Raw genomic sequence first — 115,343 nt, forward strand, 5'->3', positions numbered from 1 at the left:
TTTCATTGCCCGACATTCAGGTTTTTTCATCACCGGAAAAACATTATCGGATGCGTGCCGAATTTCGTGTCTGGCATGAAAAAGAGCGTACCGATTACGTGATGTTTACGCAGGACGAATTCAAGCGTCCCTATCCAATCCATGAGTTTCCGGTTGGATCGGCGCTGATGAATAACCTGATGCCGCGTTTACTCGCTGAAATTAATAGCGATGAATTACTTCGCCACAAACTGTATCAAGTTGAATTTCTGACTACCCAAAGCGGTGAAGCACTCGTCACTTTGATTTATCACAAAGCCTTGGGGGATGACTGGATAGCGCGCGCGCGTACGCTGAAAACCGCATTGAAAATTGATATTGTTGGCCGCAGCCGCAAGCAGCGTTTATTGGTAGAACGCGATCACGTTATTGAACGGTTAACGGTTGCCGGACGCGAATACCAGTATCAACAAGTTGAGGCCAGCTTTACCCAACCCAACGCCAAGGTGTGTGAATCCATGCTCGGTTGGGCGGTAGAACACAGCAAGGAAATTGGCGGGGATTTATTAGAACTCTATTGCGGGAATGGTAATTTCACCCTGCCCTTATCACAGAACTTTGACAAAGTATTAGCCACTGAAGTATCAAAAACCTCAGTGGAATCGGCGCTGTTTAATATCGCTGCAAATAAGATCAACAATATTCAAATTGCGCGCATGTCGAGCGAGGAATTCTCTCAGGCGATGGATGGTGTGCGCGAGTTTAATCGTCTGCGCCATATCAATTTAGCGGATTACAACTTCACTAGCATTTTTGTGGACCCGCCTCGCGCAGGGCTTGACCCACATACCACCAGTATTACCCAGCGCTTTGACAATATTATTTATATCTCCTGCAACCCCGATACATTGCGTGAAAATTTAAAAATCATTACCCAGACGCACACGATTAAAGCCTTTGCGATTTTTGATCAATTTCCCTACACACATCATGTCGAATGCGGCGTAGTATTGCAGAAAAAGTAATGGGAAATAATTAGTGCTTTGGAAGCTTCATTCGCTGACAAGCTCACGCGTCATATAAATCGCAGGACCAGAGTAGGATGCAAGATTGTACTGCTGGGTTTCATCCAGTTGCGCGCACTCATTGAAACCTAGTTTCTGCCAAAAGGATTTGGAGTTTTGCACCGATACTAACGCTGCTGCACGCAATTCCCGTTGACGCGCCTCCTTCAAAGCGTGATTCACCAACATTGGCCCCACACCACAGCCCGCCGCCGACTTACTGATTGCAAGATCATGTAGATAGAGCGCTGTAGAGTCGGGCTTGTGCGTAAACTCGCTGCCCCAAGGTGATACCTCACCCAGCGCAGATTGATAGCCGACCAGATAACCACACACCTCACCCGCACGCTCTACTACCCAGGATGTATCCGGCGTTTGTGCAAAACGTGCGTGAATTACCTCGTCAGCTTCCAGAATTTCATCGATATAGGCTTCTGCTTGAATACGGATAACATCAGCAAGGTCGCACAACTGCATGGCACGACAAATAAACTCTACAGTCATTCTTAAATAGCCTTAAAAATCGCGTCCCAGAATGCGCTTGGCTGCATCCATCACAAAATCATTAAACGTGGCTTCGTGATTCAAACGCTCCAGATCAAACTTGCGCTGCTCGGCATTGGACAAGTTTTGCCATGCCTGCAAATAAGGAATATGGCTGGTTTTTTCGCGCAGTTGATAAAACGCCGAGAATTCGGTTTTCACCTCCCCATTCACATCCAATGTATCCAGTAACCCGGCGATCCGAATACTCGCCTCAGTCAGGGTCAACTCTTGATTGTGCAGCGCTTGTGCCAATATTTGGATGCTTTTATTAATCCATTCGCGCTGCTCACGCTGCGCTTGTTGATTGGCAAGTTCCTGTGCTTTTAATTTTTGCTCACGCTCTTTTTGTTTGCGATACACCTGAAATACCAAACGCCCGGCAATGACCGCCAACACAATAATAATTAGCGCGCCTAACAAGATTAATATCGATAACAACGTCATAAGTAATCTCTACAGAAATTCCGGGAAATAAATTATTTAGGGCATGCCTGATTTAAATCAGGCACTATCATCTTCCAACCCGCCGGCATCCAACAAGTATTCTTCGACATCACTGCCAGCCTCTTCCAACAAATGACCGGCGATGGATTTTTTAGTTTTAGCACCTAAACGACGAATATCATCCACGCGTTTCACCAAATTGCCACGCCCGGTTTGCAAACGGTCACGAGCTTTACTGTAGGCTTCTTGCGTTTTATTGAGTGAATTACCAATAGCATCCAGCGATTCCAGCAACAATACAAACTGGTCGTGCAATGCGCCCGCTTCTTTGGCGATGCGCTCGGCATTTTTGTTTTGCTTTTCGTAGCGCCAGATATTCTCTACAGTGCGCAAGGTTGCCAAGAGTGTTGTTGGACTTACTAAAATAATATGGCGATCATACGCTTCGCGGTACAAGCCAGGCTCATGCTGCAACGCAAACATAAAGGCCGCTTCAATCGGGATAAAAATAAACACAAAGTCGAGCGTTTTAATACCATCAAGCTTTTCGTAGTCTTTAATACTGAGACTTTTAATATGACTGCGCAGCGAATTTACGTGTGCATTTAGATACTGCTTGCGCTCAACGTCATCGTCTGCACTGCAGAATTTTTCATAATCAACCAGCGAGCATTTTGCATCGATCACAATATCTTTGTTTTCGGGCAAGTGAATAATCACGTCCGGCATTAACCGGGAGCCATCGCTACCGGTGAAATTAACTTGGGTGTCATATTCGCGGCCTTTCTGCAAACCGGATTCCTCCAGTAAGCGTTCCAGCACTACTTCACCCCAATTACCTTGGGTTTTACTATTTCCTTTTAGTGCTTGCGCGAGATTAACGGCATCTTCGCCAATTTTTTGCGCCTGTTTTTGCAACTCAACCACTTGGCCGGAAAGGCGATTGCGATCGGCATTTTCTTTTTCGTACACGTCTTCCACTTTTTTACGGAATTCCGTGAGTTGCAATTTCAGCGGGTCAAGCGTGTTATCGAGTAGCGTTTTGCTATTTGCACTAAACTGCTGTTGCTTATTTTCAAAAATTTTATTGGCGAGGTTTTCAAACTCTTTGGCTAACTCTACTTTGGCATTCTGTAGCAGCGCGAGTTGTTCAGCGAAATTTTTTCGCTCTTGCTCCAAACGGGTTTTCAGTTCGGTAGTTTCTTTAGCGAACAGCACAAGCTGTTCATCTTTACGCAGGGATTGCTGCTGTAGCTCATCAAAGTGGCGGGTTTTCTCACGCAGAGCCGCGGCGTCTTGCTGCGCAACGCCCAAAGACTGCTGTAACTCAACAGCGTGTTGTTGAACCGATTGAAGCTGTGTTTTGATTTCAACCAGCTGGAGCTTGAGCTGATTACTGTCCTGTTGCAGCGCCGCTTCACGCAGGTCATGACTGTGCTGCAATTGCTGTTGGGCAGCTTCAAACTCATGGGTTTTGGTAAGCACAGCTTGGTCGAGGCGGCGCCCGACAATCCAATACACCATCAGGGCGCCAATAACCAAACCCGACAGGGCGGCAATAAGAGTTAGTACCGTTGGATTCACTAAAAAACTCCAGAATGTAAAACGCGGCTAGGTTTTATCGGCCGCGACCGTTAAAATCGCCGCCATTTTAGCAACATATCGCCGCTTTCAGGCTATTGATTTGACTCACCTATGAACACCACCACCTCGTCTTTTCAGGCTCCGCGTATTCTGGTATTCGATTCCGGTGTCGGCGGTTTGAGTGTCGCCCGCGAGATCCAGCAGCGTCGACCACAGAACCCGTTGGTTTACGCCTCGGACAATGCGTTTTTCCCCTATGGTACCAAGGGCGAGGCGGAGCTAATTACGCGTGTGGATCATGTGATTGGCGAGCTATTGCTGCGCTACCCGGCCGATATCCTCGTCATCGCCTGCAATACCGCCAGCACACTCACCCTGCCCCATTTGCGCAGCAAATTGAGCTTGCCCATAGTCGGGGTAGTGCCTGCGATCAAACCTGCCGCGCTCATGAGTAAAACCGGGGTAATCGGCCTGCTCGCCACACCTGCCACAGTCGCTCGTCCCTATACCCACGAATTAATCCGCGAATACGCAACGGGTTGCCAGGTAATTTCATTGGGCAGTAGCGAGCTGGTGCAAATCGCCGAGCAAAAATTACGCGGCGAAACAATCGATGTGAATGCGATTAGCAAAATTGCCCAGGAATTAATGCGCGATGATGAAGCAGAAAAAATGGATGTGCTGGTTTTAGCCTGCACACATTTTCCGCTGTTGAGGGATGAGTTGGCGCAACACTTGCCCGCACAATTAAAACTGATCGACTCGGGGGCAGCCATAGCACGGCGGGTAGAGTTTTTGCTCGCTGATGCTGCAGAGCCACCGGCAGGTTATGTACCGGAACATCTTGCAGTATTTACCAAACACACTGCAGCTGCCGAGCAACTTGCACCAGCATTAACCCGCTTTGGCATTCACCAGCAGGCTTATCTCAATATTTAAAATCCTACTAGAAAAACCGGGCAGAAAATGCCCGGGTTTTATCTTTACTGCTTAACCATTAATAATTAAACCTGCAAACTCAGACCACCAGACGTAATTCATGTCCATCGGGCTGCAAGTTACGCAAAATATCCATGCTGGTAATAACACCCTGCGCAATTTTATTGTCCGCCACTACCACGCGATGGATATTGTTCTTCACCATCACCGCTGCCACTTCCGCCACACTGGCATCTGGTTTTACAGTAATAATTTCGCGTTGCATGATTTGATGCACTGTGCAGTTATATTCTGCCCTGTTACTCCAATCCCGCAGACTGACTTCATCCAAATCAATTTCACAACTTTCGCGATAATAATTTCGCAGTGCTTCGCGGCGATTGGTTTCATCCATGCTACTGAATTTAAAAATATCCGAAACCGTCACCACACCAACTAACTCGTGATCCGATGCAATAACGGGCGCGCCGGAAATACCGTGTTTAATAAAAAACTCAGCAAGGCGATGGATAGTCCAACCCTCGTAGGCACTTAACAAGGTTTTACTCATAATCGCTTGGGCGGTATGGCTATTTTTATGGCTTATCGACATAACTGATTCCTCGCAGAAAAGTAAATGGCGCATTAAGTATTAACCCTGGTGAAAAATTCGACACCATAAAAATCGCCCATTGATTAGACTTTTTCTGCATTAAAAACCACCTTTAGGTTCTTGCCAGAAAATTCTTTCACCCAATAAAAAAGCCGCTGGATGAATAATCCAGCGGCTTTTAGCAATCACATAAAAATTATTACAAATCAGTGATTGGCTTATATTTTGGCACTAACATCTTCATAACGCCCCAGGCCAGCAAATAGGCTACCGCGCAAACGGCAAACATAATCGCGTAACCCGTGTAAATATTGCCTTGTGCTCCGTAGTAGTCAAACAACCAACCACCGGTTTTAGACAAAAATACACCACCCAAACCGCCCGCCATACCACCGATACCGACTACTGAGCCTACGGCTTTTTTCGGGAACATATCCGACACTGTGGTGAAGATATTCGCAGACCACGCCTGATGCGCTGAGGCACCAATACCAATCAGAATTACCGGCACCCAAAAACCGTAATGACCGAGAGGTTGTGCGAGTAACACTACCAGCGGGAAGAGCGCAATCACAAACATAGCGCGCATACGACCATCGTAAGCGTTGTAACCTTTGTTCATGAAATAAGTGGGGAACCAACCCCCACCGATACTGCCAATCATAGTCAAGCTATAAAGCACGGTTAAAGGCAACATTAATTGCGTGCCGGTCAAGCCGTATTGCTCACCCAAATATTTCGGCAACCAAAACAAGAAGAACCACCAGACACCATCGGTCATAAACTTGCCAAAAGCAAAGGCCCAGGTTTGGCGATAGCTAAGGAGTTTGAACCATGAGGTTTTCAATTCCTCTTCGACTGCAACCACCGGCGCTTCGCCCGGATTGGTATTGATGTAATCCAACTCAGCCTGACCCAAGCGTTTTTGCTTGGTGGGGATTTCGTAATAAATCTGCCAGAGCACCATCCATACAAAACCTATGGCACCAATCACGATAAACGCGGTTTGCCAGCCCCAGTTAACTGCAATCCAGGGCACAGTCAAAGGCGCAAGAATCGCACCTACGTTGGCACCCGAGTTAAAAATACCGGTGGCAAAGGAGCGTTCTTTTTTAGGGAAATATTCAGCGGTGGCTTTGATGGCGGCCGGAAAGTTACCCGCCTCACCTATCGCCAATACAGCGCGGGAAATCATAAAACCAATAATCGATACCGGAATTGCCGCTATACCCGCAATCGCCAGCACATTATTTGTGAAATGACCAATGGGTACCGCGTAGGCATGCATGATGGCGCCGATAGACCAGACAACAATCGCGACTATATAGCCCAACTTGGTACCAAGTTTGTCGATCACACGACCGGCAAACAGCATGGAAATGGCGTACACAAATTGGAATACCGCCGTGATATTGGCGTAGTCGCTGTTAGTCCAGCCAAACTCTTTGGAGAGCGCCGGCGCTAATAAGCTGAGAACTTGACGGTCAAGATAATTAACAGTGGTTGCAAAGAACAGGAGGGCACAAATGGTCCATCTGTAGTTGCCAATAAGTTGCTGGTTCATAAGGTCACTTGCTTATCGTTATGGAGTACAAAGGGAATCATAGCTGCTGTTTCTGATATCGCTAAAAAAGCGATGTCAGCAAAATAGCGAGCCGATGAAACTCTCACCGGATATTGTATTGACCTTAATTTGCCTGATTGCTTGTCGCAAGCTGCCTGTTTGGCATTTTGAGTGCCGTCCCTATGGGCGGTGTCGACAATGAGCGGGGCTATTGCGACGGCGAACATCCAATTGTTCTTTTATTATGATGCGGAAAAGTAACATGATTCCCCAGGGCAAACAAGCCAAAGGAATAGTTAACTCCTTGTGCGACAAGGGCTTATAACCAAACTTTACACCCGCCAACAAACCACACAAGAAAGAGTCACGGTGCCATAATGCCGCTTACTTTTTCTTGCTACCGTTTACATGGCTCAGGCAAACATCATTATGGTTGATACCTATTTCGACATTACGCCCTACCTGAGCGCGATTGCGCGCGATCAATTAATCATCACTGCCAACAATCGCCTGCGCAACCATATGCTGCGCGCCTACGGGCAATGGCAGGCAAGTAATAGCACCCAGGTCTGGCCCACGCCGCGCATCTATTCGCTCAGCCAGTGGCTTGGATCGCAATGGGAGCTGTTGCAACGGCGCGCTTATGGCCCAGCGGCGCAGCGCATAATTAGCAACCTGCAACGTCAAACCCTGTGGGAAAAAATTATCGGCGAATCCTCCCTCGCCCAAGCATTGCTGCAAGCCGAACCGCTGGCACAAGCGGCAGACAGTGCATTGCGCAACCTTGAACTCTGGCAATTAAATGAAGAGGATGTACGCAGCGCCGAGCCTATCCTCAATCCCCAAAGCAATAGCTATTGCTGGCTGACTTGGCTGGGTGATTTTCGCGCGCGCTTGAGCAAACTTGGTTTTATTACTCAGGAAATGGCGAATCAGATTTTGATCGACGCCTTTAAACAGGGTGAATTGCAGCAAGAAGCGATGATTTACCTTACCGGTTTTGATGATATTCCCCCGCAACATCAGGATCTCATCAACAGCGCCTGCCATGAATTAACCAGCATCAAACCGCTCAATCACGCCATCCAGTTGCAGCGCACCGAGCTTAATACCACGGAGCAAGAAATGCGTGCGGCGGCGCTGTGGAGCAAACAACAGCTGGAGCAAAACCCGGCGGCGATGATTGGCATTATCGTGCCCAACCTCGGCCAGTGCCGGGATCAGGTGGAACGAATATTTGTTGAGGTATTTGAACCGCTCGCCGCCCTGCCCGATCAACCGCGCTACACATTGCCGTTTAACTTTTCCGCTGGTACACCACTCGCGACTACACCGATTATTGCGGCCACGCTGGATTTACTCGAATTACAAAAATCCTCCTGGGAATTGGAGAGCATTTGTAATTTGCTACTTTCGCCTTTTTTTGGCGATGCAGAACAAGAATTAGTCTTGCGTGCGCACTTGATCCAAACCCTGCGCAAACTTGGAAAGTTCACTATTAGTTTGAGCGATTTACGTTACCACTGCCAAAAACTCACCAGCAAATTAGCAATACCTGAAAGCGATTCCAATCTGATTACCCGCTTGGTGCAACTGGAAAATTATCGTCGCCAGAGTTTTGGTTTTCACAGCGCCGAATACTGGTGTGATTTTTTCCAGCAGCATTTGCAATTACTCGGCTGGCCCGGAGCACGCCGGTTAGACAGCCAGGAATATCAACAGCTCACCCTGTGGAATCAAGTGCTGGATAATTTTTTGCAGCTGGACGGCACCGGTATTAATTTCAGTTACAGCAATGCCATTCAACAACTGCGCAGCATCGCCGGTAAAACACCGTTTCAGGCGCAAACACCCAACTCACCGATTCAAATTCTCGGCGCACTCGAAGGTGCCGGTTTGCAATTCAGCCACTGCTGGGTGATGGGTTTACACCATCGCCAATGGCCGCCCGTGCCAGCACCCAACCCACTGCTGCCCAGCAATTTACAGCGCACTAAAAAAATGCCTCACGCCAGCGCCGAACGGGAATTGGAATTTGCGCGCGCACTCACCGCCCATTACCTACAGTGTGCAGCGCAGGTGATTTTTAGCTCGGCCCACAGTGACGACGACAGTGAACTCAGCCCCAGCGCCTTAATTCGCCATTTACCACTCACACCACCCGCGCAACTGATTCACAGCCACACAACTGCCAGCGCGGAAAATTATTCACTGCTGGCACAAAGTAAAGCCTGGGAATTGGTGGATTGCACAAATGCACCTGCGCTGGATATTACGCAAGAACCGGTGCGCGGCGGTGCAAACTTATTTAAAGAACAAGCCGCCTGCCCGTTTAATGCCTTTGCACGTTTACGTTTGGGGGCAGCGCGAATTGAAGAACCCGTTGCCGGTTTCTCGGCGATTGAACGCGGCAACTTATTACACGAAGCGCTAGCCACTATTTGGCGCGAATTAAACAGCCACGCTGCACTCATCGCGTTGGATGAAACCTCACTCTCCACGTTAATTAACAGTGCTGCGCAACAAGCGGTTGACGCGCTCAAACAAAAGCGCGGCACCTCCGTTGGAACCTATTACGCACAACTGGAACAAGAACGCTTGAGTGCGCTGTTAGCAGATTGGTTAGCGCAAGAAAAAATACGCCCAGCGTTTACCGTGATCGCAATTGAAGAGGAAGTACAGATTACCTTTGCTGGTTTACCGCTGAAATTGCGTATCGACCGTATTGATAAATTAACCACTGGCGAACTGATATTAATCGACTACAAAACCGGTCAACCCAAAGCCGCCAGTTGGCAAGGCGAACGATTGGATGAACCGCAGTTGCCACTCTATGCCGTGACTGCTAGCAGCGAAATTGCCGCCATCGCCTTTGCCCAAATCAATGCCAAAGCCATGCAGTGGATTGGCACCGGCGAATTGCATGTCACACACGATGGCATCTTTCCCGGCAAACAAAGTTGGGATGAACAATTGCACGAATGGAAAAACAATTTACAACAACTCGCACAGGATTTTATTCAGGGTGATGCCCGCGTCGATATGAAAAACCCAACCACCGCCCAATATGCCGAAGACTTATTACCGCTCAACCGTTTGCTGGAAGCTGATGCACTCGCCGCGTATATGCAACGTCAGCAAGGAGCGGTGTAATGTCCATCATCATTAACCAACCTGTCGACCAACAAGTTCGTATTGATGCACTCGACCCACAAACCTCCTTTGCAGTTTCAGCGCCCGCCGGTTCCGGTAAAACCGGCTTGCTTACCCAACGCGTATTAACGCTGCTCGCCACCTGCGATGAACCCGAAGAAGTATTGGCGATTACCTTTACGCGCAAAGCGGCCGGTGAAATGCAGGACCGCATTATGCAGGCGCTCTGGCAAGCCGCCGACTCACCCGAACCCAGCGACCCCCATATATTGCGCACCTGGAAAATTGCGCAACAAGTATTGCAGCGCGATAAAGAATTACAGTGGAATTTACTACATAGCCCGCAGCGCTTACGCGTGCAAACTATCGACAGCCTGTGTCGCTCCATCACCAAACAATTGCCCCTCGCCAGCGGCATAGGCGCACAGCCAGACACACTGGAAGATGCAGAACAAGCTTACCAATTAGCAGTGCGCGAATTATTTAAATTACTGGAAGACGACACGCCGTTACGCGCGGACTTAACTCGCCTGCTGCGCCATTTGGATAACAACCTACCCGCCGTAGAAAAATTATTAACCGGGTTGTTGGGCAAACGCGAACAATGGTTGGGCGTATTGCTGCAGGCGCGCCATGAAGAAGCGCGCATTTATTTGCAAACCGTATTGCAAGATGTGATTCGCGAACAATTGGAGCAGGTTTATAACGCGCTGATTATTCACGCCAGCGAACTCTGCGCGATTGCCGACCGCGCCGCAACCAACTTGCAAGAGGAAGCCGAGCGCAAAAATCGCATTCACGAATTATTGGGTATCACCCACTTACCCGAAGCAGAGCCAGATGCCGTTAATGAGTGGCTGGCTATTTGCGATTTACTGCTCACCAACGGCGGCACATTTCGCGCGCGTTTAACCAAAGCTGAAGGCTTTCCTGCGGGCAAAGAAAATGCCGAATTAAAAAACCAATTCAGCGCATTAATCGCCGCACTCACCGACACAGCGCCTGACGCTGAGCAATTATTACAAGAAGTACGCAACCTGCCACCGCCACACTATGCCGATCACCAATGGCAGTTGCTCGACAGCCTCACCAGCATTTTGCCAATTTTGGTTGCGCAATTAACGCTGGTATTTAAGCAGCAGAGCGCAACGGATTACACCGCTATCAGCCAGGCCGCATTAGTGGCACTGGGTGATGAAGAATCGCCCACGGATCTCGCGCTGCAATTGGACTATCGCATTCGCCATATTCTGGTGGATGAATTTCAGGATACCGCCAGCCCGCAGCTTGAGTTATTGAAAAAACTCACCAACGGTTGGCAAGCCGGTGATGGCCGCACGTTATTTATTGTGGGCGATGGCATGCAGTCCTGTTACGGTTTCCGCAACGCCAATGTAGGTTTATTTTTGGACGCACGCCAGCAAGGCATAGGCTCGGTGGATTTAACCGCGCTGGATTTACAGGTGAATTTCCGCTCGCAAGCCGGTGTAGTGAATTGGGTCAACACTATTTTTCAAAACGCCTTTCCCGCGCAGGACGACATCAGCCGCGGCGCAGTCAGTTATTCACCGTCCGTTGCGTTTAAATCCGAACTGGAAGGTGACGCGGTGCAGTTCTACGCGTGTACTTATTCCTCTGAAACTAAAAATACTTACAGCAGAAGCAGCGATGAAAGTGAGAGCGATGACGGCGACGAGCCATCATCACGCGTGCACGCGCAGCAGCAGGAAGCCGTTAAAGTTGTCGAGTTGGTACAACAAGCACGCTACGACAACCCCGAAGGTAGCATTGCGATTTTAGTGCGCACCCGCAATCATCTCGCGCGCATTTTGCCTGCGCTCACCGCCGCCGGTTTGCACTACCAAGCCACGGAAATTGATCGCCTCGCCAGCCGCATGGCGATTGTGGATTTACTCTCGCTCACCCGCGCGCTATTAAACCCCGTCGACCGCACGGCTTGGCTAGCCATTCTGCGCGCGCCTTGGTGCGGCTTAAATAATCACGACTTGCATGCGCTTACCACCACAAATTTAGCGGACCTTAATCCATGCCTGAATGACAATGCGTTTGCAGTAGTCTGGCCGCAGCTGGTGAATTTTGAAAAAATAGTTTCACTCAGCAGTGCAGGCAAAACGATTCTTGCACGCGTAGTGCCAGTATTGCAGCAGGCGTTAACCGAAAAATATCGTAAATCGCTGCGTCAATGGATTGAAGGCGTGTGGTTTGCACTGGGCGGCCCCGCCACACTGCTGGATGAAAACGACCGCGATAATATAAACAGTTTTTTTACCTTGCTGGATAAACACCAACAAGGCGGCAGCATTCGCGATTGGCAAGTATTTAATAACGCCATTGACCGTTTATTTGCTGCGCCGCGTGCCGATGCCGACCCAAAACTACAAGTAATGACCATTCACAAATCCAAGGGGTTGGAATTTGATACGGTCATTATTCCCGGCCTGGATCGCAGCGCACGTAAGGACGACAAACAGTTATTGCTCTGGCAAGAACGCATTAACCATCACGGCGAAAAACAATTACTGCTCGGCTCACTCGCTGCCACCGGCAAAGAAGAGGACCGCCTCTACACCTTTATGCGCCGCGAGGCAGATAAACAACAGGCATTTGAAGCAACCCGCTTGTTATACGTAGGCTGTACTCGCGCCATTAAACATTTGCATTTAATTGCCTGTATCAACACCAAAGAAGATGAATTAATCGCGCCCGCAAAAGCATCTCTGCTGCACAGTATTTGGCCGTTTGTAAACGAAAGCGCAAAACTTATTCCGTGCAAATCCACCAGTGATAACCAAACAGGCAGCAGCGAGCGCAAACCGGGTTTGCAACATTTGTTACGCCTTGTTCCCACCTGGCAAGCACCCAGATTAAATGACGTAACACTGCTGCACAGCTATCGCGGCCACGAATTCGGTGCTACTCCATTTGGTACTACAGAAAGCGATGAGACCACAGCTGAAAACCCATTAAATATCCCCGAAGTAGAAACCGCCGCCGCGCGCCTCGCACGCCACACAGGGACGGTGATTCACAGTGCACTACAAGCACTGGTCGAAAATAAATTCGTCACCAATAGTGCGTGTATTGCCGCTGATGCATTTATCAACCAGCAACAACCTTTCTGGAAAATCCAACTACACCAACTCGGCTGGCATGGCGACAATTTACAGCGCGCCCTGCAAAAAATCGCCCAAGCCATTCACACCACCCTCGCCAGCGAACAAGGCCGCTGGCTGCTCAATTGCGACCACGAACAAAGCGCCTGTGAACTCTCGCTGATGCAAAAAAACAAACAAGACGTAAGCGAATCCATCATCGACCGCACTTTCGTCGCTGAGGGTATACGATGGATAGTGGATTACAAAAGCAGTGAACCGGAAAGTGGCGAAACTGAAACAACGTTTATCGCACGCGAAATAGAAACCTATAAAGAGCAATTACTGCGCTACCAAAAACTGCTGGCAGCAACAGAACCCCGTCCAATCAAAACAGCACTTTATTTAGTGAGTATGGGGAGGTTAGTTGAAACGGTGTAAGTAAAACCCCCGAGCGAAAGCTCGGGGGTCAGGTTCATTTAATAGATTGGTAACAGTGCTATTTTTGCTCCAAAAAACCCGCCTTCACGTATAGGATGGTATCTCTGATATTTAACGATGACTCTCTCCATGCGATCACCTGTAAAACACGAAATACTTCTGGCCATTTTAGTGGGTATGGCGGTGCTGCTGGCGGTGTTCTTTAGCATTAAACAGTTCACCGCGCTCAATGCGCTGCAATGGTTACTGATTGCGGACTGTTTATGGTTTTATGTGTGTTGGCAATTATGGCAGCGGTTGGAGTTGAACCGCGCAAGTGAAGGTGCTCCACTCTACCCCACTCTGGGTTGGGCGAACCGGTTGACCTTGTTGCGCGGTGGATTGATTGCATTAACCGGGGGATTTTTGTTTCAACCGCAAGCTGCGGGATTAATGGCTTGGGTTCCAGGTGCGTTGTATACCTTGGCAGCAATTCTGGACCGCATGGATGGATTTGTGGCGCGGCGCAGCAAACAAACGAGCTTATTGGGTACTGAGCTGGATACGGTTTATGACGCGCTGGGGTTAGTGGTTGCGCCGTTATTAGCAGTGGGTTACGGAAAAATTCACTGGAGCTTTTTATTGGTAAGCGCAGCCTATTATGTTTTTGTGTGGGGTCTGTACTGGCGGCGCACACATAACTTACCGGTTTATCCACTTATGCCCAGCATGTTACGCCGCACGCTCGCGGGCTTTCAAATGGGGTTTGTCGCGTTTATTTTATTACCCTGCTTTCAGGCACCACTGACAGTAATTATCGGTATCGCGTTTATGCTGCCAATCCTGCTTGGTTTTATGGTGGATTGGTTAATGGTGAGTGGCCGCATTGAATCCAACACAACTAATAGCCACTTTTTTAATCGCCTCGAGCAAATTAGCCACAATAGTTTGCAACCATTGTTACGGCTGGCATTAGCTATTGCATTTTTATTGTTCATAACCAGCAACAACCTTTTATCGCTAACCTGGTTACCAATTATTTTATTTCTTGCGGTAGCCATGACTTTTTTTGGGTTGGCTGGCCGTGTAGGGGCGTTGTTGGTAGTGGTATTAATTACTTTATTGCAGGGCGATAAACCTGTTGATGCAATTATGGCAATTATTATTTTCAGTGGTGTGTGGTTAATGCTGCTGGGCACTGGCCGCTTCAGCCTCTGGCAGTGGGACGACCAGTGGGTAAACCGCCGCGATGGTGAGGAGCACAATTAATGCAGCGCGCCGCATTCTTTACGCTCTTGTTGTGGCTAATCGCCATAGCTTTAGCAGCATGGACACTTGCACAATTACCCCTTGCCGACATAACCCACAGCATTAGTGCACTCAGCGCCGTGCAATGGATTTTTTGGTTAGGGCTTAACGCACTTATTATTGTGGTGCTCGGCTTGCGCTGGCAATTATTAACCCAGGCATTGGCCGCGCCGGTTAATTTGTTAAAACTCTTGTTAATTCGCCAAGCGGGGCAAGCAGTAAGTTTCATTACCCCCGGCCCACAATTTGGCGGTGAACCGCTGCAAATTTATTGGCTGTACAAATACGGGCTGCCACTGCGCAAAGCGTTTTTATCCCTAGGGCTGGATCGGTTTTTTGAGCTGTGGGTTAATTTTTCCGTGCTGTTGCTAGCAGTGTTATTACTGCTTGCCGGTGTGGGCGACACCCTCCAATACGAAACTATCAAATACGACACTATCCAATACGACATCATCAAATCCAACGCTATCGGCGACTGGCAAACAGCGCTACTGCCACTGCTGATTTTTTTAGGGTTGATGTTTTTGCTGGCGTGGGTTTTAGTGAAACAACCGCAGTGGATAAATAATCGCCTTGAACGCATTGCCGCACGCTGGCAACACAATCATCGTTTGAACAACATCAATCAACACTGGCAGTCATTGAGCGACGATTTACGCACTGCACTGCGCACACAAAAAATTCGCTTTTCACTCGCTCTGCTATTGTCATTGCTCGGTTGGATGGGAATATTGGGTGAGCTGTATTTGATTTTGCGTTTAGTGGGCATTGAAGCTGACGTGCATTCTTTTCTGATTATTTTAGTGGCGATGCGCATGGCGCTGTTGTTACCTATGCCCGGTGGAGTGGGCACCTTGGAGGCATCTGTACTCTGGTCATTTCACACATTGGGTTTACCCGCTAGCGCAGCCTTGGGTTTAATTGCACTCATGCGCGTGCGCGATGCCATTGTGTTGTTGATCGGGTTGGCGTGTTTGCGCGCTAGCGCTAGCAATACCACTAACGCACAAACCAAATCCATTACTGAAACCTAAGGAAGCTTTGAAATATTCACTTCTCGTCATACCCGCGAACGCAGGTATCCAGAAAAATCAACAGCATGGATTCCTGCATTCGCAAGAATGACCAATAATTCAGAGACACCCTAGCTTTTCTTCCCCAAGATTAAAAAGATTTGCGATACGCCGCCCAACAGGTGGCATTTTCCCATAGCTTGATCGTGAGCGAACCCGTGCCGGGTGGGTGAATCAGTGCGATGACTTTTTCATTAATAATGCGACTGAAATGTTCGATGCTGGGGTTTAGTCCGGCAAATTCTTCTTTGTCATTCAGCAGGCTATCGCGGAAGTACCCCACTACTTTATCCAGCGCCGCTTCTATCTCAACAATATCCACCAAATAACCGTGTTTATCCAATTGGTCGCTTTCAATACTCACTTCCGCCACATAGTGATGTGCATGCGGAAAATTTTCACTGCCCCAATCGCCGCCGATCAGAAAATGGTTGGCGATAAAATCGCGGGTCACTGCAACGGTATACATAAAAATCCCTGCCTGCTAAAAATTAATAAATTGAAAAAGATTAAGAGTGTGAATAACAAAAAATGGCTTGCAGTATCTCCACTGGAGACTGGTGCAAACGCTGATAAAGTGCTGGTGCTTCACTGAGCGGGGCGCGATGGGTAATTAATTGGCTGGGCTGCAGCTTGCGCAACATTTGCCAGGTAAGCTCAAACCGACGACCCTTATCCCAGCGGCCACTTAATTCCGGCGCAAGGCTACTCACTTGGCTGGTGGTAATTTTTAAGCGATTGCGATGGGCATTTCCACCCAGCGCAATCGCTGCAGTTTTATTACCGTACCAACTGCCGATAACAATCCGGCTTGCAAAACCACTTAACTCAATTGCCAAATTTAATGCATCGGGCGCGCCGCTCACTTCATAAATGAGATCAGCACCGGTGTTATTTTCTGCAACACTTAATTGTTGTTTAAGGGCATTAATATCTGTCGTCGAAAATGGATCGAACACCTCACTTACGCCGAGTTGCAAAGCACGCTCGCGGCGCACAGCAATTGCATCCACCCCGTGTAATTGAGTCAGCGGAAACTGCGCTAATAAATTTGCCAGCAGCAATCCCACGATGCCCTGCCCCAACACCACCACTCGCTCACCCAATGCGGGGCTGCCATCCTGAATTAAATTAACAGCGGTTTCCATATTGGGTAAAAATACGGCGTCCTCCGCAGCTATGCCTGCAGGAACAGGAATAACATTCGCAGGTGTGGTGATGAAATGGCTGGCGTGTGGTTGAAACGCAAATACACGTTGACCGATTAATGCGGCGTCCACACCCTCACCCACTGCTTTAACAATACCAACACTGGCATAGCCGTATTGCAGCGGATATTGTTGCTGATCTTGTTGCTGGGAACGCAACACAGTGATCGTCGCATCAAGCGGCATTTCATTGGGAATTTGCCCGCGATACACCAGCATTTCGGTACCGGCACTGATCGCTGAGCATTCCACTTGCACCAACAATTCACCTTCAGCCAGTGCGGCAAGAGGTTGTCCGCGCACTTCAACTTGTTCAATGCCGGTGAACCAGAGTTGCTGTGCATATACAGGTTTATTTTGGCCAGCGTCAGTCGTCATATTGCGTAATCCCTTATGCTGTGTGATCGCTATAATTTAAATTGCCCCACACGATTAAATCATCACCCAGGCGTTCAGAGAAAAAAGGTTTTAACTGTGGAAATGTACCGCGCGATTGATTACCTAAACCAGTCACTGCTTTGTAGCCGCCTACAAATTGCGGCGTAATAGTGAGCACCAGTGCGTCCACCAAGCGGGCTTTTAAAAACGCACTGATAACACTGGCTCCACCCTCCACCATTAAACTTTTTATGCCGCGGCTCCATAATAACTTCAACGCGCGCTGCAAACACACACGGCCATCGGCATTGCCTTGCAGCGCGGTAATTTCCAAACCTTCAATAACGGTACCCTCATCATCTACCGTGGTTAATACCCAGCAGCGTTTATCCGGCAGGCAACACAAGCGCGCTTTTGCTGGAATGCGCAATTGACTGTCCAACACAATTGGCTGCGGGTTGTGACCAATCCAGTGGCGCACGGTGAGCTGTGGGTCATCACTTAATACGGTGCCTATGCCAACTAAAATGCCGTCGTGCATGCTGCGTAATTGATGGGTTAACCGCAGCGATTCTTCACCACTCAACGCAAGTGGTTCATCGCAGCGCAGCGCGATACTGCCATCAAGGCTTTGCGCATAGCTTAGGGTCACGAAGGGCCGCTCGCTGGAACGAAACGCGTTTTTATTCTGGGTCAGCCAGTTTTCAATTCGTTGATTGAGGTTCATGCAAATCACTGTGATGGGATGAAACAAACGGCTTACTAAATAACAAATGATCCATGCGTTTGGCTTTGGTGATCATATAACCTTTATTCTCGGCGTTGGCCGCAATTTCCAGCGGCACACGCGCCACCACCTTGATGCCTTCGGCCTTTAATGCCTGGATCTTGGCGGGATTATTGGTCATCAAGCGCACGGATTGCACACCCAAATCCTCCAGAATACACGCGGCTAGCGAGTAGCTTCGCTCATCGGCACCATGGCCTAACATAAGGTTGGCATCAACCGTGTCGTAACCCTGATCTTGCAAGTTATAGGCAAGCAACTTTTGCTCAAGGCCAATGCCGCGCCCCTCCTGACGCAAATAAATCACCACGCCTTGCCCCTCCTCGGCCACCAGCGCCAGCGCGCGGTCCAATTGCTCACCACAATCGCAGCGCAATGAACCAAGCACATCACCAGTGAAACACTCTGAATGAACACGAGCCAACACGCCCTCTGCGCGAGTCAGGTCACCCATGTAAAAGGCGAGGTGCTCTTTGTTATCCAGCGTATTGGTGTAATAACACAATTGAAAATCCCCATAGCGCGTGGGAATGCGGGCGGCAGCAGTGCGAGTAACAGACGGATTTGGCATACACAAAATCTTTAATAGTGAGAGGTAAACTCTATACGATGGCCGTGATCTTATGGGTCAGTCGCGCAATAGGCAAGGCAAGTCGCTGGTAATAGACCCTACACTAATAGAGAATTGCCGCGCGTGGGTTTATCGACATTTTCAACGAGTAGAGTGCAATGGCTAAAATTTATTTTGCAATTCCCGGCGATATCAACACCCTCACCGGTGGTTATGCCTATGACCGACGATTGATCGCAGAGTTGCGCGCACTGGGTCACAGTGTTGAACATCTGCAACTATCCTCTCGCTTTCCGCTGCCCGACACCAACGCACTAGCCGATGCCGCCGCGCAATTAGCTGCCCTCCCCGACCAGGCGCTGGTAATGATTGACGGCCTTGCTTACGGTGTGATGGAAACTATCGCGGAGCAGCATGCCTCGCGTTTAAATATTATTGCGCTGTGCCATCACCCACTCATGCTTGAATCGGGTTTATCCAGTGTGCAAATACAGCAGCTTTTTTTATCCGAACAACGCGCACTGAATGCGGCCAAGGCGGTGATAGTCACCAGCCCAATGACCGGTAAAATTCTTGCCGAACAATTTGCAATTCCCGCCGCAAAAATGACGATTGCATTGCCTGGCACCGATGCGCAAACCTTTGCCCCCTGTATCGGCAATCCGCCGGTGCTCTTGTGTGTGGCAACACTGACCCGTCGCAAAGCGCATGACGTATTAATCGATGCGCTCGCGAAGATTAAACAACTTGCATGGACGCTGCGCCTCGTGGGCGGCACAGAGTTTGACCCGGAATGGACATCGATACTGAAAAATAAAGTGGCGCAGTATGGGCTTGAACAGCGCATTGTTTTTCTCGGCAGCATTGCCGAACCAAGCAGCGAATACGCCGCAGCAGATGTATTTGTGCTGCCATCATTATTTGAAGGTTATGGAATGGCGTTTGCGGAAGCACTCAGTTTTGGTTTGCCAATTGTGGCGGCCCGCGCCGGCGCAGTGCCCGACGTAGTGCCTGAAAGCGCCGGTATTTTAGTTGCTCCGCAAGATTCCTCCGCGCTCACCGCTGCGCTGCAAGAATTGTTAACTGATACTGCCGCACGTAAAAAATTACAACAAGGTGCACAGGCTGCAGCGCGAAATTTACCCAGCTGGAAAGATACCGCTGCCGTAGTTGCAAAATTAAGCGCGCAACTAAGCGCGCAATTAACAGCAAAACTATCGACACAACCATCCATACAATCAATGGCAGGAAAAAGTGAGTAATCAATGAGTAGTTTTTCAATCGCATGGTTGGATTTACGCGAAGGCGCCGATTTTGCCGCGCGCGATAAAACATTGGTAACACAGGCGTTGAACTGGCTTGGTCAAGCAATAGACCGCGTATCACCCGACCGCATTATTGTTGACTTGGGTGCAGGTACTGGCTCCACGCTGCGCGCGCTGAGTAAATTGGGTGCAAACAATATTGTGTGGCGTTTGGTGGACCTGGATGGAAAATTATTGGATGAAGCGCTGCGTCGCCACGGCAAAAATTGTTTGATCGAAGACTATCAAGCCGATTTAACAATCATTGAGGAACTACCGCTGACCGGCGCGCACATAGTGTCGGCATCTGCGTTATTTGATTTGGCCTCAAGTACTTTTATTGATGCCTTAGTCGCGCGGCTCGATGCACGCAAAACCGCTGTTTATGCCGCCCTGAATTACGACGGCACAACCACTTGGTCACCGGCACATCCGCTGGATGAAAAAGTATTAACCGCATTTAACCAAGATCAGCACCGCGACAAAGGTTTTGGCCCCGCGCTTGGCCCGGACTGTACCGAATATTTACAAAAAGCACTGGAAAATAAAGGCTATGCGGTCTCCATCCAACCCAGCCCCTGGCAATTAGCAGCAAAAGATCACGCCATGTTGACCGAATTAATTAATGGTATTGCCGCTGCCGTGAGTGAAGGTTATGGGTTAACACCGCAGGCGCTGGAGAACTGGAAAAATTTTCGCATTGCCAATGTGGCCGACGGCAATTGCACAGTCGGCCATTGGGATTTGCTCGCACTACCGCGTTAATGTTCAGGTAGCGAAAACGCCTCAATAAATTTATTACGCAACTCATTCATAGGCCACACCGGTGCATCTGCAGCGGGCACCATTCCACTGCTCCACTGCCAGTGCGCCACTGCATTTATCAATGCGGAGTCGCGGGTAATTAAATGGATTGGCACATCGCGGTTAACCGTTTTAATGTCGCCCGTTTCGCCCGTAACAATCGGCGCTGGCTGGTGGTCACCCAATACCAACACCACCATATTGTCATCGCCGTAATTCATCACGTAAGACGCGATAGTCTCCAGCGCATATTCAATCGCCAAACGAAATTGTAAACGGATACGCGCTGTTTCCTTCCAAACTTCTTCCGGGCTATCACCACTCATCGCTTGCGCATTAAATACAGTGCCATCACCAACCGCATTCCAATCAATCAATTGTGGAATGGGTGTCCAGGGCGCGTGGGATGAAATCAGCGCGATCTCTGCCATCACTGGTGTAGGTGTCGCGCTGGGCGATTGTGCAGCAAGCTCCCGCGCATGAAATGCAGCAAGCGTGTATTGATCCGGCATGGTCACCCAATTAAAAGGTTTACCCGCGTAACCGAAATTGTGTGCATCATAAATTTGGTCGTAACCATAATAATTTCCTTCCGGCCAATCCATAGTAATCGCGGGCATTACCGCCACAGTGCGCCAACCTGCGGCATTAAATACGCGATTAAGTGTAGGCCGCTCGCTCATCATCAAACTGTTGTAGCGAATCTGATTATCAATCCACAAACCCGACATAGCGGTACCGTGAGCCAACCAACTCAAACCACCCAGGGTAGGTGAAGTTAAAAAACCACTGCGCACCGCAAAACCTTTTTCCGCTAATTCCTCACTCGTGCGCGCCAGCAAGGGGCGAATATGTGGCGCAAACTCAGGGTTATCCAACACCGTGCGCCCATAAGATTCTACAAATATGACCAACACATTTTTATCGCGCAACAACGCCAATACATTCTCATCAGCACGCACGGGGTCATCACTTTTATCCAGCTGCGCACGAAACAATTTCATATCTGCTGCCGTAGCCAGCATGTCATGGGTATGCGCCGATAAATGTTGATAGAACTTCATTGCCGCAAATGGCGACCCGACAAAAAACAACACCAACCACAACACCAAACCAACCGTTAAAACCACCGCCGATGTACGCACAGAAACCAGCAACAACTGCCGCACCCGCCCCAACACCCAAAAAGCCCCCACCACAATTATCAACACCACAAACAACAGCAATACCGCTATCGCCAAGGTGCCCGCCCGACCAATTGTTCCATCGAGTAAATTCATCCCGTTAACCAACAAATAACCATCAAACAACGGATTAAACGGCCGCGCGAACACATTGAAAGTCGCCATATCCGCACAGGTAAAAATCACACCCACCGCCAATAACACCGCCGCCATCCATCGCACCGCCATACCAACGCGCCCCGACAGCAGGAGCAACAACCCAATTACCACCAATTCCAGAGGGATAACTAAAAAAGACGATGCGTTAATAGCACTGATACGATTCGGAATAACCAACGCAATAAAAATCAAAACAAGCGCAGCAATATTCAAACTGGATTGAAAACGAAACAAAAGCGCCTCCCGTTAGTAACGATGCGAACAAAAACCCATCTCCCAAGCATAATGGATACGCAGTCACGGGCGCAAAGGTTGTATATGTAGCTTTCCAGTGCAGACAATTCTAACTCCACAAACAAAACACCCGAGCTTGGCTCGGGTGTTTTGTAGGAAACATTTTATAAAGTAAGCGGACGTTCGATACCCATTGTTCATATTCCCTTTTGTATCACTCATCCGGATAAACACGGTCGGTGATCCAGCTACTCAAGGTTTCGAAAACTCCCGGCGCCATACGACTTTTGGTGGGCAATTCTGACAGTGAATGCCCAGCACCTGGAAAAATTTTAATTGTGAAATCCTTGTGTTTTGCCTCCGTGAGCACTCGCCTCATATTTTCCGCGGTTCGAAAAGCAGGTGTTACAGAATCCAACTCACCAAACAAACCAAGAACTGGACAAGTCACTTTCCCTAATGCGTGTTGTGGATTAAACGTTAAGACGTGATTCCAGTCCCAGCGTATTTCTTCCAGCGATTTATATTCTCCACGGGATTGAAAAAATGAAAAACCGTCAGTTTTAATTAGCTCTGCTTCCTGCTGTTTGAATTGCTCCCAACCTTTTCCTGTCTTGGCAACTTGTAACCATAACTCGACAAAGGACAGTTGCCGTTGAATTACCTCCTTTGGCTCTTTTACATCACGCAGCACTGGTTCAACCTGATACTGCAGAGTTTCCCATAAGGGCTCCATAAATCCTGAAGAGTTGATAGCAAATGCTACATCTTTTGATTTTGATGCAACATAAGTCGCTAGCATACCTCCTTCACTTGAACCCCATAGGCCAATCCTTTCTGGATCAATATCTTTATGTTGCTGCAAAAAATTCAAAGCCGCCAATACATCATTGGCGAGATCATCAGGATAATACGAGGATTTCATCGCCGTCCCCGTTGACGCATCGATGCGCAGACCTGTGGATTCACCCGTTCCACGTTTATCAAAAATCAGAACAGCGAGCCCCAACGAGGAAAAGAAATGAGGATAAGGCCCAAAGCTGTTACGAGTGAGGGGGCCTGAACCATGCAACAAAATGATCGCAGGCTTGCGGCCTTTCGAGGGTGGAAGAATCAGTGTCCCTGAAAGTTTTGCATCTGCCTGTTGAAAAAATACTTGCTCCTTGCGTAGCTGAACCCGAGTCGCGAGCGATTCTGTCCCGTCCGCACGGCGAAGCCTCAGCCCCGTGGTCACACCTTGCTTGTTTTTCATCAGACGAACAGTCAGCTCTGTCGGATTCTGCGTATTGAATCCCGGCCCCATTACAAATTCCGTTTCATTGACAGGGAACAAACGCCGCACGACACCTGAGGCGTAATCCGAAATAAGCATTGCTTTTTCACCATTATCCATAACAAAACGGTCGATGCCCATAAGATGACCATCGACTTGATAGTTCCCATAGTACGCGTCATCTTCACTAGCCTCTGCTTCAGCAGATCCCGCAGAAAATGCAGAGTTTGGAAGAATTACTATCGCTAAAATAAAAAACAGTGTTATCAGCAGACCACAATTGAATAAGCGAAATTGCCCTCGCAAATTTGATTTATAGAATGCCATACGCTACTCCAATATTTGTTACGCTTTTGATTCTATGTAAACAAGACCACGACTTAAATTGGCGTGGCAGGTATTGATTTTTTACCGCAGTCGCTTGTTATACATTTTCGAGTATCTGGGCTATTGCTTGGAGCAAGATTGAACTAGCAGCGAAGAAGGCCCCAGCAGCATTCCATTTTGATTGTGCAGAAAATGTGGCGGACATATCCCAACCATCCAAGCTTACCGATGCGTAATTTGGACTCTCTCCACGCTTGCCAGCTTCTTTTTCGCGATTTTTCATAGCTTTTTCATGGCTAACTTTTATAACGCTAGCGCGCAACCAGCTCGCTGCTGAAATTAGCCCGAGCACAATTGATGTCGCTGTTAGATACAAAGAGCAGGTTTCCATTGGTTCGCGCTCCTATAGCACTTTTTCTAGTTTTACCTGGTTAACTTAGCAATTTTTTCAATTGGCATTTATGGGAGGCTACAACCTTAATAGAGCCGATACACGGCACCAGCAACTTATTTTCTGCTTTGGGCGCGCTACTGACATAAAAATCTGTTGCAGTTCAAAAACTTGGACTTTAACAGACTCTAGCAGCAAATTGCATTACAGCCCATAACCAAACCACCCCGCTCACCTTTTCATTTTTTATGGCTGCATTTTTTATTTACTCACCAAACGATACATTTCAGCGGCGGCCAATAAAAAAGCGCCCACACCAAAATTAGCAGTTGAATTGGCATCCACTACCTGACCAGGAATCGCTCTTTCGCCGATTGGCTGAACGTAACCGAGCTTACCGTTGGTTTGTAGTGCGGTTTCACTCAGGTAGAGCCTTGCAAGCATATCGTCACCCCACTGCTTTTGCATCCTGTTGACCCATATCAAAACAACACTGACCGCAGCTGTTTTAATAGCGCGACTGTTAATAACGAGTATCCACTTAAACGGAATCGATAATGAGACAACGTGTTTACAAAAAAATGGCGGGGACTTCTGCCGTGTTTATCCCCGCCGAGTTCAACCATGCATCGCCCGTTGAACGCGATGGTTTAGTCTGGACGGATAGTGAATTGAGCATGCCGGAAAGCCCGCAAACTATGCAGTGGAAACCACCGCTAGACAGCTCACTGGCATTGGAAGGATTGGAAGAGTACGACCCACCTGCAGCGGGTGATGCGCGCTATGTAACTAAATTGGGGCTCGCGTTTGTGTATATCGGGAAAATTCGCGGCTGGGTCGCGCTGACAGATTTTGTATGAGCATTCCTCACGCGTCAGGATATAAAACCCTATATGGGGCGTAACACACCGAAAAGGAATTTGATGACTGTTATAAAAAGAACTCATTCATTGTGAGGAGTTCATCATGCCTAACGAACACGAGATCCGCGAACTGGCTTATTACCTTTGGGTATCTGAAGGTAAACCCAGCGGGCAAACCGATCGACATTGGCAAATCGCCACCAAGATGGCCGCCGAACAAAAACATGGATCGCCGTCGCCCAAAATATCCACTGATCCTTCAGAAGCAAAAGGCACAACAGAACCCGAACAGCCTGATCAAACCTAGTGTTTTAATAGCAGCGAAACCCTGTTGGCAAATCGTGCGAGCCTTATTGAGTCCGTCGCCAGATCACAAAACCCAACCACACAAAACCGACTGAAAAAAGCAGCCCGATAAAATGACTGCGGGAAATACCGACAGCAATGACGGCGATATTTTTATCGTCGGGGTCTACATAAACCTGAATCAGCTCGCCATTTTTTAGCGCTGTTTGCGGGCGACTAATGCCAAACCCGATACGAGTGCCGCGATATTCTTTACCATCCACCTCGTAGCTATATTCCAACCAACGCCCACCGTAATAACCTCCTGCCAAGGCACCGCGCAATTCGTTGGTGACGGTACCTTTGTGCACTGGCCAATGCGCGGCAGCAGTACTTTTATAAATATTGCTCGCGCTGGATAAAAACAACATACCAGCCGCAACTATGCACAATCCAAAAAAAAGTGAGCGCAGACGTTGATATTTTTTCTCGTTGTCGGGATTCATTTACACTCTCGCAAAAAATTTAATTACCAATCACCCGCAGCCTTATCAAATACTGATAAACACAGCCATTACAGGGCATTACACCAAGAACGCCCTCACTTTACCTGCAATCACTTCCTCGTCAACCAATAGAAAACAAAAATTATCGCGCCACAAAAAAGAAACCCTATACTTCACAGCAGGTTAGATAGCAATTGGACAGTTGCTACTGGAGAATTAAAAGCTGGAGACTTTTTTTTGGACAGTTTGAATCATTACCGGGCACTTTCCCCGACCAAACTCTGGCGGGTTGGCAGCCGTCGGGATAAAACCATTATTTTTGGTGGCTGGTTTGCGCTGGTGCTGGCAAGTATCGCGCTCGGGTTGCTATCGGTAATAAAAAGTTGGTCGGGTATACCGCTGGATTTTGGCGGTGTCACTGTTTATATCACCGTTTACCCGACCCTGATTATTTGTTTATTCCTCACCCTCACCTGCGGTTGGCGCTGGGGGGCAATTCCTGCTTATTTATCCACGCTTTCACTGGCGCTTTATTCGGGCATGCCATGGCATTGGGCGATCATTTTTGCCTGCGCGAACCCATTGGGTTTTGCGATTCTGGCGGTTGGCTATCAAGCGATTCCAGCGAATAAAAACTTACGCGACTTCAATTCATTATTGTTTTATATCCAGCTGAGTTTTGTGGCGAGCATTTTTAGCTCCAGCGGCGCACTCATTTGGTGTAATACCAACCACATTGATCGCACTGCCCTGTTAGCAATTTGGCAGGGTTGGTGGCTGGGCGCATTTTTGCAGAGTGTATTTATTGTGGGCCCACTGCTCGCGCTCTTGTGGCCCAGAATTGCGCGCTGGCAACAACATCACCCTGCCTATTTACGCCTTGCCAGCGGCAATGTACGGCGCTCGGTATTACGCTTGCTGGGGGCAATTACCACCGGTGTGCTGGTGTACGGTGCGGCTACGATTCAGTTAGCGAGCAATCAGTTGGATCGCGCGCTTATCACTAGCAGCAGTTCCATGAGTGCTGAAGTGAGTAATGCCATCATGATTCTGCAGCAGACCACTTGGGTATTTTTTTGGGTATTCGCGATGATTATTTTATTTATCGCGTTTTTTGGCTACCAGCTGTTTACCCGCTGGCAACGTTCAACCAATGAATTATTAAGTGATCTGCACAGCGCCAACGAAAGCCTGGAGTGCCTTGCCCAAACTGATGGCCTTACCGGTCTGCTCAACCGTCGCACTATGGATGAACGCTTGAGCAGTGAATGGCTCCGCACCAGCCGCATGGGCAGCGGCGGCGCACTGGTGATATTGGATATCGACCATTTTAAAAATATTAATGATCATTACGGTCACGCCGCGGGTGATGCGGTGATCCGCAGTATTGCGCAGGCGATACAAGCGGAAGCGCGCGGGATGGATATCGCCAGCCGTTATGGAGGCGAAGAATTTGTGATTTTACTGCCGCAAACCGACGCAGAAGGTGCACTGCAATTTGCCGAGCGGATGCGTAATCGCATTGCGACAACTGCGGCTTATCACGAGACCAAAGAACTGCGCGCAACGATTAGTTTGGGCGTGGCTATTTTTTCTGCGCAGGACACCTCCTTCAGCGCATGGCTCGCGCGGGCGGATCAGGCGCTGTACCGCGCGAAAGAAGCGGGACGCAACCGCGTTATGGTGGCGAGTTAACTCGCATTCACCACATTACTATTCCCATCACAAACAAAAATCCCATCAAAAAAAAGCCGCCCGGGATTAAACCGGGCGGCTTCCTATTACTGCTTGCTCAAATGCGCAAGCACGGCGAATTACAAACCAATTACGTTCTCGGCTTGTGGGCCTTTTTGACCGGGTTTTACGTCGAACTCTACACGCTGGCCTTCAGCCAGGGTTTTGAAACCTGAACCGCTGATTGCGCTGTAGTGAACAAATACGTCCTGGCCGGCCTCGCTAGCGATAAAACCAAAACCTTTAGACTCGTTGAACCATTTAACGGTACCAGTGCTTCTAGCCATAATAAACCTCGATGTTTCTTTAAATAAAAATGAATACCCCAAGTGGGATTGCGCTGGCGGATTCAGATCTTACTTATGAAAAACAAAACGAGGTGCTAAGAGATTCACTGCTAGTACAACGATGTGACTTACCATAAATAATGCTGCTAACTGGCCAGCCGGGCCAATATATTATCCGGCCCGCTGCAAGTAAAGAGGGTGATTTGACAAAGATTATGGCTTTTTAGTTATAAGGCAGCACTACTCCGCGACCTCTCCCGTCGGATTAAATTTCTCCAGACATTTGAGCTAAATCAACTATTTACCGCCCCCGTTAAAGCTGCAACAATCACTCATCATACTGTTGGCGCGGAGTTTTCCTGCCATAGTCTTATATTCGAGGTGGTGGACCCATGACAGCTAATCAGAACATTGTAAAAACCCAGGATTCAAGCTGCCCTCACGATAAGCGCGTCAGCTGCGGCAATTGCCGTTTAAATACTATTTGCTTGCCTATCAGCCTGCACATTGAAGATATCGACCGCCTGAACGGCATTATCCAACGCGGTAAACCGCTACAAAAAGGCGATTACCTCTATCGCGCTAATGACCACTTTCACTCGGTGTATGCCATTCGTTCGGGTGCAGTAAAAGCACTGACCCTGAGTGATAACGGTGAAGAACAAGTCACCGGGTTTTATTTGCCCGGCGAGGTAGTTGGCATGGATGGTATTGCCGACAATCGCTACACCAATTCAGTAATCGCATTGGAAACCGCATCGGTGTGCGAAATTCCGTTTAATCGCATGGAAGAATTGAGCTTGCAAATCCCTAATCTGCAACGTCACTTTTTTCAATTGATGAGCCGCGAAATTACCCAGGATCAGCAAATTATTACCCTGCTGAGCAAAAGCAGCGCCGAAGAGCGCATTGCCGCCCTGCTGCTGAGTATTTCCAGCCGCAATAGCCGCCGCCAGCTATCGGCCAATGCCTTCCGCTTACCTATGTCGCGCACCGATATTGGCAATTATTTGGGCCTGACCATTGAAACAGTCAGCCGTATTTTTACTCGCTTGCAAAAACAGGAGGTGATTTCTGTGGATAAAAAAGAAGTCCTCATCACTAACATGGAGTTGCTGCGCAATATCGCCAATGGCGATGGCCACTGCTAACCACTGCAAGCACCTGCAATAAACCACGAGCACCTACAATGATCAGCAACCAGCGTTTGCAAGACACCCTCGCCGCATTTGATGCCGCCAACCTGCAAGACCCGAATAGCGAAATAGTAGAAGGCAAAACCGTTGCCAAAGAATGGATTTATGCCCAACGCATGAGTGCACAGCTGTCACGTTTTTGCCCTGATGCATCCGAGGCGTTACAGCTCGCGACACGCAGCCAGCATATTTGTCGCTGGAAGATTCCGCGCTCTGACTACCCAATGGATCGCAGCGGCTATAAAAAGTGGCGTCTGGATTTAGCGCAAATGCACGGCGATATCGCCGGTGAAATTATGGCCGCACAGGGTTACGACGAAACAATCATCTCTCGCGTAAAAGACTTGCTGCTTAAACGCAGTTTAAAGCGCGATGAAGAAGTACAAACACTGGAAGATGTGATTTGCCTGGTGTTTATTGAATTTTATTTAGAAGACTTTGCCAGCAAACACGATGAAGTAAAACTGATTGATATTATCCGCAAGACCTGGAACAAAATGTCACCCAAGGGCCATGACGCCGCACTGAAATTACCACTGAGTGACAGCATGCTCGCACTGGTAGGTAAAGCGCTCACCCCGGACACCTGAGTTTATTACCAACAATTTCAATAATTTTCACATAAACAAAAAAGGAAACGACCGTGTATTTAGCCCTTAAACATTTGCATTTAACTTTTGTTGTACTTTCGCTGCTCATTTTTTTAGTGCGCGGTGTTTTGTTGTTTATGAATTCATCCATGTTGCATAAAAAACTGCTAAAAATTGCCCCCCACATTATCAACACCATTATGTTGGTCTCGGGTATTGTGCTCGCGGTACATTTGGGCATGAAACCAGGTGAACAGCCATGGTTGATGGCAAAAATTATTGGTTTGGTTGTTTTTATTATTCTGGGTGTAGGTGCCTTTAAAGTTAGCAAACCCCTGGGGCAAAAAATTCTATGGATTGACGCACTCGTAGTATTCGCTTACATCATCAGTGTCGCCATCACCAAAAGCCCGATGGGTTTCTTCGGTTAATGTTTCAATCGCACCAGTGGTTTATCACTACTGGTGCAATCTTGCATGCCCATCATCTGATTTTCCCCACGCCTATTCTGTTTCTCCCGAGCCAACCATCTCTTGACCTTCTGAATTAAGCATCGCCCCTGATAGTGAGGCTAAGGGGTAATTATTTGTATTTTTGGCGGGTTGGCCTAGGCTTAGATCTATAAGTAATTAGTAAGGGCTATTTTATTTACAATACTTGACGTTTCTTAAAAAGTGATTTATATCACGTATCTGCTGTTTAGCTTTCCAATAACTTTAATAATGGCGAACCCTATGAAGAAGATATTTTTGATCATCACCCTTATTTGTTTTTCACCATTCAGCCTCGCTTGCGACGAAACCTGTAAACGCGCCAAGGCCGAAGCGGCAAACAATATTAAGTTTGCCAGCTACCTCAACCAGAAATATTGCAAAACTACCGGGATGGATTTTTTACTGCATGGGCGCAAGAGCTTGGAAACCTATCGCGAAAAACAATTGCCAACGGCGCATCGCGGCGGAGCAAAGAATATCCGCAACTTTATTTTGCAACGCAAAGACTGGCTACAAGAGTGCGATAACTATCTGCAATTGACTGAGCAAGGCCGTATTTTCCGCGATAAAGAAAGCACGGAAAAAATTCTTGCATCGCTGAATGGCACTGCTGAAGAGCTGCACAAAATCATGATGCGCCCCCGTGCGGAAGTGGAAAGCCTGGAGTTGGTTACCGCACCGGCAGGGCAAAAATTTGATGAGCTGTTTAAAAATGTGGATGCACACTACCTTGAATTGCAACGCCGCGGCTTGCTTTAAGTAAGCGATAAAATCGGCACAACCACCGCAATAAAAAACCGGCACATGGCCGGTTTTTTATTGCGCGCTGGAACCCGCGATCAGGATTTCTTTTTCAACGAGAGCACTGGCCGTTCAGGTTTGTCGGGACGTTCTGCAAAATGCTTGGCCAACTCTTCCCGCGCTTTTATCGCTTCGGATTTAGCATCGGCTACCGGGCTGGAATGCCAGGACTTGGGCGCGCTGCCGCTGGCTTTTGCCAGAAACTCCAGGCCAGATCGCAATAGCCTTGCCTGATCGACAAAACTAATACCCTCTGGAAATTTGCCGGGATAAACATCACTCGGGTCCTTGGGGTTTCCTTCGATACGAATACTAAAACCACTCGTATGTGTCGCTGTGCCGGCAGCCATATCGGCCACCCAATCCTCAAAATTCATAACTACCACTGATGATGATTAACGGAACCTGCATTAAATCATAAACTATTTATGTGACAAAATAGCTATTGGCTATTTAGCGGGGCCACCTAAAGCACCCCCCGGCTAAGTACAAACTTATTTGCTCAACCATTTACTGCAGCGGCATTTTCAGCCGCCGCTGATTTGCGGCGCTGTTCTTCGCGCAACTCCAGTTTTTGTGCCCGACGCAGTTGACGCTCGGGCGGCAACACACCTATGTGCGCTTGATTGCGCTGTTTGGCCAGCTCGATTTGTTTTTGACGCTCGGAAAAACGTGTTTTTTGTTCCTCAGTGAGTTTGTCAAAACAGCGCGGGCAGCACACACCCAACATATAGCGCTCTGACTGTTTGTCTTCTTCGGTAATGGGATAACGGCAACCATGGCACTGGTCGTAAATGCCTTTTTCTAATTTGTGATTGACGGCCACGCGGTTATCAAACACAAAACATTCACCACGCCACAGGCTCTCCTCTTCCGGCACCTCCTCCAGATATTTAAGGATGCCGCCTTCCAAGTGATAAACCTCTTCAAACCCCTGCTCTTTCATGTAAGCCGTTGATTTTTCGCAGCGGATACCACCGGTGCAAAACATGGCGACTTTTTTATGTTTGCTTGGGTCAAGATTCTCTGCCACGTAAGCCGGGAACTCGCGGAAAGTTTCGGTTTTGGGATCAATTGCGCGCTCAAAGGTACCGATTTCATACTCATAAGAGTTGCGGGTATCAATCACTACCACATCCGGGTCGCTAATCAACGCATTCCAATCTTTGGGTTTCACATAGGTGCCCACGATTTGTTGTGGATCGATACCGTTCACACCCATGGTTACGATTTCTTTTTTGAGTTTGACCTTCATACGGTAGAAAGGCTGCTCGTCATAAAATGACTCTTTATAACTGAGGTTATCAAAACGACCATCAGCATCCAGAAATGCGCGCAAGGCATCTATCGCCTCACGAGTACCTGAGACAGTACCGTTGATACCCTCTTCCGCCAGCAATAGCGTCCCTTTAATGCCCTGCTCGTCACAGAAAGTCTTGAGGCGCGGTACCAGCGTTTCATAATCGGGTAATTTGACGAACTTATAGAGGGCGGCAACAACAATCTGACTCATAGATAGCACTTAACAATGTGGGGTTAAACGTAGGGTTAAACGTAAAAATTAAACCTGAAACTAGGCTAGATAAACCTTCACAGATTACTGGGCGCGCATTATAGGCGCTTGTTTTTTGTACAGCCAGTATTATTAATGGTCGTGTTTACTGCCACCAAGACATTGGGGTGACGCCGAAACCACTGCACTTGCCAACCACTCATCCGGGCTGAACGTGTGCAGCGCCAAAGCGTGAACACCATTTTGCAGCTCTTCGGCAAGGCAAGCATAAATAGCTTGGTGGCGCTGTACCTGACGCTTACCTGCAAATGCGGCCGCCGCGAGTACAACTTTGAAATGGGTTTCTGAACCAGGAGGCACCGAATGCATATGGCTTTCGTTAATCACTTCCAGATGCACAGGTTGAAACTCTGCCGCTAGCTTGGTCAGGATACGATTTTCAACAGGTTTCATAAGGTCACCGCAGGGTACAAAATTTTACGCGCATTCTAACGGCAAAGACCTACACTGTGTTGACTTGGAGCAACTAGTCGCCACTTTCTTACAGAGTAATCACCATCCACCTAGGTAAATGGGATTCATCATGAGCGGTTACCGATTTTTTATCGATCGTCGTAAAGGTAATGATCGCCGCCTTGACCGCGACCCCTGCAAATACCTGCCGCTCGACCTTTACCACCGCAAACGCCGCAAATCCACCGAACGCCGCGCCGCTGATCGCACTCTGGAACAAGATCTGGAAGCATTTTTAGGTCTTTCAACCTCCCCGCCCCCTAAGGATTCAGGTAACTCCCATTAAGTTACCCCTCTATTTACTATCTGGATTTAAAACTGATTTAGCTGAATTCATGAATAACTGGCTAGCAAAAAAAAGCCCCGCACAAGGCGGGGCAAACAACGACATAAGGGAGAAAAATTACCGCAGTTACTGCAGATTAAAACGCCCCGGCACTGGCTTTAGCGCGGATTAGCGTAGGAATACAGCCGGTGCGGGCTTGATATTTCGTTTCCACGGCAGCTATCAGCTGCGGAATAACTGCCGCAGGCGCCACGGCCACTACACAACCACCAAAACCACCACCGGTCATACGTGCGCCAGCCTTACCGGCACCCGCTTCCACTAGAATGTCAACCAGGGAATCAATCGCCGGAGTGGTGATATTGAAGTCGTCGCACATGGAGGCATGGGATTCAACCATCACCTTGATTAATGCAGGTAGATCACCGGCCGCCAACGCTTCTGCCGCCGCCAAGGTGCGTGCATTCTCGGTTAATACATGGCGCGCACGACGAAAGCTCAATTCATCCAACTCACCTTCAGCGGCCAGCAACTGCGCAAGCTCAACCGCGCGCAATGAAGTTTGACCAAAAAATGCCGCGGCGGTCTCACATTGCTGACGGCGCTGATTGTATTCACTGTCCACCAAACCGCGTTTCACGCCGCTGTGCACGATCAGAATTTCCCAATCGGCGGGCATAGGCACAGGGCGCACCGATAAATCCTGGCAATCAATCAATAACGCCGAATTTTCCTGCCCGCGCGCGGAAATAAGCTGATCCATAATGCCGCAGTTACAACCGACAAAATGGTTCTCTGCCGCCTGCCCAATCAAGGCTGCTTCCGTCGGGTCAACAGCTTCACCACTGAGCGCCAGCAAAGCGCGAATCAGGGCAATCTCCAACGATGCCGAGCTACTCAGCCCCGCGCCAGCAGGCACATTACCGGCGATGTATAAGTCACCACCCGCCAGAGTGAACCCTTTTTTGCGCAACTCCTGCACCACACCGCGCACATAGTTGGGCCAGGACTCAGCCGCGTCATGTTGTTGTACTGCATCCAGATCAACAACACAGGACGCATTATCAAAGTTGTAGGCAACCAAATGCAGTTGGCGATCATCGCGCGGAGCAAGTGCGATAAAGGTGTTGTAATTAATCGCGGCGGGTAGCACGAAGCCGCCGTTGTAATCCGTATGTTCACCGATGATATTGACGCGCCCTGGCGCCTTCACTGTGGTGACCGGTTTAAAACCAAAGGATGCTTCAAATAATTCGCTCACACGAGCGGCAGAGAGAGTCGTCACGCCCGCTTACCTCAATCTAAAATGAACAGGAGATTGCTGACGCAACCGCTCAGCGGCTTGTTCAGGTGACAAGTCGCGCTGTGCTTCGGCCAACATTTCATAACCCACCATAAACTTGCGCACCGTGGCGCTGCGCAGCAATGGCGGGAAAAAGTGTGCATGCAACTGCCAATGACTGGCGTCATCTGCAGTGAATGGGGCCCCGTGCCAACCCATGGAGTACGGAAAGGAACACTCAAAGAGGTTGTCGTACCGGGCAGTAATGTCGCGCAATATATCGCCCAAACTCACTTGCTCAGCTTCGGTCAACTCGGTGATACGCGCACGCGCCTGCTTAGGCAGCAATAAGGTTTCATAGGGCCAAGCTGCCCAAAACGGCACCACCACCAGCCAATGTTCGTTTTCAACAACAACCCGCTCGCCGCTCGCCGATTCTTTGCGGGCGTATTCCAATAACAAGGATTGTTGGTGCTGCTGATAATAGGTGCGCTGTTGCTGATCCTCTTTGCTCACCAGTGTAGGTAGCTGGGACTGCGCCCAAATTTGTCCATGGGGATGGGGATTGGAACAGCCCATCACCGCACCTTTATTCTCAAAAATCTGTACGCTGGCAAAGCGTTTACCTAACTCGGCGGCCTCTTGCATCCAGGTGCTGATCACCGCGCGGATCTCTTCATCGTTCAATAACGGCAAGGTTTTGCTGTGATCCGGAGAAAAACAGATAACCCGGCTGCTGCCGTATTCCGCCTGGATTTGAAACAACGGGTCGCTGGATTTAGGGGCATCCGGCACTTCTGGCATAAGTGCAGCGTAATCGTTAGTAAATACAAAGGTAGTTTTATAAACCGGATTGATTTCACCACCCGCTCGTAGATTGCCGGAGCAGAGATAGCAGTTGGGATCATGGGCGGCACTTTCCGGCCATTGATTGGATTCTTGCTGACCCTGCCAGGGGCGCTTGGTACGGTGCGGGGAGATTAACAACCACTCGCCAGTAAGCGGATTGAAACGGCGATGAGGATGCTCATTGACCGAAAAGGTTTCTGTCATACACTACCTACTTTGGCATATAAATATGATAATTAAACAATGAGCCTAATTTAACCTAATAGCCAGAAGATCACAATCCGTAATTCTCTTTTTTTCCTGTGTATTCCTCACATAGGGGCGAGTTCTGGATGAATCCCAATCAAACAGTAAGCTTTAGGATGAATTTACGATCACAAAAAATACAAAACCCCGGCAAGATAACTTGCCGGGGTTTGGAGAAACAAACCTATCAATCATCAAGCGAAGCGGTTAAACGCCACTATGCCCCAAACTATTGCGAGTAATAATAAACTCATAAATACCAGTGCCGAACCTATATCCTTTGCGCGCCCTGATAGCTCATGGCGCTCGGAACCAGTGCGATCCACCACTGCTTCAACCGATGAGTTTGCCAGCTCTGCCATCCACACCCAAAAAATACTGCTGATTAATAAAATCAACTCTATGTGAGTTTGCGCCAACCAAAAGGCAACTGGAATCAGCAACACGCCCATGGTTATTTCCTGACGAAATGCCGCTTCGTATTTCCAACTGGCGGACAAACCTTTCATCGAATAACCAAATGCATCAATCACCCGCGCTATGCCAGTTTTACCAGGCTTACCCATTTATCTTCTCCACATTTGTCAGTTAGATGCCAACCAAGGTCCAATACAACCCCGCTTGTCAGTTGTCATTCGAGCTTCACCAAGTATTCACAGAAGCGTCACAAAGCAGTGCTAAAAATGATTGCGGAGAGAGCCCAATGCACTGTCGCTCTCATTCATCTGCAAATCATTAATGGCGGTGAATCATGAACACTTTCCTACAGCGAGTCCATCACCTGGACACCCTTGCATTCTTGTGGGTACATGTGACAAAACGCTTTCAATATCGTCGCTCGGTAAGATTTATTTCCGCCACCGGCGACGGCCCGGTTTATTTGTGTATCGCGCTGATGCTGGTATTGCTCGAACCCAAAGCGGGCATCACATTTTTTTGGGCGGGCATTATCGCTTATAGCTTTGATGTGAGTCTTTACCTGCTGCTGAAAAACCTGATTAAACGCGATCGCCCCGCAGTAAAAATTACCACTTACCAAGCATTTATCACCCCGTCCGATCAGTTCAGTTTTCCCTCCGGCCATACCGCTGCCGCATTTTTATTTGCCTGTTTGGTATGGCAGTTTTACCCCGCGTTTGCCCTGCCCTGTTTTGTGTGGGCCTCGGCCGTTGGCATAAGCCGCGTACTACTCGGTGTTCATTATCCGACTGATTTAGTGGCCGGTGCACTGTTGGGCAGTGCCTGTGCATTTTGGGGAATTTATTTGCATCAACTGCTTATTGCACTGCATTAATTGCTGCACTGCACTGATTGTTGCACTGCGCTAATTTTCTTTACAGCCAGCCTTGCATCAGTCTAACGGCGCGCTGGTCATAACATAACGCGCGCGCTTTTCACTTCAGGAGCAAAACCGCATGAAAATTTTATACGGCGTTCAAGGCACAGGAAATGGCCATACGACTCGCGCGCGGATCATGGCCACAGCACTGACCGATGCAGGAGCTCAGGTTGATTGGGTATTTTCCGGGCGCGAACGCGCTGACTATTTTGATATGCAAACCTTCGGTGATTTTAAATCCTTTCGCGGGCTAACCTTTGCAACCGAACACGGTAAAGTTCGCTACTTAAAAACCCTGCTGACCGCAAATATCCGCCAACTATATCGCGATGTAAGAAGCCTGAATGTGGAAGGCTATGATTTTATTATTAACGACTTCGAACCCGTCAGCGCTTGGGCAGCCAAACTCGCCGGGAAAAAAGTCATTGGCATCTCGCATCAAAACGCTTTTTTTTACGACATACCCAAAGCAGATGACAATATTTTTGTGCGCTGGTTTATGCGCAACTTTGCACCGGTAACACAGCCGATTGGCTTGCATTGGCATCACTTCGGCCAACCTATTTTGCCGCCATTGGTGGAAACCAGTCACTACCCAAATATCTCCACCCCCAAACACTATTTGGTGTATCTGCCGTTTGCAGGGCTGGATGACATACTGCCACAGCTGCGTGAATTTCCTGACTATGAATTTTTTGTGTATCAACCCGTTCCCGCTGCCTACGACGAAGGCCATATCCATATCCGCCCTTTTTCACGTGAAGGATTTCAAATGGATTTGCATCGCTGTGAAGGTGTTATTTGCAGTGCGGGTTTTGAATTGCCAAGCGAAGCCATACATTTAGGCAAAAAAATTCTGGCCCAGCCCGTCGCCGGGCAAATGGAACAAAAATCCAATGCCATGGCGTTGGAAAAACTAGGTTTAGGCACCGAGGCAAAACAATTTGATGTAGCCACTCTCGCACGTTGGCTACCGCAACCCGCACCCAATGGACCACGAAATTACCCTGACGTTGCCAAGGCACTGGTTGATTGGTTGATTACCAGTCGCGGGAAAAATATGGAGGTTTTACAGCAGCAGTTGTGGCAACCACTGATTCAGCAGGATCGTCTGGAGCTGAGTGAAAAGAAGCAAAAAGAAAGTGTAAGTGTATTGGCTAAGTCAGCTGGGTTTTAAATAACCCGAGGCAACCAACCAAATGGGCAAGGCGCGCTAATCAAAGGATATTTTTTTCTGCCGCGCTGATTTAATGCTGCCGCGCTGGGTTTTTTCATCCATGCGGCGCTGTTTGGAAGAGAATGTCGGGCGTGTGGCGTGGCGAGGCTTCTCAATTTTTATCGCGCCAAGAATTATTTCCCGCAATCGCACTAAAGCATCATCGCGATTCTGTTCCTGCGTGCGGTAAGTCTGTGCCTTGATAATTAAAACCCCGTCGTTGGTGATACGTTTATCACCTAATGCCAACAGGCGGGATTTACAAAAATCGCTTAACGAAGAATTGGGGATATCAAAACGCAAATGTATCGCACTCGACACCTTATTGACGTTCTGGCCACCCGCCCCCTGGGCACGCATGGCAGTCAGCTCGATCTCACTCGGCGGAATAACGATGGAGGCATTGATACGCAACATCTCAGTGTTGTTCTGCAGGTTCGAAAAAACGCAGTGGTTTTTGCTCATCCACTAACACTGGCTGTAACTCGCGATCAAAACGGGTTCGCCAGGAATGCCAGCGAACGATAAACCCACCAAGAATCAAACCGGTAAAACCGGCCAGTGTTGTCAGCAACTCATGGGCAAAGTAGTTATGTGCCAGCGCTGTCAACACAACCAGGCTAATCACCGGCACCAGATAAACCAGCAACGAACCTTTAGCGACTACCTCTTCGGGAATTCCAATTTGGATTTCATCTCCCACGCGGTACTGCGCGGAATCGCGACCATCCAACAATACCCAGATGTAGGCAGTGTGGCCATCCAACTTACTCAATAGACTTTGACCGCACCCTTTTTCCGCTTTGCAGGAACCACAGGCCGTTTTTTGGATGGTCTCCACCCAAACACCCTCAGCTTCCAAAGATACGATACGGCCAGTTTCAACAATCATGGGACACCTGAACGATTTAAATTCCAGCTATATTCTGCGCAATTTTTTGCGCGGTGACGACAGGAATTTCACCCACTACGGTGATGCGGTAATTTTTATTGGCGTGACGCAGTGAATCCATCACCGCCAAAGTAGCGCCGCGCTGGGCAACACCTTCCGGGATCGAACCACTGGCCTCTTCGATAAACACAGAAAAGGTGGTCAAGCCATCGGTATACATCAACATATCAATCTGGTTGCGCACCTGGCGCTGTCCTACAAAAGCAAAACCCGGCGGAACCCACACCAAATTCCACCGCTCAGCTTGTTTAGCATCGGTTGGGTTGCAATCAGCCACTTGCGGTGTTGCCGCACGATGTAAGCGTGCTTTGGGTTCCCGCAAGTTCTCGATTTCCGGGCTTAGATCGAGATCGATAAATTGATAGCGTTCCAGCGGGCGCGCGGATTCATCCACTAACCAGGATTTGAGCACCAAGCCGGTTTCATTGTCGATAGTCAGCAAGGAGCTATGACGGAATTGATCCAATGGCAGTGCTAGAAGAGCAGTTGCCTCACGCCCTGCGACACGCTCAGGTCCGCGAATTTCAAACTTGTAGAGCTGATCCATACGTGCAAGGTTGGCACCAAACTGGCTAATTTTGCCCTGTAACAACTGATCTCCCAGCGATTCACAACCAATCGCTTTACCCGTGCGCAGCACCTCCCGTTCCGGTCCATTCAAATGCTGCAAACGTTCGTGCTCTACGCCGTCTTCAACCCAATGAATGATGCGAAAGCTCTGCAGCGCAGGATTATCCTTATGTTGATAGGTAAACGAACCTTGGTAATTAAGGGTATGAGGGATAGTCGCCATTTTGCGCAACAGGTTGGCAACTTCAGGCGATTGGGTCGCCATAGGTGCAACAGTATTTATGGCATCGGCTGAATGAGCTGAGCTATTGAGCCCATCTGACTGGGCCAACACAGTCAGAGGAAAAATAGCGACGAAAGGAATAAAACGAGTAACGCTGGAACGAATAAGCTGACGGATAAGAACGGGGATCAACATGCTTGTCTCGGGAGTGTGGGATCAGGGGAGCAGCATAACTACTCCACCTGCTTTTACAAGGATCCGGACAGAAAGGGGGATATAAAAACTAGTCCTCTTCGACCAGAATCACTCGAGTATAAGGCAACATACCTTGCCCGCTATTGAGCGACGCGTTGTCGGTATGCTCTTGGATTAACTGGTTTACATAACTACTCACATCTTCGTTGTACACGGGTGCCACTTGTTGACGCGGTACAAACATCACTCGACGGCTCTCTTGCGGACGAGACTCATAACCACTTTGTACGGCAACAGTGCGCGCAGACAATGCAGGTGCATTAATGCCAGAGGGTAGATTTGCCGCTTTGGTTTCTACTGCCGGTGCAGGCGCCGCAGCCATGGTGCCAGCCGCCATATCAGCAGGGTTAGCACCGGGAGTTTGATATTGTTGAACACCAAGAATTACCGCCCCCGCTACCGAAGCAGCAACGGCGACACGCCCAGCTTGTTGCCACCAGCGCAAAGGCATGGCAACTACATTCGAACCTGCAACAGACGTTTGTTCTGCTACATCACTGATGGCTGATGCCGAATAGGTTTCTTCCGCCTCAATGGCTGCACTCACACGCGAGGCAAAATCGCTTGAAGCAAGAACCGGAATATCACCCTTTAAGCCTGCACTGGCGATCTGGTAACGCGCCCAGGTGGACTTCAGTTCAGAATCCGAGTCCAGCGCTTTAAGTAAACGCTGTAGCTCAAGCTCGGAAGCCTGATTGTCCATTAGTGCTGATAAAGATTCGGCAAGCACTGGTGGTTGAGTTTGCTCTGTCATTCTCGCTGGCGCCTCTGTGCAAATGCTGGTGAAGATTCGGTTATGTAGCTCTGTACTCGATATGACTGGATACTAGTCAATTGGTTCAAAGATTTACAAAAAAATGTGAAAGTTTTTAAAGATGGCTAAATGTCCTCAATGAGCGGCTTGATTCGTTTATCAATTGCCTCTCTGGCGCGGAAGATGCGCGAACGCACCGTACCTACAGGGCACTCCATGGCCTCAGCAATTTCCTCGTAACTCAGACCATCAATCTCCCGCAAGGTTACCGCTGTACGCAGATCGTCAGGGAGATCTTTAAATGCCTGGGCGATGGTATTTTCAAGCTCCTCACACAACACATTGTGCTCGGGAGTGTTGAGTTCATGCATACCATCATTGCCATCAAAGAACTCGGCATCTTCAATTTCTACATCGCTGGACGGCGGACGGCGGTTGCGCGCCACAATATGATTCTTGGCCGTATTAATCGCAATACGATAAATCCAGGTGTAAAACGCACTATCGCCGCGAAAATTGGGTAGTGCGCGATAGGCCTTAATAAACGCCTCCTGGGCGACATCCTGAGCTTCGGCATGATCGCGGATAAACCGGCTAATCACCGCCAGCACTTTGTGCTGGTACTTAATCACTAGCAAATCAAACGCGCGTTTATCGCCTTTTTGAACTCGCTCGACCAATTGCTGATCAACATCAGGCGCTAGTTGCGCTGTCATTCTTTAAACCCCCAAGGGAAAACACAGTATCTTATGCAAAGTCTATTGGATTTACGCCGCTTATAGACAAAACCCTACACTAAAAGTTCAGGGGGCATTATACGGAGTTATTACCCGCAACGCTGTTTAGTTCGTATATAGCATTTGTGGCCGCTCTTTATGCCACGAAGGCTTGATATACTGGCGACCACTTTTGCCCTCCTTTCCCAACCCGGGTTTGATCTGAATGAATAAACACTACCAATATGATGTGCTGGTGATTGGCTCAGGCGCTGCGGGCCTCACGCTGGCATTAAGCCTCGCGAAGAATGCGCGCGTAGCTGTGCTGAGTAAAAATGCTATTAACCAAGGGTCTACCTGGTATGCCCAAGGCGGGATTGCCGCGGTACTTGACGATCAGGATTCGATTGACGCCCATGTTGCCGACACGCTGATTGCCGGCGCCGGCCTGTGCCACGAAGACGCCGTGCGTTTTACGGTCGAACACAGCAAAGCGGCAATTCAATGGCTGATCGACCAAGGGGTTAACTTCACCAAAGAAAACTCCAATGGCGATTATCACCTCACCAAAGAGGGCGGCCACAGCCATCGCCGCATTATTCACAGCGCCGATGCCACCGGTCAGGCGGTGCACTCCACCTTGATCGATCAAGTGCAGCAACAGTCAAACATCGACATATTTGAAAATCATGTAGCGATTAACCTGATATCCCAAGCCGATGCCGACTCGCGCAAGCTGCGCTGCAGCGGCGCCTATGTGCTCGATAACAACAGTGACGATATTCACGTATTCCAAGCCAAAGTAGTTGTTCTGGCCACCGGTGGTGCAAGTAAGGTTTATCTTTATAGCAGCAACCCGGACAGTGCCAGCGGCGATGGCATTGCCATGGCTTGGCGGGCAGGCTGCCGGGTGGCCAATATGGAATTCAACCAATTCCACCCCACTTGCCTCTACCACCCGCGCGCCAAAAACTTTTTGATCACCGAAGCCCTGCGCGGTGAAGGCGCTTATTTACGTTTGCCCAGTGGCGAGCGGTTTATGCCGCGTTTTGATGAGCGCGAAGAGCTGGCGCCGCGCGATATAGTGGCACGTGCTATAGACCATGAAATCAAACGCCTCGGCTGCGATTTTGTGTATCTGGATATCAGTCACAAATCGCCTGAATTTATTAGCGAACACTTCCCCACGGTTAAAGCGCGCTGTTTGGAATTTGGCATTGATATCACTAAAGAGCCCATTCCTGTCGTGCCTGCGGCGCATTACACTTGCGGCGGCGTGGTAGTAGATAAAAACGGCCAAACCGATTTGCAGCATTTATATGCGATTGGCGAAACCTCATTTACCGGCTTACACGGCGCCAACCGTATGGCGAGCAATTCGCTGCTGGAATGTATCGTTTACGCCCAATCGGCCGCGCAACATATTTTGGCTAAACTCGATCAGATTCATACGCCCGATGTATCACCCCAATGGGACGCCTCGCGGGTGCGCGATTCCGACGAGGACGTGGTGATTTCGCACAACTGGGACGAGCTGCGCCGATTTATGTGGGATTACGTCGGTATTGTGCGCACCCATAAACGCTTGGAGCGCGCGACCCATCGCATTAAATTGCTGCAAAAAGAAATTGCCGAGTATTACAGCAACTACAACATCAGCAGCGATTTGATCGAACTGCGCAACCTGGCCACTGTCGCGGAATTGATTATTCGCTCGGCCCATGAGCGCAAAGAAAGCCGCGGCCTGCACTACTCGCCCGACTATCCAAACAAATCACCTATTGCACGGGACACCATACTGGTACCGACCAATTTTGCCGGACAGGATGTGATTGTTAGCAAGGATATTGATCTTACTGTATAGGCTAACCTTTTGGCCTTAAACAGGCCCGCAGCCAGGTGCGCAAACGCGCCTGATCTGCGGGCTTAATAGCATCATGGCAAAGCAGTAAAAATCTTTTGCTCCCGCTCTCGGACTGCAAGGGCAAAACAATTAGCCAAGGCCAGCAGAGCACCTCCCCAACCAAGACACAATTCAGCTGCTCTTTTTGGTTATTGGAAAGAATCCAAAATCCGTTTTCATAAGCGAGCGAACCAACTGGTATTGCTGCACACTGCAGCGCATATAAATGCCATAGCCCAATACAACTACCCAGCAATAGGGCCAACCAAACCAGGCGCATTACACCACCAGTATTAACGTCACTTATATAGGGAAAGAGCGCGATAAATAGCGACAACACAAACAACCCGTAAAAGAGCCGGTAAAAGATGCGCAAAAAAGCAGAGGTTGAAATGGAGAGCACTGCCATTGGCGGCAGTGCTTTTGATGCAGAAGCCGATGGACCGCTTGCCCCATCCGCCAGCAGGTCAACAGTGTCAGCTGTTGGTTTTTTGAAGGCCGGTATTTGCACGAATAATGTCCACAATCCGTTGTAGTTCAGGGCTATCGGGATTTTCGCGACGCATAAACCAAGCAAAAAGATCTTGATCCTGCTCTTCCAATAGCAACCAGAAACGTTCTTTATCGCTCTGTTCCAGCCCTGGGTACACTTTCTCTAAAAAAGGCGCCAGCACCAGATCCAACTCCAGCATACCGCGCCGACAAGCCCACTTTAAACGATTGATATCCACGCTAATACCTGTATTAAAAATAAGAGAAGCACATTATAAACGAGCACCTTGCCAAAGACTCGCTTTGACTAGAGAATCGCGCTGCCTGTAGTCAATTTGCGGAACTCTTCCCCATGCCCAATCCGGATTTATCAACCATGACTTACCTCGCAACGCTCACCAACAAACAGCTGCTCTTGGTCAAAGGCCCAGATGCAGGTAAATTTTTGCAAGGCCAAGTCACATGCGATGTAAAAGAACTAAACGAGCCAGTCACTCGTCTTGGCGCGCAATGCAATCCGAAAGGCCGAATACTCCTGAGCTTTCGCGCCCTGCAAATGAATAACGAAACCATCGCGCTACGCCTGCCTGCAAACATGATGGAGTCGGCGCAAAAAACACTGGGTAAATACATAGTGTTCTCCAAAGCCAAGCTGCAGGATGGCGGTAATGACTTCGCCCTATTCGGTTTGTTTGGCGATTCCGCCGCTACTGTAGCGTCCACCTTTTTCCAACAGTTACCTACAACTTACGAGGGCTGGATAGAAAAAGATGGCAGCTACCTGATTCAATTAGCCGCAAATCGCTTCGAATGCTGGGTTGCAACCGCAACTGTTGATTCCTTTCTTGATGCAATAGAAAAACAAACGCAGAAAGTTAGCGCGGATGAATGGCAGCTATTGGATATCGCTGCCGGTATTGGTGAGGTTTATCCAGAATCCTACGAGCTGTTTACCCCGCAAGAACTGAATTATCAATTGGTTAACGGCATCAACTTTCGTAAGGGTTGTTATACCGGCCAGGAAATAGTGGCGCGTCTTCACTATCGCGGAAAACTGAAACGCCATATGTATCGCTTTGAATACAAAAACGACCAAACACCTCCACCAGGAACCACCATAATCAATAGTTTAAGTGGACAAAATGCCGGCACCGTAGTCATGGCGGCACTGAACCAACAAGGAAAAATCGAACTATTGGCTTCATTGCTGGATGAGCAAATTGATCAAGCAAAAGTAGAATCGGCCACAGAAAAACTCAGCCAACTCAGTCTGCCCTATGCTATACCTACAGCAGAAGAAGCCACTCAATAATGATGTCAGGACAACCAATGAATCCTATTGCTGAAAAAGTACGCCAGGAAATCATAACTGCAATTGAAAAAGATCAACTCGTACTACCGACACTACCCGAGGTAGCACTGAAAGTTCGGGAAGTTGCCGACGACCCGGATGCCGACATCGACAAGCTCACCAGCGTTATTGGCAACGATGCTGCGCTGAGCGCGCGCATTATTCGTGTTGCCAATAGCCCGTTACTGCGCGCCAGTCGCGCGATTGAAGATTTGCGCACCGCACTTATGCGCCTTGGTATTCAATACACATGCAATATCGCCACCGGGCTCGCCATGGAACAAATGTTTCAGGCAACGTCGGATTTGGTGGACATGCGCATGCGCGAAGTGTGGAGCCGTTCAAGTGAAGTAGCTGGAATTTGCCATGTACTTTGCAAGCACTACACCAAACTGCGCCCGGACCAAGCCACCTTGGCTGGGCTGGTGCACAAAATCGGTGTACTACCGATTCTCACCTATGCCGAAGACCATCCTGCGCTCTTGAAAGACAGCTTTACACTGGATGCTGTTATTGATGTATTACACGCGCCACTCGGGGACCTTATCCTGAAAACCTGGGGTTTCCCCGAGGAGCTCGCGCACATTCCAACCCAGCATATAGACTTTACTCGCTCTATTCCCAAGGCGGATTATGCGGATGTTGTGACTGTCGCCATGCTCCAAAGTTATCTTGGAACTGATTCAGCCATGACCAAAATCGACTTCACCAAAGTAAAAGCGTTTGAAAGACTTGGACTCGACCCAGACATGCAAGTGAGTGAATCAGAAGATTTGAGTGCAGATATGGAAGCAGCCATGTCGATGTTGGTGTAGAAACACCAACTTACCCTATTTATTTGAAACCCCTGCCCTCAAAACTGAGGGCAAAAGTAGTATTGAAAAACTATTTGGTTTTGACTGATTTTGTCGGCACCAGCGGGCCAGTAGATTCACGCACAATGATGCTTGAATTCAGCATACTGGCCGGTAGTTGAATATCTTTTCCCCGCAACTGTTTCAGCAGCAAATCAGTCGCTTTTTTTGCCATCTGCCGAATCGGCTGACGAATAGTTGTTAGTGATGGCCAAATTTGATGCGCAACGGGTGTATCGTCAAAGCCGGCCACCGATAATTGCGCAGGAATTTTTACCCCTATTTGATGAGCCACCATCATGACACCTGCCGCCATATCATCATTAGCTGCAAAAATCGCTGTCGGCCGCTCCGACAAACCAAGCAATTGTTTAGCGCAAGTCTCTCCTGATTCAAATGAATTATCGCCCTGAGCCACCAGATTTGTTAATAAGGGCAATTCATTTTCAATTAATGCCGCCTTATAACCCTCATAACGCAACGACATTGCACGGTGATCCGGATGACCACAAATAAAACCAATCCGCATATGCCCCTGCGCAATTAGCTGACAGGTCATGTCGTAGGACGCTTCTTCGTCGTTGGTTTCTACATAGGGTGACGCAGATTTATTTTCTGTTGGCGCCACCCGCACAAACGGAATATTCATTTTTTTTAGCAGCGTGATCACGGCCATGTTATCTGACAACGGCGGTGTCAACATGACGCCATCTACACGCTTCTCCAAAATCAAATCAGTAACTTCATCAATCAAGTTAGGGTCGCGATGAATCGCCGGGTGCACCAATAATTCGTAGCGCTGTGGACGACAAATCTCCAATACACCTTCTTGAATATCCAAGACGTAGTGCGCACTGGGGTGCCCGTAAATAAGCCCCAACAAGTAAGAACGATTGCCCGCAAGACTGCGCGCCGATTGATTGGGCCGATAACTTAACTCCCGAATCGCCGCTTCAACTTTTTCACGGGTAGCTGGTCGCACATTCGGTTCATTATTCACCACGCGCGACACGGTTTTCATCGAAACACCCGCCAGCGCGGCAACATCATCGATAGTTGCTTTAGTCACTAAACTCACCTCAGCGTTATAGTTTTAGAGGTCAATATGACCATAAGACAGTAAGAGTGCAACCGATTGTAAACCGGGAACAAACAATGTGACAGCGTTATAGCCTTGCATTATAGTACCGCGCGCTTGCGTCGGCTTCCTCAAGCTGCGTTAGCGCACCAAGGTTTTGAATCAATCGGCAAACCTTATTTTAAGACCACGACAACGACAAACAATTTTTATAACAACGAGGTAATCTCATGGCCAGCGTACCCCAAGGTTCTACCGCCCCACTCAACAACTCAGTGAGTACGGGCAACAACACAGTCCCACTGATTATCATCACTATTTTGTTTTTTATGTGGGGTTTATTAACCTCACTTAATGACGTACTAATCCCTCATCTGAAAAGTGTTTACACACTCAGCTACACCCAAGCAATGCTCGTTCAATTTTGTTTTTTTGGTGCCTACTTTGTGGTGTCTTTACCTGCTGGCGCGCTAATTAAACGCCTCGGTTATCAGAACGGCGCCGTTGCTGGCCTGATCATCGCCGCTTCTGGTTGCGCACTATTTTATCCTGCTGCAACTAGTGGTTACGCACTTTTTTTGTTTGCGTTATTTGTCCTCGCGTCTGGCATCACAATTTTACAAGTAGCAGCAAATCCTTACGTTACTGTGCTTGGCCCAGCCAAAACAGCATCCAGCCGCTTAACACTCACCCAAGCATTTAATTCATTAGGAACCACTATTGCTCCTGCATTAGGCGGCATGTTGATTTTAGGCACAGCTGTATTAACTGCAGATCAATTAGCTCTTTTGCCTGCTGCAGAACAAGCAGCGCACAGAGCCCAGGAAGCCGCATCAGTGCAAGGCCCCTATTTAGCATTAGCAGCGGCACTGCTTTCTTTAGCTTTATTTTTTGCATTCGCCAAACTGCCTAAGATCCACCATGACGAAGAACCAGGCATATCCAGTGATATGGCCTCTAATAAAGAGTCTGCACTCTCACATAAGCATTTAGTGTTGGGAGCAATTGGTATTTTCTTGTACGTGGGCGCAGAGGTATCTATTGGAAGCTTCTTAATTAACTTTTTTGGCGAAGAAAACATTGCCGGATTAAAAGAAGCTGATGCAGCGCATCTGGTTAGCTATTACTGGGGAGGCGCAATGATTGGTCGCTTTATAGGTTTTGCGGTAATGCGCTATGTCAGCCCAGGAAAAACCTTGGCATTTAACTGTATTTGTTCTGTTATTTTAGTATTGGTTGCAGTATTTACCGAAGGCAAGTTAGCCATGTGGGCGATTATTGCTGTGGGCTTGTTTAACTCAATTATGTTCCCCACTATTTTTAGTATGGCACTGCACAATCTCGGCAAGTTTACCGGCCAAGGCTCTGGCTTCCTGTGTATGGCCATAGTAGGTGGTGCATTGGTGCCATTGCTGCAAGGCGCTCTTGCGGACACCATTGGTCTACAACTGTCATTTTTATTGCCTGCAGCATGCTATGTTTACATTATGTATTTTGGTCTTAAGTACGCAGGCATCTACAAATCCGAGCCGGCATCTGAGCCGGCACATTTGTAATTAGTCAGACATAAGTCGTATAAAAATGGGCGCCTCAGCGCCCATTTTTATTTACCCGTTTTATTTACCACCGCTCACGGGCATCTTTATCTTTTTGATTTTCATCCACCCACATCTCACCTTGCGCCGTTATTTCCTTTTTCCAAAAAGGGGCTTGGGTTTTTAAAAAGTCCATCAAAAATTCAGCAGCCTGAAATGCATGTTCGCGATGCTGACTAGTAACACCCACAAATACAATTTGATCACTTAAATACAATTGCCCTACACGGTGAACAATACGCACAGAAATTAAATCCCAACGCTGTCTTGCAACATTCATTATTTGATCTAGTACACGCTCTGTCATACCAGGATAATATTCAAGCGAGAGACCGGACACCAAACGCGACTGATTCATCTCACGCACTCGGCCAACAAAAAAAACCACCGCCCCCGCATCTTTATCATTTTCAACTAGCTGTGCGTATTCATCGCCCACATTAAAATCATTGGTTTGAACTGCAATAGAAAATGGCATATTAACCTCCGGTAACCGGCGGGAAAAACGCCACTTCATCGCCAGACTTCAAGGGGAAATCACCACGTGCATATTCATGATTCAGTGCAATTAATAATTTTTTGTTCTCCAAAAACTCTGCCCATTCAGGGTGATGCGAAATCAAGTATTGCTTTAACTCCCCAATAGACTTTGCTGAATTGGAGTCGACCTGTATGCCGTTACTGCCCAGCTGCTCGCGCAGCAGCGCTAAAAATACCACCTGGATCATTATTCGTTTACCTCGTGCCGCCCTGTTGTTTCACGCTGATAGTGGCCGCGACGCCCGCCCATTTTCTCCAATAGGCAAATCTGCTCAATTACCATGCCCATATCTACTGCTTTACACATATCGTAAATTGCCAGCGCAGCGACACTTGCCGCTGTAAGCGCTTCCATTTCTACGCCTGTTTGACCGGTTAGTTTGCAGTAACTGGTAATTTCTATACTGGAATTAGCTTCATCCAAACTGAAATCGACCGCCACTTTACTCAGCGCTAGCGGATGACAAAGAGGGATCAGATCCGCGCACTTTTTTGCGGCCTGAATACCAGCAATGCGCGCAACAGCCAACACATCCCCTTTTTTCAGGCCGTTGTTTTTGATTTGCACCAATGTTTCAGGCTGCATTACAACCCGTGCAAAAGCGCGGGCTTCGCGCACGCTCGCGGGTTTATCTGAGACATCCACCATGCTTGCGTGACCATGGGAGTCGATATGAGTCAATGACATAAATAGATTCTTCCGATTGTCGAGCTGGTTTACCGTGCAGCCCTAAGTAAATATCGCTATCATAAAACACCTGCCGATATTGCTTGGCATTTTTATTTTGCGCTATTGAAATTCATACCTTGATGACACCAACCCCAACCCTTGACCGCCGCTTTACCCTCGCTCCGATGATGGAGTGGTCAACCTCTGATTGCCGCACCTTTTGGCGCATGCTCACCAAAGAAGCCGTTCTCTACAGCGAGATGGTTACCACCGGTGCGCTCTTGCATGGTGATAAAAAGCGTTTCCTCGATTACAACGCCTGTGAACATCCCTTGGCTTTGCAGCTTGGTGGTAGCAACCCCACCGATCTCGCTGAATGTGCACGCATCGCCGAAGACTGGGGTTACGATGAGGTCAATCTCAACTGTGGCTGCCCCAGTGATCGCGTACAAAATGGCATGATTGGCGCCTGCTTAATGGCCGAGCCAGAACTAGTGGCCGATTGCATCGCAAGCATGCAGCATGCGGTGAAAATTCCGGTGACGGTAAAGCATCGCATCGGAATCGACGACATGGAAGATTATGCCGGGCTGGTCAAATTTGTCAGCACCGTCGCCGCAACTGGCTGTAGTACCTTCATTGTTCACGCGCGCAAAGCCTGGCTAAAAGGCCTCAGCCCTAAAGAAAACCGTGAAGTACCGCCATTGCAGTACGATAAGGTCTATCAGCTCAAACAGGATTTCCCCCAGCTCAACATTATTATCAACGGTGGTATCACTACACTAGAGCAAACGAAAACCCTGCTGGCACATGTGGACGGTGTCATGATTGGTCGTGAGGCTTACAGCAATCCCTATCTACTCGCAGAAGTTGATCAGCAAATTTACGGCAGCTCGCGCACCATCATCAGCCGCGATGAGGTAATGGAACAATTTAAAGAATATTGTATCGAACAGTTAGCGAAGGGCGCACGCCTCAATCATTTGACCCGGCATATTCTTGGGCTCTACCAAGGACTACCGGGTGCACGGCAATTTAGACGCGTTATTAGTGAGCAAGCCCACAAACCCGGTGCTGGAATCGAGGTTCTTGAACGAGCGCTTGCGGCCATAAATGAGTTACCATTAGCAACTATTACTTGATTTACTCTTGGGCCTAAAACCTTAATAGACTATGTATTTATCGCTTTATAAAAAATGACTGTTTCATTCAAAAAGTCATTAAGACTATAATATATCTGACGGCAATAAGACGAATATCAACCACTTGTTATTTCAGAAATAGGATTACCACTGTGACTAGTAAACTCGAACAACTGAAGCAATTTACCGACGTCGTAGCCGATACTGGCGATATAGAAGCCATTCGCCTTTACAAACCTCTGGATGCGACCACCAACCCATCGCTGGTTTATAAAGCAGCACAAATGCCGCAATATGAAAGCCTGCTGACCTCATCTATCGCCGCAAATAAAGGTATCACTAACAGCGCAGAACAACTGAGCGCTGTGTGTGATCACCTTGCTGTTGGCATTGGCTTGGAAATTCTGAAAATTGTTCCCGGCCGTATTTCTACCGAAGTGGATGCGCGCTTGTCATTTGACACCAAAGCCTCTATCGCCAAGGCGCACCAATTAATCAGCCTGTATGAAAAAGGTGGTGTTGATAAATCTCGTGTATTGATCAAACTTGCATCTACTTGGGAAGGCATTCGCGCCGCCGAAGTTTTGGAAAAAGAAGGCATTAACTGCAACCTGACCCTGCTGTTTGGCTTCAATCAAGCAGCCGCCTGTGCTGATGCTGGCGTATTTCTTATCTCTCCCTTTGTAGGTCGTATTCTTGATTGGTACAAAGCGAACACCGACAAAAAAGAATACACCGCAGAAGAAGATCCAGGCGTAGTATCTGTACGTCAGATCTACAACTACTACAAACAAAATGGCTACAAAACTGTGGTAATGGGTGCGAGCTTCCGTAACCTCGGCGAAATTGAAGCGCTAGCCGGTTGTGATCGTTTGACCATCAGCCCACAATTGCTGCAAGAATTGGATCAGGACAAAGGCGAATTAAAGCGCGTCCTGTCACCAAACAATTCAGGTGAAAAAATCGCAAAACAAATCGAGACAGAAGCAAGCTTCCGTTTTGGTATCAACCAAGATGCTATGGCCACCGAAAAACTGGCCGAGGGTATCCGCGGTTTTGTGAAAGATCAGATCAACCTTGAGAACCTGATTAAAGCCCGTGCTCAATAAGCTCGCACGCTTTATCGAGCGCCACCTGCAATCAGGTGGCGACTCACTCGCCCTCACCGATCACCAGAAACAACTGGCCATTTCTGCATTGCTGGTGGAAATTGCCATGGCTGATCATCACTTCTCCGAAATTGAAGCTAACAAACTCAATCAATTACTCGCACAAAAATTTTCACTTACCACAAATGAAATCGCCGACTTGATTGATCTCGCCAAAAATGAGTCTCATGATGCAACGTCATTGCATCAATTCACTCAAATTGTGAACACGCAATGCTCAGCGAGCGATAAATTTCGCCTGATAATAGCGATGTGGGAAATGGCTTATGCCGATGGAGATTTGGATAAATACGAAGACTACATGATCAGAAAGGTAGCAGATTTAATCTACGTCCCGCACAGCGAATTTATTCGCGCTAAAAATCTTGTCAAAACAAAACTGCAGTAACAAATCAAAAAAATTGGTTTAATAGTTTTAACAGTTCTCCAACATGTTTACCAAGTTACGAAATGTATCTGCGTTACTTGCGTTCAAACCCATCAAAATTTTATGGGCCTCTAATACTTTTTCTTTTACTTCTTGTTCATCACAATTAATGCAATTTAGTGGCTGCGCGCTGAGCACTGGAGCATCAAGCTTGTCGACTATAGTAAATATATCGCCGAACCCCATGGTTTGAAGGATGCGCTGGATACTCGGGTTACTCGCCAAGATAACCGGTACTATTCCACATCGCTCCTGACCCAAAATTGATATTTTTGCCATCAACCCCAATGTTGTACTGTCAATCGCCTCCGCATCCGAAAGATCAAACAGCACTGAGGTAAAATTCTCACTTTTAAACATTGCATCAATAAATTGATCGAAAGAAATACAGAGAGTAAGGCGAACATCACCCAGCATCTTGATGATATAAACACCATTGTGGTCGGCAACTAAAATCTGGCCGGGTTTCATCAACTCACACCTCTAGAAATCGAAAGGACCGCGATATCATCGGGGTTATCACGAATCTCTTTTATCACCAAAGTATTGCAGACGGAATCCAAAGTGCCAGTGCTGGCAGCAACCCGCGCCAATAAATGAGCTTCTTTATCCGCCAACTCAACCTGTGGCAATGTTTCCAAAACACCATCCGAAAAACAAATCAAAGCAAATTTTTCAGGAAGATCTCGTTCATACAGCTGCCAACTAACTTCCTTGAAAATACCTGCGGGCTTACCCTGCCCCACCAAGTACTCCGCGCCGGACTCAGTCAACAAAATTGGCATAGGCAGGTGGCCTGCAACCACATAATGCATTTTATCTGTATGGGTATCTATTATGCCTACAAAAAGTGTTAGGTGATGACTGAGGCGAGTCTCATGCAGTTCACGATTAATTTGCCGCAACATTTGATTAGCACCCTCAACAAACGAGTACTCATCACCAAACAAGCCCTCCTCGCGTACCATTCGGCTTACCAAGTGTTTTAGCCAAATAGTGACAAATGCAGAAGATGCACCGTGACCTGAAACGTCAGCTAAGTAAAACGCGAGGTAACGTTGTTTAATGTGGGCATAATCAACAAAATCGCCACTGAGAAAAAGCGAAGGAACTATAGTATGCGCAACCTGATAACCCTCTTGGGTGCTGAGCCCAGATGGCATCAGTCGTCGCTGCACCCTGCGACCAGCAATCTGATCTCGCTCCAGAACACGCAAATTCTCTTTCAGCTCGCGATTGGCGTCCTCCAGTTGTGCTCTATAACGCAAATTTTCGGCTTCCAGATCCTGACGATCAAGCACTTTATTGATCGAGTGAACAAGAACCTCTAAATCAGCAAGCGGTTTAATCAAATAATCTCTCGCTCCCAAACGCAATGCAGCTACTACATCGCTCATCACACCAGCACCGGACACCACAATAACAGGCAACTCAGGGAACTGGTCGTGTAACGTTTGCAATAACTGCAAACCGTCGCCGTTGGGCATACGCAGATCAGTGATAATCAAATCAGGGTAGTCGTGATTGGACTGAAGAAGGTGAAGTGCAGAGTGGGAGTCAATAGCAAACTGCACAGCAAAACCACTATCAGACAGATAGGTTAAAAGGCTTTGGCGGACAAGGGCATCGTCATCGATGATAAGCAGCTTGCGGCTTGCGGGTGTCATCTTCTGCTCGGGCTTGGAGTTCAAGTGGACCGCCGCGGCGATCAATAAAGCGCGTAACACTACTCCTTCACTACGCCGGTTGCAAGCTGTAGTTGGCTGTGAAATTACTTCTTTTGGGCCATAACAATGGCGCGCCGAGCAACAAGATTTGTGCTGTCTTGGGCGCCATCATGTGGGAATTACTTTGGCTTTTTATTGTTTTTCTCGCGCTCTGCTTTGCGCCGCATCTCAACCAGCTGTCGCTGGGTAAGTTTCCCTTTCCGCTCCGAATAAGGGTTTTCATTGTTACGGAACTCTATTTTTATCGGAGTTCCGTGCAGGTCCAAGACCCGACGGAAGGTTTTTTCCAAATACTTGGTGTAGTGACTGGGAACATCATTGGTCTGGTTACCATGAATCACGATTATCGGTGGATTATGTCCACCCGGGTGAGCGTAACGCAGCTTGATGCGTCGCCCTTGGATCATGGGCGGCTGATGCTCACGTACAGCATCTTGCAGAATTCTTGTGAGGTAATTAGTGCTGAACTTATCTGTTGCCGATTGGTAAGCTAACTCAATGGACTTGTAGAGATTTCCAACACCTGTACCGTGCAAGGCAGAAATAAAGTGAATGGTGGCAAAATCTACAAAGCGTAAACGGCGCTCAATTTCATTTTTCACATATTGTTTGTGCGCATCATCCAAACCATCCCACTTATTCAGCGCTATCACCAACGCGCGGCCAGCCTCAATGGTAGTGCCCATCAGGTGCAAATCTTGCTCAACCACACCTTCGCTGGCATCCATTACCAACACTACAACGTTTGCATCTGCAATCGCCTGCATGGTTTTGACGATAGAAAATTTTTCCACCATCAAATCAATATTTTTTCGCCGACGTACTCCCGCCGTATCAATAATGGTGTAAGGCTTATCAAAACGAGTGTAATTGATATAAATACTATCCCGAGTAGTACCGGGCTCATCGTAAACCACCACCCGATCTTCACCCAGCAAGCGATTTACCAGAGTTGACTTGCCTACGTTGGGACGGCCAACAATGGCAATTTTAATACCGGTCGCATCGTCTGGTTGATAATCCTCTGGAAATTCAGGGATTTCTGCCAGAACCTCTTCCATCAAGGATCTCACACCACGACCGTGGCTTGCAGTCGTTGGGTAAACTTCACCCAATCCAAGCTCATAAAATGGTGCCAACGCAATATCGGGATCTGTACCGTCAATTTTATTGGCAACCAAATAAGTTTTTTTGTTGTTGACGCGCAAATGCTTGGCAATGGTTTCATCGGCCGGATTAAGCCCGGCACGACTATCGACAATAAAGAGGACTATATCGGCCTCTTGTATCGCCAGCAGCGATTGCCCCGCCATCATGCTGTCGATACCCTCTTCCTCACCGCTGATTCCGCCGGTATCAATAACAATAAAACGGCGGTTCTCTAATATACCTTCGCCGTACTTACGATCGCGGGTTAAACCGGGGTAATCCGCTACCAAGGCATCGCGAGACTGGGTCAAGCGATTAAAAAGAGTGGATTTACCCACATTAGGGCGACCAACAAGTGCTATTACGGGGATAATCATAAAAATATCAATGAGGTAAAAAGTCAGAAATGAAGGCGGATGCCGCCCGGAAATAAACTTTGCTAAAAACAAAACCAGCCGCTGAGGAGTTTACCATTAATCACTCAATGATAAATTCAGCGGCTGGTTTTAGTTTGCTCTAAAGCCGAAGTTTATTCGTCTTTTTCAGCACGAAACGCAATTAGTTTGCCACGATTAGTAAACACATAAAGTGTTTCACCATCTGTTTGCATCGGAGCACGTGCGCCTTTTCTGTCAACACGAGTACGTGCTGCAAACTGGCCATCACTTTGGTTGAGCACGTGCATGTAGCCTTTAAAATCAACTACGGCTACATAATCACCAAATACTTGTGGCCCGTTCAAATTACGGCGCAACATTTGTTCATTAACCCACAATTGTTCGCCCGTGGCCGCACTGTAAGCAGCCACTTTGCCATCGGAATGGGCAACAAAAACTTTATCTGAGGAAACAGCCAGATTTTCACTGGTTGAACCATCAATTCCCCACAGTGGACTGCCAGTTCCACGCGCTATTGCACTGACTCGACCCTGATAGGTACCAACATACAGAACCCCATCACGCAGAACTGGACTGGAATGGATATCTACCATCCGCTCCAGCTCTGAACGACCTTTTGGTGAAGCTATACGCTGCTCCCACAGTATCAAACCATTACTCGGGTTAAAGGCCATCATGCGACCATTGGAAAAACCGGTGTAAATCGCTGTGTCGGTGACTATTGGTGATGGCGTACCGCGCAACGTCAGAACTGGTGGCTGATTATCATAAAACCACAATTGTTCACCGGTTTTGGCATCCAAGGCATAGAGCTTGCCATTCACCGATTGAGCAGCAACAACACTTCCGTTAGTACGTGGAGCTGAAACTATTTCACCCGGAAGCTGTTTACGCCATAACTCATCGCCATTTTCTTTGGATAAAGCCATAACTTCACCCGCATAAGTCGCCACCAGCAACAAACCATTTTCAGCAGCGATACCACCAATGATTTGGCGGTTCGGGTCAGTGGCAACGAAGAAACCCTTCAGCCATCCCCACAGTCCCTGTTCTGCTTTATTAATCTTGCGTGACCAGAGCTTTTTGCCAGAACCAGTGTTTACTGCAACAACCAAACCTTCAAAATCAACCGCATAAATAACATCGCCATCTAATGCAGGTGTGAGGCTACTAAAACCTTTGTTTTGACCTTCACCAATACCACGTTTCCACACCCGATCCAGGTCGATAGTCTCTTCAAAATCGACTAACTCCATGGGTTCGTTTCCTGTTTTTTTACTAAACCAGGAACATCCGGAAACAGCGAATGCACAAAGCAAAACCAACCAGCTAAAGTGCCTCACAGAGACTTGCGTCATTTACTTCTCCTCAGCAACAGGGGCTGCCGGCACAGAATCATTTACTTTCAAATCATCAACTTTCATTTGCAACAACATGTAACGCTCTTGTTGTTGAGGATCAATTGAGGTCAGCGCTTTTTCAAATGAGGTTCTGGCAGCATCCAAGTCACCTTGTAATTTAAAGATATCCCCGCGTGCTTCAGCGTAATCAGCAACAAATGCTGCCGCTGGTTCTGGAGTCAATTGCGCCAAGGCTTCGTCATAAGCTTTCTGTGCAGTTAACACTCGCGCCAATCGCAAGCGAGCCAACTGCTCAGTTGCAGCATCCGGTTTGGCAGACAAAATCCATTTAAGTTCACTCGCTGCCGCATCTAACTTGTTATCTTCAACAGCCAATTTGGCAAGAAAAAAAGCCGCGCTATGTGCGTACATGCTTTTGCTATTTGCCTCTTTCAGCTGACCGGCTAAATGAGTAACAGTCGCTTTATCAGCATCGGTGATTACCTTGCCAGGCTCAACGTTAACCAGTTTCAACAGTTCTTCATACATTACTGATGCTTTTTCAGCCGCTTGACGTTTTTGATCCTGCCACGTTGTAAAACCAAAATAGCCAGCCACAACGATTAATACGGCGATGATTATGGTTCTACCATAATCCTTCCACCAACGCTTTAAGACTTCTAATTGTTCTTCTTCTGAAAGATGTACGCTCACAATTGACTCCTGTAGGACTTGCGCAACGCGCAGGAAATATTAATGATTAAATAAAACGTTATTTTTTACCCGAGCGATTGCAGATAGGCAATTGCTTCATCAAATGGAAGGGTTTGCTGTTCAACATCATCACGCAAGAATTTAATACTTACCTTCTCAGCCTGAGCTTCATCTTCACCTAGAATTAACGCGATTTCAGCACCGCTTTTATCCGCTCGTTTTAATTGGCTTTTAAAATTACCACCACCGCAATTGAGCAACAAACGAACAAAAGGTAAATCATCACGTATACGCTCAGCTAGCTGCATGGCAACAGACTGCACATTACCAACTGCCACCAAGTAAACATCAGCTTGTTGATCCAAACCCTCTGGCACTGCCTCCACGGCTTGCAACAACAACACCAAGCGTTCAAGACCAATACCAAAACCTACAGCAGGTGTTGATTTGCCACCCAACTGCTCAACCAAACCATCATAGCGACCACCAGCACAAACCGTACTTTGCGATCCTAATTTATCCGTTACCCATTCGAACGCCGTTTTACCATAATAATCGAGTCCGCGCACCAAGCGTGGATTTACTTCATACGCTATACCAGCCGCATCCAGCAGCGACTTTAACCCTTCAAAATGTTCGCGCGAAGCATCATCCAGATAATCCAGAAGCACCGGCGCTGCGTTTAGTAATGACTGGGTGTTAGCATCTTTTGAATCAAGAATACGCAAAGGATTTGATTCAAGACGACGCTTACTATCTTCATCAAGTTGATCTTTTACCTGCTCCAAATACGCAACCAATGCCTGTTTGTATGTAGTGCGAGCTTCCGTACTACCCAGAGAGTTAATCTGCAAACGAACATGATCAGCAACGCCTAACTCACGCAAAATACGCGCGCTTAACACTAACACCTCGGCATCGATATCGGGGCCCTGGATGCCAAAGGTTTCAACACCAATTTGGTGGAACTGCCGATAACGTCCTTTTTGCGGACGCTCGTGGCGAAACATGGGGCCCATATACCACAAGCGCTGTGTTTGATTGTAAAGCAACCCATTTTCTTCACAGGCCCGCACACAGCACGCAGTACCTTCGGGGCGCAAGGTCAAACTATCGCCATTGCGATCCTCAAAGGTATACATTTCTTTTTCAACAATATCGGTAACTTCACCAATCGAGCGCTTGAACAACTCTGTAGACTCGACGATTGGAAAACGAATTTCCTGATAGGCGTAGCGCGTAAGTATGTCAGTAACCACAGACTCAACATATTGCCAAAGTGGTGAGTCTGCTGGCAGCAGGTCATTCATCCCACGAATTGCTTGTATTTTTTTCAATTTCAAACCTTATTTATAAACACAAAAGCATCAGGCTTTTGCGATGATATTTTTTGCATCCGCATCCATTTGTGCCTGCTTTTGTGCAGCCTTGGCACGAATCAAACGCTCGAGATTATCAACCAGATTTTCATTGGTTAACTTTTGATTGGGCTCACCATCTATGTATATCAAGTTACTCGGGGTTCCGCCTGCCAGTCCCAAATCAGCCTCTTTTGCTTCACCGGGGCCATTTACAACACAGCCAATTACCGCCACATCCAGAGGGACGGTAATATCCTCCACGCGCTGCTCCAGGTCGTTCATGGTTTTGATTACATCAAAGTTCTGACGTGAACAACTTGGGCAAGCAATAAAGTTCACACCTTTGCTGCGAATTTTCAAACTGCGCAGCATATCCCAACCTACTTTAATTTCTTCAATGGGGTCTGCCGCAAGCGATACGCGAATAGTATCGCCAATACCATCCATCAGCAGTGCGCCTAAACCTATGGAGGATTTCACTGTGCCAGAACGCAAACCGCCCGCCTCAGTAATACCTAGATGCAAGGGCTGATCGATTAGCGTAGCAAGCTTGCGGTAAGCAGCAACCGCCATAAAAACATCTGACGCCTTTACACTGACTTTAAAATTATAAAAATTTAACTGATCAAGAATTTCTACGTGACGCAAAGCAGATTCAACCAACGCATCAGGTGTTGGCTCGCCATATTTTTTCTGCAAATCTTTTTCAAGAGAACCGGCATTGACACCAATTCGGATTGGGATATTTAAATCGCGCGCTTTATCGACAACAGCTTTGATGCGCTTTTCACGACCAATATTACCTGGATTAATGCGCAAACAGTCCACACCCAAATCGGCAACACGCAGCGCAATACGGTAATCAAAATGAATATCTGCAACCAACGGAATAGTCACTTGCTTGCGAATGGCACCAAAGGCTTCCGCAGCGTCCATTGTGGGCACTGAAACGCGAACAATGTCGGCACCTGCCGCTTGAATACGGCGAATTTGCTCGACAGTTGCCGCTACATCTGTTGTCTCTGTATTGGTCATGCTCTGTACAGAAATAGGTGCATCACCACCAACCGCAACATTTCCAACCATTATCTGCCGCGATTTACGACGTTTTATAGGAGACTCGCAATGCATAAGATTTCCCGATTCATTTTGACGCGCAGGACAGCGAGTTTACTGACCCACTTTTAGTGATAACACATTCGTTGTTGGCAATGGCGTTATCACAATTAACTCACCATTGAGTGAAATACTTGCTGCTGGCGCATTGCCAAGTTTTACATCAAATGGCGCCTCCCCCTGCAGTTGTAGACTGCTACCCGCCGCTTGAAGATCAGCGGCAAGCACATCACCACGTGCATCGCTTACTTCCAACCAACACTCCGCATTAAATTCCAGCGTCAGCACTGCCAAACGCCCCGCCACTGCTGCAATTGGAGTATTTTCTACTGCCACAATAGATGCCTCACTTGAATAGGACTCTGAGCTGACAATAGAACTACTGGCTTGTATTTCTACAGCCGCAGCTGAAGACATTGCGCCAACAGAAATAGCGGTAAGCGATGTATCTGAAATGGGGGGCATCGCACTGGATGCCGCACTCGAGAATGAGTGACGTAAATCCAACTGGGGCACAATAGCGGCCGGTCGATCAATAACGGACTGCTGTCGATTATCGAAAAACCAAATCGAAATTAACCAAAGAATAAAAAGCGCAGCCAATGTAATTACTGCAAATTGCCAAATAGGTTTACTTTCAGACTCGGAGCGACGAGGTGTAGTTAACTCTGCCCCCCCGGTTTTTTGCAGAAACCGATCATAGGCAGACAATACTTGTGGGACATCAAGATGAACCAAATTGGCGTAAGCACGCAAATAACCACGCACAAAAGTATCGGCGCTCATATGACGATAATCGTCCGACTCAAGCGACCTGACTTTTGTAAGCGTCATATAGAGTTCTTTGGCAACTTGCTCTTGTGTAAGGTTGGCGCGCTCACGCGCCCACACCAACAGTTTGCCGGGAGAGAGTTCTCTTGACCTGCTATCGTCTATGGATTTTTTATCGTCATCAAAAGTCATTTTAAACCTGTGGAGAAATGTCTCACATCATCGTCTGTTTATATTCAAGATATTCTCTTGAATAAGGAAAACGATTCTTTAACATCAATACATAACTGGCTTCTTTATCCTTATTACCAAAAACGCGCTCCAAACGAATCCCCAATAACAGTGAACGCGAAGTCACCTGCCCTTGCGCCTGATACCTATCCAGATGCTGTTTTGCAGCTGCGTAATCCTGTTTTTGAAAATTAATATCAGCCAATTCAATCTGCGCGTCAGCCATGCCGCGATCAAGCACAGCGGCATGCTCCAAAGCGGCCTTTGCACGTTCATTTTTACCTAACAACAGCGCCGTTCTTCCCACATTAACCAAGGCAGACGCGCGGTCAACATAATCCAGATCTTCAGCTGCCAGCTCAAATTGTTCCAATGCTTCTTCGTAGCGCTTGGCGCCGAACAAAAACACACCGTAATTATTTCGTGCCAAAGTAAAATTCTTTTTGTTTTTTATCGCTTTTTTGAAGGTTTCTTCTGCCAATTTTGGCTCACCTTCCAATTGATACAAACGCGCGAGAGTTTCTGTTGCATCAGCGGAGTTACGATCTATCTCGGCCGCTTTACGCAAATGATGACGCGCCGACTCACGGTTACCTCGGTCAATATATCCCTGCGCCAGTTTGATATGCAGTTCAAGCGATTTAGCTTTATCAACAGGCCGATTCGGTTTGCCCTTACCATCAGACACACAGCCAGAGAGCAGCAAAACACTCACCAGACTTACTATTAATAGCTGTAGCAATTTATGTAATTTATTCTTTTGCATAAACACACCTATTTTTAACAAGCTCATCACATTGATAACCCTAATCAGTTCTCACGTACTACTGATTAACAATTTTTACTGCTTGCACCTCATCAAACTGTGCTTTGTATCGCTCGCTACGCCTTGTCACATCGTTCACTTGGCCCGCCAATTGACCGCAAGCTGCATCAATATCGTCACCACGCGTGGTGCGCACAGTCGTGATGTAACCTGCTTCCATTAAAATATCCTGAAACTTGCGCAGTGCGTTATTACTCACTCGCTTGTAGTTAGATAAGTTAAAGGGATTAAACGGAATTAAATTAATTTTAACCGGAACATCACGCAGCAGTTCTGCCAATTCATGGGCGTGATGTGGGCGATCATTCACCTGGTCGATTAAGGTGTATTCGATAGTAATTTTGCGATGGGTATCGGGCATCGCTTCGATATAACGTTTGGCCGAATCGAGCAGCATCGCAATAGGATATTTGCGATTGATAGGCACCAACTCATTGCGCAGCTCATCGTTGGGCGCGTGTAATGAAATAGCCAGACAAGCATCAGTATATTGACTTAAACGATCAAGCTGGGGCACCACACCCGAGGTGCTCAAGGTCACGCGGCGTTTGGAAATACCGTAGGCATTGTCGTGCATCATTAAATTCATTGAGTCGACAACATTATCGAAATTGAGCAGCGGTTCACCCATGCCCATCATCACCACATTGGTCACGCGACGCGGGCCATTAGCTTGTAATTGGCCAAATGATTTGGCGGCAATCCAGACTTGGCCGATAATTTCAGCGGCGGTTAAATCGCGGTTAAAACCCTGCTTACCCGTGGCGCAAAAACTGCAATCCAGCGAGCATCCCACCTGCGACGACACACATAAAGTGCCTCGATCACCATCGGGAATAAACACGGTTTCAATCACACTGCCGCCAGTCACACGGATCAAAAACTTACGCGTGCCGTCGGTAGAGTCAAATTGTTGTACTACTTCCGGCAGGCGAATTTCGGCAATATTTTTTAACTTTGCGCGCAAATCCTTGCTGACATTGGTCATGTCATCAAAGTTGTCAGCGCCAAGCTGATGAATCCACTTCATCACTTGAATCGCGCGAAATTTTTTCTCACCAATAGATTCAAAAAACGCGATCAACTTGGCTTCTGGCAGGCCCAATAAATTCATTTTGGCAGAGCCCTCTGCAGCAACCGCACCGGCGGAAGAAATGGAGCTGGATACTTCAGTCATGGCTCAATACCTGTAAACAAAATTGGGGTAATTCTTAATTAACGAAGATTAACTTCATTGCTCGCGAAGAAATAAGCAATTTCACGCGCAGCAGATGTAGGCGAGTCAGAGCCATGCACAGCATTGGTACTGATAGCGTCGGCATAATCCGCACGAATAGTTCCGGGGGCCGCCTTGGCAGGATCTGTTGCGCCCATCAACTCACGGTTCAGTGCTATCGCATTTTCGCCCGATAAAACTTGGACAACGACAGGACCTGAGGTCATGAACTCTACCAGCCCATCAAAAAATGGTTTGCCGTGATGTTCGGCATAAAAGCCTTCTGCCTGAGCACGACTCAATTGCATCATGCGTTGAGCTACTATTTTAAGCCCCGCCTGTTCAAAACGAGTGACTATCGCACCGATCACATTCTTACGCACCGCATCGGGTTTTATGATTGATAAGGTTTGTTCAACAGCCATGAGAGACTCCACACACTATTTTTCAGTTGAAGCAGCGCCTGCGATGCCACTATCAGCGATTGAGGGCTACAAAATACAAAACCCGCGAATTATACGCGGGTTTGCAGTATTTTTATATGCTAGCTATTTGATTAATAAACAAAAATGGCTAGAGGTTATACGCAGGGAAAGAACTAGTGCACATTGCTTGCGCGCTCTTGAATCCGCTTTACCATCGCCTTGAGGCCATTGCCGCGGGTTGAACTCAGATGCTGCAACAGATCCAAATGGGCAAAATAGGCATCAATATCAAAAGCCAATATCTCACCCGGAGTTTTGCCATTAAAGGCCGCCAGCACTACCCCTAGCAAACCTTTGACTATAAAGGCATCACTGTCGGCCTGAAAAAACAGCTTGCCAGCGCGCCACTCATCCACCAACCAAACCTGACTTTGACAGCCGCGCACCAGATACTGCTCCGTACGCAGCGACTCATCCATTGGTGGTAACTCTTTACCCAGATCGATAATGTACTTGTAGCGCTCTTCCCAGTTATCAAAGAAGCCGAGGGTATCCAATATATCCTCAGCCGTTACATCTATACCAAATTGGGTCATTGGGCTTCTCTATTACAAAGGTGATTAGTTCTACCGCAAAAGTGATCAGTAAAACATGCCGGTTTGCAGCTGGGCTTCTTCGCTCATCATATGGCGCTGCCAGGGCGGATCAAACACCAGCTCCACCCTAACCGACTTGACATTGGGCACCAGGCGCACACGGTATTCAACATCGCCCACCAAAACCGGCCCCATGCCACAAGCGGGTGCAGTCAGGGTCATTTGGATGTCGACCTGTTTGGCCTGCTGATCGATTTTCACGCCATAGATCAGCCCCAGATTGACCAGATCCACCGGGATTTCCGGATCAAACACACTGCCCAGCGCCTGCCAGACCTGCTCCTCCAGGATTAAATCATTCACCGGTGGCGGGAATTCAATACTGGTGGGTTCAAGTCCCAATAAATGGGCATCAGTGCCATCCACCCGCACCATTTGGCCGTGATAAGTCAGGGTGTAATTGCCACCCAACGCCTGGGTGATGGTGACAAAGGTGCCTTCAGGGATAGTCAGCGGGGTGCCGTCAGGCACCCGCCGCGCTGGGCAATCTGCCTGGGCTACCACCATACGTCGTTCAGACATAGAAATTCTCTAGACCCAATGGCCCGTTAATTAACACTAAAACTTTCACCACAGCCGCAGTAATCTTTGGCGCGCGGGTTGTTGAACTTGAGTTGGCGATTGACACCTTCAGTCACATAGTCGATCTCAGTACCACTGACCACCGATAAACTCTTGGCATCCACCAACAATTCAACACCCGTCTCCAGCGGCACATGCAAATCATCGGCACCGGCTTCAGCCACCAGATCGACCACATACATCCAGCCGGTACAGCCACTTTGTTTCACACTCAAACGCACCGCTGAAGCCTCTTTACTCGCGCTCAGCTGCCGTTTGAAGTGTGCCGCCGCCGCGGAGGTGACAATAACTGTGTCCTGCTGCGGGTTAAATGAAGCGATACTCATGATCTACTCCGACAAACATTACAATCAATTAGGATGATGGGACTCATCATCAAATTAAAAAAGTTTTTGCTTTTTCGATCGCGACAAATAAGCGATCCACCTCGGCAAAGGTGTTATAAAAACTGAAACTGGCACGCACTGTGCCGGGAATGCCAAATTGATCCATGATTGGCTGGGCGCAGTGGTTGCCGGTGCGCACGGCAATGCCCTGCTTATCCAACAGCACACCCACATCGGCCGGGTGAGCACCATCGATTAAAAAACTCATCACTGAGGTTTTATGATGGGCGGTGCCCACCAAAGTTAAACCCTCGGTGGCGCGCGCTTTTTGTTCCGCATAAGCCAACAGCGCCTGTTCATGCTCGGCGGCGGCGATGCGATCCAGCGACTGCAAATAGTCGATCGCTGCCCCCAAACCTATAGCACCGGCGATATCAGGCGTACCCGCTTCAAATTTGTAGGGCAACTGGTTAAAAGTGGTACCAGCAAAAGAAACTGTCTCAATCATCTCGCCACCGCCTTGATAAGGCGGCATGGAGTTAAGTAAATCCTCTTTGCCGTAGAGCACACCCAAACCAGTGGGACCAAATAATTTGTGCGCGGAAAATACGTAAAAATCGCAATTGAGTTTTTGTACATCCACCGCCCAGTGGCTCACCGCTTGCGCGCCATCAATCAACACCCGTGCGCCCACTGCATGAGCCAGGGTAATAATTTTTTCGATGGGATTAATGGTGCCCATCGCATTGGAGACATGACCTACGGCGACCATTTTTACATGGGCATCAAGCATGGCATCAAAGGCAAGCATGTTGATATTGCCATTGGCATCCACCGGAATAGGCTCCAGCGTTGCACCCGTGGCCAGAGCGATTAATTGCCAAGGCACTATATTGGCGTGATGCTCCATCGCCGAGACCAGAATGCGATCGCCCGGCTGCAAATTACTTTTGCCCCAGGAGGCGGCCACCAAATTAATACTCTCGGTGGTACCGCGCGTCCAGATAATTTGTTTGGCGGCAGGCGCGTTTAAAAACTGCGCGACTTTTTCTCGCGCTGCTTCAAATTTTACGGTGGCACGATCCGCCAGTGCATGAGCGCCGCGATGCACATTGCTATTATCAGTGCGATAGTAATAGCTGATGGCATCAATCACCGCGTTGGGTTTTTGGGTGGTCGCAGCATTATCCAAATACACCAGCGGCTGACCATTCACCTGTTGATGCAGAATGGGGAAATCAGCGCGAATTTTTTCCACATCAAACGGGGCATTAGTCATCAGACAACTCCGCCAAATCAGCTACCTCTGCCGTTAGATTCAAATCCCGCCCAAACAAATGCGCGAGACGCGGCTGCAAATAGTCGTGCACTACCGGCTGGGCAATTTGCTCCAGCAATTCATTGATAAAACCGAAGCTCAACATCACATCCGCTTCTGCGCGCGACAGACCGCGACTGCGCAAATAATAGCGGGCATTTTCGTTCAGCTGACTGATGGTGGCGCCGTGTGCACACTTCACATCATCGGCATAAATTTCCAATTCAGGTTTGGTATTAACCTCCGCCTTATTGGAGGTGAGCAAATTTTTGTTGCTCAATTCCGCCAGGGTTTTTTGTGCATCTTGATGAATATAAATACGGCCATTAAAAATCGCCTGCGCCGAATCGCTGATAATGCCGCGAAACACTTCATTAGAAGTGCAGTGCGGAACCCAGTGACAAATATTGGTGTGATAGTCCACCACCTGCTGATTGCGCGGCAGGTAAACGCCCTGCAAATCCAGTTCGGCACCGGGGCCGCGATGGTTTAACTGGTAGTCGATGCGCATCACACTGGCACCCAGCGCCAGTGCAAATCCGCGCAGGCGTGCATTGCGTTGCAAATCCACATGCACTGCACCTACATGCTGTGCCTGCTCTGCCTCCATATTTAACCGATAGTGCTGCAAGTTTGCGCCATCGGCCAAATAAATTTCGGTCAAGGAATTAACAAAACCAGTCTGCGCAGCACCGCAAGTAAAATAGTGTTCAACTACTTCGGCTTGGGCATTTTCATCCAGCACAATTAATAAACGCTGGTTACTGGCACATGCAGCACCGCTAGTGATATTGACAATATACACCGGCTTTTCTAAGCGCTGATTGCACGGCACATGGAGCAATACCCCCTCTTCCAGCCAAGCATTATTCAAAGTGGCAAATAGGTGGCGTTCGCCTTCAACAATTTTGCCCAGGTGTTTTTCAATCAGCGCTTGCTGCTCACTATTCGCCTGCGAAAAACGCACAGCGACATCGGCAATAATGGAATTGTCTGCATCAAATACTCCGTTGATAAATACCAGGCGCAGCGCGTCGAGCGGGATAAGTTGGCGGCGCAACTCAGCATCCAGTTCAGCAGAAAAACCGCTACGGTTACCAAAGGCCGTCAGCAGCGTTTTTTGCAAGCCCTGCAGCGGTGTATATTTCCAGTGTTCGGTTTTGCGCGTCGGCCAAGCCTGTGCCAACCAGTCATTGGCAGCAGCGGCACGAAAACGTTGCAACCACTGAAGTGGCTGCTGTTGTGCGGCAAGTTTTATCGCCTGGGATTGAAAATCGGTCATAACTTATACCGCCTCAGTTTCAAGCCAGCTGTAGCCTTTCTCTTCCAGCTCCAGCGCCAACTCTTTGCCGCCGGTTTTGACTATGCGACCATTGGCCAATACATGTACGTAATCTGGCACTATGTAATCGAGCAGGCGTTGGTAGTGGGTCACTACAATAAAACTGCGCTCGGGCGAACGCATGGCATTGACGCCATTGGCTACCACTTGCAGTGCGTCGATATCCAGGCCCGAGTCAGTTTCATCGAGAATACACAGGCTCGGTTCAAGCAACATCATCTGCATAATTTCATTGCGTTTTTTCTCGCCACCGGAAAAACCTTCGTTGACACCGCGCTTTAAGAAAGCTTGATCCAAATTCACCCGTTTACTGGTTTCACGTGCGAGCTTCATAAATTCAACTGCCGATAATTCCGGCTGGCCGTGATGTTTGCGTTTGGCATCCACCGCGGCTTTCAAAAATTCCATATTGCTCACACCGGGAATTTCAACGGGATATTGAAACGCCAAAAACAAACCTTCGCGGGCGCGCTCTTCAATGTCCAGTTCGAATAAATCCTTGCTATTAAAGGTGACACTGCCGCTGGTAGCTTCATAACCCTCACGGCCGGACAACACATTACCCAATGTACTTTTGCCTGCGCCGTTAGGCCCCATGATGGCGTGCACCTCACCGGGTTTGATGGTCAGATTCAAACCTTTGATAATTTCTTTCTCTTCAACGCGGGCAAACAAATCAGTAATGCGCAACATAAATTTTCAGTCCGATAATTTCTAACACGGTAAATTCAGATTTTAATTTTTTTGTTGGGCTACGCCGCTCGTTAAACTCGCGGCTAGCCCAACCTACATATCGCTTTGCGTGATTAGCCTACAGAACCTTCAAGGCTCACTTCCAATAACTTGCCCGCTTCGACGGCAAATTCCATCGGCAGCTCTTTAAATACTTCACGACAAAAACCATTCACAATCATGGATACCGCTTTTTCAGCATCCAGGCCGCGCTGCTGGCAGAGGAACATTTGATCTTCACTCACCTTGGAGGTGGTCGCCTCATGTTCAATTACCGCACTCGGATTTTTGCTTTCGATATAGGGAAATGTATGCGCACCACACTTATCACCGATTAACAATGAATCGCACTGGGTGTAATTGCGCGCACCTTCCGCGCCAGGGTTGATACGCACCAAACCGCGATAAGCATTGGAACTTTTACCGGCAGAAATCCCTTTGGAAATAATCGTGGAACGAGTATTTTTTCCGATATGGATCATCTTGGTGCCGGTGTCAGCCTGCTGATAATTATTAGTCAGCGCCACGGAATAAAATTCACCCACACTGTTATCACCGCGCAAAATACAGCTGGGGTATTTCCAAGTCACCGCCGAACCGGTTTCAACTTGCGTCCAGGAAATTTTGGCATTGGTGTGGCACACGCCGCGCTTGGTAACAAAGTTGTAAATACCACCTTTGCCCTCTTCATTGCCCGGATACCAGTTTTGTACTGTGGAATATTTGATTTCGGCATTGTCGAGTGCAATCAACTCCACCACTGCCGCGTGCAATTGATTTTCATCGCGCATGGGCGCAGTACAGCCTTCCAAATAACTTACATGGGAGCCTTCATCGGCGACAATTAATGTGCGTTCAAACTGGCCGGTATTTTGTTCGTTGATGCGAAAATAGGTCGACAACTCCATCGGGCAGCGCACCCCTTTGGGGATGTACACAAATGAGCCGTCGGAAAACACCGCGGAATTGAGCGCAGCGTAATAGTTGTCTTTTTGCGGCACCACTGAGCCGATATATTTTTTAATCAATTCGGGATACTTATGCACCGCTTCGCTGATTGAACAGAAAATCACGCCGACTTCGAGCAATTTTTCGCGAAAGGTTGTCACTACCGACACCGAGTCAAACACCACATCCATCGCCACACCGGCAAGTGCGGCCTGCTCATGCAATGGAATGCCGAGCTTTTCATAAGTGCGCAATAATTCCGGGTCTACTTCATCCAAACTTTTGGGTTTGGAATCCATGGATTTGGGCGCGGAATAATAGGAAACCGCTTGGAAATCTATGTCGTCATATTTGACGTGCGCCCATTCTGGCTCAGTCATTTCCAGCCAGGACTGATAGGCTTTCAAGCGCCACTCCAGCAGCCACTCCGGCTCATTCTTTTTCGCCGAAATAAAACGGATCACGTCCTCGTTTAAACCGGGCGGCAAGGTTTCCGTATCGATAGTGGTATGAAAACCGGCGGCATATTCTTTCTTAATGAGCTGTTCGACTTGTTCAGACATGATAATTACCTTGTTTGCAGCGGCCCGAAAACCTAGGCCTTATGCAGTTTGCTGATGACACTGCGCAGATGTTCAATCGCAAATTCAATTTCTTCCGCCGTGGTGTAACGGCCAATACTAAAACGCAATGAGGCTTGCGCATTTTCATCGCTCAACCCAATCGCTTTGAGCACATAACTGGGCGACATACTGGCCGAGTTACAGGCTGAACCACTGGAAATAGCCAGGTCGCGCAGCGATAACAGCAGCATTTCACCATCGGTATTACCAAAGGCGACATTTAAAATTCCACTCACACAGAATTCACTGGAGCCATTGCGTTTAACGCCGGGTAAATCGGCAAGCGCCTGCCATAAATGATCGCGCAGGCTTTTAATACGTTCGGCATCCCTAACAAGATGTTCCTGTGCCAATTTGGCTGCCGCACCTATGCCCACCAACTGATGGGTTGCCAAAGTACCCGAGCGCATACCGCGCTCGTGACCGCCGCCGTGAATTTGCGCAGCCACTTTTACATTGGCAGCGCGTTTCACATAGAGCGCGCCCACACCCTTGGGGCCATAAAATTTGTGCGCCGACAGCGAGAGCAAATCCACGCCGAGATCTTTAACATCCAGCGCGATTTTTCCGGCACTTTGCGCGGCATCGCAGTGAAATAAAATCCCGCGCATACCGCAAATAGCCGCGAGGGATTTGATGTCGTTAATGCAACCCAACTCATTGTTGACCTGCATGATACTGACTAAAAAAGTGTCGGCTTGCAGGGCTGCGGCGAGCGCATCGACAGTCACAATACCATCGCTATCAGGCAGCAACCGGGTGACGCCAAACCCCTGGGTTTCAAGCCATGAAGCGGGATCAAGTACCGCTTTATGCTCAATCGCCGAGACCACAATATGTCCGCCGCTGGCATTGTTCGCCCGATAGCTTTCCGCAATACCTTTCAAGGCCAGATTGTTGGCCTCAGTCGCGCCACTGGTCCAAACGATTTCACGCGGATCGGCATTAATAAGTTGCGCCACTTGCGCGCGCGCTTCTTCCACCAACTCTTCCGCCTGCCAGCCATACACATGGGAGCGCGAGGCGGGGTTGGCAAAGGTGCCTTCCAACGTCAGGCACTGCGCCATAAGCGCCGCCACTTCCGGTGCAACCGGGGTGGTGGCGGCATAATCTAAGTACACTGGCTTACGCAAAAACTTTATTACCTTGAGACAAAAAACGTGAATTAAGATACTTAACTAATTTCATTGACCGCTATATGGCTGTCATCGCTATGAGCCGAGCGCAAACGCAGGTTTTGCCGCTCGCTGACCGCGCGAATATCCTTGCGCGCCACCAAATCGGCTAGGGTGATGTCGCTGAGGAAACGGTGAATTTGCTCGCTCAGGTTTTCCCACAAATGATGAGTCAGGCACACCTCGCCTTCATGGCAGTTGCCCTTCCCTTCACAGCGAGTGGCGTCGAGCGATTCGCTCACCGCATCCACCACTTGCGCCACTGAAATTTCCGCAGTGCTGCCCATCAGCTGATAGCCGCCGCCGGGGCCGCGTACACTTTTTACCAATTTGAACTGGCGCAGGCGGGCAAATAGCTGCTCTAGGTAGGAGAGGGAAATTCCCTGGCGCACCGAAATATCGGCAAGACTAACCGGCCCCTGATCGCTGTGTAGCGCCAAGTCCAGCATAGCCGTGACGGCATATCGTCCTTTGGTGGTGAGTCTCATAACAGCTGAACCCCGTAGCAACAAGGCGCCAGTAGCAGGCGTGAGTGAGGCGATAGCGACCCAATACTAGCCGCTGATCTAATTCCGACTATTTTACTCAGGTATTAGCGCTTTTCCAACTCCCAATATAGCGTCGCGCCGCTATAAGCTTGATTTGACAGGGCTATTCGGCGGATTTATCAGCCGCTTTTACATCCTTGGTGAGTTCACGCATATTCTCCAAACCCGGCTGCTGACCAAACTTGGTCATCACCTTGCCGCTGTAATGGATGTAGTTTTGTACCGCCGTGAGCACACCACGCAGAATATTGAACTCCATTTGATCCATGCGCACACGGTTATAAAGGCGACGCAAACGGGTCATGGTCTGTTTGGGGTTATCGCGATCCAGAAAATCCAACTCCGCCAAAGTCTGCTCGAGATGTTCGTAATAACTCTCCATCACCTGGGCTTCCACCGGTGGCATATCCCATTGATGCTGCGGCAGAGTATTTCCTTCAACGGCAGATAAATAAGCCATACGCACTTCGTAGCTAATTACCTGTACGGCGGTGGCGAGATTGAGTGAGCTGTAATCGGGATTGGCAGGGATATGCACGTGATAGTTGCACTTATGCAGCTCTTCGTTGGTCAGCCCGCGATCTTCACGGCCGAACACAATCGCCACCTCATGGCTACCCGCTTCCGCCCACACGTTTTCGCCACATTGGCGCGGGTCCAGCAAGGGCCAGGGAATACGGCGCTCACGGGCGCTGGTGCCAACCACCAAGCTGCAGCCAGCAATAGCTTCATCAAGTGTTTCAACCACTACCGCGTCATCCAACACATCGGTTGCACCGGCGGAGCGCCATACGGCTTTATCAGAAGGGAATTCCTGGGGTGCAACCAGGTACAGGCGCGACAGCCCCATGTTTTTCATCGCACGCGCGGCACCACCGATATTGCCCGGGTGACTGGTATTAACCAAAACAATGCGGATGTTGGCAAAAGGCTGGGCGGACATAGGCAGTTCTCGTAGCTGGCGTGAAGGAATACAGGGTGCGATGACACAAAAGGCGCGCAGTATACAGTCACTTATGACTAGCCTCCAGTAACGACTTGCCGGTATACTGCGCGCCCTCGGCGAGAGGTGTAGGCAGTTGCTGCCTGAATCACCTGCGGCCCCGCTCTTTTACAATCCCTACCCCCTGAACAATCAGGCGCGCTGGTATCCACACATCTTTGGTGATGACGCGATACAGCAGCCCATTAATTGGTGCTTTATGGAACCCATGTTAACGATTGCCTTGCGCGCTGGGCGCAAAGCTGCCGAATTGATTGAACGCGCCTTTGAACGCGTTGATTTATTGACCATCGAAACCAAAAGCCGCAACGACTATGTCACTGAAGTTGATAAAGCCGCGGAAAAAGAAATCATTTATCACCTCCGTAAAGCCTACCCCGATCACAGCATCCGCGGTGAAGAAGGCGGCCACCAACCCGGCAAGAATCCCGACTACGAATGGATTATTGACCCACTCGATGGCACCACCAATTTTATTCACGGGGTTCCGCACTTCTCCATCTCCATCGCTTGCAAATACAAAGGCCAGATCGAACACGCCGTTGTTATAGACCCTATTAAACGCGAAGAATTTACTGCTAGCCGTGGCCGTGGCGCCGCACTCAATGGTCGTCGCCTGCGCGTTTCTGCCCGCCGCAGCCTTGAAGGTGCATTGATTGGCACCGGCATTCCTTTTAGCGGTTACGCCCTGGAACATATCGGCCCCTACCTCGCCTGCGTGCAGGAAATTGCCGGGCAAACTTCCGGCATCCGCCGTTGTGGCTCAGCGGCACTGGATCTAGCCTATGTAGCAGCCGGCCGTTTTGATGCTTTCTGGGAAATGAATTTAAACGAGTGGGATATAGCGGGCGGGATATTGCTGGTGAAAGAAGCCGGCGGCCTGATCAGCGACTTTAATGGCGGCGGCGATTATCTGGAAACCGGCCATATTGTTTGTGGTGCTCCCAAGGTGTTTAAACCGATTCTGCAAATCGTGCAAAAAAATCTGGGCCATTTGAAATAAATCTGTTTCACCCAAAAAGATTCATAAAAAACGGCGAGCCATTACTGACTCGCCGTTTTTTATTGCGCAGGTATCTACCTGTCTACAAACCAATCACGCAGTGGGTTTAACCGCGATAGAATCCCAACTGGCATGAATAATTTGCTCCAACATTGCCTCATCAACAGTGACAAACCCCTGCAGGGATTTGCGCGCGATTTCAAAATAAGGTTCAAACGCCAGCGAGAATAAAATTTCATCCGGAAAATTTTTTAACACTTGCTGTTCGCGCCCACGGATGAAAAAGGTAAACAGCGGCTCCAGCACCACTTTTGCCTCCTCGTGACGACTGCGCAATAGATCTGCAGGTAAATGATCAAACTGCCCTTTGCTTAAAATCATCTCCGGTTGCTGCTGGAATAAACTCCAGAAACGCCGACACATACCCTGAAACTGTTGATACAAAGACATATCCTTCTCCACGGCGATAAATACCTCTTCACCGACGGTTGCAATAATTTGGCTGTGTAATTTCTTGATCAAGTCTTCGCGATCCTCGAAATACAAATACACAGTACCGGTAGCAACCCCAGCCTCTTTCGCGACATCGCGGATTGAAAAGCCGTGAAAACCACGGCTCGCCAGCAGCTTTAATGTCGCTGCAAGAATTAGATCGCATTTATTCACTGTCATAAGCGCTACTCATTACTCAGCTGATTTTTCGGCGGCAACTTTCGCCGGGAACCAGCGCTGAGCCAAGCGAAACACTACAACAAAAAATACCGGCACAAAGAAAATCGCAAGCACCGTGGCCGAGAACATACCGCCAAATACCCCAGTGCCGATCGCATTCTGGCTACCTGAACCCGCTCCCGTGCTAATCACCAGTGGTGTCACACCAAGCATAAATGCCAGCGAGGTCATAATGATGGGGCGCAAACGCATACGCACCGCTTCCATAGTCGCCTGCACCAAATCCATACCCTGCTCGTAGAGCGCTTTGGCAAATTCCACAATCAAAATGGCATTTTTAGCCGCAAGCCCGATGGTAGTCAGCAAACCAACCTGGAAATACACATCGTTAGACAGGCCGCGCGCCATGGCAAATACCACCGCCCCGATAATCCCCAACGGCACCACCAGAATCACCGCAAAAGGTACCGACCAGCTCTCATAGAGTGCAGCCAGACACAGGAATACAATCAAAATAGACAAGGCATAAAGCAGCGGCGCCTGATTGCCCGACTCGCGTTCTTGCAGCGACATACCAGTCCATTGATAGCCTATACCGGCAGGCAGTTTGGCGATAATCTCCTCGGCAGCCAACATCGCATCACCCGAACTTACACCCGGCGCCCCCTGGCCGATAATATTCAGCGACGGCACCCCGTTGTAGCGCTCAAGACGCGGTGAACCTGAGATCCAGCGCCCTGAAGTGAATGCTGAAAATGGCACCATTTCACCTTTGTCATTGCGCGCGTACCAATTTTTAACGTCTTCCGGCAGCATGCGATATTGGGCGTCACCCTGCACAAATACCTTTTTCACCCGGCCTTTATCGATAAAGTCATTGACGTAGGACGCCGCCCACACTGTGGAAAAAATGGCATTGATATCGCTGAGCGACACACCCAAAGCAGCCGCTTTTTCCTGATCCACATCCAATTTGAACTGCGGATTATCCTCCTGACCATTGGGGCGCACGCCCACCAGACGGGTATCCTGCGCGGCCATCCCCAAAAACTGGTTGCGCGCCTGCATCATCGCCTCATGACCTAATCCACCTAAATCCTGCAACTGCAGATTAAACCCCGATGACGTACCTAGCTGGGTAATCGCAGGTGGCACAAAGGGGAATACCATTGCATCTTTGATTTGTGAGAAGGCGCCCATGGCACGCGCGGCAATACTTTGTACATGCTGGGATTCATCGGTACGCTCACTCCAATCCTTCATACCCACAAACGCAATGCCGTTATTTTGACCGCGCCCGCTAAAGCTGAAACCAATCACCGAAAATACCGAGCGGACATTGGCCGATTCATTTTCCAGGTAGTGTTTTTCTATTTGATCCATCACCACCATGGACCGCTCTTTGGTCGCCCCCACGGGCAAGGTCATTTGGGTGAACATAATGCCCTGGTCTTCATCGGGCAAAAATGAGCTGGGCAAGCGCATAAACAACAGACCCAATACCAATACAATCACCCCATAAATCAGCATGTAGCGACGGGTTTTGCCGAGCATGCCACCCACACTGCGCTGGTAGCCGTCGGTGGCGCGATTAAAGGTGCGATTAAACCAACCAAAAAAACCGCCTTTTTCATAGTGATCATGACTCACCGGTTTGAGCAAAGTGGCGCAGAGTGCGGGCGTAAGGGTAAGCGCAACAATCACTGACAACACCATCGCCGACACGATCGTGATGGAGAACTGGCGGTAGATAACGCCAGTCGAACCGCCAAAAAAAGCCATAGGCACAAACACCGCTGATAACACCAAGGCGATACCAATCAACGCACCGGTAATTTGCTGCATGGATTTGCGTGTCGCCTCCAGCGGCGAGAGCCCCTCCTCCGCCATTACCCGCTCGACGTTTTCCACCACCACAATGGCATCATCTACCAGCAAGCCAATCGCCAGTACCATCGCAAACATGGTGAGGGTATTAATCGAAAAACCAAACAGCGAGAGCACCGCAAAAGTCCCCAGCAATACTACCGGGACCGCGATGGTGGGAATCAAGGTGGCGCGGAAGTTCTGTAGGAACAGATACATCACCAAAAACACCAGGATGATCGCTTCAATCAACGTATGGATGACCGACTCAATCGAAAGTTTTACGAAGGGTGTGGTGTCGTAGGGGTAAACAATTTCCAACCCTTGCGGGAAAAAACCCTGCAGTTCTGCAATACGCTGGCGCACGGCATTAGCCGTATCCAGCGCGTTGGCGCCAGAAGCCAGGGTGATAGCAATACCCGCTGCCGGACGGTTGTTATATTCGGTTTCAAATTGATAGTTTTCGCCACCCAACTCAATGCGGGAGACATCTTTCAGGCGAATTTGGGAACCATCCTGATTGACGCGCAGCAGGATGTTGCCAAACTCTTCTGTAGTAGAGAGGCGTGTTTGCACCACAATACTGGCATTAATTTCCTGTCCCGGCAGCGCTGGGGTACCGCCTAATTCACCAGCGGCAATTTGGGCATTTTGTGCGCGAATCGCCGTAGCCACATCGCTACTAGTGAGGCTATAGGTCGCGAGCTTATTGGCATCAAGCCAAATGCGCATGGCGTATTGCGAACCAAATAGCGTGATCTGACCAACACCATTTACCCGGCTGAGTTGATCTTGCACGTTGGCGGCAACATAGTCGGCGATGTCATACCTATCCATCAGGCCATCGCCGGACACAAACCCGATCACCATCAGGAAACCGGCCGAGGATTTAGTCACCCGAATACCTTGTTGCTGCACCTCCTGCGGTAATAAAGGCATGGCTGTTTGCAGCTTATTTTGCACTTGAACCTGAGCGATATCCGGATCGGTGCCCGCCAAAAAAGTGAGGGTTACTTCACCGCGACCACTGGATTCACTGGTAGATGACATGTATTGCACGTTATCGATACCGGTTAAACCCTGCTCGATAATCTGGATAACCGTATCCTGCACTGTCTGTGCAGACGCACCGGGGTAGGTCGCACTGATACTGACCGCCGGCGGGGCAACATCAGGGTACTGGGCAACCGGGAGCTTGAAGATGGATAGCGCTCCCGCCAGCATGATGATGATAGAAATAACCCAGGCAAATACCGGGCGATCGATAAAAAATCTAGCCATAAGTTACTCCCCCGAAACCTTGCTGCCAGATGCAGGAACCGCTTTCGCCGGAGTGCCGGGTTTCACTTTTTGCAGACCTTCAACAATAACCTGATCGCCTACTGCCAAACCTTCCAGAACCAACCATTGATCGCCAATCGCACGCCCGACAGTCAACTGACGCAGCTCAACCACACCTTCGGTATTCACGACCATGGCAGTAGCTGCACCTGTTCGATCACGAGTGATTCCGCGTTGGGACACCAAAATCGCATTACTGCGAACGCCCTCCTCTACCTGGGTGCGTACAAACATACCCGGTAATAACAGGCGATCCGGGTTGGGAAATTGCGCGCGCAGGTTCACTGTGCCGGTGGATTCATTTACCCCCACCTCGGCAAATTGCAGCGTACCCTCGTGTTCGTAAACACTGCCGTCATCCAGAAGCAAACGCACCTTGGCGGAGTCTGCGGCGGCAACCTGACCACTTTTCATTTGACGGCGCAATTGCAACAGCTCGTCAGCCGATTGGGAAACATCCACATAAATAGGATCCAATTGCTGGATATTCGCCAGCACATCAGCCTGACCGGCATTCACCAATGCTCCTTCGGTAACAGCAGATTTGCTAATCGCACCATCGATAGGCGCCAAAACCCGGGTGTATTTCAGGTTGATATTGGCCGTCTCTACCGCGGCTTTGGCTACTGACACGCCGGCTTTTGCCTGATTCAGGGTGGCGAGTGCATCGTCATAGTCCTGCTGACTTATCGCTTTTATCGCCGCCAAATTTTTGTAACGGGATTCACGTGCGGCCGCCGCTGCAAGCGTAGCCTGACTGCGCGATAACTCCGCCTGGGCACTACTTAGCGCCGCTTGATAAGTGGCCGGATCAATTTGATACAGCGCTGTGCCCGCCTTGATTTCTGCCCCCTCGGTAAACAAGCGTTTCTGGATTATGCCGCTCACCTGGGGACGTACTTCCGCTTTGCGATAGGCAGTGGTGCGACCGGGCAATTCAGTTTGCAGCGGCACATCGCTGCTAGCCACCTGTATCACGCCAACCTCGGGAACACCGGGCGCTGCCATACCTGCGCCAGGTTTGGCGCCATCGCAGCCCGCGATTAATAGGGCAATCAGGCCTGCAGCGGCCAAATGTACCGGGCGCCCGGAAGCGGTAAAAAGGTTGGGTAACATCATTAACTCCTTAAACAGGTCGCGGCCAACAAGCGGGCCGGAAGACAGCAATCAAGAACCGGAAAGGGAAATACATCAAAATGAACATTTGTTCATTTTTTGGATAATAGAGGTTTGTCAGGTAAACGCCACCTGAATTTGCACTAATTAACTTTAATGAAAATATCCACACGAAATCCGTGCGAAGCGCAGTTAAAACAGCCAAAAGCACCAGAATCGTTAATCGCAAAGCAATTACCGGTTCCAGTGAAAGTAGAAAATGGATTATTCAGAAGTAATTAGTCGCTCAGTGAGCTGCTAATTGTCATGCAGGAGTTTATTAAACACGTCGATCAACCGATGAATATCTACCGGTTTAGTCAGATAATCAAAAAAGCCGGCCTTACGCCCGCGCTCTACATCGTAGGGCATGGCATTCGCCGACAAACCAATCACTGGCACTGCCGCGATCGAGAGATCATTTTTCAATACGCTCAATACTTCGTAGCCATCCATGCCCGGCAGATTGATATCCAAAATAACCAGATCAGGGTTCAAACTGCGCGCTTTATAAATCCCTAAAAATGCCTCTTCAGCCACTTCCAGCTCAAGCTGGGGATAGCGATCAAAGATCTGCTGCAACAGGCGCACATTGGTGGGGTTATCCTCTACATAAAGGACTTTGCAGCGGCGCTTAACATTCAAAGTGGCCGGGGTGTAATCTTTATTGCTGGATAATTTTTTAATGGGCTCATCATTCCATTCAGTAGCCACGGGAAAATCAATCCAAAATGTGGTTCCTACCCCTTCAGCACTGACGAAATCGAGCTTGCCCTTCATCATTTCCACCAGCTGTTTGGTGATTACCAAACCAACACCGGAACCTTCAATATTGGAATTTTCCGCACTTAAGCGATTAAACGGCTGAAATACCTCATTTTGACGCTGTATGGGAATACCGCGACCCGTATCACGCACACTGATCCGCAGCTCTTGGCCCTCCTGCATGCTCAGTTGAACCTCTACCTCACCGCCAACATGATTGTATTTAACCGCATTACTGAGCAGGTTGAGCAACACCTGCTTGACTCGCACATTGTCCGCAACAACGTAGGTATTATTAAATTGCGCCACAGTCGCCACCAACCGAATGCCCTTGGCATCCGCTTGAGGCTGCACCAAGGTAAAACACTCACTGATCAGGCGCGACACCAAAACCGGCTCAAGCGACACGGTCATATTGCCCGATTCAATTTTGGCCAGATCCAGCACATCATTAATCAGCTGCAATAAATGCTCGCCCGCCTTACGGATTTCACGCACATTTTCAATTTGCTGGGGCTTGAGGTTGCCATCGTATTCAAACAGCTGGGTATAACCCAAAATCGCATTCAACGGCGTGCGCAGTTCATGGCTCATGCTGGACAAAAATTCAGACTTGGCGCGGTTGGCCTGCTCGGCCTGCTCTTTGGCTTGAATAACCCGCTCTTCCGCGCGCTTGATTTCGGTGATATCCATATTGCTGCCGGACATCATAATCGGCTGGCCTTTTTCATTAAAAACAGCACGGCCACGGCCGCGGATCCAACGAATATCACCTTGCTGGCTCACCAAACGGTATTCGACATCAAAGGGCGCACGACCGGCCATATGTTCAATCAGCGCATTATCAAAAATAGGTAAATCTTGCGGAAAAATATGTTTGCGCCAGATTTTCAGGCGGTCCTCACCCTCGGTGAGCACATCGTCCAAATCATCGTAACCCAGCAGCTCCCAGCAGCGATGGGAGAAATGAAACCCACCGCGATCGGCATACCACTCCCAGATGCCATCACTCGACGCCTGGATAATTCGCACTTGCCTCGCCTCACTTTCGCGTAGCGCTGCCTCAACTTTTTTAATTTCGGTGATATCAAAATTCACCCCGGACATGATGGTGGCATGCCCCTGCTCGTCGCGCAGTGAGTCGGCGCGCACTTGCGTCCAGATATAATCACCCGACTTGGTTCTAATACGATAAGACACATCCAGCGGCCGCCCGGTACGCAAGTGCTGACGTGCCGCTTCAATCGCATAATCGCGATCATCCGGGTGCATATACATCAGCACTTTTCCCGCATCGCTGATACTCTCGGCATCTTCAGCGCCATACCCCAAACGCTCCCAAAACCCCCCCCGACCATTCGATATGCTGGGTGTGCAGATTCCACTCCCAAAAACCATAGCCACTGCCATTGAATATGCGCTGAAAACGCCCCACAGTTTCACGCAGCAATTCAATATCATTGCTGGTTTGTAGTGAGGGGCTGAAGCTGATGTGTTCGATCATAGGAGTTTGCAGGGAATTGAGAGATGGCTTTGACGATACCCGAGATACTGCAATTGCACAATCCGCGATAAATTGGCAGATCAGAAACGACAACAGCGCCTGCAGGCGCTGTTGTTGAGTAAATCCAATAAAACAAAAAGTCAGGGAGCTTCTGTCGCTTCAGCACCATCCTCTTCTTTCGCTTTAGGCATCAAATCTTCTTTGGTAATGCCCAGTGCCGCAGTGATATTCGCACAGATATAAACAGACGAATAAGTACCGGCAACAATACCGATAATCAATGCCAGAGCAAAACCTTGCAGCACCTCTCCAGCAATGAAATACAAACAGAACAGCACTATAAACACCGATGCGGAGGTCATAATAGTACGACCCAAGGTCTGGCTGATGGAGATATTAATTACTTCATGAGGATCTGTTTTGCGCAGTATGCGGAAATTTTCACGAATCCGGTCATAGATAACGATTGTGTCATTAATTGAGTAACCAATAAGCGCAAGAATTGCTGCCAGTACAGTCAGATCAAAGTCCCACTGAAAAAAAGCAAAGAAACCCAAAGTCACGATAACGTCATGCACCAAACCAATAATTGCGCCGGTTGAAAACTTCCATTGGAACTGCACTGCAACATAAAGAAATACCAAAACGAAAGCTACAAGCATCCCTAAGCCACCCTGGTCACGCAATTCATCACCAATTTGTGGCCCAACAAACTCACTGCTACGCAATTGGATTTTTGCACCAGTGGCCGCTTCCAGATCGCCAATAATTTGATTGAGATAAACGGAGTCAATGGAGTTTTCAAGCGTCACCAGCACCTTGCCGTCACGTTGCTGGTATTCGACTCGACCGTACTTTGCAGAAGGAAACAAGTCTTTCTGCTGCAGTAGATCCACACCAATATTGGCAATCACCAACGTATCCGCATACCCCTCCAATTCACGCACCGGACGCTCAAGGGACTCCAATGCCGCCCCTGATCCCAAAGCTGCTATCGTATTTGATAACTTTTCCTGTGCTTTTATTTTCATTTGATCTTGAGTGCGAATCATTACCTCTTGATCTGAGCCGAAGAGCACCGCTACCGGGCTTTTCAGCTCCTCTTTTTCCAATACATCACGAATTTTATCCAGGTCTGCCGGACGATCCAGCAGCATCTCTAATTGCGTACCACCGGTGAAATCTAGCCCAAGTTTCAAACCATTAAGCGCAAGAGACGCAAGAGAAATGATAACTATGAGAATGGATAAAGCGGAGGTGTAATGTCTAACCCCCATAAAATCAATAATGCGTAATTCCTTAGTCATAGCAGTGATCTCTTAAATCGAAATTTTCTGTAAGTTTTTACGGCTGCCATACACCAAATTGGCAAGTGCGCGACTGCAGCTAACTGAGGCATACATGGTGGTGAGAATACCCACGATTAATGTCACAGCGAAACCTTTGATCGGGCCGGTACCAATAGCAAATAGAATTATGCCGACAATTAAGGTGGTTAGGTTTGCGTCAACAATTGTTATAAACGCGCGCTGATAACCGGCAAAAATAGCTTGCTGTGGTGAAGCGCCATTTTTAAGTTCTTCGCGAATGCGCGAGTGAATCAAAACGTTCGCATCTACTGCCATACCAATCGTTAATACAATACCGGCAATACCAGGAAGTGTGAGTGTGGCACCAAACATTGAGAGCATGGTGATTACAAGGAGCAAGTTAAGTGCAAGGGCGATATTGGCAAAAATACCAAACATGCGGTAGGCCAGAATCATAAACAACACTACCAAGCCAAAGCCCCACAAAGTCGCGTCCACACCATTTTTAATATTCTCAGTACCAAGTGATGCACCTATAGTGCGCTCTTCAACAAAGTGCATTGGTGCTGCCAATGCACCTGCGCGCAACAATAACGCTAATTCTGATGCTTCTGCCGGGCTATCCAGACCAGTAATACGGAATTGCACACCTAATGCGCTTTGAATAGTGGCAAGACTAATCACTTTGCGCTCAATGTATTGCGTCATTTTTTCAACATCTTCACCGGCAGCATTTTTTACTACTTGGGTGCGGGTTTTATATTCAATAAATAAGATTCCCATCTGACGTCCGACATTGTTACGTGTCACACGGTGCATATGGGTTCCACCGAGACTATCCAGCGTAATATTTACCTGCGGCTGGTTAGTTTCAGGATCAAAACTACTAGTGGCATTGGAGACGCGATCACCGGTAACTATTAATTGTTTTTCCAATACAGCATTGCCACGCTGCATTTGCATCAATTCATCTTTGAATGGAAATTCTTCTTTGTTCGATACCAAGGTGTCAGGCGATGCTCCCAAACGGAATTCGAGATTAGCCGTTTTACCAATAACACGCTTAGCTTCGGCAGGATCTTGAATTCCCGCAAGCTGCACTATGATACGGTTGCGTCCCTGACGCTGGACTATAGGTTCAGATACCCCCAACTCATTGACACGATTCCGTAGAGTAATCAGGTTTTGGCTTACCGCATAATCTTCGATTTCACGGATACCTGCCTCGGTAAAATTCGCCGTATAGCTAAAGTCATTGGAATTAACCTCAGAATCCGGCTTGGTAAATATTAAGGTCGGATAATCGCTACGCAGCAGATTTACCGCTTCATCACGGGCCTCGGCTGTACGGAAACGCGCAATAATTTGATTATCTTTTTGGGCGACGACAGAGGCATAGCGAACCTTCGCTTTGCGCATTTTGTCTTTCATATCATCAGCGTTAATTTCCTGACGTTTGGCTACTGCTGAGGCGGTGTCAACTTCTAATAAAAAATGTACGCCACCCGCGAGATCTAGCCCCAATTTCAGTGGCTCGGCGCCTAATGCTTGTAACCATGCAGGTGTTGTGGATGCCGTGTTTAACGCAACCACATAACCGTCACCTAATGCTTTTTGTACGGTTTTGCGCGCGAGCATTTGTTGCTCTGCGTTTTTGATGCGTAGCATGGCTGTCTTTGGCGTTACCTCGCCGCCAAAAGCTTCAATATTGGCCGCTTTTAGCGCTGCCTCCATTTTTGCCAAGACCGGCGCATCAATTACTTTTGAACTTGAATCACCAGACACCTGAATTGCAGGATCGGGTGCATAAAGATTAGGGATAGAGTAGATAACGCCAACTACAGTAAAAAACAGTAGCAGCAGGTATTTCCATAATGGATAGCGATTTAACATAGGGTTTTCCCAAGTTGTCTGCGGCAGAGAGTAGCAATCGCACAAGCGTTACATCTAGTCACGCGAATCTATTCCACCTTATTTTTACTTGCGCGCTGCCCGGTTTCGGGCAGCGGTATGGCCAAGGGCGCCGGATTATAACCCTAATTCGCGCCCAACAACGATGCCGGAATCATCCCGGCGGCGCAGGTGGAACTTCTAAACCCTGACGCCCGTAAAAATCGGCTAAAAATGCATCAAATGTACCTTCTGTCAACGCAATGCGCATATCAGCCATGATGCGCTGGTAATAGCGCAGGTTATGAATGGTATTTAATTGCGCACCCAGCATTTCGTTGCACTTATCCAAATGATGAAGGTAAGAGCGGGAGAAATTTTTGCAGGTATAACAGTCGCACAACGGGTCAAGCGGGCCAGTATCTTCACGGTATTTGGCATTGCGCAACTTGATCACACCTTCGCTGGTAAATAAGTGACCGTTGCGCGCGTTGCGCGTTGGCATTACGCAGTCAAACATATCCACACCGCGACGCACCCCCTCCACCAAATCTGCTGGTTTACCTACCCCCATCAAATAGCGCGGTTTGTGCTTGGGCATTTGCGGCGTAAGGCTTTCGAGGATGCGCAACATATCTTCTTTGGGCTCGCCAACCGACAAACCACCAATCGCATAGCCATCAAAACCAATTTCCACCAAACCAGTCAGGGATTCGGTGCGCAGGTTTTCATACATACCGCCCTGCACTATCCCGAATAACGCAGAAGGATTATCGCCATGGGCGACCTTGGAGCGTTTGGCCCAGCGCAGTGACAATTCCATCGAGTCGCGCGCTTCATGAATAGTCGCTGGATAAGGCGTGCACTCATCGAAAATCATAACGATATCGGAACCCAAATCGCGCTGTACTTGCATCGACTCTTCAGGCCCCATAAACACTTTGCTACCGTTGATAGGCGACTTAAAAGTCACACCGTCTTCAGTAATTTTGCGCAACTTACCCAAGCTGAATACCTGGAAACCACCGGAATCGGTCAGTATCGGCCCTTTCCACTGCATAAAATCATGGAGGTCACCGTGCGCTTTTATCACCTCGGTCCCAGGGCGCAACATCAAATGGAAAGTGTTGCCCAGAATAATATGTGCACCTATATCTTCCACATCGCGCGGAGTCATACCCTTCACGGTGCCGTAAGTTCCTACAGGCATAAATGCCGGAGTCTCGACTGTGCCGCGCGGAAACTTCAAACGGCCACGACGCGCCCTGCCCGTCTGGCTATCTAATTCAAATTCCATAAAACATTGGTTAGTCACGATCTTCTCTCTCGGCTCAGATAAGTGGTATTCAAACAGAAGCGCCCACTGGCTGTCCCACAGGTTGTTGTGCAGCAGCGGGGTTGCGGGTGATAAACATGGCATCGCCATAACTGAAAAAACGGTATTGCTGTGCAACGGCTTCTTTATACGCTGCCATGGTAAAACCATATCCGGCAAAGGCCGACACCAACATAATCAAGGTCGATTCGGGTAAATGGAAATTGGTCACCAACGCATCGACCACCTGAAATTGGTAGCCGGGATAAATAAAAATACTGGTCTCACCCTGATAAGGATGAATCGCGCCTTTTTGCGCAGCATCGGCATAACCCTGCGTGGCCGATTCCAAACTGCGCACACTGGTTGTGCCCACGGCGATCACACGCTTGCCCGCCGCTTTGGTTGCACGCACCAGCTCACACACCTCGGGAGACACATCCATAATTTCCGAATGCATCTGATGCTCCGCAATATTATCGACACGCATATTCTGGAAAGTGCCGGCACCTACATGCAAGGTCACAAACGCAGTGTTCACGCCTTTTGCACGCAGCTGCTCCAACATCAATTCATCAAAATGCAAACCGGCTGTCGGCGCAGCTACCGCGCCCTGTTCCTTGCTATACACGGTTTGATAGCGCTCGCGGTCGGCGGCAACATCATCCCTATCTATATAAGGAGGTAATGGCATATGGCCGATACGCTCCAACACCACCAATGCCGGATCATCGCCCAGGAATTCCCACTCAAACAGGGCATCGTGACGGGCAACCAATTGCACACGGGTACCGTCCTGCAAAATAACCTGTGAATCCACTTTGGGTGCTTTGCTTGCACGGGTATGAGCAAGTACGCGGCGGTTATCCAGCACGCGTTCCACCAGAATCTCTACCTGCCCACCCGAGGTTTTCTGGCCAAACAGCCGCGCGGGTATTACGCGGGTATTGTTGAACACCATCAAGTCGCCGGCCTCAACCAGATTGAGCAGGTCGGGAAACCGTCCATGGGCTAACTGGCCGCTCGCTCCATCCAACTGCAATAGACGACTGCCACGTCGCTCGGCAGCAGGTGTTCGCGCGATAAGGTTGTCTGGCAACTCGTAAAAAAAATCCTGGCGACGCATAAGAAGAGCTTAATGAAGGTTAGATAAAGAATAAAAAGGTCGGCAAGGGTATACCAATTCGGCTCAAGTTTAAATTAGCCACCAACTAACCCATCACTAACCAATAACAGTGAATAAATTTGCAGCGTAAACAGGCACTTTTTAGCCAAGGTGTTTAACAAACAACTGTTTTATAAAGTTTTTGAAATTAGTATTTGACAGCCGGGTTCAAATCATTAGAATGCGCACCACTCGCCAGTGTGGCGGAATTGGTAGACGCACCGGATTCAAAATCCGGCGCCCTTAAAGCGTGTCGGTTCGAGTCCGACCACTGGCACCAAATCCGAAAGGGGCTTACAGCAATGTAAGCCCCTTTTTTATTGCCGTGAGTTTAAGATGGCTCAACGCAGTTTTTGCACCTGTAAAACAAAGCGCCTATTATCCACCTATTCTTTTTACTCTTGCCCTCGCGGATCACATGACCCAATACAGCCAACCACAAGCAATCATGTTTGCCGATGTGTCCGGCAGCTCGGCGCTGTATAAACGACTGGGCAATGAACAGGCCAAAGCCATCATTGATGAGTCAGTGCAGTTTATGACAGCACTGACCATAGTGCACGAGGGGACGCTGGTCAAAACTATTGGCGATGAAATCATGGCTCGCTTTGACACAGCCAGTCAGGCATGCGAAGCCGCAATTGCAATACAACTACGCGCCATCAAAGAGCCACACTTGAAAGATTTGGGAATACGGATTGGCATTGCGTTTGGCGAGGTACTTATCACAACCGATGATGTGTTTGGCGATAATGTCAACAACGCCGCCTGTGTAGCGCAGATTGCCCGTGCTAACCAAATTGTGATCACCCAATCTACTGTTGATGCACTCAACCCGCAATTGCGCCGTGACTGCCAGATGTTTGACCGGATCAACATCAAAGGCGATCAAGAAGAAACCGTTATTTATCGCCTGCAATGGGAACACACTGGCAATAATAACCGCACAACGATTGTAATCCCCCTCGATGATATCGCAGGCTTTGCAGAAAAATTTCAGCTTAAATTACACGTCAATAATGCTGTAGTGTTATTGCTGCCAGAACAAATGCCCTTCGCTATAGGTCGCGACACGAATAAAGCACAATTACTTATCGAAAGTGAATTTGCATCCCGCGAACACTGCCATATCGAATTCCGCCGCGGCAAATACGTGCTGGTTGATCACTCCACCAATGGCACTTATGTATATTTGGAAGAGCAAGCACCTATTTACCTACGCCGCGAAGAACTCCCATTGCAAGGCAAGGGGTATATCGGTTTGGGACAAACACTAACAGCGGGGCATGAATGGGCGATTCATTTTTCGCTGTAAACATCCTCTTCACCATGACACCAAAAATTTGACATGACCGAATCAATTGTTAGTAGTAACCAAAAAAGCTCATCACCAATATACGCCACACCCGGCCTTTCAAGACGCTTGGCGGCAATGGTTTATGATTCACTATTATTGATGGCGGTGAGCATTTTATACGGCGCGCTAGCGGTTGGTACAAACCTGCTAATTAACGGGTCGCCACCAACGGGGGAACGAATTAACTGGGGACACTGGGGGACAATTGTTTTTGTTGGATGGATAGCAACGCTGATATTGTTTTTTTGTTATTTTTGGTGCAAATCAGGGCAGACTCTCGGCATGAAAACCTGGCGAATGAAAATGTTTGACAGCAACTCAATGGAGTTGCCCAGCATTAAACAGTGCCTGACTCGCTGCCTTATGGCACCCATTTCGATGATATTGTTCGGTGCTGGCTATTGGTTGATGTATGCAAATAAGGACCGGCAGACCCTGCATGACAAGATAAGCAAAACACGTATTTTATTGCTTAGCAAAGAACCCCAACTTAAATAGCGCCGAGATCATAGAGCGCATCAACGCGCTCTATTCAGCAGATAAAGCCCCAACAAAATACAAAGTGAGATGGGAATCATCACAGCAATCAGCGGCGGGAAGCCGAATACCAAACTGGAAGGTCCCAGCAATTTTTGCAGTAATAAAAATCCCACACCAAAAACAACGCCGGTGAAAATACGCTGCCCCATAGTTACACTGCGCAGCGGGCCAAATACAAAAGAAATCGCAATCAACACCAAACTCGCAGTTGCCAAAGGCTGCAATACTTTTTGCCAAAAGGCCAAACTATAATTACCTGCCATCAAATTCTGTTCATGCAAATAGTTGGTGTAATAGTGCAAATTACGCATGGACAAATCTTCCGGTTTCAATACCAGAATATTAAATAAATTAGGGGTGAAAGGCGTATCCCAGCGGCGGGATGCAATCACCTCATTGCGCATACCGCTCTCGGTAATGTGGGTAACTGAAACATCTTCTTCCTGCCAATACCCATCTTCATAACGCGCTTGTTTAGTGAAACTTGCCGATTCCAACTGTTGCTGCTGGTTAAACTTATAACGTGTCAAACCATAAATAACACCATTCGGCAGTACGGCACTGACATGCATAAATTCATCCCCCTCTCGATTCCACATATTTTGGGGCGCCGATTGGGTGGTGTTGTACTTTAAATAATGGCGACGGTTGTCCGCCATCTGCTCAGTAAAAGGGGCCACAAATTCACCTAGCAGTAATGCCATCACTATAAAGACACAGGCAGGTCGCAGGGCAATCCAGGTTATGCGCCGCACCGACACACCTGCCGCACGCACAACCACCAACTCGCTACTGCTCGCCAATAAACCAAGCCCGGCAAGACAGCCAATTAAACACGCATAGGGAATAAGATCATATAAACGGCGCGGAACCGTTAGCGACATGTAATAAAACGCTTCCAGCGCGGTGTAAGCACCAGTGGTTTTTTCTAGTTGCGAAATCAAACCAAAAATAAAATCCAGCGCAATAAATACCAACAGCGTCATGGCGATTGCATAAAAAACAGTGCGCGAGATATAGGCGGTAATTTTAGGCATGAGCGCCCCCTACAGTCTTGGTACGCGAGAGCGCTAAAGATTGCCAGTTAAGCATCACCACACCCAATAACAAAAAGGGAATATGCACAACCCACAGCCCCAAGGTATCCGGCAGATCACCCTCAGTAACCGCACTGCGCGCATTAATTAAAAAGGCCAGATAAAAAATATAAATTAAAATTGCAGGCAACATTTTCAAATAGCGCCCCTGGCGTGGATTGGTTTTACTCAGAGGAACAGCAAACAAGGTTGCAATTAACACCATCAGCGGCATAGAGAGACGCCACTGCAAGGTAGCTTTGCTCTCCAGATCTTCGGCGGCCATGAGCTGTTCCGTGGTTTTTGCATCAGCTTCGCTTTCAATTTCTGCAGCGCTGGTAGTGGGCGGCAGGTATCTGCCCCACTCATTAAAACTGGTAATGGTAAATTCGTTAGAACCCGGTTGCCCCTCATAGCGATAGCCATTATTCAAAACCAGGTAACGCTGGCCATAATCTGTGTTGTAGGTTTGCGCCCCGGTTTGGGCTACCACGATAGTCGAGGTGAGCTGTCCATCTTGCTGGGCGACAAAGACGTTTTCCAGGCGCTTATTATCGTCACTCACCTCTTGCACATAAGTCATGATGCGCCCCTGGCCGATCGCTTGAAAACGCCTTTCTTGTAAACTTTCAAACTCGCTACGGTTGCGCTGCTCGGCGAGTACTTGTTGGGTTAACTGCGCTCCCAAAGGGCTGAGCCAAAAACTGAACAAGGCGACAATCCCCGCAACCAAAATTGCAGGGACCATGGTCATGCGCACCAATTGCCACTGACTCATGCCGGTGGCAGACAGCACCACCATTTCACTTTCGATGTACATACGGCCATAGGCCAACAACACCGCAAGGTAAAATCCAAGCGGTAAAATCAGCTCAAGCAGATTGGGCATTCGATAGGCAATAATAGTGAAGAGCACATCCACGGCAAGCTTGCCTTCGGCAGCATCATCGAGATAATCACCGAATTTGCCTGAAAGGAAAATCGTTAGCAAAATCGCGCTAACGGCAAGGGCGGTGACCAACAAATCACGCGAGAGATAACGAAAAATAATCAAGGTGCTAATCCTGTCAGTGGATATGGCGCTGGCAATAGGCACAACCTTGTCGGCAAGCCTAAGGGCTAGTGACACGAACCGTTCGAGATGGTTCCAATACAGACCGAATTTTGCCGCCATAAGCGCTAAAAACTGTGGCATTATCACGCACAGCGCCCGATTTGTCTTGAGCGAATTATTAATTGTCTTAGCCCCTTAAGGACACCCTATGACTTCTGCAAAAAGCACCCCGAACACCAGCAAAAAAGCCACCCGCACCAGTGATGAAAAAAAGAGCAAAGGAAGCACAAAAAATAATCTAATCCAGTTCTCCAGCAAGCTCGTTGAGCCCTTAAAACAGGGCACTGACTGCCTTGTAATCGGTTGTTATGAAGGGTTGAAACTAAATGCGGCGGGCAGTGCAATTAATGCAGCAGATGCGCAACAGTTAGAGAGCATTCTCAAGCGTGAAAACTTTCAAGGTAAAGTGGGGCAAACCCTGCTGTTGTTAAATCCGCAAGGTATTGCCGCTGCGCGGCTACTGGTGCTGGGATTAGGCGCAACCAAAGAAGGCAGTATCAGCGGTGACAATTACCGCAAAGCGGTGCAAAAAATCGGCGATGCCTTACGCGCAACCACCTGCAGCGATTTAACCTTGGCACTCGCCGATGTGACGGTAATCAACCAAACTATCGAGTGGCAAGCACGCCAATTGGCGGAGCATTTGAGCCAGCTCGATTACCGCGCCGACAAACTGAAAAGCAAACCCGCTGAAGTCAGCCTGCAATTAAAGAAAGTTACCTTCGCCACAACCAAAGCGGATATTGTTGCAGCAAACAAAGGCTTGGCCCTGGGACAAGCAATTGCCAAGGGCGTAAATCTGGCGCGGGAACTCGGCGACTTGCCGGGCAATATCTGCACCCCAACCTACCTTGCCAGTGAAGCCAAACGCCTTGGTCGTAGCCACACCAAACTCAGTGTGAATGTTCTGGAAGAAAAACAACTCAAAGAATTGGGCATGGGCTCATTCTTGTCCGTCGCCGCAGGCAGCGATCAACCAGCAAAATTAATTGTTCTCGAATACAAAGGCAGCGTCAAAAAACAAGCGCCGGTAGCACTGGTGGGCAAAGGCATCACCTTTGACACCGGTGGTATTAGCCTCAAACCCGGCGCCGCGATGGATGAAATGAAATACGATATGTGTGGCGCCGCCAGTGTGCTTGGTACATTCCAAACCCTGATCGATCTGGAATTGCCAATCAATGTGGTCGGTGTGATCGCCGCCACTGAAAATATGCCCAGTGGCAACGCGACCAAACCAGGCGACATAGTTACCTCCATGTCCGGTCAAACCATCGAAATACTCAATACCGACGCCGAAGGCCGCTTGGTGCTGTGCGATGCACTCACCTATACGGAGCGTTTTAAACCCAAAGCTGTGGTTGATATCGCCACCCTCACCGGCGCCTGCGTAATCGCTCTGGGCAACCACGCAACTGGCCTGTTCAGCAATAGCGATGCGCTGGCCAAATCATTGCTCGCTGCCGGTGAAGAAGCCGCTGACCGCGCGTGGCATATGCCGCTGTGGGATGAATACCAGAAACAACTGGATAGCAACTTTGCCGATATGGCTAACATTGGCGGGCGCGAAGCGGGCAGCGTAACGGCCGCTTGCTTCTTATCGCGCTTTGCCAAAAAGTTTGAGTGGGCACATTTGGATATCGCCGGCACGGCTTGGCGTTCCGGTGGAGCCAAAGGCGCTACCGGTCGCCCGGTACCGCTACTGGTGCAATTTTTGTTGAACCAAATCGCTGCGAACAACGCTTAAATGACGCATATTGATTTTTATGTATTACCCGAAACAACCAGCGAAGCGCGCTGGTTGTTTGCATGTCGCCTGCTCGATAAAGTTCACCGCATGGGCATGCGCACACTTGTGGTAATGGATGATGAAGTTGAAGCGCAGCAGTTCGATGAGCTGCTGTGGACATTCAAACCCGAGAGTTTTATTCCACATCAACTGATCAACACGGGGAAACCTGCGCCGGTGGAAATTACCTTTAATGGTGACGCTGGAGATCATCAAGGTTTGTTGCTTAACTTGAGTAAAACTATACCGCCCTACTTTAGCCGTTTTGAGCGCTTGAGCGAGGTGGTGATTCAAGAGCCCCTGAGTTTACAAACCAGCCGCGAGCGTTTCGGTTTTTATAAACAGCGCGGCTATCCGATCGAAACCAGAAAGTTGTGATTACAACTTAATTTACCGGCACCGAGCATCAGGTAAAAAATATCATGGCCAACACCAATAAAACCAAAGCCGAGATTTTACAAGAACTGGAGTCCATTAAAGGGCTGCTGCTGGAAGAAGATCACATCCCTATTTTGCAGACAATTGATCCCGACTATCCGGATGAAGCGGCGGTATCAAACGCAACCAGCTACAACAATCCGTCCGTATTGCCGGGTCAAACGTCACTCTTTGAAGATGAGTTCCCGCATCAGCTGGATAGGCGCAGCGCAGGCTCTGACGACAACAAAATTTCATTCACCGATAAAACACCGGGGCCGGCCTCACACCCAACGAATTATCGCCCCACGCTGGGCAACACAATTCATACCAGTGTTTCCCGTCCGCTGGCTAAAGCCAGCGGTGAAAATCCATTTCTACCAAAACATATTCGCGAGCGCTTGCACGGTAATAATCCGCCCCCCTTGTTTGAATATGAAACAGCAAAAAAAATTGTAAATTCAACCAAAAACATTGCCAATAAAATGAATAAACCACGGCAAATATTGGTGGATGAGGTAGTCAATGGTTTGATGCCGCAAATTGAAGCGGAATTACGTCACCGCTTGTTGGCCATGAGTGTAGAGGACTTGGAAAAACTGTTACACGAAGAAGATGAATAAAACACTCCATCTTCCTACTTTCAGCGAATTACAACCGGGTCGGCGCTAACTCACGCGCTGACCTCACCTTGCCAAATGCCCAAATAGCCAGAATCACCAACACCACGTTAACAATAAACACCTGGTGATAGCCAAAATAATCGGCCACTACCCCCACCAATAAACTGCTAAATAAATTGCCCATATGCGTGGTGTTGGTATAGAGCGCCGAAGCACCGCCAGAGCGGCCAGGCATAAGCTCCTGAATGACCGAGACACCCACACCAGCCAACAATCCAATAAAAATAGCGTTGAAAATTTGCAGTACAAACAAGTGCCACAGATCGGTAGCAACATAAACGCCCAGATACAAAAACAAGGCGGCAACACCTGCGCAGCGAATCAAATTCACCAACCGAAAACGGCTGGCGTAATGGCCCGCCAACAACATGAACGGCACCTCCAGGGCGGCAGTAGTGCCCATCACCCACCCCATCCATTGGGCGTCGATGTGTAAGTTATCTTTCAAATGTATTGGCAGGCTGATGAGGTATGCGTTGTTCACGCCCCACATCAACGAGAATGCAACAACACAAAACCAGAGCGATTGTTTAATTGCAGGTGTTAAGGGCAGTAACATCACCTGCTCACCGGTGTGATCAATATGAGGTGCTTTTTTCGGCAAGCGCGGCAGGAGTTTAAAACTCACAATGCCCACCAATAGATACAGCCCTGCCGCCACCGAATAGCTCAGACTAAAACTGTAATAAGTTGCCAATAAAAAACCAGCTGGTGGCCCCGCAACCCAGGCAAATGCAATTTGTGCACGCATAATTGCGTTAAACAGCGGAATACGCTCGGGGGGAATTTCTGCCTCGGCATAATCCAGGCTGTAAGCCATAATTTGCGCGAAGGACACCATCGACAAACTGAATAAAAATATTGCCGTTACAGCAACCAGCCAATAGTTGCGCGACAGCGCAAATACCACACAAGACACTGCCCCCAATACACAAAAACTGGCCACCAGCGGGCGCCGGTCTGCAAGCTTGTCGGACCAGTGCCCGATCCAATGGTTGTAGGCAATACTGGCAAGCGCGATGCCGCCAAAAACGAGGCCAACCAACAGCGGGCGCACGCCAATCTCTTTCGCGAGAAAGAGACTAAAGGTTGGCAATACCAGCGCGCCCACAATACCCACAATGAAAAACAGCAGGTAAATACCCAGCGCAACAGGGCGAAACAAGGGAGAGGACACTATCACGACCCAATGATCAGGAATGGATGCCTATAATAGCCGAAACCGGTTACGCGCCCTATGGTACAGACGGGATTTCCGGCGCGGATGGGGCGCTTTCTGTATAATCGCGCCACTCGTCGTTGAGGATAAGACCATGCACTGCATCAGTATTCAAATATCCCCCAAACATGCCCGCGAATTTGATCGCCGTGCATTGTTGGATCGTGTTCGCAGCATTCGCTCACCGGAAGTTGATGCCATTGAAGAAAAAGGCAAACTCTTTTTGAGTTTTAATTTTTTTACTGAATACCCTGCCCAGCTGTGGCAAGAGCTGCAGCAGGCACTTTATTTAGATCAAATTTATGCGCCGCAAATCGCACCGGTATCCATCGTGATTTGCGAGGGTGAAACCGAAGATGACTGCCTGCTGTTGCACCATTTTAATCGCGACGAACCGCTCGATAGTTTTACCTAAGCCCCTACTCTTTTTAATTCCGAGTCATTCATGTCAACAATTAATTGGTTCCCCGGCCATATGCACAAGGCCCGCAAAGAAATTGCGGAAGTCATGCCTCATGTGGATGTGGTGATAGAAGTTATCGACGCACGCATTCCTTTTTCCAGCGAGAACCCACTGGTGCCGAGTTTGCGCGGCGACACACCACTGATTAAATTACTCAACAAAGCCGATTTGGCCGACCCGGCAATTACCGCGCTGTGGGTGGAAAAAATGGAGCAGGAAAAAGGCGTAAAAGCCCTGCCCGTAAGCCAACAGCGCCCCGAGCAAATTCGCAACTTGCTAAATGTTTGCACCTCGCTAGTGAGCGAACGCCAACGTGAAGTGCGCCCGGCGCGGGTGATGATTATGGGTATTCCCAATGTCGGCAAATCCACCATCATCAATACCTTGGCAGGCCGTGTAATCGCCAAAACCGGTAACGAGGCGGGCGTGACCAAAGCCCAACAAAAAATAAAACTGGAGCACGGCATTCTGCTTACCGATACACCCGGATTTTTGTGGCCCAAATTATCACCACCTTCATGTGGTTATCGTTTGGCTATTACCGGTGCGATTAAAGATACCGTATTTGATTACGCAGACATCGCACTCTACGCCGCTGAATATTTATTAGCGGCCTATCCCGATGCGCTAAAAAAACGCTATGGATTAACCGAACTACCTGAATCAGATGTGGAGTTATTGGATGCTATCGGCGTAAAACGCGGCTGCACACGCAAAGGTGGCGGAGTGGAAATCCAAAAAGTCGCTTCGATTTTAATCACCGAATTGCGCGCGGGATTACTCGGACCGATCAGTTGGGAAACACCCGAGATGACGCAACTAGAAGTATTGCGTGCAAAAGAAGAGGATGAAAAAAAGCGAATCGAAAAAGAAGAAGCAGATCGTATTCGCCGCCTGAAAACGCGCAAAAATCGTCGCTAGTATTGATTGTTATGGATACCCGCGTACGCGGGTATGGCGAAAATATATTCTCAAGTGCGTCACCACTTTATTGATCACAATTTTGCAGCCCACCAATCCACGCCGCTATAACCTCAACAGCCTCATCATCAACCAAATGTGATGCAAGTGGCGGCATTTGATTTGCGTCGCGCACCTTCATCCGCGCAAGCAAAACTGAACGCTCCGGTTCACCCGGTGCAATAATACGCGCATTATCGATTCCCAAATTTCCTGCCGTTGGTTGCACGTTGCATGCTTGTGTTGCGGCCAGTGCTGTGCTGTAACGCAAATCCAAATTTACCGGCGTCGGCCCATCCACACTGTGGCAATTACTGCAGTTGCTATGTAAATAACTGCGCGCACGCTGTGCCAAGGTTGCAGCGCCATCAGCGAGTGCAAACAAAGTGTAGGCTCTGTGGGATTGAGTAATTGAGGAAGAAAACAAGCTGATGTGTGCGAGAGAATCTAATTGATGCGCAGTGACGCTGCTCGCACTGTACAACATCGAATTATTTAACTGCACAGTTTCCAAACCCAACGCAAAGTTGGCCACTTGGGTGTGGCAAGTCAAACACTGCGCAGGGCTGGGATACTGCCACCGAATCCCCTCAACCGATTTCTCTTTACTGTCCATTAACAGTTGCGCATCGGTTTGATCATCGCGCCATTCGTAACTAAACCCCTGCCACCCCAGCTCGCTGCGGGCAAATAATCGCGTCTCGATAAAACGATTGTTCAATTTAAAGTGCTTCATTAAAACGCTGCCCACCGGAAACAAAAAATCGCCGTTATTGGTAAGTTCTATTTTTGTATTATCAGGCAGCGAAAAATAGCGCTCTTTTTCAGCGCCATCTGACCATAAGGGGCTGGCTACGGAATAGGGAATCATCGCTGCTGCCGGCAATTGCGGATTGGTTGCATCCGCACAACCTGTTTCAGATAATCGCGTCGCCATTGTACCTGGCTGCAAAGTGCCGCCAATTACTTGCATCTTAACAATTTGCGAACCTGCACCTGACTGACCTATAGCGTATAGCTCACCTTGGTTATCCTGTGCGAATGACACTACGCCACCGGGGGCACTGCCATGTTCTTCAACAAGAATACTGCCGCCACTTTGCAACGTAATAGTTTGAATCGAATTTACGCAGTAATCAGTAAAAAAATATTTTCCGTAAGCTGCCGGAAATTGTGCGCCACGGTAGACATAGCCGCCTATCACCGAACAAACTCCAGTATTGTGATTAATAGATAACACAGGTTTCACTTTATTAGTTGTGGAGCAATTGCTGCGCCCGCTGTAACAAAAATCGCCCTCCATATCACCCCAGCCGTAATTGCCACCGACTGTTACCAAATTTACTTCTTCCCAGGCGCTTTGTCCGACATCACCCACCCACAGCTCATCGGTTTCCCGATCAAAACTAAAACGCCAGGGATTACGCAAACCATAAGCCCAAATTTCCGGTGCATCGCCAGTTGTCGCAAATGGATTATCGGCTGGAATTGCATAACTGCGGTTACTACTGGTGTTATCAACATCAATGCGCAATATTTTTCCCAGTAAATTTTGCGTGTTCTGACCGTTTTGTTGTGGATCACCGCCGCTGCCGCCATCACCCGAGCCAATATATAAATAACCATCACTGCCAAATGCAATTTGGCCGCCATTGTGATTTGAATAGGGTTGATTAAAACGCAACAAAATCACTTCAGAATCGGGATTAATGGTTCCATCGCTCGCGACTTCAAAACGCACCACTCGCGTTTCCATTTCGTTGCTGGAATTGCGCCCGATATAGTTGAAATAAACATAGCGATTGGTGGCAAATTGCGGATGAAATGCCATGCCGAGCAAACCAGTTTCACCACCAGAAAAATCCACACGATCTTCAATATTAAGAATCTCTGTCAGGGTATCAACGCTTTCATTATTTTGAAATCGCACCACCCTGCCTGATTGGCGCGTGACATACCAATAACTGTTGTCATCCGGGGCTTGAAGTAAATTAGTGGCGCTGGCGATATTAGGCAGAGAGGGAAATACCGCTTGCCAATGAATACTAATGGCCGTGCCAGAACTGACTGGCGACGGAGCAAGGCATGTAGCGTTGTCAGGCCTTACGGCCAAACCGGAAACAATACTGCTACTGGAATTTGATGCAACAGAGGAACTAATTGCACTCGTCGGTGCTGGCGCACTACTGGTTGATGATGAAGGGGGATTACCCGAGCCCTTACTGCCGTCACAGGATATAAAAAGCACACAACTGGCTATAAGCAGCAAACTTTTTACGCAAGCCTTCATGGTTGTCACCTCGCAGTGCAATAAAAAAAGCGGCAGTGTTTAATCGCTTAATCATGCGCTTTATTACCCACGAAAGTGTGATTAATTGTTCACAAACAAAAAAGCGAGCATCAATGATGCTCGCTTTTTTAAAATCTCATCGTGCTTTACCGCACCAATAACTGGTATTTTTAGTCGGCGCCAGACTGTAATAGATTGCGCACATAAGCCGCGAGGGCTTGTGGGGTGGGATTTTCAGCAAGGTCTGTCGGTAACTTTTTTACGTGCCAGGTCACTGTCCAATCCAGATGCTGCCCAGGCTCAAGTGTAACCAAAGACGCCTGTTGTTTCATCTCAATAAAAATATGCTCGACATGGGCAAATATTTCTATTTCACTTTCACCCTTGGCAGTTGTACCCGCAGGGCTGTCATTAAATTCTTTTACTAATAAATAACCTTGGTCAACATACGCCATCCAACCTTCTTTGCCATCTTGCATCATCTTGTGATGGTCGGTGCGAATTTTTTTCTTGTCGTAATCAAACCAGGTCAGCTCATCAATCATCTGCACATCCAACGGATAAAAAAGACCACTGGAAATTTCGCTGTCACCGCTCGGGAAAAATAAACTGCCAGAGGATGGCAGGCGCGTCACTTCCAACGGCGCTACATTCTTGCGTTCGGTGCTGTGATTGGCAATGCGATAGTCGATGGTAATCCGATCAACACCGCTAGGGCGGTAAGTTTTGGTGAATTGATAGCCGGTGCGTGGATCTATTTCGCTCATCAATACCACACGATCTTCTTCGGTGGTTAAACGATAAGGTTTGTTGTCCAGCACATCAATGGGCGGCCAGCCCCAATCAGTTTGAGGGCTGGACCAGAGCACAGTGCCCCAGTCAGTCACCTTATCCAAATCGACAATGGGCACCAGTAACTCATGCCCTGCATATTTGAGCGACGAGATACGGCCACCAACTTTGGGCATTATTTCCAGCCGAACCTTACCCTGTTTGATCAGCAGGCGAGAGCCATCCTGTTTGCAAAAGTGAGGTAAATCTGCGGACTCCTCTTTACCTTTGCTGCACCCGGCCACAGCCAAAAAGACTATGGCCAAACATGCGATCAGGGAATAGCGAATACTCATTGTCTATCAAAATCCTCTAGCAGTAGCGCAACTGCTACCAAGGTCTAGCGCCACGCGGGCGGGGTTTTACAGTAATTTTACAGCCACCCCAGTGTACCTATTTTTTCCCGCAACAACCATTTAGAGGCAGGTAAAGCCTAGTAAAGCAAGGTAAATAACTTGCGCTGGAACTCAATCGCTAAAGGGTCTGCCTTACCGAGCGATGCAATAATGGTATTAAACGATTGCCGCGCCTCACCTTCTGCAAAGTTGCGATCCTTACGCAAAATCGCCAGTAAATGCTCAAGCGCCAAACGGTGCTCGAGTTCCTGATGGTATTGCAGCGCCAATTGCAAACGCACCTGTAAGTCTTCGGGTGCGGCAGCGTGAGCAGCTTCCAAGGCAGATAATTCAGGTGTTTTGGCGGCTTGTTTTTTCAGCGCCACCTGCGCCATTAATTGTTCGTAAAAAGCATCCTGATCGACCATTTTTATGGTGGATAAAATCGCTTCTGCATTATCAATACGATTTAATTCCAAATGACACTGGGCGATTAATAACCCGATCGCCGCCAAGTGATTCGACTGATCGTAAGCCTGACGCAACAGCGGCAACGCTTGTGCATATTGCGCCTGCGCAATTAACTCTCTGGCTTGTTGTAGCGGCGCTTCCCACGGCTTAGGCAAATACTTGGCAAGCACTTCACGCACTTGTACTTCAGGTAAGGCACCGGTGAAGCCATCAACGGGTTGGCCCTCCTTCATAATCATTACCGTCGGCAAACTGCGCACGCCAAATTGCGATGAAATCATTTGTTGATCATCGGCATTTACTTTTGCCAATAAAAAAGCACCCGCGTATTCATTGGCTAACTTTTCCAAAATGGGCATCAGATTTTTACAGGGGCCACACCAATCTGCCCAAAAATCGATGACTACCGGACGATTGAATGATTCATCAATTAGATACTGCTGGGCATTGTCGAGGGTGATATCAACAATTGATAACAAGGGGCTATTCATCAGGTTATTCATTGGTTCAGTCATTAATTTTTACTCCATCTCACGCAAACTAATTGTCAGGTTTTCAGTCGCCGATGATACATAAGCAATAGTTTCGGTGATGGTTACGCTTAGTTTCATGGTTTTATCGGCTAGCGCGCACAGCTGCTGTAATTCATCGGCGGCAAAATAGTGAATGGATACTTTAGGCAGGGCACGAATGGCGGCGCCATTGGTTTTCCACCAAACATCCATACCACGCCCATAGGTAAATACACGTACAGCTTGCGCTTGACCCGAGGCTTTTTTTAAACGATCCGGCGCCGGCTGCCCCACTTCAATCCATTGCAAAATCGTGCCGTTGTCATGTTTTAACCATAGATCAGGCTCCTCCATGGAAGAGAGACCTTTGGTGAAGGTTAAATTTTCCGCAGCGCAGTAACAAAAGGCTAGAATGCGCACCATCATACGCTCCACCGTTTCCGACGGATGCAGTGCGACAGTCAGGTTATAATCGCCATACACATTGCGATCCATATCCGCCAGGGTAATCGTTGCTTTATAAATTGTTGCCTTTTCTGCCACAGTTTTTCTCACTTAATCAAAGCTAAATAATGTCCGATACTTCGTTTGAAATACCGCAAAAATTTGAATTCACCGTCACCCAAGCTGAGCAGACTGCGCTCGATTTGTTGGCAGAAGGCACCGGGCTGTCCAAGCAGCGCATTAAAGATGCGATGAATAAAGGCGCCGTCTGGTGGACACTCAAAGGGAAAACCCTACGCTTACGGCGTGCAACCAAGGTGTTATACAAAGGCTCACGCATCCAATTTTTTTACGACGAACAAGTGCTTGCGCGCAAACCGGAAACTGCCACGCTGATTTACGATGCCGGCAACTACAGTATTTGGTTCAAGCCGCCAGGCATGCTCTCACAGGGTTCCCAATGGGGCGATCACTGTAGCATTTTACGGTGGGTCGAAGTGAACGGGCAATTTACCCAGGGGCGTGAAAAACGCGAGTGTTTTTTAGTGCATCGTTTGGATGGCGATGCGAGCGGATTAATTATTCTGGCGCACGACAGTCAAGCCGCCGCAAAACTATCAACCTTGTTTCAAGCACGCGATATGCACAAATTTTATCAAGCTTGGGTGGTGGATGACTGCGAAGTACCCACAAGCGGTTTAACGCTGAGCTACGAGCTGGATGGCAAATCGGCCATCACTCACATCAAAAAAATTCGTGCGGAAAATAATAAAACCCTGCTGGATGTAACCATAGAAACCGGCCGCAAACATCAAATTCGCCGCCATCTAGCTAACATCGGCCACCCCATTGTGGGCGACCGTGTTTACGGCAAGAAGGCGAGCGTAGGTTTGCAGCTATTAGCTTATCGGCTGGAATTTATCTGCCCTTTTAGTCAGCAACGCGTGGTCGCGGAGCTGCCTAAAGAGATGCAATTTAACTAGTAACTACTTGGTAAGCACTTGCAACGCCGCTGACACATATACCAATGGCGCATTCCAGTTAATCGCGATTTCATTGCTGGCATAACTGCAATAGTGGTCAAGATAAGATTTGGCAGGAATTGCCGACGGATAGGCCACGGGACAATCATCTTTGTCCTGCTGGCGCGGCTGGGGGCCACCAGCGATAAAACCGGGAATGGGCGCATCGATACCATCCGCGCCTGATGGGCGGTGATGTGGATGCAAGGTAGATTGTTGACCGAAGCCGGTGACAAAAGAGGTGTCCACCGCATTACGCCCCAGCACATAATCCAGCGTTGATTGCGCCGCATCCAAATAATCCCGCTCACCGTTTATGCGATAGGCCTGCAGCAATATCATGCCCTGCCCCAAAGCCACGGAATTACTACCCCAAATAAAATCGCCTGTTTGCATAGTCACGCGGTAAGCAGAATCTGCCCAGGTTGAACGCAATTGCTTGGCCAAGGTTTCAACCCGCCCCACAATCAATTCCTGATCCGCAGCGGCACTTAGCTGCGCGCGATGATGCGCGAGAGAAATCCACCCCAAGCTGCGTACATCACCCCAGGAAGGCACGGTTGCACTGATGCTTGCTGCCTTTGAGTCAGTGTAATAGCTGTCTTTTTGGGTGGTGATATACAACTCCGCCGCTGCCCAGAAAAACTCATCGTCCAATTTGCGATCACCGTACTCGCCGGTTTTAACATCTTCTGGTTGCTGATAAATCACCGTGGGATTCGCCTGTGCCCACAACCATGCAGATTCTGCCGCCGCGAGCATTCGCGCTGACATGCCTGGCAACTGGGCCTCATACTTGGCCAACACCCGGCTAGCAGTCGCCATTACGGCGGCAAAATCCAGCGCTGCCGTGGTCGTCTTTTGCACCACATAGCGCTCGGTGGTCGCCTCGTGGGGCATGACCATGCCATCAAACTTTTTGTTGGTGAGTTTGTGATAAACGCCGCCATCGCTCGGGTCTTGCATGGTCAGCATCCACTCCAGATTCCACAACGCCTCGTTGAGCACATCAGGAATCGCATCGCCACTTTCGGGAATATTTAAGTTTTGCGCGGCAAAAAACTGGGGAAAGTGTTCATAGGCCGCCAAGAGTGAATAAGTAGAAATACCTGAATTAACAATGTATTTGTTGTAATCACCCGCGTCATACCATCCCTTGGGACTGGAAATCACAGTTCCCTCGGGGCGAGCTGGATTCGCGGCAGAGGCGTGAACTAAAACATTGGTATCAGGATGCCCCAAGGGGCGCGCAAAAATACCGGCATGCTCAGGCAGCAACTCCGCACTATTACGATTGAAATAGAAGGCTTTGATGCTGGCCGCATTCAAGGCAAGGTATGCATCATCGGCGATTTTAAACGGGCGCGAATCGGCAATACCGGCAACGCGCACTCGATATTCACCTGCGCGTGTTAGCTGGGAAAAATCCGCCAACTTTACAGACTCTTCCGCTGGCGCCCACGCGGCGGAGGGAGTCAAATCTCCACCAAAAACCTCATTCCCGCTTGCGACATCAATGACACTGAAACGGCTGGCGCCAACATCAGGCACCAACGCCATTTTTGCAGAGCCGGTCAAAAAGCCCAGTTGATTCAGCTTGATACCCGCCGCTGCCTCAGCGCTCTGCTGTGAGCTTGAAATTGATGCAGATGAGGATGAAGACGGTGCCGGCGGCTGATCGCCCCTACCACAACCGCTCAATAAAAAAGCTGAACCAAGTGTTGCAGCGGTCAACACCACCACGCGCATAGCTTTGGGTTTTGCGGTAAAAAGTACCATTGAAACGCTCCAGTTCCTGTCAGACCAATCAGGTCTGATCATTATTATGCTGATGCAGAGATAGGATTTGACCGGTAATAGTCAAATCATATCAAAGCGACTGGAGAGGATTCTGGTAGCGATCAGGAGGGAGATCAAATGCTTAGAACTTTCTTTACAAAAGGAATGGTAAGTTTACGTTGCTCGGCCAGCGAAGCATGATCCAAGCGCTGTAATTGCCAAAAGAGTTCATTGGTATCGCGCGGTAAGCGCTGAATAATGTACTGCGCCACATCGTCGCTCAGTTCCAAGCCACGGGCGCGGGCGCGCAACTGCAACGCGAGTTGTTTATCGTCGTCGCTCAAGCTGTGAACCTGGTAAGTCAGCCCCCACTGCAAACGTGAGCGCAAATCTTCCAGCGTTAAGGCAAGCTCACGTGGCCCGTACTCTGCCGCAACCAGCAAACGTTTGCCCTCATCGCGCAGACGGTTGTAGAGATTAAAAATCGCCAGCTCCCAATCGGGACGACCAGCCACTGCAGGCAAGCAATCCAGACAAACCAAATCCACCGATTCCAAGCCAACAAACAATTCATCAGGCGCGTAACCCGCCAAATCCCGCAGCGGTAAATATTGCACCGACAAACCAAGGCGTTGCGCTTGGTGACAAGCCGCTTGCAGCAGGTGCGTTAAACCGCAGCCCGGTGAGCCCCACAAATAAACGAAGGCCTCACCGCTGCCATCGACTTGCTGGCGTAACCCCTGCAACACCATTGCGTTGTGAGTTGCAGTTGGCGCATAAAAATTTTCAAAGGTGGCATCGTCGTTCAGGTTAACGCCCAGGGACAATTGTTGCGGCAAATTCACCATCACTACTTCTGCCAAACGTAAATCAGTGGATCCTGCAAAGTGCCGGAATTAATAACTGCCGCGCTCGGTTGCAGGTCGCTAATAGCAGCGGTAACTGGAGCATCCGCGGGAGCCGGGTTATTAGGCATCTGCTCACTGGCCAAGGCGCGTTCAAAATCAGCCATTGCCTCTGCATCTATGCCCTCCGGCAGTGTTTCCCCTTGACTTGGTTCAGACTGGGATGCCCCCATCACTGCGGGCTGGGCAAGTGCCAAACGACGCCCCAATGCCAGAGTATTGGTCAAGAGCCGGGTATCCGCCTCTGTCGTCAATCGAACAACGACACCTTCTGCATTTACAGTGACAACTTCCATACGTTGCACTAGAGCCAACCCCTCAAGATAGGCTTGAACTTCTTTAAAGGCGGCAAAACTGGTGATATTTCCCACACGCAACACTATCTGTTGCGCGCCCTGATTGGTTGGCATGATCGCGTACTGATTCGCAAAATAATCGGCAACCTGATCGATCACATTATTAACTAACCCCTTAACCTCCGGAGTTTCATCGGTAAATCTTGTCTGGTTTTCGCCGTGCAACAGCAGCCACTCACCCTGCCATGGACCTTGTGCAGGCTCGGCAGGCGCAACGCCCAAAGCACCTTCAGCACTGCTGGCACTGGAAGCTGCAGGAGAAACTGCCACGGCAGAACTTGCCAGAGCTGTCTCGGCAGAATCGGCGGTAGCTAGGGGATCGATCACCATCGCAGGCGGAATTGACCCCATGCTGCTAGGCATATAGCGCCCCACCAAAATGGCGTCAGCGTTGTAGCGAACAGAAGCCGCCAAAATCTTTTCCTGATTCACCGCCCACAGATCATCGGCCACAATAGACATACTGTCCTCAACATCGTGCTTGGGGAACATCAGGGGCAAACCACGATAAGCGGCAGCACTGTTGATCGCCTGAAAATCAACAACTTCGGGCACTAGATGCAAACCGCGAGAATCCTTGAATACCAGCCACACCAACAAGGTTGGACGCTGGGCAGGCCAGAGCGGCAACTGTGCGTCACGCAATAACTGGCCAATAGCCTGCGGCTCGTAATCCAATTGCAGTGCAAGCGCGGTAAAACTACGCGAGCCCTCGATCAGTTTTTCACTGGAGGATTTGTAGCTAAAACCAAACAGATAGTTTTGGGCTTTAGGCATAGCGGCGCGAACAACCGGGTTATCGAGCGCATTGCGCTGCCCCGAGACTCGCACCATTAACTCGCCAAAAGTCGCGCGTGCCGCTGCATTACGCTCAGCCTCAGCCTGGGATTTCACCAGCGCTTGGGCACGATAAATATCGACCTGCTGACCGGCATAAGCAGGACTTACACAGATAAAACACAGCGACCACAACAAGATACGGATCAATGAAAGACGCACCAAATTAACCCCTGAAAACAGCCAATAAATGGGATGGGGTCGCATTGTAACAGGCTTAAACCAGCCAACGGCAAGCGCAATTGGGCGCAGATTCAAGAAATTCACAGATACGCGAGCATCGCTAACATCACCGAAGAAGAATAACTTTCACCCTAACCGTGCTTTGCACTGCACGCCTCACCATAAGCTGTTAGAATGGCGGCCTTTTTTTAAACCACTCCAACTGCAAGAGCTGTGAGCCATTTCCTATGAGCCAAAACCAAACTCCCACCCCATCCCTTAGCTACAAAGACGCTGGCGTTGATATCGAAGCTGGCGACGCACTGGTCGAGCGCATTAAAAGTGTCGCCAAACGCACCCGTCGCCCGGAAGTGATGGCAGGCTTGGGTGGTTTTGCCTCGCTGGTAGAGATTCCTGCCGGTTATCGCCAACCCATTCTGGTTTCTGGCACTGATGGTGTAGGCACTAAATTGCGCCTCGCCATGAACTTGCAAAAACACGACACCATCGGTATCGATCTGGTTGCTATGTGCGTGAATGACCTGGTGGTCACTGGCGCCGAACCACTGTTCTTCCTCGATTATTACGCCACCGGCAAACTCAATGTTGATGTGGCCGCAGCAGTAGTGTCAGGCATAGGTGATGGCTGCGAATTAGCTGGCTGCTCCCTGGTTGGCGGTGAAACCGCTGAAATGCCCGGTATGTATGAAGGTGAAGACTACGACTTGGCAGGTTTCTGTACAGGCGTGGTGGAAAAATCTGAAATTATTGATGGCAGCAAAGTAAAAGTGGGCGACACCCTAATCGCCCTCGCCTCTAGTGGCCCGCATTCCAACGGCTACTCGCTGATCCGCAAGATCATCGACGTTACCAAGGCCGATTTGAATCAGGATTGCGGCGGTCGCCCGTTAGGTGACGCCCTAATGGAACCAACGCGCATCTACGTTAAGTCTGTATTGAAACTGATTAAAGAATCGCAGGTTAACGCTATGGCGCACATTACCGGCGGTGGCCTGACGGAAAATATTCCGCGTGTTTTGCCTGACGGAACCAAAGCCGTACTCGACACCAAGAGCTGGGCTTTTCCTCCAGTATTTCAATGGCTGCAGCGCGGCGGCAATGTAGACATACGCGAGATGTACCGCACCTTTAACTGCGGTGTTGGCATGGTCATCGCAATCCCCGCAAGCGAAAAAGACAATGCGTTAAATATTTTGCGCAATGCCGGAGAAAACGCATTTGTAATTGGCCATATCGCCACTGCAAACGCTGACGAGCATCAAGTAGAACTGCAAGGTATCTAATTGCATGCCCACCTCTTCTCGCCCCCCACTGCGTGTTGTTGTTCTTATCTCTGGTAGCGGCAGCAACTTGCAGGCGCTGATTGACGGTGCCAACAGCGGCGAGCTACCCATTGAGATAGCTGCCGTTATCAGCAATCGCCCGGATGTTTTTGGCCTGACACGCGCCAAAGATGCAGGAATTGTCACGCAAGTACTCGATCATAAAGTTTTCGCTAGTCGTGAAACCTTTGATGCCGCATTGATGCAAACCATCGATCACTATCAGCCCGACCTGGTCGTACTCGCGGGCTTTATGCGTATTCTGACCCCTGAATTCACCCGGCACTATCTGGGAAGAATGCTAAACATTCACCCATCATTACTGCCCAAATTTCAAGGGTTGCACACTCATCAACGTGCATTGGATGCAGGCGAAAGCCATCATGGCGTCACCGTTCACTTTGTCACTGCGGAGCTGGATGGTGGGCCTGCGGCAATTCAGGCAAGAGTGCCAGTTCTGCCAGGCGATGACGCAACGCAACTGGCAAAGCGGGTTCAGCGCCAAGAACATATTATCTACCCTCTTGCCATAAAATGGTTCGCACAGGGGCATCTAGTGATGCACGAAGGTAAAGCCCTGTTAAATGGTGAACTTTTACCCGCAAGTGGTTATCAAATTGAGGCAAATGAGCCCTAAAGGATTTCCTATGCACAGCCTCCGTATCATTTTTCTCTCTCTGGCCACCCTGCTTTCAACCGCCACTTTAGCAGCCGAAGCCCCCAAAACCTTTGACAATGAATACAGAGCCAAGCTCTATGGCTTTAATATCACCGTCACTAATCGCCTGAGCAAGACAGACGATGGCAAATACAATTTGCTATTCAAAGCGGATTCCATGATTGGCACCATTACCGAACAAAGCCATATGCAATGGAACCCCAAACAACAAACAATTACCCCACTAAGATACACCTATGTGCGTCGAAGCCTGGGTAAAGACCGCAATGCTGAATTAATTTTTGATTGGCCTAATAAAACTGTCACCAATAACGTGCAAAAAACCAGCTGGGAAATGGACATAGCACAGAAGGTACAGGACAAATTAAGCTATCAATTGCAAATGCAGCAAGACCTACTCAATGGACACAAGAATTTTGAATACCAGATTGCCGATGGCGGTCGACTCAAGAAATACAAGTTCGCTACTGTGGGCGAAGAAATGCTGGAAACACCATTGGGGAAAGTCAACACCGTAAAAATTAAACGCAGCCGGGAAGATAACGAGCGCGTGACCTATGCCTGGCTTGCCAAAGACTGGAACTACCTACTGGTTCGCTTGCAGCAAGAAGAAAAAGGTGAGACCTACACCATTTATATCCACAAAGCGACAGTTGATGGCAAAGCCATTACCCATTTTTAATCTATACCCTGTATCGTTTTCTTTTTACTTAACCTGAAAGGTTCATTATGAATATCTCCGAAAATTGCGTTGCCAGCTTCCACTACACCCTGACCGATGGTTCAGGCAAGGTGCTCGACTCATCCGAAGGTCAAGAGCCACTGTCTTACTTACACGGTGCAGGCAACATCATTCCAGGCCTTGAAGACGCACTGGAAGGCAAAAAAGTGGGCGATAAATTAAATGTTGCCGTTAAAGCAGCAGAAGCTTATGGCCTGCGCGACGACAGCTTGGTACAACAACTGCCCTCAAACATGTTTTCAGGTATTGAACAAATTGAAGTTGGCATGGAATTTCATGCTGAAACCGAGCAAGGCCTGCAAGTCGTCACCGTTACCCACGTAGAAGGCGATCAAGTGACTATTGATGGTAACCACCCATTAGCTGGTGTGGATTTAACCTTTGATGTAGAAATCACCGAAATCCGCGCTGCCACCGAAGAAGAGCTGAACCACGGCCACGCTCACGGTGCTGGTGGCCATCATCATTAAATGATGTTGCACAAAAAAGGCTCCTTTACGGAGCCTTTTTTATTTCCTCGACGTTTATTTCAACTCCACCTTCTGCTCGCCACAACGACCGCATTTATAGATAGTGACCAATTTCCCCTGCTTCACATCAAACTGCTTTTCCTTAACAACTTCCCACTTATGGAAGCCACTGCGACACAGAGTTTTACCCTTATGTTTTTCAAAAGGGCTCGGTTTTTTAAACTGGATTACATCACCCATAACTGCCCTCAGCCGAGACAATAACCTTAAGTGCGCGGTAGAGTCACACCACGCTGACCTTGGTATTTACCTCCGCGGTCTTTATAAGATGTCTCACAAATCTCATCCGATTCAAAAAACAACATTTGCGCCACACCTTCATTGGCATAAATTTTTGCAGGTAGAGGTGTGGTATTGGAAAACTCCAAAGTCACATGCCCCTCCCACTCCGGCTCGAGAGGGGTGACATTCACAATAATACCGCAGCGCGCGTAGGTAGATTTACCCAAACAAACGGTCAGAATACTGCGTGGAATTCTGAAATATTCAACTGTCCGAGCCAGCGCAAAGGAGTTGGGGGGAATAATGCAAACATCGCTTTTAATATCGACAAAACTTTTTTCGTCAAAATTTTTAGGATCGACCACCGTTGAGTGCACATTGGTGAAAATCTTGAACTCATCGGCGCAGCGAACATCGTAACCATAGCTGGAGGTACCGTAAGAAACGATACGTTGACCAGCAGCATCGTAGCGAATTTGCCCCGGCTCAAACGGTTCAATCATGCCGTGCTCTTCAGCCATCCGGCGCATCCACTTATCGGATTTGATGCTCATAATTTCACCTGTCGCAAAATGTTAAACGGCGCGCATCATAGCCTTTTTGGCAACGAAAAACATCAATCGCACCCGGTATCAATGAGTGTAAAAGCCATTGGATGGGGCAGATTTTCCATACCTGATTGTGCAGCAATCGACACGGGATCGCCGCTACATTCATCAAGCATCAACTCCAAACTGGTGCGCATTGAATTCAAAGCAATAAACTGCTGATCCAGCTTACCCAAATACCCTTTGAGCAACTGACGAACCTGTAGATTACGCCGCCCCGGATCACAATAAAGCACTAACAACTCGCGACACTCTTCAAGACCAAACCCCACCGCCCTCGCCCGCTGCAAAAATCTCAACCGCTCAACATCCGCCATAGCGTAAATTCTATAGCCATTAGACGCTTGCCGCGCAGGCACTACCAGACCAACCTCCTCGTAAAAGCGGATCGTCTTAGTCGGCAAACCACAAGCCTGTGACGCCTGACTGATATTCATAGCCCCCCTCCAATATTTCGATAATACCCATGAACACAAACATTACATAAACAGAAAGGTTAGCTCAAAAGAATAACTATTCCCTTTCATTTTTTATACGAAAGGCATGTTTTTTCACCGAAACAGGAGCAAAAAAAGTCAAAACCAAGAGACACAACCCACAGTTGTAGAATAATATTTTTGTTTTAAATCATTATGTTAAAGATGTTTGTTGACAAATAGATTTAATAATACAGAATTGGAATCACAAACTGCTGTTTTTCTCCTTACTCAAACGCGGAAACAAGCAATGGAATACCTCGACATTAACCATGCCGAATGGCAGAAAATGTGGGATGAGTTGGCCAGTTACCGCCTGAATGAGGGTGACCCACTGTGCGTAAATGATGGCCATTGCTGGGAGTACATGGGGTCTACTGCGCATCATCACCATTTACGCCACGCCTGTCACCCCTTAACTAACAAGCCTGAATATATCTATATCGAGCGTATGGGCGCAGCTTTACGCTGGGCCTAGAGCAGCGTCACCCAACATGGAAAAGAATTCTATTTGAGACCGTGCAATTCACATCCTTTCCTGTGCAAAAATGTGTTAATGTTCGTGCGTTTTTTAACTGCGCGCGCCCATTAACCTCAAAAATATAATGTAAAAATAACAATGAAACGCTTCGCTCTATTCGTTGGCATTGGAGGGATCTCCAGTCTTATTCAATTCCTTCTACTTATTATTTTTATTGAAACAAAACTGTTAACAGAGGTTTCTGCTTCAGCTGCCGGATATGTGTTGTCATCGTTATTCAACTACTGGGCAAACTACCATTTCACTTTCAAGAGCAGCCGAAGCCACTCAGAGACTTTCCCTCGATTTGTTATTGCAGTGTGCATAGGCTTGTTTTGCAATACAGTATTGTTTGCCGCCTTTTTATGGCTGTTTGACAACTACTTGCCTATTCCCTGGGTTGAAAATTATTTAGTGGCGCAATTCATCGCAACAGGCATTACTGTATTTATTAACTTCGCGGTTCAAAAAATCTGGATATACAGGAATCACTAACATGACTGCATTCATTCCGTCTCTTGCAATCGTCATACCCTGTTACAACGAAGAAGAAATGCTCCCCAAAACATTGGCAACCATGCTCGCATTACGCGATGGGATGATTGCGCGCGGAAAAATTAATGACAAATCCAAAATTTATTTGGTCGATGATGGCAGCAAGGATAAAACCTGGGAAATACTCGCACGAGAAGCTGCACAAAACTCCGCATTAGTAGGGGTTAAACTTTCGCGTAACAAAGGTCATCAGAATGCGCTTTATGCTGGACTATGCACCACCACAGAAGACATCACCGTCAGCATAGATGCAGACCTGCAAGACGACCCGCAAAACATTGAGGCCATGGTAGATGAATACCTGAAAGGCAATGATGTGGTTTATGGTGTACGTTCGGCTCGCAACACCGACACATTTTTCAAGCGTTTTACCGCTGAAGGCTATTACCATTTGATGAAAAAAATGGGAGTAGATCTAGTCTTCAATCATGCCGACTTCCGCTTACTCTCACGTCGCGCCCTGGAATCACTCAAAGAATACGATGAGTCCAATTTGTTTTTACGTGGCATAGTACGTGAAGTAGGCTACCCCTCATCGGTAGTGGAATATGAACGCCAAGCGCGCGAAGCCGGCGAAAGCAAATACCCATTGAAAAAAATGCTTTCTTTTGCATGGAAAGGTATTACTGCATTTTCTACGGCGCCACTGCGCATGATCACAGTGCTGGGATTGGTATCAGGCTTTGCATCATTCACATTAATTGCTTGGGTACTGGCAATTCGTTTTTTTACCGACAATGCTACGCCGGGCTGGGCATCTGTACTTCTGCCATTATTATTTATTGGCAGTGTGCAACTTTTATGTCTTGGAGTAATTGGCGAGTATCTTTCAAAAATTTACGAAGAAGTAAAAAGAAGACCAAAATTTCATATTAGTGAAATTATTAAAAAGGATTAATTCAACATAACCGGTATAAATTAACGTTATGAACACCCAAGAATCCAACAATAACAGCCCAGCAATCGAACCAATTAACGGCCTCTCACTATTTTCGCACGCCACCACACAGCCTCCGGCGAGCCTGCTGCAAACCTATTTGGTATTCGTGGTTATACTCAATTTCAGCTTATTATTTTTAAAAGGCTACAGTCAGGATTTAGGCTATTGGCAAGATTGGGTAAGTCAATTATCTAATAATGGCTACGATAGTTTTAATGGCAACTACCCTCCTGTGTATATTCACTGGCTATACTTGGTTGGAAAATTTTACAATCTGACGGCAATACCACTTGAGCACAATGATCTTTTAAAATTTTTAACACAAATTCCAGTCACAATATGCCACTGTTTATTAACGATTGTGATTTTTCGCCAATTACAAACCACCAAAGCAAAACCAGCACTATTACAAGCAGTAATGGTACTTACCGTTTTTAACCCAGCGATTTTGGTGAACGGCCCTATTTGGGGGCAAGTGGATCTTGTTCCTGCTGTGATGGTGTATTGCAGTTTGGTTGCAGCCAGCAGCTGGCGCTATGCACATTTGGCAATTCCACTCTTTACCCTGGCATTGCTAACTAAATTCCAAACAATTGCCTTTGCACCTGTTTTTGGTTTTTTATTTTTTAATAAAATTCGCCAACACTTACTTGGCATTTTGATTGCCGTAGCTCTTAGTGTATTGATATTTTTACCTTCAATTATCGCCGGACATTTCTGGCAATCCTTCCGCCAAGCCTATATTGATACGCTAGGCCAATACCCAATGACTACGTTTAATGCCGCAAACTTGTGGATTCTGCTCACGGGAAATACCGTACCTGACAATATTATTTTGTTCGGTGTACCGCAGGATTCAATCTGGGCGCGTATATTTATGGCAAAGTATTTTGGAATGTTATTGTTTTCAATAGTTTCACTCCTAATATTCATTCATGGTGTTTATTTTTTAATAAAAAACAAATTGTATATTGGTAGTAATCAATTATTAAGTTATTCGCTTTTTGCGGCAACTATATGTGCCCTAGCGTTCTTTACGCTACTGCCGGCCATGCATGAGCGATATCTATTTCCTGCTACCGTTATGGCATTGGGTTATTGCGCAACTGCGCGTCAAAAAATACTCTATCCCGCGCTGATTAGTATTGCTTGTGCGCTGAATATGCTAATCATTCTGGAGATCAACGGCTCAAACATTTGGCTTGGTTTATCGTGGTTAACCGTTGGAATCCTAATAATTGCCTTAATAGACCAACTAACGAATCATCAACTATTTACAAACCTTCAACACACTCTCAAATACATTTTTCGAATTCCATTTTTGGGGCTGTGGTTTTTTGTTGTGGCGGCCGGGCTGATGATTACCTACTTATACGACAGATATCATATTCATCAAATTGAGTTGACAGAAAAACAGGTTCTGCTAACCAATTTACCATTGGTTTATGCCCGCCAAGACCATGGCACCATGGCAGTTAACCGTAGCTTTGACGGCAACAAACTGTCTGTCGCTAATCGCAGATATGCCCAAGGTATAGGCACCCATGCCAACTCTGACATTCA

116 protein-coding genes, 1 tRNA gene and 1 pseudogene (2 of these 118 running past the window's edge) are annotated in these 115,343 nt (G+C 48.5%); 43 read left to right on the forward strand and 75 right to left on the reverse strand.

Annotated features, from left to right (window positions below; genetic code table 11):
* Positions 1 to 1,004, forward strand: partial view of a tRNA (uridine(54)-C5)-methyltransferase TrmA gene (gene trmA, locus D0B88_RS14935; RefSeq protein ID WP_151058168.1) — the 3' portion only. 85 nt of this gene lie to the left of the window's left edge; 1,004 of the gene's 1,089 nt are visible here — the last part of the coding sequence; its start codon lies off the left edge, out of view; its stop codon occupies positions 1,002 to 1,004.
* A gap of 27 nt (positions 1,005 to 1,031) precedes the next feature.
* On the opposite strand, the gene D0B88_RS14940 is transcribed toward trmA, so the two are convergent.
* From D0B88_RS14940 to rmuC, 3 genes are read right to left on the reverse strand one after another with little or no spacing between them, the layout of a single operon-like run.
* Entirely contained in the window at positions 1,032 to 1,547 is a 516-nt protein-coding gene (locus D0B88_RS14940; protein ID WP_225318388.1) for a GNAT family N-acetyltransferase, read from the reverse strand.
* 12 nt (positions 1,548 to 1,559) lie between these two features.
* A complete protein-coding gene (locus D0B88_RS14945) occupies positions 1,560 to 2,033 on the reverse strand; it encodes a DUF2489 domain-containing protein (RefSeq protein ID WP_225318389.1) in 474 nt (157 codons plus the stop codon).
* A gap of 57 nt (positions 2,034 to 2,090) precedes the next feature.
* Complete coding sequence (gene rmuC, locus D0B88_RS14950) at positions 2,091 to 3,617, reverse strand: DNA recombination protein RmuC (RefSeq protein ID WP_151058170.1); 1,527 nt, start codon at positions 3,615 to 3,617, stop codon at positions 2,091 to 2,093.
* Between the two features lie 111 nt (positions 3,618 to 3,728).
* On the opposite strand from rmuC, the gene murI reads away from it, so the two are divergent.
* Positions 3,729 to 4,556, forward strand: a complete 828-nt coding sequence (murI, locus tag D0B88_RS14955; protein ID WP_151058172.1) for a glutamate racemase — start codon at positions 3,729 to 3,731, stop codon at positions 4,554 to 4,556.
* 79 nt (positions 4,557 to 4,635) lie between these two features.
* Here the strand turns inward: murI and D0B88_RS14960 are convergent, their stop codons facing one another.
* Entirely contained in the window at positions 4,636 to 5,148 is a 513-nt protein-coding gene (locus D0B88_RS14960; RefSeq protein WP_050977007.1) for an HPP family protein, read from the reverse strand.
* Between the two features lie 199 nt (positions 5,149 to 5,347).
* Positions 5,348 to 6,712 carry an MFS transporter gene (locus tag D0B88_RS14965; RefSeq protein WP_007641920.1) on the reverse strand — a complete coding sequence of 455 codons (1,365 nt, stop codon included), beginning with the start codon at positions 6,710 to 6,712 and terminating at the stop codon, positions 5,348 to 5,350.
* Positions 6,713 to 7,141: 429 nt separating this feature from the next.
* On the opposite strand from D0B88_RS14965, the gene D0B88_RS14970 reads away from it, so the two are divergent.
* The 4 genes from D0B88_RS14970 (at position 7,142) to D0B88_RS14985 (ending at position 15,740) form a co-directional block, all read left to right on the forward strand.
* A complete protein-coding gene (locus D0B88_RS14970; RefSeq protein ID WP_225318390.1) occupies positions 7,142 to 9,865 on the forward strand; it encodes a PD-(D/E)XK nuclease family protein in 2,724 nt (907 codons plus the stop codon).
* Entirely contained in the window at positions 9,865 to 13,419 is a 3,555-nt protein-coding gene (locus D0B88_RS14975; RefSeq protein WP_151058176.1) for an exodeoxyribonuclease V subunit beta, read from the forward strand. Before D0B88_RS14970 ends, D0B88_RS14975 begins: the two co-directional genes overlap by 1 nt.
* Before the next feature lie 129 nt (positions 13,420 to 13,548).
* Complete coding sequence (locus D0B88_RS14980) at positions 13,549 to 14,667, forward strand: CDP-alcohol phosphatidyltransferase family protein (protein WP_191966452.1); 1,119 nt, start codon at positions 13,549 to 13,551, stop codon at positions 14,665 to 14,667.
* Positions 14,667 to 15,740, forward strand: coding sequence for a lysylphosphatidylglycerol synthase transmembrane domain-containing protein (locus D0B88_RS14985; RefSeq protein ID WP_151058180.1), 1,074 nt, complete (start codon positions 14,667 to 14,669; stop codon positions 15,738 to 15,740). Before D0B88_RS14980 ends, D0B88_RS14985 begins: the two co-directional genes overlap by 1 nt.
* Positions 15,741 to 15,870: 130 nt before the next feature.
* Here D0B88_RS14985 and D0B88_RS14990 read toward each other — a convergent pair whose 3' ends face one another.
* From D0B88_RS14990 to ribA, 4 genes are read right to left on the reverse strand one after another with little or no spacing between them, the layout of a single operon-like run.
* The gene (locus D0B88_RS14990; protein WP_007641930.1) at positions 15,871 to 16,248 is read right to left on the reverse strand and encodes a 6-carboxytetrahydropterin synthase; all 378 of its coding nucleotides are present in this window, start codon (positions 16,246 to 16,248) and stop codon (positions 15,871 to 15,873) included.
* A gap of 40 nt (positions 16,249 to 16,288) precedes the next feature.
* Positions 16,289 to 17,365, reverse strand: coding sequence for a zinc-binding dehydrogenase (locus tag D0B88_RS14995; protein ID WP_151058182.1), 1,077 nt, complete (start codon positions 17,363 to 17,365; stop codon positions 16,289 to 16,291).
* A 13-nt stretch (positions 17,366 to 17,378) separates the two neighbouring features.
* Complete coding sequence (locus tag D0B88_RS15000) at positions 17,379 to 18,092, reverse strand: RibD family protein (protein WP_151058184.1); 714 nt, start codon at positions 18,090 to 18,092, stop codon at positions 17,379 to 17,381.
* The gene (gene ribA / locus D0B88_RS15005) at positions 18,070 to 18,723 is read right to left on the reverse strand and encodes a GTP cyclohydrolase II (protein WP_151058186.1); all 654 of its coding nucleotides are present in this window, start codon (positions 18,721 to 18,723) and stop codon (positions 18,070 to 18,072) included. Before ribA ends, D0B88_RS15000 begins: the two co-directional genes overlap by 23 nt.
* A 158-nt stretch (positions 18,724 to 18,881) precedes the next feature.
* Here ribA and D0B88_RS15010 point away from each other — a divergent pair, with 158 nt between their 5' ends.
* Together D0B88_RS15010 and D0B88_RS15015 are read left to right on the forward strand one after the other, a co-directional pair.
* Entirely contained in the window at positions 18,882 to 19,985 is a 1,104-nt protein-coding gene (locus tag D0B88_RS15010) for a glycosyltransferase family 4 protein (protein ID WP_151058188.1), read from the forward strand.
* A gap of 3 nt (positions 19,986 to 19,988) precedes the next feature.
* Positions 19,989 to 20,792: a class I SAM-dependent methyltransferase gene (locus D0B88_RS15015; RefSeq protein ID WP_151058190.1), complete on the forward strand. Its 804-nt coding sequence runs from the start codon at positions 19,989 to 19,991 to the stop codon at positions 20,790 to 20,792.
* Here the strand turns inward: D0B88_RS15015 and D0B88_RS15020 are convergent.
* The 4 genes from D0B88_RS15020 to D0B88_RS15035 all read right to left on the reverse strand — a co-directional run bounded on the left by D0B88_RS15020 (position 20,789) and on the right by D0B88_RS15035 (position 24,867).
* Positions 20,789 to 22,408 carry a sulfatase-like hydrolase/transferase gene (locus D0B88_RS15020; RefSeq protein ID WP_151058192.1) on the reverse strand — a complete coding sequence of 540 codons (1,620 nt, stop codon included), beginning with the start codon at positions 22,406 to 22,408 and terminating at the stop codon, positions 20,789 to 20,791. The two genes, D0B88_RS15015 and D0B88_RS15020, sit on opposite strands and share 4 nt — an antisense overlap.
* A gap of 214 nt (positions 22,409 to 22,622) precedes the next feature.
* Entirely contained in the window at positions 22,623 to 24,008 is a 1,386-nt protein-coding gene (locus tag D0B88_RS15025; RefSeq protein WP_151058194.1) for a S9 family peptidase, read from the reverse strand.
* A 97-nt stretch (positions 24,009 to 24,105) separates the two neighbouring features.
* A complete protein-coding gene (locus tag D0B88_RS15030) occupies positions 24,106 to 24,399 on the reverse strand; it encodes a hypothetical protein (protein ID WP_151058196.1) in 294 nt (97 codons plus the stop codon).
* Between the two features lie 261 nt (positions 24,400 to 24,660).
* Positions 24,661 to 24,867, reverse strand: a complete 207-nt coding sequence (locus D0B88_RS15035) for a glycoside hydrolase family 88 protein (protein WP_225318391.1) — start codon at positions 24,865 to 24,867, stop codon at positions 24,661 to 24,663.
* Between the two features lie 89 nt (positions 24,868 to 24,956).
* On the opposite strand from D0B88_RS15035, the gene D0B88_RS15040 reads away from it, so the two are divergent.
* Positions 24,957 to 25,259 carry a hypothetical protein gene (locus tag D0B88_RS15040; protein WP_151058198.1) on the forward strand — a complete coding sequence of 101 codons (303 nt, stop codon included), beginning with the start codon at positions 24,957 to 24,959 and terminating at the stop codon, positions 25,257 to 25,259.
* 106 nt (positions 25,260 to 25,365) lie between these two features.
* Entirely contained in the window at positions 25,366 to 25,569 is a 204-nt protein-coding gene (locus D0B88_RS15045) for a DUF2934 domain-containing protein (protein WP_007641941.1), read from the forward strand.
* Positions 25,570 to 25,612: 43 nt separating this feature from the next.
* Here D0B88_RS15045 and D0B88_RS15050 read toward each other — a convergent pair whose 3' ends face one another.
* Complete coding sequence (locus D0B88_RS15050; protein ID WP_007641943.1) at positions 25,613 to 26,053, reverse strand: DUF3592 domain-containing protein; 441 nt, start codon at positions 26,051 to 26,053, stop codon at positions 25,613 to 25,615.
* A 237-nt stretch (positions 26,054 to 26,290) separates the two neighbouring features.
* Here D0B88_RS15050 and D0B88_RS15055 point away from each other — a divergent pair, with 237 nt between their 5' ends.
* The gene (locus tag D0B88_RS15055) at positions 26,291 to 27,748 is read left to right on the forward strand and encodes a GGDEF domain-containing protein (RefSeq protein WP_151058199.1); all 1,458 of its coding nucleotides are present in this window, start codon (positions 26,291 to 26,293) and stop codon (positions 27,746 to 27,748) included.
* Positions 27,749 to 27,867: 119 nt separating this feature from the next.
* On the opposite strand, the gene D0B88_RS15060 is transcribed toward D0B88_RS15055, so the two are convergent.
* Positions 27,868 to 28,074 (reverse strand): cold-shock protein, encoded by a 207-nt coding sequence (locus D0B88_RS15060; RefSeq protein ID WP_007641948.1) that lies wholly within the window; start codon positions 28,072 to 28,074, stop codon positions 27,868 to 27,870.
* 392 nt (positions 28,075 to 28,466) lie between these two features.
* On the opposite strand from D0B88_RS15060, the gene fnr reads away from it, so the two are divergent.
* From fnr to D0B88_RS15080, 4 genes are all read left to right on the forward strand, one after another.
* Positions 28,467 to 29,225 (forward strand): fumarate/nitrate reduction transcriptional regulator Fnr, encoded by a 759-nt coding sequence (fnr, locus tag D0B88_RS15065; protein WP_007641951.1) that lies wholly within the window; start codon positions 28,467 to 28,469, stop codon positions 29,223 to 29,225.
* Between the two features lie 38 nt (positions 29,226 to 29,263).
* Positions 29,264 to 29,860, forward strand: coding sequence for a DUF4202 domain-containing protein (locus D0B88_RS15070; RefSeq protein WP_151058201.1), 597 nt, complete (start codon positions 29,264 to 29,266; stop codon positions 29,858 to 29,860).
* Positions 29,861 to 29,913: 53 nt separating this feature from the next.
* Positions 29,914 to 30,291, forward strand: coding sequence for a SirB2 family protein (locus D0B88_RS15075; protein ID WP_151058203.1), 378 nt, complete (start codon positions 29,914 to 29,916; stop codon positions 30,289 to 30,291).
* A gap of 303 nt (positions 30,292 to 30,594) precedes the next feature.
* Positions 30,595 to 31,113 carry a hypothetical protein gene (locus D0B88_RS15080; RefSeq protein WP_151058205.1) on the forward strand — a complete coding sequence of 173 codons (519 nt, stop codon included), beginning with the start codon at positions 30,595 to 30,597 and terminating at the stop codon, positions 31,111 to 31,113.
* An 80-nt stretch (positions 31,114 to 31,193) separates the two neighbouring features.
* On the opposite strand, the gene D0B88_RS15085 is transcribed toward D0B88_RS15080, so the two are convergent.
* From D0B88_RS15085 to D0B88_RS15095, 3 genes are all read right to left on the reverse strand, one after another.
* Positions 31,194 to 31,532, reverse strand: a complete 339-nt coding sequence (locus D0B88_RS15085; protein ID WP_007641961.1) for a hypothetical protein — start codon at positions 31,530 to 31,532, stop codon at positions 31,194 to 31,196.
* Between the two features lie 125 nt (positions 31,533 to 31,657).
* Positions 31,658 to 32,668: a rhodanese-related sulfurtransferase gene (locus tag D0B88_RS15090; protein ID WP_007641962.1), complete on the reverse strand. Its 1,011-nt coding sequence runs from the start codon at positions 32,666 to 32,668 to the stop codon at positions 31,658 to 31,660.
* A 132-nt stretch (positions 32,669 to 32,800) separates the two neighbouring features.
* Complete coding sequence (locus D0B88_RS15095) at positions 32,801 to 33,121, reverse strand: BolA family transcriptional regulator (RefSeq protein WP_151058207.1); 321 nt, start codon at positions 33,119 to 33,121, stop codon at positions 32,801 to 32,803.
* Between the two features lie 130 nt (positions 33,122 to 33,251).
* Between D0B88_RS15095 and D0B88_RS15100 the strand changes: the two genes are divergently transcribed.
* Positions 33,252 to 33,467: a hypothetical protein gene (locus tag D0B88_RS15100; protein ID WP_040391814.1), complete on the forward strand. Its 216-nt coding sequence runs from the start codon at positions 33,252 to 33,254 to the stop codon at positions 33,465 to 33,467.
* A 136-nt stretch (positions 33,468 to 33,603) separates the two neighbouring features.
* Here the strand turns inward: D0B88_RS15100 and galK are convergent, their stop codons facing one another.
* The 3 genes from galK to D0B88_RS15115 form a co-directional block, all read right to left on the reverse strand.
* Positions 33,604 to 34,752: a galactokinase gene (gene galK, locus D0B88_RS15105; protein WP_225318392.1), complete on the reverse strand. Its 1,149-nt coding sequence runs from the start codon at positions 34,750 to 34,752 to the stop codon at positions 33,604 to 33,606.
* A 6-nt stretch (positions 34,753 to 34,758) separates the two neighbouring features.
* On the reverse strand, positions 34,759 to 35,802 hold the full coding sequence (locus D0B88_RS15110) for a UDP-glucose--hexose-1-phosphate uridylyltransferase (protein ID WP_151058209.1): 1,044 nt from the start codon (positions 35,800 to 35,802) through the stop codon (positions 34,759 to 34,761).
* Between the two features lie 236 nt (positions 35,803 to 36,038).
* On the reverse strand, positions 36,039 to 36,410 hold the full coding sequence (locus D0B88_RS15115) for a diacylglycerol kinase (RefSeq protein ID WP_007641976.1): 372 nt from the start codon (positions 36,408 to 36,410) through the stop codon (positions 36,039 to 36,041).
* A gap of 185 nt (positions 36,411 to 36,595) precedes the next feature.
* Between D0B88_RS15115 and D0B88_RS15120 the strand changes: the two genes are divergently transcribed.
* Both D0B88_RS15120 and D0B88_RS15125 read left to right on the forward strand, forming a co-directional pair.
* A complete protein-coding gene (locus tag D0B88_RS15120) occupies positions 36,596 to 37,138 on the forward strand; it encodes a phosphatase PAP2 family protein (RefSeq protein WP_040391817.1) in 543 nt (180 codons plus the stop codon).
* 121 nt (positions 37,139 to 37,259) lie between these two features.
* Positions 37,260 to 38,360 (forward strand): MJ1255/VC2487 family glycosyltransferase, encoded by a 1,101-nt coding sequence (locus D0B88_RS15125; protein ID WP_151058211.1) that lies wholly within the window; start codon positions 37,260 to 37,262, stop codon positions 38,358 to 38,360.
* Between the two features lie 36 nt (positions 38,361 to 38,396).
* Here the strand turns inward: D0B88_RS15125 and arfB are convergent, their stop codons facing one another.
* The 5 genes from arfB to rpoE all read right to left on the reverse strand — a co-directional run bounded on the left by arfB (position 38,397) and on the right by rpoE (position 41,869).
* Complete coding sequence (gene arfB / locus D0B88_RS15130; RefSeq protein WP_007641982.1) at positions 38,397 to 38,816, reverse strand: alternative ribosome rescue aminoacyl-tRNA hydrolase ArfB; 420 nt, start codon at positions 38,814 to 38,816, stop codon at positions 38,397 to 38,399.
* Between the two features lies 1 nt (position 38,817).
* The gene (locus tag D0B88_RS15135; RefSeq protein ID WP_151058213.1) at positions 38,818 to 39,291 is read right to left on the reverse strand and encodes a SoxR reducing system RseC family protein; all 474 of its coding nucleotides are present in this window, start codon (positions 39,289 to 39,291) and stop codon (positions 38,818 to 38,820) included.
* Positions 39,292 to 39,307: 16 nt separating this feature from the next.
* Complete coding sequence (locus tag D0B88_RS15140) at positions 39,308 to 40,339, reverse strand: MucB/RseB C-terminal domain-containing protein (protein ID WP_225318393.1); 1,032 nt, start codon at positions 40,337 to 40,339, stop codon at positions 39,308 to 39,310.
* A gap of 88 nt (positions 40,340 to 40,427) precedes the next feature.
* Positions 40,428 to 41,153 (reverse strand): sigma-E factor negative regulatory protein, encoded by a 726-nt coding sequence (locus D0B88_RS15145; RefSeq protein ID WP_151058215.1) that lies wholly within the window; start codon positions 41,151 to 41,153, stop codon positions 40,428 to 40,430.
* 125 nt (positions 41,154 to 41,278) lie between these two features.
* Positions 41,279 to 41,869 carry an RNA polymerase sigma factor RpoE gene (rpoE, locus tag D0B88_RS15150; RefSeq protein ID WP_151058217.1) on the reverse strand — a complete coding sequence of 197 codons (591 nt, stop codon included), beginning with the start codon at positions 41,867 to 41,869 and terminating at the stop codon, positions 41,279 to 41,281.
* A gap of 226 nt (positions 41,870 to 42,095) precedes the next feature.
* Here rpoE and nadB point away from each other — a divergent pair, with 226 nt between their 5' ends.
* Positions 42,096 to 43,733 carry an L-aspartate oxidase gene (gene nadB, locus D0B88_RS15155; protein WP_007641992.1) on the forward strand — a complete coding sequence of 546 codons (1,638 nt, stop codon included), beginning with the start codon at positions 42,096 to 42,098 and terminating at the stop codon, positions 43,731 to 43,733.
* A 1-nt stretch (position 43,734) separates the two neighbouring features.
* On the opposite strand, the gene D0B88_RS15160 is transcribed toward nadB, so the two are convergent.
* Together D0B88_RS15160 and D0B88_RS15165 are read right to left on the reverse strand one after the other, a co-directional pair.
* On the reverse strand, positions 43,735 to 44,283 hold the full coding sequence (locus D0B88_RS15160) for a protein YgfX (RefSeq protein ID WP_151058219.1): 549 nt from the start codon (positions 44,281 to 44,283) through the stop codon (positions 43,735 to 43,737).
* A complete protein-coding gene (locus D0B88_RS15165) occupies positions 44,249 to 44,503 on the reverse strand; it encodes a succinate dehydrogenase assembly factor 2 (protein ID WP_007642009.1) in 255 nt (84 codons plus the stop codon). The genes D0B88_RS15160 and D0B88_RS15165 overlap by 35 nt, the downstream gene beginning before the upstream one ends.
* Positions 44,504 to 44,616: 113 nt before the next feature.
* Here D0B88_RS15165 and D0B88_RS15170 point away from each other — a divergent pair, with 113 nt between their 5' ends.
* Both D0B88_RS15170 and D0B88_RS15175 read left to right on the forward strand, forming a co-directional pair.
* The gene (locus D0B88_RS15170) at positions 44,617 to 45,576 is read left to right on the forward strand and encodes a folate-binding protein YgfZ (protein ID WP_151058221.1); all 960 of its coding nucleotides are present in this window, start codon (positions 44,617 to 44,619) and stop codon (positions 45,574 to 45,576) included.
* 17 nt (positions 45,577 to 45,593) lie between these two features.
* Positions 45,594 to 46,430 carry an HDOD domain-containing protein gene (locus D0B88_RS15175; protein WP_151058223.1) on the forward strand — a complete coding sequence of 279 codons (837 nt, stop codon included), beginning with the start codon at positions 45,594 to 45,596 and terminating at the stop codon, positions 46,428 to 46,430.
* 70 nt (positions 46,431 to 46,500) lie between these two features.
* On the opposite strand, the gene D0B88_RS15180 is transcribed toward D0B88_RS15175, so the two are convergent.
* The gene (locus D0B88_RS15180; RefSeq protein ID WP_225318394.1) at positions 46,501 to 47,538 is read right to left on the reverse strand and encodes a LacI family DNA-binding transcriptional regulator; all 1,038 of its coding nucleotides are present in this window, start codon (positions 47,536 to 47,538) and stop codon (positions 46,501 to 46,503) included.
* A gap of 239 nt (positions 47,539 to 47,777) precedes the next feature.
* Between D0B88_RS15180 and fucP the strand changes: the two genes are divergently transcribed.
* Positions 47,778 to 49,103 carry an L-fucose:H+ symporter permease gene (fucP, locus tag D0B88_RS15185; protein ID WP_151058227.1) on the forward strand — a complete coding sequence of 442 codons (1,326 nt, stop codon included), beginning with the start codon at positions 47,778 to 47,780 and terminating at the stop codon, positions 49,101 to 49,103.
* 64 nt (positions 49,104 to 49,167) lie between these two features.
* Here the strand turns inward: fucP and moaE are convergent, their stop codons facing one another.
* The 3 genes from moaE to moaC are packed head-to-tail and all read right to left on the reverse strand — an operon-like array spanning position 49,168 to position 50,370.
* Complete coding sequence (moaE, locus tag D0B88_RS15190; RefSeq protein ID WP_151058229.1) at positions 49,168 to 49,620, reverse strand: molybdopterin synthase catalytic subunit MoaE; 453 nt, start codon at positions 49,618 to 49,620, stop codon at positions 49,168 to 49,170.
* A gap of 1 nt (position 49,621) precedes the next feature.
* On the reverse strand, positions 49,622 to 49,870 hold the full coding sequence (gene moaD / locus D0B88_RS15195) for a molybdopterin converting factor subunit 1 (protein ID WP_151058231.1): 249 nt from the start codon (positions 49,868 to 49,870) through the stop codon (positions 49,622 to 49,624).
* Positions 49,870 to 50,370, reverse strand: coding sequence for a cyclic pyranopterin monophosphate synthase MoaC (gene moaC / locus D0B88_RS15200; RefSeq protein ID WP_151058233.1), 501 nt, complete (start codon positions 50,368 to 50,370; stop codon positions 49,870 to 49,872). Before moaC ends, moaD begins: the two co-directional genes overlap by 1 nt.
* A gap of 122 nt (positions 50,371 to 50,492) precedes the next feature.
* On the opposite strand from moaC, the gene dusA reads away from it, so the two are divergent.
* From dusA to D0B88_RS15215, 3 genes are all read left to right on the forward strand, one after another.
* Entirely contained in the window at positions 50,493 to 51,494 is a 1,002-nt protein-coding gene (dusA, locus tag D0B88_RS15205) for a tRNA dihydrouridine(20/20a) synthase DusA (protein ID WP_191966453.1), read from the forward strand.
* Positions 51,495 to 51,646: 152 nt separating this feature from the next.
* Positions 51,647 to 52,603, forward strand: a complete 957-nt coding sequence (tal, locus tag D0B88_RS15210; RefSeq protein ID WP_007642023.1) for a transaldolase — start codon at positions 51,647 to 51,649, stop codon at positions 52,601 to 52,603.
* A complete protein-coding gene (locus tag D0B88_RS15215; protein WP_151058236.1) occupies positions 52,593 to 53,051 on the forward strand; it encodes a TerB family tellurite resistance protein in 459 nt (152 codons plus the stop codon). Before tal ends, D0B88_RS15215 begins: the two co-directional genes overlap by 11 nt.
* A 27-nt stretch (positions 53,052 to 53,078) precedes the next feature.
* Here D0B88_RS15215 and D0B88_RS15220 read toward each other — a convergent pair whose 3' ends face one another.
* The 21 genes from D0B88_RS15220 to trmJ form a co-directional block, all read right to left on the reverse strand.
* Positions 53,079 to 53,561 carry an STAS domain-containing protein gene (locus tag D0B88_RS15220; protein ID WP_151058238.1) on the reverse strand — a complete coding sequence of 161 codons (483 nt, stop codon included), beginning with the start codon at positions 53,559 to 53,561 and terminating at the stop codon, positions 53,079 to 53,081.
* Positions 53,561 to 54,781, reverse strand: a complete 1,221-nt coding sequence (locus D0B88_RS15225) for a SpoIIE family protein phosphatase (protein WP_225318395.1) — start codon at positions 54,779 to 54,781, stop codon at positions 53,561 to 53,563. Before D0B88_RS15225 ends, D0B88_RS15220 begins: the two co-directional genes overlap by 1 nt.
* Before the next feature lie 155 nt (positions 54,782 to 54,936).
* Complete coding sequence (gene der / locus D0B88_RS15230) at positions 54,937 to 56,340, reverse strand: ribosome biogenesis GTPase Der (protein WP_040392101.1); 1,404 nt, start codon at positions 56,338 to 56,340, stop codon at positions 54,937 to 54,939.
* A 155-nt stretch (positions 56,341 to 56,495) separates the two neighbouring features.
* Positions 56,496 to 57,722, reverse strand: a complete 1,227-nt coding sequence (bamB, locus tag D0B88_RS15235) for an outer membrane protein assembly factor BamB (RefSeq protein ID WP_151058244.1) — start codon at positions 57,720 to 57,722, stop codon at positions 56,496 to 56,498.
* Complete coding sequence (locus D0B88_RS15240; RefSeq protein ID WP_151058246.1) at positions 57,723 to 58,418, reverse strand: tetratricopeptide repeat protein; 696 nt, start codon at positions 58,416 to 58,418, stop codon at positions 57,723 to 57,725. It abuts the gene before it with no gap.
* Between the two features lie 65 nt (positions 58,419 to 58,483).
* A complete protein-coding gene (gene hisS / locus D0B88_RS15250; protein ID WP_151058248.1) occupies positions 58,484 to 59,755 on the reverse strand; it encodes a histidine--tRNA ligase in 1,272 nt (423 codons plus the stop codon).
* A 30-nt stretch (positions 59,756 to 59,785) separates the two neighbouring features.
* A complete protein-coding gene (gene ispG / locus D0B88_RS15255; protein ID WP_151058250.1) occupies positions 59,786 to 60,910 on the reverse strand; it encodes a flavodoxin-dependent (E)-4-hydroxy-3-methylbut-2-enyl-diphosphate synthase in 1,125 nt (374 codons plus the stop codon).
* A 39-nt stretch (positions 60,911 to 60,949) separates the two neighbouring features.
* Entirely contained in the window at positions 60,950 to 61,858 is a 909-nt protein-coding gene (locus D0B88_RS15260) for a RodZ domain-containing protein (RefSeq protein ID WP_151058252.1), read from the reverse strand.
* Between the two features lie 22 nt (positions 61,859 to 61,880).
* Positions 61,881 to 62,663: a type IV pilus biogenesis/stability protein PilW gene (gene pilW, locus D0B88_RS15265; protein WP_225318396.1), complete on the reverse strand. Its 783-nt coding sequence runs from the start codon at positions 62,661 to 62,663 to the stop codon at positions 61,881 to 61,883.
* Positions 62,664 to 62,721: 58 nt separating this feature from the next.
* The gene (gene rlmN / locus D0B88_RS15270; RefSeq protein ID WP_007642042.1) at positions 62,722 to 63,900 is read right to left on the reverse strand and encodes a 23S rRNA (adenine(2503)-C(2))-methyltransferase RlmN; all 1,179 of its coding nucleotides are present in this window, start codon (positions 63,898 to 63,900) and stop codon (positions 62,722 to 62,724) included.
* Positions 63,901 to 63,938: 38 nt separating this feature from the next.
* Positions 63,939 to 64,364: a nucleoside-diphosphate kinase gene (ndk, locus tag D0B88_RS15275; RefSeq protein WP_151058255.1), complete on the reverse strand. Its 426-nt coding sequence runs from the start codon at positions 64,362 to 64,364 to the stop codon at positions 63,939 to 63,941.
* Positions 64,365 to 64,537: 173 nt separating this feature from the next.
* A complete protein-coding gene (locus D0B88_RS15280) occupies positions 64,538 to 64,960 on the reverse strand; it encodes a SufE family protein (protein ID WP_151058257.1) in 423 nt (140 codons plus the stop codon).
* A gap of 45 nt (positions 64,961 to 65,005) precedes the next feature.
* Complete coding sequence (gene sufT, locus D0B88_RS15285; protein WP_191966454.1) at positions 65,006 to 65,542, reverse strand: putative Fe-S cluster assembly protein SufT; 537 nt, start codon at positions 65,540 to 65,542, stop codon at positions 65,006 to 65,008.
* 26 nt (positions 65,543 to 65,568) lie between these two features.
* Complete coding sequence (locus D0B88_RS15290) at positions 65,569 to 65,928, reverse strand: iron-sulfur cluster assembly accessory protein (RefSeq protein ID WP_151058259.1); 360 nt, start codon at positions 65,926 to 65,928, stop codon at positions 65,569 to 65,571.
* Between the two features lie 49 nt (positions 65,929 to 65,977).
* On the reverse strand, positions 65,978 to 67,207 hold the full coding sequence (locus tag D0B88_RS15295; protein WP_151058261.1) for a cysteine desulfurase: 1,230 nt from the start codon (positions 67,205 to 67,207) through the stop codon (positions 65,978 to 65,980).
* Positions 67,200 to 68,528 carry a Fe-S cluster assembly protein SufD gene (gene sufD / locus D0B88_RS15300; protein WP_151058263.1) on the reverse strand — a complete coding sequence of 443 codons (1,329 nt, stop codon included), beginning with the start codon at positions 68,526 to 68,528 and terminating at the stop codon, positions 67,200 to 67,202. The genes D0B88_RS15295 and sufD overlap by 8 nt, the downstream gene beginning before the upstream one ends.
* Positions 68,529 to 68,531: 3 nt before the next feature.
* Positions 68,532 to 69,281: a Fe-S cluster assembly ATPase SufC gene (gene sufC / locus D0B88_RS15305; RefSeq protein WP_151058265.1), complete on the reverse strand. Its 750-nt coding sequence runs from the start codon at positions 69,279 to 69,281 to the stop codon at positions 68,532 to 68,534.
* Positions 69,282 to 69,394: 113 nt separating this feature from the next.
* Positions 69,395 to 70,831 (reverse strand): Fe-S cluster assembly protein SufB, encoded by a 1,437-nt coding sequence (sufB, locus tag D0B88_RS15310; protein ID WP_007642060.1) that lies wholly within the window; start codon positions 70,829 to 70,831, stop codon positions 69,395 to 69,397.
* A gap of 32 nt (positions 70,832 to 70,863) precedes the next feature.
* The gene (locus D0B88_RS15315; protein WP_151058267.1) at positions 70,864 to 72,024 is read right to left on the reverse strand and encodes an aminotransferase class V-fold PLP-dependent enzyme; all 1,161 of its coding nucleotides are present in this window, start codon (positions 72,022 to 72,024) and stop codon (positions 70,864 to 70,866) included.
* 41 nt (positions 72,025 to 72,065) lie between these two features.
* Positions 72,066 to 72,554 carry a Fe-S cluster assembly transcriptional regulator IscR gene (gene iscR, locus D0B88_RS15320; RefSeq protein WP_040391826.1) on the reverse strand — a complete coding sequence of 163 codons (489 nt, stop codon included), beginning with the start codon at positions 72,552 to 72,554 and terminating at the stop codon, positions 72,066 to 72,068.
* Positions 72,555 to 72,717: 163 nt separating this feature from the next.
* A complete protein-coding gene (gene trmJ, locus D0B88_RS15325; protein ID WP_007642064.1) occupies positions 72,718 to 73,557 on the reverse strand; it encodes a tRNA (cytosine(32)/uridine(32)-2'-O)-methyltransferase TrmJ in 840 nt (279 codons plus the stop codon).
* Positions 73,558 to 73,816: 259 nt separating this feature from the next.
* Here trmJ and D0B88_RS15330 point away from each other — a divergent pair, with 259 nt between their 5' ends.
* Positions 73,817 to 74,620: an inositol monophosphatase family protein gene (locus D0B88_RS15330; protein WP_040392106.1), complete on the forward strand. Its 804-nt coding sequence runs from the start codon at positions 73,817 to 73,819 to the stop codon at positions 74,618 to 74,620.
* 93 nt (positions 74,621 to 74,713) lie between these two features.
* Here D0B88_RS15330 and D0B88_RS15335 read toward each other — a convergent pair whose 3' ends face one another.
* The 9 genes from D0B88_RS15335 to queA form a co-directional block, all read right to left on the reverse strand.
* Complete coding sequence (locus D0B88_RS15335; protein WP_007642070.1) at positions 74,714 to 75,292, reverse strand: TetR/AcrR family transcriptional regulator; 579 nt, start codon at positions 75,290 to 75,292, stop codon at positions 74,714 to 74,716.
* A 12-nt stretch (positions 75,293 to 75,304) separates the two neighbouring features.
* The gene (locus D0B88_RS15340) at positions 75,305 to 78,439 is read right to left on the reverse strand and encodes an efflux RND transporter permease subunit (RefSeq protein ID WP_007642072.1); all 3,135 of its coding nucleotides are present in this window, start codon (positions 78,437 to 78,439) and stop codon (positions 75,305 to 75,307) included.
* Between the two features lie 3 nt (positions 78,440 to 78,442).
* Positions 78,443 to 79,618, reverse strand: a complete 1,176-nt coding sequence (locus D0B88_RS15345) for an efflux RND transporter periplasmic adaptor subunit (protein ID WP_225318397.1) — start codon at positions 79,616 to 79,618, stop codon at positions 78,443 to 78,445.
* A 294-nt stretch (positions 79,619 to 79,912) separates the two neighbouring features.
* A complete protein-coding gene (locus D0B88_RS15350; RefSeq protein ID WP_255477800.1) occupies positions 79,913 to 81,751 on the reverse strand; it encodes a PAS domain-containing protein in 1,839 nt (612 codons plus the stop codon).
* Complete coding sequence (locus D0B88_RS19170; RefSeq protein ID WP_225318656.1) at positions 81,735 to 81,923, reverse strand: hypothetical protein; 189 nt, start codon at positions 81,921 to 81,923, stop codon at positions 81,735 to 81,737. Before D0B88_RS19170 ends, D0B88_RS15350 begins: the two co-directional genes overlap by 17 nt.
* Before the next feature lie 140 nt (positions 81,924 to 82,063).
* Positions 82,064 to 83,230: a protein translocase subunit SecF gene (gene secF / locus D0B88_RS15355; protein ID WP_151058269.1), complete on the reverse strand. Its 1,167-nt coding sequence runs from the start codon at positions 83,228 to 83,230 to the stop codon at positions 82,064 to 82,066.
* Positions 83,231 to 83,242: 12 nt separating this feature from the next.
* Positions 83,243 to 85,126: a protein translocase subunit SecD gene (gene secD / locus D0B88_RS15360; RefSeq protein ID WP_151058271.1), complete on the reverse strand. Its 1,884-nt coding sequence runs from the start codon at positions 85,124 to 85,126 to the stop codon at positions 83,243 to 83,245.
* A gap of 172 nt (positions 85,127 to 85,298) precedes the next feature.
* A complete protein-coding gene (gene tgt / locus D0B88_RS15365) occupies positions 85,299 to 86,420 on the reverse strand; it encodes a tRNA guanosine(34) transglycosylase Tgt (protein ID WP_151059471.1) in 1,122 nt (373 codons plus the stop codon).
* Between the two features lie 49 nt (positions 86,421 to 86,469).
* Complete coding sequence (gene queA / locus D0B88_RS15370) at positions 86,470 to 87,564, reverse strand: tRNA preQ1(34) S-adenosylmethionine ribosyltransferase-isomerase QueA (protein WP_151058273.1); 1,095 nt, start codon at positions 87,562 to 87,564, stop codon at positions 86,470 to 86,472.
* A 233-nt stretch (positions 87,565 to 87,797) separates the two neighbouring features.
* On the opposite strand from queA, the gene D0B88_RS15375 reads away from it, so the two are divergent.
* The 3 genes from D0B88_RS15375 (at position 87,798) to D0B88_RS15385 (ending at position 89,458) form a co-directional block, all read left to right on the forward strand.
* Positions 87,798 to 87,883: transfer RNA gene (locus tag D0B88_RS15375), tRNA-Leu, on the forward strand.
* A 138-nt stretch (positions 87,884 to 88,021) separates the two neighbouring features.
* Positions 88,022 to 88,918 (forward strand): adenylate/guanylate cyclase domain-containing protein, encoded by an 897-nt coding sequence (locus tag D0B88_RS15380; RefSeq protein ID WP_007642087.1) that lies wholly within the window; start codon positions 88,022 to 88,024, stop codon positions 88,916 to 88,918.
* A gap of 33 nt (positions 88,919 to 88,951) precedes the next feature.
* Positions 88,952 to 89,458, forward strand: a complete 507-nt coding sequence (locus tag D0B88_RS15385) for an RDD family protein (protein WP_007642089.1) — start codon at positions 88,952 to 88,954, stop codon at positions 89,456 to 89,458.
* A gap of 20 nt (positions 89,459 to 89,478) precedes the next feature.
* On the opposite strand, the gene lptG is transcribed toward D0B88_RS15385, so the two are convergent.
* Together lptG and lptF are read right to left on the reverse strand one after the other, a co-directional pair.
* Entirely contained in the window at positions 89,479 to 90,537 is a 1,059-nt protein-coding gene (lptG, locus tag D0B88_RS15390) for an LPS export ABC transporter permease LptG (RefSeq protein WP_007642091.1), read from the reverse strand.
* Positions 90,530 to 91,630: an LPS export ABC transporter permease LptF gene (gene lptF / locus D0B88_RS15395; RefSeq protein WP_151058275.1), complete on the reverse strand. Its 1,101-nt coding sequence runs from the start codon at positions 91,628 to 91,630 to the stop codon at positions 90,530 to 90,532. The genes lptG and lptF overlap by 8 nt, the downstream gene beginning before the upstream one ends.
* A gap of 208 nt (positions 91,631 to 91,838) precedes the next feature.
* Here lptF and D0B88_RS15400 point away from each other — a divergent pair, with 208 nt between their 5' ends.
* From D0B88_RS15400 to D0B88_RS15410, 3 genes are read left to right on the forward strand one after another with little or no spacing between them, the layout of a single operon-like run.
* Positions 91,839 to 93,437 carry a leucyl aminopeptidase gene (locus tag D0B88_RS15400; protein WP_225318400.1) on the forward strand — a complete coding sequence of 533 codons (1,599 nt, stop codon included), beginning with the start codon at positions 91,839 to 91,841 and terminating at the stop codon, positions 93,435 to 93,437.
* Complete coding sequence (locus D0B88_RS15405) at positions 93,438 to 93,857, forward strand: DNA polymerase III subunit chi (RefSeq protein ID WP_007642098.1); 420 nt, start codon at positions 93,438 to 93,440, stop codon at positions 93,855 to 93,857.
* 44 nt (positions 93,858 to 93,901) lie between these two features.
* Entirely contained in the window at positions 93,902 to 94,519 is a 618-nt protein-coding gene (locus D0B88_RS15410) for a hypothetical protein (protein WP_151058277.1), read from the forward strand.
* Positions 94,520 to 94,547: 28 nt separating this feature from the next.
* Here D0B88_RS15410 and D0B88_RS15415 read toward each other — a convergent pair whose 3' ends face one another.
* Complete coding sequence (locus tag D0B88_RS15415; protein WP_225318401.1) at positions 94,548 to 95,756, reverse strand: sugar efflux transporter; 1,209 nt, start codon at positions 95,754 to 95,756, stop codon at positions 94,548 to 94,550.
* Between the two features lie 136 nt (positions 95,757 to 95,892).
* On the opposite strand from D0B88_RS15415, the gene D0B88_RS15420 reads away from it, so the two are divergent.
* Together D0B88_RS15420 and ylqF are read left to right on the forward strand one after the other, a co-directional pair.
* Positions 95,893 to 96,213 (forward strand): hypothetical protein, encoded by a 321-nt coding sequence (locus D0B88_RS15420; protein ID WP_007642101.1) that lies wholly within the window; start codon positions 95,893 to 95,895, stop codon positions 96,211 to 96,213.
* 30 nt (positions 96,214 to 96,243) lie between these two features.
* A complete protein-coding gene (gene ylqF, locus D0B88_RS15425) occupies positions 96,244 to 97,182 on the forward strand; it encodes a ribosome biogenesis GTPase YlqF (RefSeq protein ID WP_151058279.1) in 939 nt (312 codons plus the stop codon).
* A gap of 67 nt (positions 97,183 to 97,249) precedes the next feature.
* On the opposite strand, the gene D0B88_RS15430 is transcribed toward ylqF, so the two are convergent.
* The 4 genes from D0B88_RS15430 to D0B88_RS15445 all read right to left on the reverse strand — a co-directional run bounded on the left by D0B88_RS15430 (position 97,250) and on the right by D0B88_RS15445 (position 102,203).
* Entirely contained in the window at positions 97,250 to 99,511 is a 2,262-nt protein-coding gene (locus tag D0B88_RS15430; protein ID WP_151058281.1) for a PQQ-dependent sugar dehydrogenase, read from the reverse strand.
* 170 nt (positions 99,512 to 99,681) lie between these two features.
* A complete protein-coding gene (locus D0B88_RS15435; protein WP_007642120.1) occupies positions 99,682 to 100,638 on the reverse strand; it encodes a DUF4380 domain-containing protein in 957 nt (318 codons plus the stop codon).
* A 137-nt stretch (positions 100,639 to 100,775) separates the two neighbouring features.
* Positions 100,776 to 101,663, reverse strand: coding sequence for a thioredoxin (trxA, locus tag D0B88_RS15440; protein WP_151058283.1), 888 nt, complete (start codon positions 101,661 to 101,663; stop codon positions 100,776 to 100,778).
* 6 nt (positions 101,664 to 101,669) lie between these two features.
* Positions 101,670 to 102,203, reverse strand: coding sequence for a YaeQ family protein (locus D0B88_RS15445; protein WP_151058285.1), 534 nt, complete (start codon positions 102,201 to 102,203; stop codon positions 101,670 to 101,672).
* Positions 102,204 to 102,232: 29 nt separating this feature from the next.
* Here D0B88_RS15445 and D0B88_RS15450 point away from each other — a divergent pair, with 29 nt between their 5' ends.
* The gene (locus D0B88_RS15450; RefSeq protein WP_007642127.1) at positions 102,233 to 103,087 is read left to right on the forward strand and encodes an RluA family pseudouridine synthase; all 855 of its coding nucleotides are present in this window, start codon (positions 102,233 to 102,235) and stop codon (positions 103,085 to 103,087) included.
* Between the two features lie 3 nt (positions 103,088 to 103,090).
* Here D0B88_RS15450 and D0B88_RS15455 read toward each other — a convergent pair whose 3' ends face one another.
* The 3 genes from D0B88_RS15455 to D0B88_RS15465 all read right to left on the reverse strand — a co-directional run bounded on the left by D0B88_RS15455 (position 103,091) and on the right by D0B88_RS15465 (position 107,165).
* Positions 103,091 to 104,905, reverse strand: a complete 1,815-nt coding sequence (locus tag D0B88_RS15455) for a glycoside hydrolase family 9 protein (protein ID WP_151058287.1) — start codon at positions 104,903 to 104,905, stop codon at positions 103,091 to 103,093.
* Between the two features lie 134 nt (positions 104,906 to 105,039).
* On the reverse strand, positions 105,040 to 105,753 hold the full coding sequence (gene hda, locus D0B88_RS15460) for a DnaA regulatory inactivator Hda (RefSeq protein ID WP_151059474.1): 714 nt from the start codon (positions 105,751 to 105,753) through the stop codon (positions 105,040 to 105,042).
* 2 nt (positions 105,754 to 105,755) lie between these two features.
* The gene (locus D0B88_RS15465; RefSeq protein WP_191966455.1) at positions 105,756 to 107,165 is read right to left on the reverse strand and encodes a DUF2066 domain-containing protein; all 1,410 of its coding nucleotides are present in this window, start codon (positions 107,163 to 107,165) and stop codon (positions 105,756 to 105,758) included.
* A 248-nt stretch (positions 107,166 to 107,413) separates the two neighbouring features.
* Here D0B88_RS15465 and purM point away from each other — a divergent pair, with 248 nt between their 5' ends.
* The 4 genes and pseudogenes from purM to D0B88_RS15485 all read left to right on the forward strand — a co-directional run bounded on the left by purM (position 107,414) and on the right by D0B88_RS15485 (position 110,399).
* On the forward strand, positions 107,414 to 108,469 hold the full coding sequence (purM, locus tag D0B88_RS15470; RefSeq protein WP_007642138.1) for a phosphoribosylformylglycinamidine cyclo-ligase: 1,056 nt from the start codon (positions 107,414 to 107,416) through the stop codon (positions 108,467 to 108,469).
* Positions 108,470 to 108,473: 4 nt separating this feature from the next.
* Positions 108,474 to 109,145 carry a phosphoribosylglycinamide formyltransferase gene (gene purN, locus D0B88_RS15475; RefSeq protein ID WP_151058291.1) on the forward strand — a complete coding sequence of 224 codons (672 nt, stop codon included), beginning with the start codon at positions 108,474 to 108,476 and terminating at the stop codon, positions 109,143 to 109,145.
* Between the two features lie 10 nt (positions 109,146 to 109,155).
* A pseudogene (locus D0B88_RS15480) lies at positions 109,156 to 109,797 on the forward strand (DUF3108 domain-containing protein); the annotation flags it as partial.
* 119 nt (positions 109,798 to 109,916) lie between these two features.
* The gene (locus tag D0B88_RS15485; RefSeq protein WP_007642144.1) at positions 109,917 to 110,399 is read left to right on the forward strand and encodes a peptidylprolyl isomerase; all 483 of its coding nucleotides are present in this window, start codon (positions 109,917 to 109,919) and stop codon (positions 110,397 to 110,399) included.
* A gap of 54 nt (positions 110,400 to 110,453) precedes the next feature.
* Here the strand turns inward: D0B88_RS15485 and D0B88_RS15490 are convergent, their stop codons facing one another.
* The 3 genes from D0B88_RS15490 to D0B88_RS15500 all read right to left on the reverse strand — a co-directional run bounded on the left by D0B88_RS15490 (position 110,454) and on the right by D0B88_RS15500 (position 111,726).
* Complete coding sequence (locus tag D0B88_RS15490; RefSeq protein ID WP_151058293.1) at positions 110,454 to 110,639, reverse strand: hypothetical protein; 186 nt, start codon at positions 110,637 to 110,639, stop codon at positions 110,454 to 110,456.
* 26 nt (positions 110,640 to 110,665) lie between these two features.
* The gene (gene dcd / locus D0B88_RS15495; RefSeq protein ID WP_007642150.1) at positions 110,666 to 111,235 is read right to left on the reverse strand and encodes a dCTP deaminase; all 570 of its coding nucleotides are present in this window, start codon (positions 111,233 to 111,235) and stop codon (positions 110,666 to 110,668) included.
* Positions 111,236 to 111,297: 62 nt separating this feature from the next.
* Positions 111,298 to 111,726: a MerR family transcriptional regulator gene (locus tag D0B88_RS15500; RefSeq protein WP_151058295.1), complete on the reverse strand. Its 429-nt coding sequence runs from the start codon at positions 111,724 to 111,726 to the stop codon at positions 111,298 to 111,300.
* Between the two features lie 289 nt (positions 111,727 to 112,015).
* Here D0B88_RS15500 and D0B88_RS15505 point away from each other — a divergent pair, with 289 nt between their 5' ends.
* The 4 genes from D0B88_RS15505 to D0B88_RS15520 form a co-directional block, all read left to right on the forward strand.
* Positions 112,016 to 112,243, forward strand: coding sequence for a hypothetical protein (locus tag D0B88_RS15505; RefSeq protein WP_007642161.1), 228 nt, complete (start codon positions 112,016 to 112,018; stop codon positions 112,241 to 112,243).
* Positions 112,244 to 112,384: 141 nt separating this feature from the next.
* Positions 112,385 to 112,780, forward strand: a complete 396-nt coding sequence (locus D0B88_RS15510; protein WP_040391830.1) for a GtrA family protein — start codon at positions 112,385 to 112,387, stop codon at positions 112,778 to 112,780.
* Between the two features lies 1 nt (position 112,781).
* On the forward strand, positions 112,782 to 113,738 hold the full coding sequence (locus D0B88_RS15515; protein WP_040391831.1) for a glycosyltransferase family 2 protein: 957 nt from the start codon (positions 112,782 to 112,784) through the stop codon (positions 113,736 to 113,738).
* Between the two features lie 28 nt (positions 113,739 to 113,766).
* Positions 113,767 to 115,343, forward strand: partial view of an NPCBM/NEW2 domain-containing protein gene (locus tag D0B88_RS15520; protein ID WP_151058297.1) — the 5' portion only. The gene runs 280 nt beyond the window's last position; 1,577 of the gene's 1,857 nt are visible here — the first part of the coding sequence; it begins with the start codon at positions 113,767 to 113,769; the stop codon falls past the right edge of the window.

This window comes from Cellvibrio sp. KY-YJ-3, assembly GCF_008806955.1.
GTDB lineage: Bacteria > Pseudomonadota > Gammaproteobacteria > Pseudomonadales > Cellvibrionaceae > Cellvibrio.

Excerpts from the sequence above, each read along its gene's own strand:
- trxA (WP_151058283.1), bottom strand. The coding sequence starts at position 101,663 with ATGACTGAACCAATGAATAACCTGATGAATAGCCCCTTGTTATCAATT.
- D0B88_RS15510 (WP_040391830.1), top strand. The coding sequence starts at position 112,385 with ATGAAACGCTTCGCTCTATTCGTTGGCATTGGAGGGATCTCCAGTCTT.
- D0B88_RS15330 (WP_040392106.1), top strand. The coding sequence starts at position 73,817 with ATGGAACCCATGTTAACGATTGCCTTGCGCGCTGGGCGCAAAGCTGCC.
- D0B88_RS15095 (WP_151058207.1), bottom strand. The coding sequence starts at position 33,121 with ATGAAACCTGTTGAAAATCGTATCCTGACCAAGCTAGCGGCAGAGTTT.
- D0B88_RS15380 (WP_007642087.1), top strand. The coding sequence starts at position 88,022 with ATGACCCAATACAGCCAACCACAAGCAATCATGTTTGCCGATGTGTCC.
- D0B88_RS15500 (WP_151058295.1), bottom strand. The coding sequence starts at position 111,726 with ATGAATATCAGTCAGGCGTCACAGGCTTGTGGTTTGCCGACTAAGACG.
- ylqF (WP_151058279.1), top strand. The coding sequence starts at position 96,244 with ATGTCAACAATTAATTGGTTCCCCGGCCATATGCACAAGGCCCGCAAA.
- queA (WP_151058273.1), bottom strand. The coding sequence starts at position 87,564 with ATGCGTCGCCAGGATTTTTTTTACGAGTTGCCAGACAACCTTATCGCG.
- tgt (WP_151059471.1), bottom strand. The coding sequence starts at position 86,420 with ATGGAATTTGAATTAGATAGCCAGACGGGCAGGGCGCGTCGTGGCCGT.
- D0B88_RS15345 (WP_225318397.1), bottom strand. The coding sequence starts at position 79,618 with ATGATGTTACCCAACCTTTTTACCGCTTCCGGGCGCCCGGTACATTTG.
- D0B88_RS15050 (WP_007641943.1), bottom strand. The coding sequence starts at position 26,053 with ATGAATCCCGACAACGAGAAAAAATATCAACGTCTGCGCTCACTTTTT.
- rpoE (WP_151058217.1), bottom strand. The coding sequence starts at position 41,869 with ATGACAGCGCAACTAGCGCCTGATGTTGATCAGCAATTGGTCGAGCGA.
- D0B88_RS15110 (WP_151058209.1), bottom strand. The coding sequence starts at position 35,802 with ATGACAGAAACCTTTTCGGTCAATGAGCATCCTCATCGCCGTTTCAAT.
- lptG (WP_007642091.1), bottom strand. The coding sequence starts at position 90,537 with ATGCCTAAAATTACCGCCTATATCTCGCGCACTGTTTTTTATGCAATC.
- secD (WP_151058271.1), bottom strand. The coding sequence starts at position 85,126 with ATGTTAAATCGCTATCCATTATGGAAATACCTGCTGCTACTGTTTTTT.
- pilW (WP_225318396.1), bottom strand. The coding sequence starts at position 62,663 with ATGCAAAAGAATAAATTACATAAATTGCTACAGCTATTAATAGTAAGT.
- D0B88_RS14975 (WP_151058176.1), top strand. The coding sequence starts at position 9,865 with ATGTCCATCATCATTAACCAACCTGTCGACCAACAAGTTCGTATTGAT.
- D0B88_RS15405 (WP_007642098.1), top strand. The coding sequence starts at position 93,438 with ATGACGCATATTGATTTTTATGTATTACCCGAAACAACCAGCGAAGCG.
- purN (WP_151058291.1), top strand. The coding sequence starts at position 108,474 with ATGCCCACCTCTTCTCGCCCCCCACTGCGTGTTGTTGTTCTTATCTCT.
- sufC (WP_151058265.1), bottom strand. The coding sequence starts at position 69,281 with ATGTTGCGCATTACTGATTTGTTTGCCCGCGTTGAAGAGAAAGAAATT.
- D0B88_RS14985 (WP_151058180.1), top strand. The coding sequence starts at position 14,667 with ATGCAGCGCGCCGCATTCTTTACGCTCTTGTTGTGGCTAATCGCCATA.
- dcd (WP_007642150.1), bottom strand. The coding sequence starts at position 111,235 with ATGAGCATCAAATCCGATAAGTGGATGCGCCGGATGGCTGAAGAGCAC.
- ribA (WP_151058186.1), bottom strand. The coding sequence starts at position 18,723 with ATGCCAAATCCGTCTGTTACTCGCACTGCTGCCGCCCGCATTCCCACG.
- D0B88_RS14965 (WP_007641920.1), bottom strand. The coding sequence starts at position 6,712 with ATGAACCAGCAACTTATTGGCAACTACAGATGGACCATTTGTGCCCTC.
- ndk (WP_151058255.1), bottom strand. The coding sequence starts at position 64,364 with ATGGCTGTTGAACAAACCTTATCAATCATAAAACCCGATGCGGTGCGT.
- D0B88_RS14945 (WP_225318389.1), bottom strand. The coding sequence starts at position 2,033 with ATGACGTTGTTATCGATATTAATCTTGTTAGGCGCGCTAATTATTATT.
- D0B88_RS15220 (WP_151058238.1), bottom strand. The coding sequence starts at position 53,561 with ATGAAACCCGGCCAGATTTTAGTTGCCGACCACAATGGTGTTTATATC.
- D0B88_RS15135 (WP_151058213.1), bottom strand. The coding sequence starts at position 39,291 with ATGATTGTTGAAACTGGCCGTATCGTATCTTTGGAAGCTGAGGGTGTT.
- D0B88_RS15025 (WP_151058194.1), bottom strand. The coding sequence starts at position 24,008 with ATGGCATTCTATAAATCAAATTTGCGAGGGCAATTTCGCTTATTCAAT.
- moaE (WP_151058229.1), bottom strand. The coding sequence starts at position 49,620 with ATGCCATTTTCTATTGCAGTTCAAACCAATGATTTTAATGTGGGCGAT.
- D0B88_RS15120 (WP_040391817.1), top strand. The coding sequence starts at position 36,596 with ATGAACACTTTCCTACAGCGAGTCCATCACCTGGACACCCTTGCATTC.
- murI (WP_151058172.1), top strand. The coding sequence starts at position 3,729 with ATGAACACCACCACCTCGTCTTTTCAGGCTCCGCGTATTCTGGTATTC.
- D0B88_RS14995 (WP_151058182.1), bottom strand. The coding sequence starts at position 17,365 with ATGACGACTGACGCTGGCCAAAATAAACCTGTATATGCACAGCAACTC.
- D0B88_RS15170 (WP_151058221.1), top strand. The coding sequence starts at position 44,617 with ATGCCCAATCCGGATTTATCAACCATGACTTACCTCGCAACGCTCACC.
- D0B88_RS15070 (WP_151058201.1), top strand. The coding sequence starts at position 29,264 with ATGATCAGCAACCAGCGTTTGCAAGACACCCTCGCCGCATTTGATGCC.
- rlmN (WP_007642042.1), bottom strand. The coding sequence starts at position 63,900 with ATGACTGAAGTATCCAGCTCCATTTCTTCCGCCGGTGCGGTTGCTGCA.
- D0B88_RS15045 (WP_007641941.1), top strand. The coding sequence starts at position 25,366 with ATGCCTAACGAACACGAGATCCGCGAACTGGCTTATTACCTTTGGGTA.
- D0B88_RS15505 (WP_007642161.1), top strand. The coding sequence starts at position 112,016 with ATGGAATACCTCGACATTAACCATGCCGAATGGCAGAAAATGTGGGAT.
- D0B88_RS15435 (WP_007642120.1), bottom strand. The coding sequence starts at position 100,638 with ATGAGTATTCGCTATTCCCTGATCGCATGTTTGGCCATAGTCTTTTTG.
- hda (WP_151059474.1), bottom strand. The coding sequence starts at position 105,753 with ATGGTGAATTTGCCGCAACAATTGTCCCTGGGCGTTAACCTGAACGAC.
- moaD (WP_151058231.1), bottom strand. The coding sequence starts at position 49,870 with ATGATCCAGGTGGTATTTTTAGCGCTGCTGCGCGAGCAGCTGGGCAGT.
- D0B88_RS15260 (WP_151058252.1), bottom strand. The coding sequence starts at position 61,858 with ATGACTTTTGATGACGATAAAAAATCCATAGACGATAGCAGGTCAAGA.
- D0B88_RS15290 (WP_151058259.1), bottom strand. The coding sequence starts at position 65,928 with ATGAGTATCGCTTCATTTAACCCGCAGCAGGACACAGTTATTGTCACC.
- secF (WP_151058269.1), bottom strand. The coding sequence starts at position 83,230 with ATGACTAAGGAATTACGCATTATTGATTTTATGGGGGTTAGACATTAC.
- D0B88_RS15400 (WP_225318400.1), top strand. The coding sequence starts at position 91,839 with ATGACTTCTGCAAAAAGCACCCCGAACACCAGCAAAAAAGCCACCCGC.
- D0B88_RS15125 (WP_151058211.1), top strand. The coding sequence starts at position 37,260 with ATGAAAATTTTATACGGCGTTCAAGGCACAGGAAATGGCCATACGACT.
- D0B88_RS14940 (WP_225318388.1), bottom strand. The coding sequence starts at position 1,547 with ATGACTGTAGAGTTTATTTGTCGTGCCATGCAGTTGTGCGACCTTGCT.
- nadB (WP_007641992.1), top strand. The coding sequence starts at position 42,096 with ATGAATAAACACTACCAATATGATGTGCTGGTGATTGGCTCAGGCGCT.
- D0B88_RS15030 (WP_151058196.1), bottom strand. The coding sequence starts at position 24,399 with ATGGAAACCTGCTCTTTGTATCTAACAGCGACATCAATTGTGCTCGGG.
- D0B88_RS15295 (WP_151058261.1), bottom strand. The coding sequence starts at position 67,207 with ATGACTAATGCCCCGTTTGATGTGGAAAAAATTCGCGCTGATTTCCCC.
- moaC (WP_151058233.1), bottom strand. The coding sequence starts at position 50,370 with ATGTCATTGACTCATATCGACTCCCATGGTCACGCAAGCATGGTGGAT.
- D0B88_RS15385 (WP_007642089.1), top strand. The coding sequence starts at position 88,952 with ATGACCGAATCAATTGTTAGTAGTAACCAAAAAAGCTCATCACCAATA.
- D0B88_RS15010 (WP_151058188.1), top strand. The coding sequence starts at position 18,882 with ATGGCTAAAATTTATTTTGCAATTCCCGGCGATATCAACACCCTCACC.
- D0B88_RS15085 (WP_007641961.1), bottom strand. The coding sequence starts at position 31,532 with ATGAATTTTGAGGATTGGGTGGCCGATATGGCTGCCGGCACAGCGACA.
- ispG (WP_151058250.1), bottom strand. The coding sequence starts at position 60,910 with ATGCATTGCGAGTCTCCTATAAAACGTCGTAAATCGCGGCAGATAATG.
- D0B88_RS15100 (WP_040391814.1), top strand. The coding sequence starts at position 33,252 with ATGAGCGGTTACCGATTTTTTATCGATCGTCGTAAAGGTAATGATCGC.
- trmJ (WP_007642064.1), bottom strand. The coding sequence starts at position 73,557 with ATGTCCGCCCAGCCTTTTGCCAACATCCGCATTGTTTTGGTTAATACC.
- D0B88_RS15455 (WP_151058287.1), bottom strand. The coding sequence starts at position 104,905 with ATGGTACTTTTTACCGCAAAACCCAAAGCTATGCGCGTGGTGGTGTTG.
- D0B88_RS15280 (WP_151058257.1), bottom strand. The coding sequence starts at position 64,960 with ATGACCCAATTTGGTATAGATGTAACGGCTGAGGATATATTGGATACC.
- fnr (WP_007641951.1), top strand. The coding sequence starts at position 28,467 with ATGACAGCTAATCAGAACATTGTAAAAACCCAGGATTCAAGCTGCCCT.
- D0B88_RS15515 (WP_040391831.1), top strand. The coding sequence starts at position 112,782 with ATGACTGCATTCATTCCGTCTCTTGCAATCGTCATACCCTGTTACAAC.
- D0B88_RS15420 (WP_007642101.1), top strand. The coding sequence starts at position 95,893 with ATGCACTGCATCAGTATTCAAATATCCCCCAAACATGCCCGCGAATTT.
- D0B88_RS15430 (WP_151058281.1), bottom strand. The coding sequence starts at position 99,511 with ATGAAGGCTTGCGTAAAAAGTTTGCTGCTTATAGCCAGTTGTGTGCTT.
- D0B88_RS15060 (WP_007641948.1), bottom strand. The coding sequence starts at position 28,074 with ATGGCTAGAAGCACTGGTACCGTTAAATGGTTCAACGAGTCTAAAGGT.
- iscR (WP_040391826.1), bottom strand. The coding sequence starts at position 72,554 with ATGAGACTCACCACCAAAGGACGATATGCCGTCACGGCTATGCTGGAC.
- D0B88_RS15140 (WP_225318393.1), bottom strand. The coding sequence starts at position 40,339 with ATGTTGATCCCCGTTCTTATCCGTCAGCTTATTCGTTCCAGCGTTACT.
- fucP (WP_151058227.1), top strand. The coding sequence starts at position 47,778 with ATGGCCAGCGTACCCCAAGGTTCTACCGCCCCACTCAACAACTCAGTG.
- dusA (WP_191966453.1), top strand. The coding sequence starts at position 50,493 with ATGACACCAACCCCAACCCTTGACCGCCGCTTTACCCTCGCTCCGATG.
- sufB (WP_007642060.1), bottom strand. The coding sequence starts at position 70,831 with ATGTCTGAACAAGTCGAACAGCTCATTAAGAAAGAATATGCCGCCGGT.
- sufD (WP_151058263.1), bottom strand. The coding sequence starts at position 68,528 with ATGACCGATTTTCAATCCCAGGCGATAAAACTTGCCGCACAACAGCAG.
- D0B88_RS15145 (WP_151058215.1), bottom strand. The coding sequence starts at position 41,153 with ATGACAGAGCAAACTCAACCACCAGTGCTTGCCGAATCTTTATCAGCA.
- D0B88_RS15000 (WP_151058184.1), bottom strand. The coding sequence starts at position 18,092 with ATGAACCTCAATCAACGAATTGAAAACTGGCTGACCCAGAATAAAAAC.
- D0B88_RS19170 (WP_225318656.1), bottom strand. The coding sequence starts at position 81,923 with ATGATCGAACACATCAGCTTCAGCCCCTCACTACAAACCAGCAATGAT.
- sufT (WP_191966454.1), bottom strand. The coding sequence starts at position 65,542 with ATGTCTGAACGACGTATGGTGGTAGCCCAGGCAGATTGCCCAGCGCGG.
- D0B88_RS14990 (WP_007641930.1), bottom strand. The coding sequence starts at position 16,248 with ATGTATACCGTTGCAGTGACCCGCGATTTTATCGCCAACCATTTTCTG.
- bamB (WP_151058244.1), bottom strand. The coding sequence starts at position 57,722 with ATGACGCAAGTCTCTGTGAGGCACTTTAGCTGGTTGGTTTTGCTTTGT.
- D0B88_RS15040 (WP_151058198.1), top strand. The coding sequence starts at position 24,957 with ATGAGACAACGTGTTTACAAAAAAATGGCGGGGACTTCTGCCGTGTTT.
- D0B88_RS15450 (WP_007642127.1), top strand. The coding sequence starts at position 102,233 with ATGTCCGATACTTCGTTTGAAATACCGCAAAAATTTGAATTCACCGTC.
- D0B88_RS14970 (WP_225318390.1), top strand. The coding sequence starts at position 7,142 with ATGGTTGATACCTATTTCGACATTACGCCCTACCTGAGCGCGATTGCG.
- D0B88_RS15410 (WP_151058277.1), top strand. The coding sequence starts at position 93,902 with ATGGCCAACACCAATAAAACCAAAGCCGAGATTTTACAAGAACTGGAG.
- D0B88_RS14980 (WP_191966452.1), top strand. The coding sequence starts at position 13,549 with ATGCGATCACCTGTAAAACACGAAATACTTCTGGCCATTTTAGTGGGT.
- D0B88_RS15080 (WP_151058205.1), top strand. The coding sequence starts at position 30,595 with ATGAAGAAGATATTTTTGATCATCACCCTTATTTGTTTTTCACCATTC.
- purM (WP_007642138.1), top strand. The coding sequence starts at position 107,414 with ATGAGCCAAAACCAAACTCCCACCCCATCCCTTAGCTACAAAGACGCT.
- D0B88_RS15035 (WP_225318391.1), bottom strand. The coding sequence starts at position 24,867 with ATGCAAAAGCAGTGGGGTGACGATATGCTTGCAAGGCTCTACCTGAGT.
- D0B88_RS15015 (WP_151058190.1), top strand. The coding sequence starts at position 19,989 with ATGAGTAGTTTTTCAATCGCATGGTTGGATTTACGCGAAGGCGCCGAT.
- D0B88_RS15175 (WP_151058223.1), top strand. The coding sequence starts at position 45,594 with ATGAATCCTATTGCTGAAAAAGTACGCCAGGAAATCATAACTGCAATT.
- D0B88_RS14960 (WP_050977007.1), bottom strand. The coding sequence starts at position 5,148 with ATGTCGATAAGCCATAAAAATAGCCATACCGCCCAAGCGATTATGAGT.
- D0B88_RS15490 (WP_151058293.1), bottom strand. The coding sequence starts at position 110,639 with ATGGGTGATGTAATCCAGTTTAAAAAACCGAGCCCTTTTGAAAAACAT.
- D0B88_RS15335 (WP_007642070.1), bottom strand. The coding sequence starts at position 75,292 with ATGACAGTGAATAAATGCGATCTAATTCTTGCAGCGACATTAAAGCTG.
- arfB (WP_007641982.1), bottom strand. The coding sequence starts at position 38,816 with ATGTTGCGTATCAATGCCTCCATCGTTATTCCGCCGAGTGAGATCGAG.
- D0B88_RS15115 (WP_007641976.1), bottom strand. The coding sequence starts at position 36,410 with ATGGGTAAGCCTGGTAAAACTGGCATAGCGCGGGTGATTGATGCATTT.
- D0B88_RS15340 (WP_007642072.1), bottom strand. The coding sequence starts at position 78,439 with ATGGCTAGATTTTTTATCGATCGCCCGGTATTTGCCTGGGTTATTTCT.
- D0B88_RS15090 (WP_007641962.1), bottom strand. The coding sequence starts at position 32,668 with ATGAGTCAGATTGTTGTTGCCGCCCTCTATAAGTTCGTCAAATTACCC.
- D0B88_RS15485 (WP_007642144.1), top strand. The coding sequence starts at position 109,917 with ATGAATATCTCCGAAAATTGCGTTGCCAGCTTCCACTACACCCTGACC.